At 28.4% G+C, this 115,343-nt stretch carries 115 protein-coding genes, 1 pseudogene and 3 riboswitches (2 of these 119 cut by a window edge); of the genes and pseudogenes, 100 read left to right on the top strand and 16 right to left on the bottom strand.

The features are described 5' to 3' along the window. The 10 genes from secD to aspS all read left to right on the top strand — a co-directional run. Nucleotides 1-600 carry the 3' portion of a protein translocase subunit SecD gene (secD, locus tag JOC62_RS06435; RefSeq protein ID WP_204594395.1) on the top strand. It extends 651 nt beyond the left edge of the window, so only the last 600 of its 1,251 coding nucleotides appear in the window; its start codon lies off the left edge, out of view; it ends in the stop codon at nucleotides 598-600. Nucleotides 601-604: 4 nt separating this feature from the next. After that, a complete protein-coding gene (secF, locus tag JOC62_RS06430) occupies nucleotides 605-1,474 on the top strand; it encodes a protein translocase subunit SecF (protein ID WP_204594394.1) in 870 nt (289 codons plus the stop codon). Nucleotides 1,475-1,617: 143 nt separating this feature from the next. Next, nucleotides 1,618-2,475 (top strand): DHH family phosphoesterase, encoded by an 858-nt coding sequence (locus JOC62_RS06425; protein WP_204594430.1) that lies wholly within the window; start codon nucleotides 1,618-1,620, stop codon nucleotides 2,473-2,475. Between the two features lie 45 nt (nucleotides 2,476-2,520). After that, nucleotides 2,521-3,039, top strand: a complete 519-nt coding sequence (locus tag JOC62_RS06420) for an adenine phosphoribosyltransferase (protein WP_204594393.1) — start codon at nucleotides 2,521-2,523, stop codon at nucleotides 3,037-3,039. A gap of 117 nt (nucleotides 3,040-3,156) precedes the next feature. Continuing rightward, nucleotides 3,157-5,343, top strand: a complete 2,187-nt coding sequence (locus JOC62_RS06415) for a RelA/SpoT family protein (RefSeq protein ID WP_204594392.1) — start codon at nucleotides 3,157-3,159, stop codon at nucleotides 5,341-5,343. 17 nt (nucleotides 5,344-5,360) lie between these two features. Beyond that, nucleotides 5,361-5,810 carry a D-aminoacyl-tRNA deacylase gene (dtd, locus tag JOC62_RS06410; RefSeq protein WP_204594391.1) on the top strand — a complete coding sequence of 150 codons (450 nt, stop codon included), beginning with the start codon at nucleotides 5,361-5,363 and terminating at the stop codon, nucleotides 5,808-5,810. Between the two features lie 18 nt (nucleotides 5,811-5,828). After that, nucleotides 5,829-6,428: an MBL fold metallo-hydrolase gene (locus tag JOC62_RS06405; RefSeq protein WP_204594390.1), complete on the top strand. Its 600-nt coding sequence runs from the start codon at nucleotides 5,829-5,831 to the stop codon at nucleotides 6,426-6,428. A 9-nt stretch (nucleotides 6,429-6,437) separates the two neighbouring features. Continuing rightward, nucleotides 6,438-7,865: a coproporphyrinogen III oxidase gene (locus JOC62_RS06400; RefSeq protein ID WP_204594389.1), complete on the top strand. Its 1,428-nt coding sequence runs from the start codon at nucleotides 6,438-6,440 to the stop codon at nucleotides 7,863-7,865. A gap of 11 nt (nucleotides 7,866-7,876) precedes the next feature. Further along, complete coding sequence (gene hisS, locus JOC62_RS06395; protein WP_204594388.1) at nucleotides 7,877-9,127, top strand: histidine--tRNA ligase; 1,251 nt, start codon at nucleotides 7,877-7,879, stop codon at nucleotides 9,125-9,127. A gap of 61 nt (nucleotides 9,128-9,188) precedes the next feature. Next, nucleotides 9,189-10,982, top strand: coding sequence for an aspartate--tRNA ligase (gene aspS, locus JOC62_RS06390; RefSeq protein ID WP_204594387.1), 1,794 nt, complete (start codon nucleotides 9,189-9,191; stop codon nucleotides 10,980-10,982). Between the two features lie 44 nt (nucleotides 10,983-11,026). Here aspS and JOC62_RS06385 read toward each other — a convergent pair whose 3' ends face one another. Continuing rightward, complete coding sequence (locus JOC62_RS06385; protein WP_204594386.1) at nucleotides 11,027-11,407, bottom strand: hypothetical protein; 381 nt, start codon at nucleotides 11,405-11,407, stop codon at nucleotides 11,027-11,029. Between the two features lie 140 nt (nucleotides 11,408-11,547). Here JOC62_RS06385 and JOC62_RS06380 point away from each other — a divergent pair, with 140 nt between their 5' ends. The 13 genes from JOC62_RS06380 to JOC62_RS06320 all read left to right on the top strand — a co-directional run bounded on the left by JOC62_RS06380 (nucleotide 11,548) and on the right by JOC62_RS06320 (nucleotide 25,391). Continuing rightward, on the top strand, nucleotides 11,548-12,132 hold the full coding sequence (locus JOC62_RS06380) for a hypothetical protein (RefSeq protein WP_204594385.1): 585 nt from the start codon (nucleotides 11,548-11,550) through the stop codon (nucleotides 12,130-12,132). A 128-nt stretch (nucleotides 12,133-12,260) separates the two neighbouring features. After that, complete coding sequence (locus JOC62_RS06375; RefSeq protein ID WP_204594384.1) at nucleotides 12,261-12,929, top strand: PHP domain-containing protein; 669 nt, start codon at nucleotides 12,261-12,263, stop codon at nucleotides 12,927-12,929. A 40-nt stretch (nucleotides 12,930-12,969) separates the two neighbouring features. Then, nucleotides 12,970-13,755 carry a dimethylarginine dimethylaminohydrolase family protein gene (locus JOC62_RS06370; RefSeq protein ID WP_204594383.1) on the top strand — a complete coding sequence of 262 codons (786 nt, stop codon included), beginning with the start codon at nucleotides 12,970-12,972 and terminating at the stop codon, nucleotides 13,753-13,755. Between the two features lie 155 nt (nucleotides 13,756-13,910). Next, the gene (locus tag JOC62_RS06365) at nucleotides 13,911-15,665 is read left to right on the top strand and encodes a C40 family peptidase (RefSeq protein ID WP_204594382.1); all 1,755 of its coding nucleotides are present in this window, start codon (nucleotides 13,911-13,913) and stop codon (nucleotides 15,663-15,665) included. 137 nt (nucleotides 15,666-15,802) lie between these two features. After that, on the top strand, nucleotides 15,803-17,101 hold the full coding sequence (locus JOC62_RS06360; protein WP_204594381.1) for a homoserine dehydrogenase: 1,299 nt from the start codon (nucleotides 15,803-15,805) through the stop codon (nucleotides 17,099-17,101). 231 nt (nucleotides 17,102-17,332) lie between these two features. Beyond that, the gene (locus tag JOC62_RS06355; protein ID WP_204594429.1) at nucleotides 17,333-18,994 is read left to right on the top strand and encodes a cell shape-determining protein; all 1,662 of its coding nucleotides are present in this window, start codon (nucleotides 17,333-17,335) and stop codon (nucleotides 18,992-18,994) included. Between the two features lie 167 nt (nucleotides 18,995-19,161). After that, nucleotides 19,162-19,533: a GntR family transcriptional regulator gene (locus JOC62_RS06350; protein ID WP_204594380.1), complete on the top strand. Its 372-nt coding sequence runs from the start codon at nucleotides 19,162-19,164 to the stop codon at nucleotides 19,531-19,533. 24 nt (nucleotides 19,534-19,557) lie between these two features. Continuing rightward, nucleotides 19,558-20,430, top strand: coding sequence for an ABC transporter ATP-binding protein (locus tag JOC62_RS06345; RefSeq protein ID WP_204594379.1), 873 nt, complete (start codon nucleotides 19,558-19,560; stop codon nucleotides 20,428-20,430). A gap of 2 nt (nucleotides 20,431-20,432) precedes the next feature. After that, a complete protein-coding gene (locus tag JOC62_RS06340) occupies nucleotides 20,433-21,071 on the top strand; it encodes an ABC-2 transporter permease (RefSeq protein WP_204594378.1) in 639 nt (212 codons plus the stop codon). Between the two features lie 120 nt (nucleotides 21,072-21,191). Beyond that, nucleotides 21,192-21,725, top strand: a complete 534-nt coding sequence (locus JOC62_RS06335) for a hypothetical protein (protein WP_204594377.1) — start codon at nucleotides 21,192-21,194, stop codon at nucleotides 21,723-21,725. A gap of 205 nt (nucleotides 21,726-21,930) precedes the next feature. Further along, nucleotides 21,931-22,683, top strand: coding sequence for a MurR/RpiR family transcriptional regulator (locus JOC62_RS06330; protein ID WP_204594376.1), 753 nt, complete (start codon nucleotides 21,931-21,933; stop codon nucleotides 22,681-22,683). A gap of 2 nt (nucleotides 22,684-22,685) precedes the next feature. Continuing rightward, the gene (locus JOC62_RS06325) at nucleotides 22,686-23,855 is read left to right on the top strand and encodes a MalY/PatB family protein (RefSeq protein WP_204594375.1); all 1,170 of its coding nucleotides are present in this window, start codon (nucleotides 22,686-22,688) and stop codon (nucleotides 23,853-23,855) included. Between the two features lie 225 nt (nucleotides 23,856-24,080). Further along, on the top strand, nucleotides 24,081-25,391 hold the full coding sequence (locus JOC62_RS06320; protein ID WP_204594374.1) for a PTS sugar transporter subunit IIC: 1,311 nt from the start codon (nucleotides 24,081-24,083) through the stop codon (nucleotides 25,389-25,391). Between the two features lie 132 nt (nucleotides 25,392-25,523). Here JOC62_RS06320 and JOC62_RS06315 read toward each other — a convergent pair whose 3' ends face one another. Then, a complete protein-coding gene (locus JOC62_RS06315; RefSeq protein ID WP_204594373.1) occupies nucleotides 25,524-26,201 on the bottom strand; it encodes an HAD family hydrolase in 678 nt (225 codons plus the stop codon). A gap of 123 nt (nucleotides 26,202-26,324) precedes the next feature. Between JOC62_RS06315 and JOC62_RS06310 the strand changes: the two genes are divergently transcribed. Further along, on the top strand, nucleotides 26,325-27,134 hold the full coding sequence (locus JOC62_RS06310) for an alpha/beta fold hydrolase (RefSeq protein ID WP_204594372.1): 810 nt from the start codon (nucleotides 26,325-26,327) through the stop codon (nucleotides 27,132-27,134). A gap of 50 nt (nucleotides 27,135-27,184) precedes the next feature. On the opposite strand, the gene JOC62_RS06305 is transcribed toward JOC62_RS06310, so the two are convergent. Next, a complete protein-coding gene (locus JOC62_RS06305; RefSeq protein ID WP_204594371.1) occupies nucleotides 27,185-27,517 on the bottom strand; it encodes a winged helix-turn-helix transcriptional regulator in 333 nt (110 codons plus the stop codon). 271 nt (nucleotides 27,518-27,788) lie between these two features. On the opposite strand from JOC62_RS06305, the gene JOC62_RS06300 reads away from it, so the two are divergent. Beyond that, a complete protein-coding gene (locus JOC62_RS06300; protein WP_204594370.1) occupies nucleotides 27,789-28,394 on the top strand; it encodes an FMN-dependent NADH-azoreductase in 606 nt (201 codons plus the stop codon). A gap of 90 nt (nucleotides 28,395-28,484) precedes the next feature. Here JOC62_RS06300 and gltS (JOC62_RS06295) read toward each other — a convergent pair whose 3' ends face one another. The 3 genes from gltS (JOC62_RS06295) to JOC62_RS06285 form a co-directional block, all read right to left on the bottom strand. Then, a complete protein-coding gene (gene gltS / locus JOC62_RS06295; protein ID WP_204594369.1) occupies nucleotides 28,485-29,681 on the bottom strand; it encodes a sodium/glutamate symporter in 1,197 nt (398 codons plus the stop codon). A 282-nt stretch (nucleotides 29,682-29,963) separates the two neighbouring features. Beyond that, entirely contained in the window at nucleotides 29,964-31,160 is a 1,197-nt protein-coding gene (gene gltS / locus JOC62_RS06290; protein WP_204594368.1) for a sodium/glutamate symporter, read from the bottom strand. A gap of 411 nt (nucleotides 31,161-31,571) precedes the next feature. Next, on the bottom strand, nucleotides 31,572-33,128 hold the full coding sequence (locus JOC62_RS06285) for an ABC-F family ATP-binding cassette domain-containing protein (protein ID WP_204594367.1): 1,557 nt from the start codon (nucleotides 33,126-33,128) through the stop codon (nucleotides 31,572-31,574). Between the two features lie 163 nt (nucleotides 33,129-33,291). Here JOC62_RS06285 and JOC62_RS06280 point away from each other — a divergent pair, with 163 nt between their 5' ends. The 15 genes and pseudogenes from JOC62_RS06280 to JOC62_RS06210 all read left to right on the top strand — a co-directional run bounded on the left by JOC62_RS06280 (nucleotide 33,292) and on the right by JOC62_RS06210 (nucleotide 47,953). After that, nucleotides 33,292-33,591, top strand: a complete 300-nt coding sequence (locus JOC62_RS06280; RefSeq protein WP_243425026.1) for a metal-sensitive transcriptional regulator — start codon at nucleotides 33,292-33,294, stop codon at nucleotides 33,589-33,591. Nucleotides 33,592-33,625: 34 nt separating this feature from the next. Further along, nucleotides 33,626-34,603, top strand: a complete 978-nt coding sequence (locus JOC62_RS06275) for a calcium/sodium antiporter (protein ID WP_204594427.1) — start codon at nucleotides 33,626-33,628, stop codon at nucleotides 34,601-34,603. A 262-nt stretch (nucleotides 34,604-34,865) separates the two neighbouring features. Beyond that, on the top strand, nucleotides 34,866-36,260 hold the full coding sequence (gene amrA, locus JOC62_RS06270) for an AmmeMemoRadiSam system protein A (RefSeq protein WP_204594366.1): 1,395 nt from the start codon (nucleotides 34,866-34,868) through the stop codon (nucleotides 36,258-36,260). Between the two features lie 4 nt (nucleotides 36,261-36,264). Then, a complete protein-coding gene (locus tag JOC62_RS06265; RefSeq protein WP_204594365.1) occupies nucleotides 36,265-37,161 on the top strand; it encodes a radical SAM protein in 897 nt (298 codons plus the stop codon). A gap of 589 nt (nucleotides 37,162-37,750) precedes the next feature. After that, nucleotides 37,751-38,989, top strand: coding sequence for an arginine deiminase (arcA, locus tag JOC62_RS06260; protein WP_204594426.1), 1,239 nt, complete (start codon nucleotides 37,751-37,753; stop codon nucleotides 38,987-38,989). Between the two features lie 113 nt (nucleotides 38,990-39,102). Next, entirely contained in the window at nucleotides 39,103-40,098 is a 996-nt protein-coding gene (argF, locus tag JOC62_RS06255) for an ornithine carbamoyltransferase (RefSeq protein ID WP_204594364.1), read from the top strand. Nucleotides 40,099-40,175: 77 nt separating this feature from the next. Next, nucleotides 40,176-41,618 carry an arginine-ornithine antiporter gene (gene arcD, locus JOC62_RS06250; protein WP_204594363.1) on the top strand — a complete coding sequence of 481 codons (1,443 nt, stop codon included), beginning with the start codon at nucleotides 40,176-40,178 and terminating at the stop codon, nucleotides 41,616-41,618. A gap of 154 nt (nucleotides 41,619-41,772) precedes the next feature. Beyond that, a complete protein-coding gene (gene arcC / locus JOC62_RS06245; protein ID WP_204594362.1) occupies nucleotides 41,773-42,717 on the top strand; it encodes a carbamate kinase in 945 nt (314 codons plus the stop codon). Between the two features lie 96 nt (nucleotides 42,718-42,813). After that, complete coding sequence (locus tag JOC62_RS06240) at nucleotides 42,814-43,269, top strand: arginine repressor (protein ID WP_204594361.1); 456 nt, start codon at nucleotides 42,814-42,816, stop codon at nucleotides 43,267-43,269. A 294-nt stretch (nucleotides 43,270-43,563) separates the two neighbouring features. Then, nucleotides 43,564-43,749: pseudogene (locus JOC62_RS06235) on the top strand (ribose-5-phosphate isomerase A); the annotation flags it as partial. A 17-nt stretch (nucleotides 43,750-43,766) separates the two neighbouring features. After that, nucleotides 43,767-44,735, top strand: coding sequence for a Gfo/Idh/MocA family protein (locus JOC62_RS06230; RefSeq protein ID WP_204594360.1), 969 nt, complete (start codon nucleotides 43,767-43,769; stop codon nucleotides 44,733-44,735). Nucleotides 44,736-44,780: 45 nt separating this feature from the next. Beyond that, complete coding sequence (locus tag JOC62_RS06225; protein ID WP_204594359.1) at nucleotides 44,781-45,632, top strand: MurR/RpiR family transcriptional regulator; 852 nt, start codon at nucleotides 44,781-44,783, stop codon at nucleotides 45,630-45,632. Between the two features lie 83 nt (nucleotides 45,633-45,715). Further along, nucleotides 45,716-46,186, top strand: a complete 471-nt coding sequence (locus tag JOC62_RS06220; RefSeq protein WP_204594358.1) for a GNAT family N-acetyltransferase — start codon at nucleotides 45,716-45,718, stop codon at nucleotides 46,184-46,186. Nucleotides 46,187-46,262: 76 nt separating this feature from the next. Beyond that, nucleotides 46,263-47,162, top strand: coding sequence for a hypothetical protein (locus JOC62_RS06215; protein ID WP_204594357.1), 900 nt, complete (start codon nucleotides 46,263-46,265; stop codon nucleotides 47,160-47,162). A gap of 71 nt (nucleotides 47,163-47,233) precedes the next feature. Further along, nucleotides 47,234-47,953 (top strand): peptidylprolyl isomerase, encoded by a 720-nt coding sequence (locus tag JOC62_RS06210; RefSeq protein ID WP_423882972.1) that lies wholly within the window; start codon nucleotides 47,234-47,236, stop codon nucleotides 47,951-47,953. Between the two features lie 105 nt (nucleotides 47,954-48,058). Here the strand turns inward: JOC62_RS06210 and JOC62_RS06205 are convergent, their stop codons facing one another. Beyond that, nucleotides 48,059-48,586, bottom strand: coding sequence for a hypothetical protein (locus JOC62_RS06205; protein ID WP_204594356.1), 528 nt, complete (start codon nucleotides 48,584-48,586; stop codon nucleotides 48,059-48,061). A gap of 336 nt (nucleotides 48,587-48,922) precedes the next feature. Between JOC62_RS06205 and JOC62_RS06200 the strand changes: the two genes are divergently transcribed. The 3 genes from JOC62_RS06200 (at nucleotide 48,923) to JOC62_RS06190 (ending at nucleotide 51,153) form a co-directional block, all read left to right on the top strand. After that, nucleotides 48,923-49,309, top strand: coding sequence for a hypothetical protein (locus JOC62_RS06200; protein WP_204594355.1), 387 nt, complete (start codon nucleotides 48,923-48,925; stop codon nucleotides 49,307-49,309). Between the two features lie 167 nt (nucleotides 49,310-49,476). Then, nucleotides 49,477-50,307 carry a Cof-type HAD-IIB family hydrolase gene (locus JOC62_RS06195; RefSeq protein WP_204594354.1) on the top strand — a complete coding sequence of 277 codons (831 nt, stop codon included), beginning with the start codon at nucleotides 49,477-49,479 and terminating at the stop codon, nucleotides 50,305-50,307. A gap of 234 nt (nucleotides 50,308-50,541) precedes the next feature. Then, the gene (locus JOC62_RS06190) at nucleotides 50,542-51,153 is read left to right on the top strand and encodes a manganese efflux pump MntP (RefSeq protein ID WP_204594353.1); all 612 of its coding nucleotides are present in this window, start codon (nucleotides 50,542-50,544) and stop codon (nucleotides 51,151-51,153) included. 115 nt (nucleotides 51,154-51,268) lie between these two features. Here the strand turns inward: JOC62_RS06190 and JOC62_RS06185 are convergent, their stop codons facing one another. After that, nucleotides 51,269-51,682 carry an EamA family transporter gene (locus JOC62_RS06185; protein WP_204594352.1) on the bottom strand — a complete coding sequence of 138 codons (414 nt, stop codon included), beginning with the start codon at nucleotides 51,680-51,682 and terminating at the stop codon, nucleotides 51,269-51,271. A 182-nt stretch (nucleotides 51,683-51,864) separates the two neighbouring features. Here JOC62_RS06185 and gloA point away from each other — a divergent pair, with 182 nt between their 5' ends. From gloA to JOC62_RS06165, 4 genes are all read left to right on the top strand, one after another. Beyond that, a complete protein-coding gene (gene gloA / locus JOC62_RS06180) occupies nucleotides 51,865-52,248 on the top strand; it encodes a lactoylglutathione lyase (RefSeq protein ID WP_204594351.1) in 384 nt (127 codons plus the stop codon). A 172-nt stretch (nucleotides 52,249-52,420) separates the two neighbouring features. Next, entirely contained in the window at nucleotides 52,421-53,626 is a 1,206-nt protein-coding gene (locus tag JOC62_RS06175) for a BaiN/RdsA family NAD(P)/FAD-dependent oxidoreductase (RefSeq protein ID WP_204594350.1), read from the top strand. Nucleotides 53,627-53,653: 27 nt separating this feature from the next. Next, nucleotides 53,654-54,334 (top strand): 23S rRNA pseudouridine(2604) synthase RluF, encoded by a 681-nt coding sequence (locus tag JOC62_RS06170; RefSeq protein WP_204594349.1) that lies wholly within the window; start codon nucleotides 53,654-53,656, stop codon nucleotides 54,332-54,334. 24 nt (nucleotides 54,335-54,358) lie between these two features. After that, nucleotides 54,359-55,297: a TRM11 family SAM-dependent methyltransferase gene (locus JOC62_RS06165; protein WP_204594348.1), complete on the top strand. Its 939-nt coding sequence runs from the start codon at nucleotides 54,359-54,361 to the stop codon at nucleotides 55,295-55,297. A 54-nt stretch (nucleotides 55,298-55,351) separates the two neighbouring features. On the opposite strand, the gene JOC62_RS06160 is transcribed toward JOC62_RS06165, so the two are convergent. After that, complete coding sequence (locus JOC62_RS06160) at nucleotides 55,352-55,936, bottom strand: restriction endonuclease (protein WP_204594347.1); 585 nt, start codon at nucleotides 55,934-55,936, stop codon at nucleotides 55,352-55,354. 170 nt (nucleotides 55,937-56,106) lie between these two features. On the opposite strand from JOC62_RS06160, the gene JOC62_RS06155 reads away from it, so the two are divergent. The 22 genes from JOC62_RS06155 to JOC62_RS06050 all read left to right on the top strand — a co-directional run bounded on the left by JOC62_RS06155 (nucleotide 56,107) and on the right by JOC62_RS06050 (nucleotide 76,924). Then, the gene (locus tag JOC62_RS06155; protein ID WP_204594346.1) at nucleotides 56,107-56,286 is read left to right on the top strand and encodes a hypothetical protein; all 180 of its coding nucleotides are present in this window, start codon (nucleotides 56,107-56,109) and stop codon (nucleotides 56,284-56,286) included. A 109-nt stretch (nucleotides 56,287-56,395) separates the two neighbouring features. Further along, nucleotides 56,396-56,833: an N-acetyltransferase gene (locus tag JOC62_RS06150; RefSeq protein WP_341534797.1), complete on the top strand. Its 438-nt coding sequence runs from the start codon at nucleotides 56,396-56,398 to the stop codon at nucleotides 56,831-56,833. 290 nt (nucleotides 56,834-57,123) lie between these two features. After that, nucleotides 57,124-58,563, top strand: coding sequence for a tyrosine-tyramine antiporter (tyrP, locus tag JOC62_RS06145; RefSeq protein WP_204594345.1), 1,440 nt, complete (start codon nucleotides 57,124-57,126; stop codon nucleotides 58,561-58,563). After that, nucleotides 58,547-60,445: a tyrosine decarboxylase gene (gene tdc / locus JOC62_RS06140; RefSeq protein ID WP_204594344.1), complete on the top strand. Its 1,899-nt coding sequence runs from the start codon at nucleotides 58,547-58,549 to the stop codon at nucleotides 60,443-60,445. The genes tyrP and tdc overlap by 17 nt, the downstream gene beginning before the upstream one ends. A gap of 153 nt (nucleotides 60,446-60,598) precedes the next feature. After that, the gene (locus JOC62_RS06135) at nucleotides 60,599-61,177 is read left to right on the top strand and encodes a TetR/AcrR family transcriptional regulator (RefSeq protein WP_204594343.1); all 579 of its coding nucleotides are present in this window, start codon (nucleotides 60,599-60,601) and stop codon (nucleotides 61,175-61,177) included. A 126-nt stretch (nucleotides 61,178-61,303) separates the two neighbouring features. Continuing rightward, nucleotides 61,304-62,062 (top strand): MFS transporter, encoded by a 759-nt coding sequence (locus tag JOC62_RS06130; RefSeq protein ID WP_204594342.1) that lies wholly within the window; start codon nucleotides 61,304-61,306, stop codon nucleotides 62,060-62,062. Next, nucleotides 62,050-62,739, top strand: coding sequence for an MFS transporter (locus JOC62_RS06125; protein ID WP_204594341.1), 690 nt, complete (start codon nucleotides 62,050-62,052; stop codon nucleotides 62,737-62,739). Before JOC62_RS06130 ends, JOC62_RS06125 begins: the two co-directional genes overlap by 13 nt. A 63-nt stretch (nucleotides 62,740-62,802) precedes the next feature. Next, nucleotides 62,803-62,987, top strand: a riboswitch (cobalamin riboswitch). A 156-nt stretch (nucleotides 62,988-63,143) separates the two neighbouring features. Continuing rightward, nucleotides 63,144-63,977: a sirohydrochlorin cobaltochelatase gene (locus JOC62_RS06120; RefSeq protein WP_204594340.1), complete on the top strand. Its 834-nt coding sequence runs from the start codon at nucleotides 63,144-63,146 to the stop codon at nucleotides 63,975-63,977. 26 nt (nucleotides 63,978-64,003) lie between these two features. Next, a complete protein-coding gene (locus JOC62_RS06115) occupies nucleotides 64,004-65,308 on the top strand; it encodes a cobyrinic acid a,c-diamide synthase CobB (RefSeq protein WP_204594339.1) in 1,305 nt (434 codons plus the stop codon). Nucleotides 65,309-65,366: 58 nt separating this feature from the next. Continuing rightward, on the top strand, nucleotides 65,367-65,990 hold the full coding sequence (locus JOC62_RS06110) for a precorrin-8X methylmutase (RefSeq protein WP_204594338.1): 624 nt from the start codon (nucleotides 65,367-65,369) through the stop codon (nucleotides 65,988-65,990). A 9-nt stretch (nucleotides 65,991-65,999) separates the two neighbouring features. Further along, nucleotides 66,000-67,091, top strand: coding sequence for a cobalt-precorrin-5B (C(1))-methyltransferase CbiD (gene cbiD / locus JOC62_RS06105; protein ID WP_204594337.1), 1,092 nt, complete (start codon nucleotides 66,000-66,002; stop codon nucleotides 67,089-67,091). Beyond that, on the top strand, nucleotides 67,092-67,694 hold the full coding sequence (gene cbiE, locus JOC62_RS06100) for a precorrin-6y C5,15-methyltransferase (decarboxylating) subunit CbiE (RefSeq protein ID WP_204594336.1): 603 nt from the start codon (nucleotides 67,092-67,094) through the stop codon (nucleotides 67,692-67,694). 17 nt (nucleotides 67,695-67,711) lie between these two features. After that, nucleotides 67,712-68,296: a precorrin-6Y C5,15-methyltransferase (decarboxylating) subunit CbiT gene (gene cbiT / locus JOC62_RS06095; RefSeq protein WP_204594335.1), complete on the top strand. Its 585-nt coding sequence runs from the start codon at nucleotides 67,712-67,714 to the stop codon at nucleotides 68,294-68,296. Then, on the top strand, nucleotides 68,289-68,951 hold the full coding sequence (locus JOC62_RS06090) for a cobalt-factor II C(20)-methyltransferase (protein ID WP_204594334.1): 663 nt from the start codon (nucleotides 68,289-68,291) through the stop codon (nucleotides 68,949-68,951). The genes cbiT and JOC62_RS06090 overlap by 8 nt, the downstream gene beginning before the upstream one ends. 15 nt (nucleotides 68,952-68,966) lie before the next feature. Further along, nucleotides 68,967-69,713 (top strand): precorrin-4 C(11)-methyltransferase, encoded by a 747-nt coding sequence (cobM, locus tag JOC62_RS06085; protein ID WP_204594333.1) that lies wholly within the window; start codon nucleotides 68,967-68,969, stop codon nucleotides 69,711-69,713. Nucleotides 69,714-69,716: 3 nt separating this feature from the next. Beyond that, entirely contained in the window at nucleotides 69,717-70,691 is a 975-nt protein-coding gene (gene cbiG / locus JOC62_RS06080) for a cobalt-precorrin 5A hydrolase (RefSeq protein ID WP_204594332.1), read from the top strand. Nucleotides 70,692-70,705: 14 nt separating this feature from the next. Continuing rightward, nucleotides 70,706-71,431 carry a precorrin-3B C(17)-methyltransferase gene (gene cobJ, locus JOC62_RS06075; RefSeq protein WP_204594331.1) on the top strand — a complete coding sequence of 242 codons (726 nt, stop codon included), beginning with the start codon at nucleotides 70,706-70,708 and terminating at the stop codon, nucleotides 71,429-71,431. Beyond that, nucleotides 71,432-72,199, top strand: coding sequence for a cobalt-precorrin-6A reductase (locus tag JOC62_RS06070; protein ID WP_204594330.1), 768 nt, complete (start codon nucleotides 71,432-71,434; stop codon nucleotides 72,197-72,199). A 28-nt stretch (nucleotides 72,200-72,227) separates the two neighbouring features. Beyond that, nucleotides 72,228-73,172, top strand: coding sequence for an adenosylcobinamide-phosphate synthase CbiB (gene cbiB / locus JOC62_RS06065; protein WP_204594329.1), 945 nt, complete (start codon nucleotides 72,228-72,230; stop codon nucleotides 73,170-73,172). Next, nucleotides 73,172-74,254, top strand: coding sequence for a threonine-phosphate decarboxylase CobD (cobD, locus tag JOC62_RS06060; protein ID WP_204594328.1), 1,083 nt, complete (start codon nucleotides 73,172-73,174; stop codon nucleotides 74,252-74,254). Before cbiB ends, cobD begins: the two co-directional genes overlap by 1 nt. Continuing rightward, the gene (locus tag JOC62_RS06055; RefSeq protein ID WP_204594327.1) at nucleotides 74,241-75,389 is read left to right on the top strand and encodes a hypothetical protein; all 1,149 of its coding nucleotides are present in this window, start codon (nucleotides 74,241-74,243) and stop codon (nucleotides 75,387-75,389) included. Before cobD ends, JOC62_RS06055 begins: the two co-directional genes overlap by 14 nt. 32 nt (nucleotides 75,390-75,421) lie before the next feature. Then, entirely contained in the window at nucleotides 75,422-76,924 is a 1,503-nt protein-coding gene (locus JOC62_RS06050; RefSeq protein ID WP_204594326.1) for a cobyric acid synthase, read from the top strand. Nucleotides 76,925-76,960: 36 nt separating this feature from the next. Here the strand turns inward: JOC62_RS06050 and JOC62_RS06045 are convergent, their stop codons facing one another. Further along, nucleotides 76,961-77,875: a patatin-like phospholipase family protein gene (locus JOC62_RS06045; protein ID WP_204594325.1), complete on the bottom strand. Its 915-nt coding sequence runs from the start codon at nucleotides 77,873-77,875 to the stop codon at nucleotides 76,961-76,963. Nucleotides 77,876-78,028: 153 nt separating this feature from the next. Between JOC62_RS06045 and JOC62_RS06040 the strand changes: the two genes are divergently transcribed. From JOC62_RS06040 to JOC62_RS05995, 10 genes are all read left to right on the top strand, one after another. Then, a complete protein-coding gene (locus JOC62_RS06040; protein WP_204594324.1) occupies nucleotides 78,029-78,448 on the top strand; it encodes a hypothetical protein in 420 nt (139 codons plus the stop codon). A 193-nt stretch (nucleotides 78,449-78,641) separates the two neighbouring features. Next, on the top strand, nucleotides 78,642-79,571 hold the full coding sequence (gene rbsK, locus JOC62_RS06035; RefSeq protein ID WP_204594323.1) for a ribokinase: 930 nt from the start codon (nucleotides 78,642-78,644) through the stop codon (nucleotides 79,569-79,571). 5 nt (nucleotides 79,572-79,576) lie between these two features. Continuing rightward, nucleotides 79,577-79,972: a D-ribose pyranase gene (rbsD, locus tag JOC62_RS06030; RefSeq protein ID WP_204594322.1), complete on the top strand. Its 396-nt coding sequence runs from the start codon at nucleotides 79,577-79,579 to the stop codon at nucleotides 79,970-79,972. 15 nt (nucleotides 79,973-79,987) lie between these two features. Beyond that, the gene (locus JOC62_RS06025; RefSeq protein ID WP_204594321.1) at nucleotides 79,988-81,490 is read left to right on the top strand and encodes a sugar ABC transporter ATP-binding protein; all 1,503 of its coding nucleotides are present in this window, start codon (nucleotides 79,988-79,990) and stop codon (nucleotides 81,488-81,490) included. A 42-nt stretch (nucleotides 81,491-81,532) separates the two neighbouring features. After that, entirely contained in the window at nucleotides 81,533-82,468 is a 936-nt protein-coding gene (locus JOC62_RS06020; protein WP_204594320.1) for an ABC transporter permease, read from the top strand. Nucleotides 82,469-82,489: 21 nt separating this feature from the next. After that, entirely contained in the window at nucleotides 82,490-83,395 is a 906-nt protein-coding gene (gene rbsB / locus JOC62_RS06015; RefSeq protein ID WP_204594319.1) for a ribose ABC transporter substrate-binding protein RbsB, read from the top strand. Nucleotides 83,396-83,513: 118 nt separating this feature from the next. Beyond that, the gene (locus tag JOC62_RS06010) at nucleotides 83,514-84,515 is read left to right on the top strand and encodes a LacI family DNA-binding transcriptional regulator (RefSeq protein ID WP_204594318.1); all 1,002 of its coding nucleotides are present in this window, start codon (nucleotides 83,514-83,516) and stop codon (nucleotides 84,513-84,515) included. A gap of 360 nt (nucleotides 84,516-84,875) precedes the next feature. After that, nucleotides 84,876-87,800, top strand: a complete 2,925-nt coding sequence (locus JOC62_RS06005; RefSeq protein ID WP_204594317.1) for a polysaccharide lyase family 8 super-sandwich domain-containing protein — start codon at nucleotides 84,876-84,878, stop codon at nucleotides 87,798-87,800. Between the two features lie 239 nt (nucleotides 87,801-88,039). Continuing rightward, nucleotides 88,040-88,270: a TIGR04540 family protein gene (locus JOC62_RS06000; protein WP_204594316.1), complete on the top strand. Its 231-nt coding sequence runs from the start codon at nucleotides 88,040-88,042 to the stop codon at nucleotides 88,268-88,270. Between the two features lie 214 nt (nucleotides 88,271-88,484). After that, entirely contained in the window at nucleotides 88,485-88,919 is a 435-nt protein-coding gene (locus tag JOC62_RS05995) for a hypothetical protein (RefSeq protein WP_204594315.1), read from the top strand. 131 nt (nucleotides 88,920-89,050) lie between these two features. Here the strand turns inward: JOC62_RS05995 and JOC62_RS05990 are convergent, their stop codons facing one another. Beyond that, nucleotides 89,051-89,545 (bottom strand): CarD family transcriptional regulator, encoded by a 495-nt coding sequence (locus JOC62_RS05990; protein ID WP_204594314.1) that lies wholly within the window; start codon nucleotides 89,543-89,545, stop codon nucleotides 89,051-89,053. Nucleotides 89,546-89,816: 271 nt separating this feature from the next. Here JOC62_RS05990 and JOC62_RS05985 point away from each other — a divergent pair, with 271 nt between their 5' ends. Then, nucleotides 89,817-90,161 (top strand): hypothetical protein, encoded by a 345-nt coding sequence (locus JOC62_RS05985; RefSeq protein ID WP_204594313.1) that lies wholly within the window; start codon nucleotides 89,817-89,819, stop codon nucleotides 90,159-90,161. Between the two features lie 139 nt (nucleotides 90,162-90,300). After that, the gene (locus tag JOC62_RS05980) at nucleotides 90,301-90,447 is read left to right on the top strand and encodes a hypothetical protein (RefSeq protein WP_204594312.1); all 147 of its coding nucleotides are present in this window, start codon (nucleotides 90,301-90,303) and stop codon (nucleotides 90,445-90,447) included. Between the two features lie 54 nt (nucleotides 90,448-90,501). Here JOC62_RS05980 and JOC62_RS05975 read toward each other — a convergent pair whose 3' ends face one another. The 3 genes from JOC62_RS05975 to JOC62_RS05965 all read right to left on the bottom strand — a co-directional run bounded on the left by JOC62_RS05975 (nucleotide 90,502) and on the right by JOC62_RS05965 (nucleotide 93,438). Next, nucleotides 90,502-91,611, bottom strand: coding sequence for a DEAD/DEAH box helicase (locus JOC62_RS05975; protein ID WP_204594311.1), 1,110 nt, complete (start codon nucleotides 91,609-91,611; stop codon nucleotides 90,502-90,504). A gap of 329 nt (nucleotides 91,612-91,940) precedes the next feature. Next, on the bottom strand, nucleotides 91,941-92,129 hold the full coding sequence (locus JOC62_RS05970; RefSeq protein WP_204594310.1) for a hypothetical protein: 189 nt from the start codon (nucleotides 92,127-92,129) through the stop codon (nucleotides 91,941-91,943). 13 nt (nucleotides 92,130-92,142) lie between these two features. After that, nucleotides 92,143-93,438 (bottom strand): acetyl-CoA hydrolase/transferase family protein, encoded by a 1,296-nt coding sequence (locus JOC62_RS05965; protein ID WP_204594309.1) that lies wholly within the window; start codon nucleotides 93,436-93,438, stop codon nucleotides 92,143-92,145. A gap of 454 nt (nucleotides 93,439-93,892) precedes the next feature. Next, nucleotides 93,893-93,994: riboswitch (purine riboswitch) on the top strand. A gap of 118 nt (nucleotides 93,995-94,112) precedes the next feature. Here JOC62_RS05965 and JOC62_RS05960 point away from each other — a divergent pair. The 13 genes from JOC62_RS05960 (at nucleotide 94,113) to JOC62_RS05900 (ending at nucleotide 106,313) form a co-directional block, all read left to right on the top strand. Beyond that, on the top strand, nucleotides 94,113-95,498 hold the full coding sequence (locus tag JOC62_RS05960; RefSeq protein WP_207758153.1) for a uracil-xanthine permease family protein: 1,386 nt from the start codon (nucleotides 94,113-94,115) through the stop codon (nucleotides 95,496-95,498). A 273-nt stretch (nucleotides 95,499-95,771) separates the two neighbouring features. Further along, nucleotides 95,772-96,602: a 5-dehydro-4-deoxy-D-glucuronate isomerase gene (gene kduI, locus JOC62_RS05955; RefSeq protein WP_204594308.1), complete on the top strand. Its 831-nt coding sequence runs from the start codon at nucleotides 95,772-95,774 to the stop codon at nucleotides 96,600-96,602. Nucleotides 96,603-96,623: 21 nt separating this feature from the next. Next, entirely contained in the window at nucleotides 96,624-97,814 is a 1,191-nt protein-coding gene (locus JOC62_RS05950) for a glycoside hydrolase family 88 protein (protein ID WP_204594307.1), read from the top strand. A 16-nt stretch (nucleotides 97,815-97,830) separates the two neighbouring features. Beyond that, complete coding sequence (locus JOC62_RS05945) at nucleotides 97,831-98,325, top strand: PTS sugar transporter subunit IIB (protein ID WP_204594306.1); 495 nt, start codon at nucleotides 97,831-97,833, stop codon at nucleotides 98,323-98,325. Nucleotides 98,326-98,396: 71 nt separating this feature from the next. Continuing rightward, nucleotides 98,397-99,194 (top strand): PTS mannose/fructose/sorbose/N-acetylgalactosamine transporter subunit IIC, encoded by a 798-nt coding sequence (locus tag JOC62_RS05940; RefSeq protein ID WP_204594305.1) that lies wholly within the window; start codon nucleotides 98,397-98,399, stop codon nucleotides 99,192-99,194. Continuing rightward, nucleotides 99,184-99,996: a PTS system mannose/fructose/sorbose family transporter subunit IID gene (locus JOC62_RS05935; RefSeq protein ID WP_204594304.1), complete on the top strand. Its 813-nt coding sequence runs from the start codon at nucleotides 99,184-99,186 to the stop codon at nucleotides 99,994-99,996. Before JOC62_RS05940 ends, JOC62_RS05935 begins: the two co-directional genes overlap by 11 nt. 24 nt (nucleotides 99,997-100,020) lie before the next feature. After that, entirely contained in the window at nucleotides 100,021-100,431 is a 411-nt protein-coding gene (locus JOC62_RS05930; RefSeq protein WP_204594303.1) for a PTS sugar transporter subunit IIA, read from the top strand. Nucleotides 100,432-100,437: 6 nt separating this feature from the next. Continuing rightward, nucleotides 100,438-100,716: a preprotein translocase subunit YajC gene (gene yajC / locus JOC62_RS05925; protein ID WP_204594302.1), complete on the top strand. Its 279-nt coding sequence runs from the start codon at nucleotides 100,438-100,440 to the stop codon at nucleotides 100,714-100,716. Between the two features lie 13 nt (nucleotides 100,717-100,729). Next, complete coding sequence (gene kduD / locus JOC62_RS05920; RefSeq protein ID WP_204594301.1) at nucleotides 100,730-101,509, top strand: 2-dehydro-3-deoxy-D-gluconate 5-dehydrogenase KduD; 780 nt, start codon at nucleotides 100,730-100,732, stop codon at nucleotides 101,507-101,509. A gap of 1 nt (nucleotide 101,510) precedes the next feature. Beyond that, the gene (locus JOC62_RS05915) at nucleotides 101,511-102,143 is read left to right on the top strand and encodes a bifunctional 2-keto-4-hydroxyglutarate aldolase/2-keto-3-deoxy-6-phosphogluconate aldolase (RefSeq protein ID WP_204594300.1); all 633 of its coding nucleotides are present in this window, start codon (nucleotides 101,511-101,513) and stop codon (nucleotides 102,141-102,143) included. Between the two features lie 13 nt (nucleotides 102,144-102,156). Next, nucleotides 102,157-103,176, top strand: coding sequence for a sugar kinase (locus JOC62_RS05910; RefSeq protein ID WP_204594299.1), 1,020 nt, complete (start codon nucleotides 102,157-102,159; stop codon nucleotides 103,174-103,176). An 88-nt stretch (nucleotides 103,177-103,264) separates the two neighbouring features. After that, on the top strand, nucleotides 103,265-105,268 hold the full coding sequence (locus tag JOC62_RS05905; RefSeq protein WP_204594298.1) for a heparinase II/III family protein: 2,004 nt from the start codon (nucleotides 103,265-103,267) through the stop codon (nucleotides 105,266-105,268). Between the two features lie 40 nt (nucleotides 105,269-105,308). Continuing rightward, the gene (locus tag JOC62_RS05900) at nucleotides 105,309-106,313 is read left to right on the top strand and encodes a LacI family DNA-binding transcriptional regulator (protein WP_204594297.1); all 1,005 of its coding nucleotides are present in this window, start codon (nucleotides 105,309-105,311) and stop codon (nucleotides 106,311-106,313) included. A gap of 27 nt (nucleotides 106,314-106,340) precedes the next feature. Here JOC62_RS05900 and JOC62_RS05895 read toward each other — a convergent pair whose 3' ends face one another. Further along, complete coding sequence (locus JOC62_RS05895; protein ID WP_204594296.1) at nucleotides 106,341-106,781, bottom strand: helix-turn-helix domain-containing protein; 441 nt, start codon at nucleotides 106,779-106,781, stop codon at nucleotides 106,341-106,343. A gap of 99 nt (nucleotides 106,782-106,880) precedes the next feature. Between JOC62_RS05895 and JOC62_RS05890 the strand changes: the two genes are divergently transcribed. The 3 genes from JOC62_RS05890 (at nucleotide 106,881) to JOC62_RS05880 (ending at nucleotide 109,240) form a co-directional block, all read left to right on the top strand. Next, on the top strand, nucleotides 106,881-108,167 hold the full coding sequence (locus JOC62_RS05890) for a serine/threonine-protein kinase (protein WP_204594295.1): 1,287 nt from the start codon (nucleotides 106,881-106,883) through the stop codon (nucleotides 108,165-108,167). Nucleotides 108,168-108,278: 111 nt separating this feature from the next. Then, on the top strand, nucleotides 108,279-108,632 hold the full coding sequence (locus JOC62_RS05885) for a hypothetical protein (RefSeq protein ID WP_204594294.1): 354 nt from the start codon (nucleotides 108,279-108,281) through the stop codon (nucleotides 108,630-108,632). A 125-nt stretch (nucleotides 108,633-108,757) separates the two neighbouring features. Next, nucleotides 108,758-109,240, top strand: a complete 483-nt coding sequence (locus JOC62_RS05880; RefSeq protein ID WP_204594293.1) for a flavodoxin family protein — start codon at nucleotides 108,758-108,760, stop codon at nucleotides 109,238-109,240. 53 nt (nucleotides 109,241-109,293) lie between these two features. On the opposite strand, the gene JOC62_RS05875 is transcribed toward JOC62_RS05880, so the two are convergent. Further along, nucleotides 109,294-111,123: an APC family permease gene (locus tag JOC62_RS05875; RefSeq protein ID WP_204594292.1), complete on the bottom strand. Its 1,830-nt coding sequence runs from the start codon at nucleotides 111,121-111,123 to the stop codon at nucleotides 109,294-109,296. A gap of 408 nt (nucleotides 111,124-111,531) precedes the next feature. After that, nucleotides 111,532-111,704: riboswitch (Lysine riboswitch) on the top strand. Between the two features lie 80 nt (nucleotides 111,705-111,784). Between JOC62_RS05875 and JOC62_RS05870 the strand changes: the two genes are divergently transcribed. The 3 genes from JOC62_RS05870 to JOC62_RS05860 form a co-directional block, all read left to right on the top strand. Beyond that, entirely contained in the window at nucleotides 111,785-113,110 is a 1,326-nt protein-coding gene (locus JOC62_RS05870) for an APC family permease (protein WP_204594291.1), read from the top strand. A 349-nt stretch (nucleotides 113,111-113,459) separates the two neighbouring features. Beyond that, nucleotides 113,460-114,998: an AbgT family transporter gene (locus JOC62_RS05865; RefSeq protein WP_204594290.1), complete on the top strand. Its 1,539-nt coding sequence runs from the start codon at nucleotides 113,460-113,462 to the stop codon at nucleotides 114,996-114,998. Nucleotides 114,999-115,175: 177 nt separating this feature from the next. Continuing rightward, nucleotides 115,176-115,343, top strand: the start of a protein-coding gene (locus JOC62_RS05860; protein WP_204594289.1) for a glycosyltransferase family 2 protein. It continues 858 nt past the right edge of the window; only the first 168 of its 1,026 coding nucleotides appear in the window; the start codon lies at nucleotides 115,176-115,178; the stop codon falls past the right edge of the window.

Genomic DNA, 115,343 nt, shown 5'->3' with positions numbered 1-115,343 from the left:
ATAAATTCAGGAGCACTTCCAGTTTCAATAAAAGCTCTTTCACAACAAACGGTAGGAGCACAGCTTGGAGCATCAGCATTACCAAATGCTATGAAAGCTGGTGTTATTGGTATATGCTTAATATTTGTATTTATGATTCTTTATTACAGAGTGCCAGGAGTTATTGCAAGTATAGCTTTAACATTATATACAACATTAGTACTTTTAGTATTTGTTGAAGTAGGTGTAACACTTACATTGCCAGGTATAGCAGGTTTATTACTTACTATAGGTATGGCAGTTGATGCAAATGTACTTATATTTGAGAGAGTTAGAGAAGAACTTAGGAATGGAGTTTCAGTAAAATCCGCTGTAAAAAGAGGATTTGATAATGCGCTTTCATCAATAGTTGATTCAAATGTAACAACAATGATTGCAGCACTAGTATTATACTTTTTCGGTTCAGGCTCAGTTAAAGGGTTTGCAATAACATTAATGATAGGTATAGTTGTAAGTTTATTTACTGCACTAATAGTTACTAAATTCTTAATGAATCAAGCTTTAAATGCTGGATTATTAAGTAAGCCATCTCGTTTTAGAGTGAAAGTGAAAAGGGGGTAAAGCTATGCTAAAGATAATTGAACATGCAAAGATATGGATTGCTTTATCACTTGCTGTTATAGTAATTGGATTAGGGTTTATGTTTACAAGAGGTCTTAATTTTGGAATAGACTTTAAAGGTGGTACTCAAGTAGTATTTAACTTTGGTAAAGAATTTGATAAAGCATCAGCAGATAATATTGTTAAAAAATATTCACCAGAGGCTGTAACTAATACTGTAAATAGTACAGAGTATGAAATTAAAGCTCCAGACTTAAGCAGTCAAAAGGTTAATGAAATATATGATCAATTCAAAAAAGATTTTAAAATAGGTGATAAGGCTTTAGTTTCACAAAATGAAATTGGAGCATCAATAGGAAAAGAATTAACACAAAAAGCATTTATAGCATTAGCTATAGCTTTCGTGTGTATGCTTATTTATATAGCAATAAGATTTGAAATAAAATTTGGTATAGCAGCGCTAATTGCTCTATTCCATGATATATTAATTACATTAAGTGTATATGCGATATTTAATATCACAGTTAACTCACCATTTATAGCAGCGATACTTACTATTGTAGGTTACTCAATAAATGATACTATAGTAATTTTTGATAGAATAAGAGAAAATTCTAAGTTTATGAGAAGAACTTCTCCAACAGAAATTGCAGATAAGAGTTTAACACAAACTATGTCAAGATCAATTAATACTACACTTACTACATTGATCACAATAATAGCAGTTAATATTTTTGTTCCTACAGTTAGGGAGTTTTCATTCCCTCTTATAATTGGTATAGCTACAGGAGCTTACTCATCAATATTTATAGCATCACCAATGTGGGTTTGGTTACAAAAAAAAGGAACAAAAAAGAAGGTAGTAGAAGCATAATTTATTGATTACGACAGCAAAATATAAACCTTCAAAACTAAGTTTTGAGGGTTTTTTATTTTTTTTTCATAAATATTTGTCAAATGACCTGTTTTAAATTATAATATTATTGTTTTCTAATTTTATGGAGGAGATAGTAAGTGATGCGTAAGTTTTGGGAGAGCATATATTGTCCTAATTACATAAGAGGATATAACCCCTTTATTTTAAAAGACATGAACAAGTCTATAGAGCGTCTTGTTACTGCTATTAATAATAGGGAAAAAATCATTATATATGGAACAAACACTGTTGATGGTATTTGTGCAATTGCTTCCTTAAGCTTAGTGCTAAGATACTTAAATGCAGATGTAGAGTATTTAATACACGACGGAGGGGAAGAATGTAAAGAGGTAGGCTCTTTTGATATAAAGACTAAAGTTGATTTTCTAGGGGGAGAATTGCTTATTACTTTAGGGGTGGATTTAGTTTCACAGATTGAAGTGGAATTATGTGAAAGCCTTGGGATAGACCTAATTGTTCTTGAAAATAAAAAAACAGAAGAAAAGAGAGATTACATTTACATAAATCCTAGACAAAAGTCATGCCAATATAGGTACAAGACGTTATCTATAAGTGCGTTGAGTTTTAAGCTAATGCAAGCAATAGCTATTTATTACAATATGAAGAGTATTAATAAATACTTGGATCTAATTTTAATTGGTACGAAATGGGCAGGTTCTTCAGCAAGAGGGGAAAACGCTGTTTTCTTAAAAGAAGGTAAGAAGTTTTTAGATAACACGAATAATATTGGATTAAGAGCAATAATTAATTTTAATAATATAGAAGAACTTGATGATGAGAATATAGAGAAAATGATAAATTTAATTACGCCAACTACAAGTGCAGTTGGTATGATTAATAATGCTAGAATCGTTTTAGAATTACTTACAACAAATGATGAGGATAGAGCGGAGCAGATAGCGAAATATTTATACAATACGAGAATACGCCAAATATAAAATTTAATTTTCAGGTGAAATTCTTAAAATATTGGAGGAATTAGTATGAATTTAAAAGACAAAATAAGAGTAATTGACAACTTTCCAAAAGAAGGAATAAGCTTTAAAGACATCACTACATTAATAGGTGATGGAGAAGGGTTAAGAGCATCTGTTGATGCAATAGTTGAACATTTAAAGGACAAGAATATTGATGTAGTAGTAGGACCAGAGGCTAGAGGATTCATATTTGGAGTTCCTGTTGCTTATGCTTTAGGAGTAGGATTTATACCAGTTAGAAAGCCTGGAAAATTACCAGGGGAAACTCTTTCAATAGCCTATGATTTAGAATATGGTACAGATAATTTAGAGTTACACAAAGGTGCAATTAAAAAAGGACAAAGAGTAGCAATTGTTGATGATTTATTAGCTACAGGTGGAACTATTGAAGCAGTTGCAAAACTTGTAGAACTTGCAGGTGGTGAAGTTGCATCATTGGATTTTGTCATTGAACTTACTGAATTAAATGGTATAGATAAGCTTAAAGGTTATGATGTAATGTCATTAACAAAGTACGATGTCTAAAATTATTGAAAATGATTTGATAATATTATATAATAATAGATAATGGCTGGTTAGAAAACCAGCCTTTGATTTTAAGTAATTATAGTTTTTTAGACTATTTTAAGGAGAGTAATCCTAATGATAGAAAATTTGGTTAAAGTTATAAATGAAAATTGTAACAATGTTGATATCGAAACAATAAAAAAAGCATATAATTTAGCAAAAGAGGCTCATAAAAGTCAAAGCAGAGAATCTGGAGAACCTTACATAATACATCCAATAGATGTAGCTTGTATTTTGGCTGAACTAGGGATGGATACAAGTACAATTGCTGCAGGCCTTTTACATGATGTAATTGAAGATACAGATTACACCTATGAGGATATGGCTAAGGAATTTAATGAAGAGATTGCAAATTTAGTTGAGGGTGTTACAAAACTTGGTAAAATCAAATATAAGACTAAAGAAGAGCAACAAGCTGATAATGTAAGGAAAATGCTCCTTGCAATGGCTAAGGATATAAGAGTAATAATTATAAAATTAGCAGATAGACTTCATAATATGAGAACCTTAAAGTTTATGAAAAAAGAGAAGCAAAAACAAAAGGCAAAGGAAACCTTAGACATTTATGCTCCACTTGCACATAGACTGGGGATGTCTAAAATTAAATGGGAATTAGAGGATTTAAGCTTTAGATATCTACATGAAGAGGAATATTATGATTTAGTTCATAAAATCGCTGAGAAGAGAATTGAGAGGGAAGAATATATAGATTCCGTTATAAAAGATTTACATGAAAAGCTTGAAGATTCAGGAATTGATGCAGATATAGAGGGAAGACCAAAACATTTTTATAGTATTTATAGAAAGATGGTTAATAAGCATAAAAGTATTGAGCAGATATTTGATTTAACAGCAATAAGGATTTTAGTTGATTCTGTTAAGGATTGCTATGGAGTATTAGGCATTGTTCATACTATATATAAGCCTATTCCAGGAAGATTTAAAGATTATATAGCGATGCCTAAACCTAATATGTATCAATCTCTTCATACAACTGTAATTGGGCCACAAGGAAAAACCTTTGAAATTCAAATAAGAACTTTTGAGATGCATAAAACAGCAGAGTATGGTATAGCTGCTCACTGGAAGTACAAAGAAGGTAGTAGTGATGAAGAGAAAGGTATGGACTTTGAAACAAAGCTTGCATGGCTTAGAGATATTTTAGAATGGCAAAAGGAAACTTCAGATGCAGAAGAGTTTATGGAAGGATTCAAAATAGATTTATTCTCAGATGAAGTATTCGTATTCACTCCAAAAGGAGTTGTAATAAACCTTGCCAGTGGATCAACACCAATAGATTTTGCTTATAGAATACATACGGATATAGGAAATAGATGTGTCGGAGCTAAAGTTAATGGAAAAATAGTTCCTTTAGATTATAAGCTTAAAACTGGAGAAATAGTAGAGATAATAACCTCAAAAACTGCTAAAGGTCCTAAGATGGATTGGCTTAATATTGCAAAGAGTAATCAAGCTAAAAGTAAAATAAGGCAGTGGTTTAAGAGAGTTAAAAAGGAAGAAAATATCGAAAAAGGTAAGGAACTTTTAGAAAAAGAGCTAAAAAAACAATGTGTAAATTATCATGATATCGCAAAGGGTGATGTATATGATAGAATGATGAAAAGATATAACATTCATCAAATGGATGATCTTTATTCAAGTATAGGTGTTGGAATGATAACTGCATCTACATTTGTTTCAAGACTTAAAGAAGATAATATAGATGAAAAAGATAAATATTCTAAAGAAGCTGTAGAAAAAAATATTGAAGAACAAATACAAAAGAGTGAAAGAAAACAAGAAAAAGAGAAAAGCTATGGAATAGCAATAAAGGGTCTTAATAATATTATGGTAAGATTCGCAAAATGTTGTAACCCGGTTCCTGGAGATGATGTTTTAGGATATATCACAAAGGGAAGGGGTGTATCAATCCATAGAAAAGACTGTAACAATCTAAAAACTTTAATAGAGACTGAACCAGAAAAGATAGTTGAAGCAAGTTTTGGAAGAGCAGAAGGATCTGGTTATGTTGCTGAAATACAAATAAAGACAGAAGATAGAATGGGGATTTTATCTGAAATAATGGTTGTTATTAGTGAAAAGGGATTACCACTTAATTCATTAAATGCTAATTCAGCAAAAGGAAATATAGCTATTATAAATATAAAGGTTAAAATAAACTCAGTTGAACAATTAAAAGAATTTATGAAAGCTATAAGAAAGATTAAAGGGGTAATAGACGTATACAGAATGAATAATTAAAAAAGGATGTGTTCGTTTTGAGAGCAGTAGTACAGAGAGTTTCTTCATCAAGAGTAAGAGTAGATGGAGAAGTAGTAGGAGAAATTAATTTAGGGGTAAATGTTCTAGTTGGCATTTCAAAAGAGGACTCTGTAGAAGATTTAAAATACATAAAGGATAAGATAATAAATCTTAGAATTTTTGAAGATGAAAATGATAAGATGAATCATTCTTTATTAGATGTAAAAGGTGATATATTAGCTATCTCACAATTTACTCTTTATGGTGATTGTAGAAAAGGTAGAAGACCTAATTTTATGAATGCCAAAGGTGGAGAAGAAGCTAAAATATTATATGATAAATTTATAGAGATGTTAAAAGAAACAGGTTTAAAAGTAGAAACAGGAGAATTTGGAGCTCATATGCAAGTTGATATTCAAAATGATGGACCAGTTACTATTCTACTAGATAGTTTCAAACAATTTTAATCTTAAGGAGATGCTTTTATGATAATAAAAACAATACCAGCAGGAATATATGATGCAAACTGCTATATAGTAATTGATAATGATACAAGAGAAGCTGGGATCATTGATCCAGGTGGAGATGAAATAAAACTTGAAGAAATAATAAAAAGTTTAGATATAAAACCTAAATTTATTTTATTAACTCATGCGCATGTTGATCATGTTGGAGCTGTTGAATATTTAAGTAAATTATTAAATATTCCATTCTACATGCATGAATCAGAAGTAAAGTATATAGAAAATGATAATTATGTCTTTGGAAACATAAGAAAAGCTGATGGTTATTTAGATGAAAATACAGAATTATATCTTGGAAATCACAGGATTAATGTTATCCATACACCAGGACATACAGAAGGTGGAGTTTGTTTCCTAATTGATAAAGATTTATTCTCAGGTGATACATTATTCCAAGGTGCAATAGGAAGAACAGACTTTTCAGGAGGAGACTTTGGAAAGATAATAAGTAGTATAAAGACTAAGTTATTACCTTTAGGTGATGATATCACTGTATACCCAGGTCATGGACCAAAGTCATCAATTGGATTTGAAAAGAGAAATAATCCATTTTTAACTTAAGGAGAAATTATGATAATTAATATAGGATTAAATGATTTAAAATACAGATATGATGTCTATCAAATGTTTAATATATATTTTCCTCTAGATGAATTAAAGTTTCCAGAAGCGGGAGACTTTGATTATATAGTAAATATAGAAAGTGATGAAATTATCTTTAAAAATTCAACCTTAGAGATAAAGGAGACAGTTGGAGATAATATAAAGGATTCTATTAAGAAGGCTATATTTAAAGGGCTTAAAGAAATAACTAATGATGTTTATCCTTGGGGAACTTTAGTAGGAATAAGACCCTCTAAGATTGCTTTAAAACTTCTTAATGAGGGAAAGAGCGAAGAGGAAATAATAAAATATTTCTATGATAAGCATATGGCAAGTGAAGAGAAAGCAAAACTTTGTATTGATGTTGCAAAGCTTGAAGAGAAGTTTGTAAAAACAAACAATGAAAAGATTGCTATTTATATAGGTATGGCTTTTTGCCCAACAAGATGCCTATATTGTTCTTTTGCATCTAATCCTATAGGAGGAAATAAGAAGCTAGTAGCTCCTTATTTAAATGCACTTTCTCATGAAATAGAGAAAATCAAAGAATATGTAGATAAAAAGGACTTAGAGATAGAAACAGTATATTTTGGAGGTGGTACTCCAACTGCTGTATCAAATGAAGAGTTTGAAGATATGATGAAGAAGGTTTATAATTCTTTTGTAAGAGATAGAGAAATTTTAGAATTTACAGTTGAATGTGGAAGACCTGATTCAATTACTAGAGAAAAACTTGAAACGATGAAAAAGTATAAAGTTTCAAGAATAAGTATAAATCCTCAGACTATGAATGATGAAACTTTAAAATTAATTGGAAGAAATCATAGTGTAGAAGATGTCAAAGAAAAATTCAATATGGCAAGAGAACTTGGATTTAATGATATAAATATGGATATGATAATAGGACTTCCAGGAGAAGGGCTTGAAGAAGCTTATAATACTGTAAGAGAAATAAAAAAACTTAAGCCTGATAGTTTAACTGTTCATGGACTTTCATTAAAGAGAGGCTCAAGACTTTATGAGAACTTTATACTTAAAAAAGGTCTTGGAATTAAAGATCAAGAAGAAATAGCTAAAATGTATGATGAAAGTAAAAAACTTTCTAAGGACTTAGGCCTTAAAGCATACTATATGTATAGACAAAAAAACATGGTTGGAAATATGGAGAACCTAGGATATGCAAAGGAAGGAAAAGAGTGTATTTATAATATGCAGATGATAGAAGATACTCAAACTATAATTGCACTTGGCGCTGATGCAGTATCCAAGGTAGTTTTCTTAGATGAGAACAGAATAGAAAGATTCCCAAATGTTAAAGATGTTAGAGAATATGTAAATAGAATAGATGAAATGATAAAAGGTAAGATAAAATTACTAGATACATTATATAAATAGGAGGGAATTAAATGGAAATACAGGCACCTAAGGGTACTAAGGATATGTTACCAAGTGATGCTTATAAATGGCATTATGTTGAAAATATATTTAGAGAAATATCAAAGAATTTTGGAATAAGAGAAATAAGAACTCCAATTTTTGAACATACAGAATTATTTTTAAGAGGCGTTGGAGAAACAACAGATATAGTTCAAAAAGAAATGTATACTTTTGAAGATAAAGGATCAAGAAGTATAACTTTAAAACCAGAAGGAACTGCACCAGCAGTTAGAGCTTTTATTGAAAATAGATTATTTAATGAGGCACAACCAACTAAGTTATTCTATATAACTCCATGCTTTAGATATGAAAAAGCTCAAAAGGGAAGATATAGACAGTTCCATCAATTTGGAATTGAGATGTTTGGTACTGAAAAGCCTTCAATGGATGCTGAAGTTATGGCATTAGCTATGACAGTATTAAATAAAATAGGACTTAAGGGATTAAGTCTTAATATAAACAATTTAGGATGTCCAAATTGTAGACCTAAATATAATGAGGCATTAAAGAAATTCTTAGAAGATAATTATGACAATTTATGTCCTACTTGTAAGACTAGATTTGAAAAAAATCCAATGAGAATATTAGATTGTAAAGAACATAGTTGCAAAGAAATAACTAAGAATGCTCCAATAATATTAGATTATATCTGTGAAGAGTGTAGTGATCACTTTACAAAGGTTAAGGAGTACTTAGATATTTTAGGAATAGAATATAATATTGATCCAGGTATAGTTAGAGGACTTGATTATTATACTAAGACAATATTTGAAATATTAAATTCTGACTTCACAGTATGTGGAGGAGGAAGATATGATAGACTAATTGAAGAAATAGGTGGACCAGAGACACCAGCAGTTGGTTTTGGTATGGGAATAGAAAGACTTATAATGGCCATCGAAAAAGAAGGAATAGAAATTCCGAAAGATCCAGTTGTTGAACTTTATTTAGCATCAAGGGGAGAAGAAGGAGCTAAAGAAGCATTTAAGTTAGCTCATGCTTTAAGAAATATTGGTGTAAGTTCAGAAATAAATCATGCAGGAAGAAGCTTCAAAGCAGAAATGAAATATGCTAACAAAATAGGAGCAAAGTTTAGTGTTGTTTTAGGTGATGACGAGTTACAAAGCAAAATAGCAAGATTTAAGAGAATGGAAGATGGAGAGCAGTTCGAATTAAACTTAAATGACTTAGAAAAAATAAAAGAAGTTATTAAAGCCTAATTTAGTACAAAAGCTTAAAAATGTGAAAAAATATATTAAAATAGATATGGAGGAATCACATATGGCAGAAGCGCTTAGCGGTTTAAAAAGAACAATGATGTGTGGTGAACCTAGAGAAGAACATGTAGGTAATAAAATTACTTTAATGGGATGGGTTCAAAGAAATAGAAAGCTTGGGGGATTACAGTTTATTGATTTAAGAGATAGAACTGGAATAATGCAAGTTGTATTCGGAGACGATGTAAAAGAAGAAGTATTTGAAAAGGCAAAGGGAGTTAGACCAGAATACTGTATCGCAGTAACTGGTGAAATAGTATTAAGAGAAGCTCCAAATAAAGAGCTAGCAACTGGCCTTGTAGAATTAAAGTGTGAGGATATAAAAATTCTTTCAGAATCAGAAACTCCTCCAATATATATTAAAGAAGACTTAGATGCGGCTGAAAGCATAAGATTAAAATATAGATATTTAGATCTTAGAAGACCAGATATGCAAAAAATCTTTATGATAAGAAATAGAGCTTCAAAGGCAGTTAGAGACTATTTAGATAATAATGGGTTCTTAGAAGTTGAGACACCAATACTTACTAAGAGTACTCCAGAAGGTGCAAGAGATTACTTAGTTCCTTCAAGAAATTATCCAGGAATGTTTTATGCACTTCCTCAATCACCACAAATATTCAAGCAATTATTAATGGTATCTGGATTTGATAAATACTATCAAATAACTAAATGTTTCAGAGATGAAGATTTAAGAGCAAACAGACAACCAGAATTTACTCAAGTAGATTTAGAAATGAGCTTTGTTGATCAAGAAGATATAATAGAATTAAATGAAGGATTAATTGCTCATGTATTTAAGGAAGTATTAGGACATGAAGTGTCACTTCCAATTAAAAGAATGACATTTAAAGAAGCTATGGAAAGCTATGGTTCAGATAAACCTGATTTAAGATTTGGAATGAAGATTCATGATCTTTCTGAAGCAGTAAATAATGTAGAATTTAAAGTATTCTCAGATGCCCTTTCAAATGGTGGATCAGTAAGATCACTTTGCGTTGAAGGCGGAGCAACAATGGGAAGAAAAGATATCGATAGACTTGGAGAATTTGTTAAGACATATAAAGCTAAAGGTCTTGCATGGATTAAAGTTAAAGAAGATGGAATACAATCTCCAATAGCTAAATTCTTAGATGAAGAGCAAATGGCTAAGCTTTTAGAAGCTGCTGATGCGAAAACTGGAGATTTAGTTTTAATAGTTGCTGATAAAAATTCAGTAGTTTTCCAAAGCTTGGGTGCATTAAGATTAGAGCTTGCTAAAAAGCTGGATTTAATTAAAGATAAAAATGAATTTAACTTTACTTGGATTACAGAATTCCCATTATTTGAGTACAGTGAAGAAGAAGGTAGATATACTGCATGTCACCATCCATTTACAGCACCAATGGAAGAAGATTTAGAATTCTTAGAAACAGATCCAGGAAAGGTTAGATCAATAGCATATGACCTTGTATTAAATGGAGAAGAACTTGGTGGTGGATCAATTAGAATACATGACACTAAGCTTCAAGAAAGAATGTTTAAAGCATTAGGATTTACTATGGAAGAGGCATGGAATAGATTTGGATTCTTACTAGAAGCATTTAAATTTGGACCACCACCACATGGCGGATTAGCATTTGGTTTAGATAGAATGATAATGTTCTTAGCAGGAACTGAAAACATAAAAGATGTTATAGCATTCCCAAAAAATCAAAATGCATATTGCTATTTAAGTGAAGCTCCAAATATAGCTGATGAAAAGCAGCTTGAAGAGCTTGGAATTGCAATAAAATTAAAAGAAGAAAACGAAGAATAATAAAAAAAGACACCAAAATTTTGGTGTCTTTTCTATTAGATTTTTCAAATAATACTTATGACTATCAGTATTATTCCACTTAGCATTATCTCAAGACTATGAAACCTAACATCTATTAATGTTGTCCTTAAAGCATTATTTGCTCTATCTAAGGATTCTTTTTCATGATGAGTTATTTCTAAATTAGCTTGTGATACATACTGTGAATTACTTTGTCCTAGGGTATTAATACCATTTCCTATATGAGCTCCTCCATATAATGAAAAGCCACCAATTATGGATGTGATTAATCCAAGAATAAGGAAGATGTCAGCATATAAGAAACCTGTAATAATTTCAATAAAAAAGGCTATAAAAAGTAGTAGTAAAAGATAGAGAAGTAGGCATTTTCCTCTTTGTAGGATTTCATATTTTTTTATATTCATATATAGCCTCCTAAATACTATTCTTAATATGATTATATTCAAATAAAATATAAATTAACCATTTTTATATAATATTTTGAATAAATTTTTATTATTTGAGGAAAGATATTTTTTGAATAAATAACAAAGGAGGATATTATATGAAAAAACAATTTAAAAGAACAATACTTATAGCTATTTTTTTCCTTGGGCTATTTGGGGTATCAGCTTCAGCTAATCCATTAAAGGATCCATTATTAATGGGGGAGATTAAAAAAGTTGAAAAATGTAATGATTCAGGTAATATTAGAGTAATTGTAGATGGATATATGAAAGGGTGCGAAACTTATAAAGGTCAAGTTCTTATAATAATTGATAAAAATACTAAGATACACGAAGGCTGTAAAAAAGAGTGTAAAGAAGAAATTAAATGTGAAGTTGGAGATTATGTTTCAGTAGTTTTAGATAAGAAGATTACTAAATCTATTCCTCCACAAGCATATGCAAAGAGAGTTCAAATTACTAAAAAGAAAAGTAAGTCAGAAAAACAAACTAGTGTTTTATATGATTCTTCTCGTATAGATGAAGAAAAAAATGAATTTGATAAAGAAGATAAAGAAATAAAGGATAAAGAAACATTTAAAGAAGATGATAAAAATAAAGAATTAAAAAATAATAAAGAAATTGAAAAAGATACTTTTGAAGAAGATGAAATCAAAAAAGACAAAATTGAAAGTAAAGAATAATAATTATGTAAATGTTATAGAGGAGAAATATTTAAATTTCTCCTTTATAATATTTGTCGAATATGTACGAATTTATGGATTTATGAATAGTATGTATAAGAAAGCAATAAAAAGTAGGTCATTAAATAATGAGAGGGGATTTTCATATACATTCTAAAAGTTCTGATGGAGAACTTTCACCAAGAGAAATTGTAATACTAGCAAAAGGGGTAGGGCTAGATGCTATTGCTATTGCAGACCATAATACAGTAGATGGTGTAGAGGAAGCAGTTAAAGAAGGGAAAAAAAGAAAAATAAAAATTATTCCAGCATTAGAACTTTCAACTAGATATAGAGGCGAAAGAGTGCATGTTTTGGGATACTTTAACTATAAAGTATATAAAAATAAAAAATTTATTAAGGGACTACAACTTATTAGAGAAGGAAAAATAAAAGAATTTAGAAAAGAATATTTAAAAGATGATAGAGAAGAGAAACATAGAAAAAAATTAGCTGTAGAAGAGGGAATAGCTTTTTTAAAAAAATTTAAAGCAAAAGTTATTTTAGCTCATCCGGTTACTGTAAGAAGAGATTTACTACACGAAGTATTAAAATATGATTTTGATGGAATAGAGGCAATACATTCAAAAAATACTAAAAGTGATACAGAATATTTTATAAATATAGCGAAAGAAAGAGGGTATATTTATACAGCTGGGTCAGATTTTCATAGAATGTTTGATAGTAAAAATAAATATAGCATGCTAGGTTTTATTTATTTAGACTTAAAGGATATTGACAAATTATTTAGTTTTTGAAAAAATGAATTATAAAATAATCACGAAAGAGGAATAAAATATGAGCGAAATAAAATACATTTTAATGAGATATCCGAGCTTTATAGAAATTACTAATAACAATAATAAGCATAAAGGCACTTTTTGTAAAGAGAAAGCACTTAATAACTACAATAATTTGCTAAATATATTATCAGAAGAGGGTATAAAATATTATTTTTTAAATACTGAAAATAGCAATAGTGAAGTGTTTACTAGAGATATTGGATTTGCTTTAGGAAATATTATGTTTATTAGTAATATGAGAAGTGCAGGTAGAAAAAAAGAAACTGAAAAACTTATAGAATTTGTAAGAAAAAATAAGATAGAACATTATATTTTTGAAAATAATATAGAAGGTGGAGATGTGGTAGTTGGACATTCAACTATATTTGTTGGAATAAGTCAAAGAACAACTGAAGCTGGAATAGAAGAACTTAGACAATATATAGAAGAAAAAGGGTTAAAATACAAGGTAGTTCCAATAAAATTTGATTCAGAAAATAAATTGCATTTAGATTGTGTATTTAATATATTGGATAAAAAATCAGCAATAATAAGTGAATACGTTTATGATATTGATAAGATTGAAAATGAAATAAAAAATTTGTATTACATTTCTAATGAAAGTGCAGACAATCTTGGTACTAATGTACTACCTATTGGCAAAAAGAAGATAATATGTAGCGATACTGAAGCAACTAGGGTGCTAAAAAAAGCTGGATATAAAGTATTTTATTGTGAATACGATGAAATAGTGAAGGCTGGAGGAAGTATTGGGTGTAGTACGCTACCGCTTACATTATAAATTTAATAAAATATAAAAAATATTAATTAATATTCATAAAATAACATATAATGTTTAATATTAACAGAAGGAACAAAAAAATCTTTAATTATCTATTAAAATGAGGTAAAATGTAGAAGTAGAGTGTTATAATTTGGATATATGGGAGTGATATAATGGATAAGAAGAAGATTATGGCATTAATGCTGGCTACGTCTGCGGGTACTGGAGCAGTACTAATGCATGATACAGTCACAGCTCATGCAGATGAATATAAATCAACAAGTACGGGACAGGTAATAAATGTAACAAGTAGCCTTAGAGTAAGAGCAAGTGCAAATACTAGTTCAGAAGTTCTAGGTTATTTACGTAATGGAGAAAAAGTAAATATAATTGGGAAATCAGGATCATGGTACAAAATTGATTTCAGAGGAAATACAGGATATGTATATGGTGATTATATAAAGACAGGCTCAGGGAGTTCGGATTCAGGAAGTGTTTCTTCAGGCAAAGGAAAAGTTATTAATGTAACAAGTAGTCTAAGAATAAGAAGTGGAGCTTCAACTAGCCATTCAGTGATAGGATATTTATATGAAGGGAATACATTTGATATTATTGGAAAATCAGGTGGATGGTATAAAATAAATTCAAATGGGCGTATAGGATATATATCAGGAGAGTATGTCCAAGTAATTGGAGAAAGTAATAATAATAATAGTAATGGTGGAAATACAGATAATTCATTAGGTGGTAAAGTTGGACAAGTTACTAATGTAACAAGCAGCTTAAGAATAAGAAGTGGAGCTTCAACTAGTCATTCAGTAGTTGGCTATCTTTCAAATGGAGATAAGTTTGATATCCTTGGAAGAACAGGTGACTGGTTTAAAATAAAAGCCAAAGGTAATAATGGTTATGTTCATAAGGACTATGTAAAAATAGTAGGTCAGGGAGATGACAACAACAATAATAATAGTAGTAGTGGTAGCAACTCAGAAAGTGCTTCAGGAAAAGGAAAAGTTATTAATGTAACTTCAAATTTAAGAATAAGAAATGCACCAAATACAAGTAGTTCAGTTGTAGGGTATCTATTAGAAGGAGATACTTTCGATATTCTTGGAAAGTCAGGTAGTTTCTATAAGATAAGACATGATGGAACTACTGGATATGTCCATCAAGATTATGTACAAGTAGGTGGAGAAGGAAACAATAATGGCGGAAGCAGCAACAGCGGTGGAAGTAGCAGTGGCAGTGAGTCACTTAGTGAGTATGGTAAGGTTGTTAATGTTTCAACTAGTCTAAGGCTTAGAAAATCACCAAATACAAGTAGCTCAGTTGTTGGATATTTATTTCCAGGTGAAACTTTTAAAATTACTGCAAGAGAAGGTAATTGGTATAAGGTAAATGCAAATGGTAAAGTTGGGTATGCAAGCTCAGATTATATAAAGATAATAGATAAAGATGAAGCTTCTACACCATCATCAGCATCATTTGATAGAGTTTATAGCATATTAAAACAGCAGCTTGGCTCACCATATATTTGGGGAGGTAAAGGAGAACTTATAACTAATGATAGTTTAAGAATGTTTAAAAATATGTATCCAAATGAGGCAGCACAAGGGAAATATAATATACCATCAAAATATATAAATAATGGATATAGAGCATTTGATTGCTCAGGATTATTGTATTGGGGCTTTAAACAAGTTGGAATAAGCATAGGTGGTTCAACATATGATCAGATAAACGCAGGAAGAGAAGTATCAGTAAGTGATGCAAGACCAGGAGATTTATTATTTTATGGAAGTCTTCAACACGTTGGGATGTATATAGGAAATGGACAATGGATAGAAGCACCTAAATCACATGATTATGTAAAGATAGCTAATGTGCCTTGGAGTAAAATCGGCAGAGTTAGAAGAGTTTTAAATTAATATAAATAAAGAGTCTTAGTTAGTTAACTAAGGCTTTTTTTATTTGGAATAAAAATATATCATGGAAAAATATGGATATTAGTTATATAATAAATTTATATCATAATTGGGGTACTTTAAAATGAGGGGGTCTATATATGAAAAAAATTAATATTGCTTTGCTTGGACTTGGGAATGTTGGTCGAGGTGTTTGGACTATATTAAAGTCAAATCGAGAAGAAGTTATGAAACGTTCAGGGTATGAGGTAAATGTATCAAAGATACTTGTAAGGGATATAGGGAAAGAAAGAGGAATAAATGTACCTAAGGAATTACTTACAACAGATTTTAATGATATATTAAAGGATGATTCTATAAAAATAATTGTAGAAGTTATGGGTGGAATGGAACCTGCTAGAGAATATATGATTAAATGCATGGAGAAAAGAAAGCATATAGTAACAGCTAATAAAATGCTTCTTGCAACAGAAGGTGATGAGCTTTTTAAAAAAGCTGATGATATGGGGCTTATGTTCCAATATGAAGCAAGCGTAGCTGGTGGAATCCCTATTATACAAGGAATAAATGAGAGTCTAACTGCAAATAAGGTAGAGGAGATGTATGGAATAATAAATGGAACAACAAATTATATACTAACAAAAATGGAGCTAGAAGGTCTTACTTTTGAGGAAGCATTAAAAGGAGCGCAAGATATGGGATATGCAGAAGTAGATCCTACATCAGATATTGAAGGTTATGATGCACAGTATAAACTAGCTATATTATCTTCATTAGCATTTGGTACAAAAGTTGATGTGAATAGTGTTTATAGAGAAGGGATAACAAGCGTTAAATCAATAGACATAAAGTATGCAAAAGAATTTGGTAAAGTTATAAAGCTATTAGCAATAGTTAAAGATAGAAATGGTAAGGTTGAGATGAGAGTACATCCAACAATGATTCCTAAAAATCATCCTTTAGCAAATGTATATGATTCTTTTAATTCTATATTAATTAAAGGAAATGCAGTAGGAGATTTAATGTTTTATGGAAGAGGTGCAGGAGAATTACCAACAGGAAGTGCTGTAGTTAGTGATATGATAACAATACTTAAAAATGATGTTAATTCTGAAAATTATAATCATGTAGTTAAAAATAATTTGTGGGATAAGAAATTTAGAGATATTAGAGGTGTTGAGAGTAAGTATTATATAAGAATTAGAGTACTTGATATGCCAGGAGTACTTGGAGAAGTGACCTCAATTTTTGGAGAGTACGATATAAGTTTAGGAGCTGTTATTCAAAAGATATCAAAAAAGAGTGAAAAAGAGGTTGATTTAGTCCTTGTAACACATACATGTAGAGAAGCACAAATAATAAATACAATAGATGATATATATGAACTTAAAAGTGTTAAAAAGATAAAAAGTATAATGAGAATAGAAGATTTTGAATAATTTAGAAGCTATCACTATATTGGTGATAGCTTTTATGTATTTGTTATTTGAATATAGTATAAAAAAAATATGAATAAATTTTTATACTATATAGTATTTATTATTACATTATGATATAATACAAACAATATAACGAAAAGGAGAATTTAGATTATGAATAATAGGGGAGATTTTTCTGATATTTTTGACATGATATCGAAATTTAAAAGGTCAAAAGACAATGTAACTAATATGGCAAAAGGCAAAAAAGCAAGTTTTAAAGGATATCTAAAATGGCTTGTTATATCATACTTAGTAATGGCAATAATATTATTTTTACAAAGTAGATTAATTTTAGATTTATCTATTAGCTTCTTAGCATTAATTATTCCATTTATAATAAGTAGTATTGCTTATGGTATAACACACTTTAGTAAAAAATATATTATAGCTGGAGGAACGGGTATATTTATTTATGTAGCTCTTATGATAGTATTTAGTCCTCTAGTTAATTATAAAGCTCACAGAGATTTGATTGGGGAAGTTGATGGAGTTGAATTTTCAAGTCAAATACAACATATTGATTTAAAACAATTACCAACAATAGATAAAGAACTTGCTAGTAAATTAGCTGACAAAAAACTTGGGGAAATACCAAGCCTTGGTAGTCAGGTGTATATAGGAGATTTAACACTTCAAAGTGTAAATGGAGAACTTTATTATGTAGCGCCACTAGAGCATTCATCACTTATAAAGTGGATAACTAATTATGAAGGAACGCCAGGATATGTAAAGGTAAGTGCTACAAATCAAAATGATGTTGAACTTGTAACTGAAGTAGGTGGAAAACCGCTTAAAATAAAGTATTTAGAATCTTCATATCTTTTAACAGATTTAGATAGGGCAGCCTTTTTAAGAGATATGAAGGCAGCACATACAGATTATACCTTCGAACTAGATGATGAAGGAAATCCATATTGGGTTATTACAAGATACGATACGGGTGTTGGAATTACTGAAGCTAAAGCTACAGGTGCATTAATTATTGATTCACAAACTGGGGAAGCAGAAGTATATGATATTGAAAATATGCCAAAATGGGTTGATAGAATACAGCCTGATTCATTTATCAAAGGATATATAGATAAATGGGGTAAGCTTGTTCATGGAGTATTTAACTTTAGTGATAAGGACAAGCTTGTATCTACAGAGGGAATGAATTTAATATATAATAATGATGAATGTTATTACTACACTGGTATAACTTCAGTTGGAAATGATCAAGGTTTAGTTGGATTTACTTTAACTAATACAAGAACAGGAAAGACAACAATGTATAAAACAGCAGGTGCAACAGAAACAGCAGCCATGAAGTCTGCTGAAGGTAAGGTACAACAATACAAATATACAGCAACATTCCCATATTTAATTAATATTCAAAATGAACCAACATACTTTATGACATTAAAAGATGCAAATGGACTAGTTAAAAATTATGCCATGGTTAATGTTAAAAATTATAATACTGTAGCAGTTGGAGATTCACTTCAATCAACTTTAAATAAATATTTAGAGGTATTAACTAACACTAATATTTCATTAGAAGGAAGTAATAACGCTAAGTCAGTTGAAGGTGAAATAGAGAGAATAGGATTAGTTATAAAAGAGGGATCAAGTATATATGATGTAAAGCTTAAAGGCTCAGATAATATATATTCAGTATCAACAGAAACAGCAAGAGAAGTTGCTTTAAGTAAGGTTGGAGATAAAGTTAAGATTGATTATATGAATGTTGGAGATAGTAGATATATAATAGTTAACTCTTTTTCAAATGTTAATACAGAAGTAAAAGATAAAGATAAAGGTAAAAAATATAATACTGAAGCTGAGAAGCAAGCAGAAGTTAAAGAGTAATTTTAAATTAGGATCGTATAAGCATGCGTTAAGTGTTTATACGATCTTTTTTTTGCTAAAAAATTTAAAATATATTGACATTTATTTTAAAAAGAGTATATACTGTATATATAACATATACACAGTATATAAACAGTATGTACTGTTTATTAGAAAGAGGTGAGAGTTTGAATATCATTATTTCAAATACTTCAGGAGTACCAATATATGAACAGATTGCAAAAGAGATAAAAAATGAGATAGTATCTGGAAATATTAAAGAAAATTCACCACTGCCATCAATAAGAAGTCTAGCATCTGAACTTAGAGTTAGTGTGATAACCACTAAGAGAGCTTATGAGGAGCTTGAAAAGGATGGATATGTATACACACTTCCAGGGAAAGGATCTTATGTTGCAGAACAAAATAAAGAACTTTTAAGAGAAGAAAAATTAAGAGAGATTGAAGAAAAACTTATAGAGGCGATAGATATTTCAAATAGTATTGGATTAGATTTTGATGAATTAGTCTATATACTTAAAACTTTAAAAGAAGTTTAAATTAAATAAAAAGGAGAGAGTTTAATGAGTAATTATATTAATGCATTAGAAGTTAAGGATATAAGCAAAGAATATAGAGGGTTTTCTTTGAAAAATGTAAGCTTTTCTATTCCAAAAGGATTTATAATGGGGCTTGTAGGTCCAAACGGAGCAGGAAAAACAACAATAATAAAATCAATAATGAATTTAGTAAATTTAAAAAGTGGATATATAAAAGTATTCGATAAAAATTTAAAAGAATATGAGGTAAGCATAAAAGATAGAATAGGTTTTGTTTATGATGATTGTTGTACATTTGAAGATTTCTCCATAGATGAAAATAAGAAAATCATAGCACCATTTTATTCAAAGTGGAGTGAAGAAAAATTTAAATTTTATATAGATAAGTTTAATTTAAATATTAAGAAGAAAGTAAAAGAGCTATCAAAAGGACAAAAGATGAGATTTTCATTGGCAATTGCTCTTTCACATGGTGCAGAGCTATTGATATTAGATGAGCCTACATCGGGATTAGATCCTGTTTTTAGAAGTGAATTATTAGATCTTTTATTTGATTTAATAAGTGAAGAAGAACTATCAATTCTTTATTCAACTCATATAACAACAGATTTAGAAAAACTTGCAGATTATATAACCTTTATAAATAACGGTAGAATAGAATTTTCAAAAGAAAAAGATATGCTCTTAGAAGAATATGTAGTAGTTAAAGGTCCTATTGATGTGCTTGATAGTGAAATGAAAAAAGATTTAGTTGGTGTAAGAAAATCAAGGTATAATTTTGAGGCTTTAAGTAATAAACGAGATAAACTTAAGAATGAGTATGGAGATAAGCTTATTTTTGAAAGAGCAAGTTTAGATGATATAGTTATTTATTATTCAAAAAAGAGAGGGGAATAGCTATGGGAAATTTACTTAAAATAGAATTTTTTATTCAGAAAAAGTTTGCTAAATCATTTATAATAGCATTAATATTTATGTCAGCAATTTTTATAGTGAATGGAGGATCAGAAAGTATATATATTATGGGATCATTTATGATATTTTATTTAATAGTAAGTACTATTGAATTGTCAAAAAGAAATAAATTTCAAATATATTTAAGTTCTTTACCAATAAAGAAAAGTACGTATATATTATCAAAATATATAAGTGCTTTAATTTATATTACTTTTATTAATATATTAACTTATATAATGTATAGGTTAATAAGTATTATTATTCCTCCTAGTATGGAAGTGAATACTGCAGTTATAATTCTTGCTATTTTTATTGAATTACTTTATATATCAATACTTGAGCCTATATTTATAACTATTAATTATAAATACTATAAGATAGCTAATATTATTGCTGTAGTAAGTTTTTTTATAATATCTAATATATTAATAGATGGATATTTAAATGGAGATTTTGCAGATGTTATATCAGATAATATTTTATTAAATCCTAACCCTATACTCTTATTAATAGGAGCAATAGTATATATAATATCATTTATAATTAGCAATATAATTTATAATAGAATGGATGTGAAATAATAGGTTCAAAGATTAATTTTCTTTATCTATTGTCCATGGGTAATTGTAACGAGTATTATTTCATTATTTGAATATAAAGTTGAAGGACAAAGTATAGAAAGTTTTACAGGAAACTTAATTATGTTTTTTGTAATTGGGATACTGATTTTTCCCATAGCTAGTATAAATTATATAATTGCAAAGAATAGTTCTAAAAGTGGAAGTATAAATATGCTATTAAGATCACTTCCTATAAGATTAAAGGATATTGTAATAAGTAAGGCAGTAACCCCTATAGTTATTTTTATCATATATTTAACTCCAAATATAATTATACAGGCTTTAATTTCATATTATTTTGGTATAAGTAATGTAGTTAATTGGGGAGTTATAGGTATAATCTTTATAATATTTTATACATTATCTGTATTAAACTTTTATATAGAATTATTATATCCAAAGAGTACTATGCTATCTTATACTAGAACTGTGCCTATATTTATAATTGCCCTTGGTATTAACGTATTTAAGAAATTTTTTGTATCTAAAGAAGAATTAACATTTATTTCAGAGAATTTAAATGTTGTTTTAATATTATCAAGTCTAATTTTAATAGTAGCGGCTATGTTATCATCGAGAATTATATTAAAGAAATTTAAGAGTATAGAATTATAGGGATTTTATGGTTTTTAGTAGGTTATTTTGCAGATTGTGAAATAACCTTATTTTTATTTATGAACTAGTAATGAAAAATTTGTCCTGAATTGATAAAAAAGTTGATAAAATTATCTGTATAATAAAGGGCATATAGTGATAAAATTACCATTTTATGATAAAGTTAAGTTGATTTATTTACTTAATTATGGAAGAGGTGGAATTTTTGAATTTACATAGAAGAATATCAACTTATACTAAGAACCTAACTAGACTTGAGAAGGAACTACTACATGAACTTCTGGAAAATAAAGAGAGGTTCACTTACAAAACCTTCACAATAGAAAATATAGCAGAAATATTCACTACAAGTACAAGTACTGTACATAGACTTTCTAAAAAGTTAGAGTATAAAAGCTTTGTACAATTTAAGGACGACTACTTTGAAAAAAATAAGCTTATAGAGGACAATAAAGAGTTCTCTGATAACTCCTATATAAATTCTATAATGGAAACCTATAAGCTTGTGACAGAGAGTCCACAGGATGAAATTGTAGATAAGATGGTGAAATGCAAAAAAATCACTATATATGGTATGGGAATGAGTAATTATTTAGGTAAGATATTTCAAATTAAATTACAACTTCTAGGAATACCAGTAGAGCAACACGATGATTCAAGATTTATGAGATTATCTAGTAAGATATTAAAAAGAAATGAGGATCTTGTATTTATGCTATCAAGAAGTGGAGAAACTCCGGAACTTTTAGAAGTACTTGTTGAAACAAATCTAAAAGGAGTTGATGTTGTACTTATAACAGAGTCAAGAGGATCAACTTTTGAGAGACTTTGTAGATACGTTGTTTATACAGGACATTCTCATGATTCAGATGAAAATGTTGATACTAGATTAAATGTGCATATAGCTATGGATCTCATAATAAAAAGATTTATAGAAAAGTATAAAATGAAAGGGTAAGTATGTACAATTTTGATGAAATTTTAGATAGAAAAGAAAATAATACAAAGAAATGGAATAGAGAATATATACAAAAAAGATTTAAAGATGCAAAGGAGCCGTATTATCCATTATTTATTGCAGATATGGATTATAGACTTCCAGAGGAAATAAGTAAAGGTTTTATTGATATTGTTTCAAGAGGAGATTTTGGATATTTTGATATAAAGGATGAATTTAAAAGTGATATAAAACATTGGTATAAAGTAAAACAAGGTTTAGATGTTAATTTAGATGATATAGTTCCTATAGTAGGAGCACTTACGACTATGAATGTAGTATTAGGTGAAGTTTTAAATTACAATGATAAAGTATTAGTTTTTACTCCAGTTTATGGACCTTTTAAAGACATAACTTTAAATAATAATTTAGAATTAATTAGAGAGCCTTTAGAAATTAAAGAAGATAGATATTTTATTAATTTTAAAAGGTTAAACAAGAAGATTAATGATGAAAATATAAAATGTATATTACTCTGTAATCCTCATAATCCGTCAGGTCGGATTTGGAACACAGAAGAATTAAAAAGGATTTTAGAGATTGCAAAGAAAAATAATGTTTTAGTTATTTCCGATGAAGTACATGGAGACTTAGCTCTTTATAATAATAGTTTTTCTTCGATCTATAAATTAAAAGAAAAATTTGATAATTATATAGTTATAGGATCCCCAAATAAAACATTCAATATTGCATCATTAAACGTAGGATATGCTTTGATTTCAAATGTTAATTTAAAAGATAAAGTATGTGAAGGAATGATGAAGCATAAGATACACTTAAATATATTAGGAGCAGAGTTTTCAAGTGTTTGCTATAAAAATGGATATCTATGGGTAAAAGAATTAATTGAAAAAATAGAAAGAAATATTGATTTAGTAAATAAATACTTAAGGCATATTGACTGTAGTATTATGATTCCAGATGCCGGATATTTAATATGGGTTAAGTTTAATAAGATAGATGATAGTCTTAAATTTTCGATAGATCTTGCTAAAAAGACAGGGGTTCTTCTGGAATGTGGGAATAGGTTTATTGATGATTATAAAGGTTTTTTGAGAATAAATGTAGCAACAAATAGTAGTATATTAGAAGAGGCAATGAAAAAGATTTTAGAGTTTTATAATGAAATATAAAATTAAGAGGTTTATCTAGTTTTTAGATAAACCTCTTTTAAATTTAATAATAATTTAAAGAAGTATGTGAAATTTATCAAAAAATATTAAATAAATAAAGTTAAAAAGATAAAATAATTAATTGAAATAGAATAGATGGAGAAATTTCTCTAATAAAGGGATATATTGTTAAAATATAAATTGATATAATTAAATCGTACATAGTAGATGAGAGGAGAGAGGGGTATGGAGAAATTTACGAATTTAATTGAGGAAAAAATGGTACCTGCGGTATCAAAAGTTACAAGTATGAGGTATTTTAGTGCATTACGATCAGGGTTTTTAGCTGTAATGCCACTTACAATTATCGCATCAATATTTTTACTTATAACTAGCTTCCCAGTGGAGGGGTATCCAGAATTTATGGCAAGTATTTTTGGTGAAGACTGGGTTTCATATATATCACCAGCTTACAAGGCTACTTTTGATATGATGGGATTTATGCTTTGTGGTACTTTAGCTTACAAATTATCAGAGGATTATGAACTTGATAAATTATCAGTTATGATACTTGCACTAGTTTCATATATAATAATAACTCCTAAAATAGCCATAGCACCAGAATCAAGGGAAATAGTTTTAGGAGTACTTCCAATGGCGTGGCTTGGATCTAAGGGGATATTAGCTGCAATTTTTATGGGAATAACTTCAACAGAGATATTTAGATTTGTAGTTAGAAAGAAAATGGTTATAAAATTACCTGATAGTGTACCTCCTATGGTATCAAGATCATTTAGTGCACTTATACCAGGAGTATTAATTATAGCTTTTAGTCTTTTAGTAAATGGACTAGCTTTAGCAGCAGAAACATCACTTCACGAATGGATATATGAAATGCTTCAAGTTCCACTTCAAGGATTAACTGCATCTATTGGAGCTATAACTATAGTTGGGTTACTTAATGGATTATTGTGGTGGTTTGGTATCCACCCAGGGGTTGTTAATTCAGTAGTAAATCCAATGATTACAGCAAATACATTAGAAAATCAGAAATTATTTGAAGCTGGCAACTTAACTCTTCAAAATGGTCATATTGGTACAATTCAAATGATTGATCAATTTGCAACTATTGGAGGAGCAGGTATGACAATCGGATTAATAATATCAGTATTGCTTGTTGCTAGATCACAAAGACTAAAGATGCTTGGAAAGCTTAGTGCTGTGCCTGCATTATTCAATATAAATGAACCATTAGTATTTGGTCTTCCTATAATATTTAATCCATTAATGTTAATACCAGTAGCATTAGCACCTACAGTTTCTATACTTATTGCATATTTTGCTCAGAAGATAGGATTTATGCCATTATTTAATGGAATACAAGCTCCGTGGCCAACACCAGGAATATTTAGTGGATTCTTAGTAGCAGGATGGCAAGGGGCAGCAGTACAAATTGTATGTATATTAGTATCAACTATGATATACTATCCATTTGTTAAAGCTTTAGATAATCAATATAGAAAAGAAGAGTTAGTAGAAGAACAAAATAATTTATAAAGAAATTAAGAATTTATATTATATTTTAACTCATGCATTTAATAACTTAACAATAAAATCATAAAAGTCTACTTAATAATTATTAAGTAGGCTTTTATAAATGTAGTTTATTATATATAATCTAAAATTTAATTAGTCTAATTCCAAAAACTCTTTATTAAAATTAAAATCTACAATAGTACCACTAACAGAAGATAGATTTTTAAATAAATATTCTTTTTCTGTAGGAGCAATTACTATTATTTTACCTATATTAGCTCTCCTTGCAGCTTCAACACCAGATATAGCATCTTCAAAAACAATACAATCTTTAGGATATAAATTAAGTGCTTTAGAAGCTTTTATATACATATCAGGTTCAGGCTTACCAAGGATTGTCCCGTCATCAAAGATTATCTTATCGGTATCAAACCATTTATCTAGATTAAATTTTTCTATAAAGAATAATACATTTTCTTTACCAGATGCTGTAGCTATAGTAAAAGGAATATGTTTTTCCTTCAAGTAATCAAATAATTTTGTAGCACCAGGTGCTAGTTTAAATGAAGCTATATCATCTAAGCACATATCTCTATAAACTTTTTCTTTCTCTTTAGATAAGGTTTCAAAGCTATTATCAGTAAAAGTTTTTTCGAGAATATACTCTAAAATCACTTTGTTTGTTCTACCATGGACATTAAGTCTAATTTCTTCATCACTTAATTCATGTCCCCTAAGATCCTTTGAGAATCTCTTCCATGCAAGTTCATGCTTTTCTGAATCCCAAAAAAGAGTTCCATTAAAATCAAATATTATCCCTTTGTATCCCATAAAATACTCCCCTCATAATTAAATTGGCAATTATATTATATCAAAACATTTATAATACTAACAGATGGTCTAATATCTTTAAAAAATACATATTATCTAATATTAATAAATAGAGGTGTTAGAATGTATTATCAAAAAATTAGTAAAGATGTAAAAATAGCGGTTAATGATATAAATCCAAGTGGAAATCCTACTGTGTTATTTATTCATGGTTGGCCCTTAACTAGTGAGGTATTTGAGTATCAATATAACATATTACCTAAATATAATATACGTTGTATATCAATAGATATTAGAGGATTTGGAAAATCAGATAAGCCTTTTGAAGGATATTCTTATGATGATTTAGCTGATGATTTATATAAAATAATAAAAAATATAGATGTTAAATCTCTAATTCTTGCTGGGTTTTCAATGGGAGGAGCAATAGCTATTAGATATATGGCAAGACATAAAGGATATAAAGTATCGAAACTTGCACTCTTAGGAGCAGCAGCACCATCTTTTACAAAATACCCTGGATATCCATATGGAACTTCAAAAGAAGATGTTGATGCTATTATTAAAGCAATATATAAGGATAGACCAAAAGCTATAAGTGATTTTGGAAAAAATTTTTTTGCAAGCAATATAAGTGAAGAATTTAGAAATTGGTTTTCATTAATATCACTTAAATCTACAGGATATGCGACAATAAAGACAGCTATATCTCTTAGAGATGAGAATATGTTTGATGATTTAAAGTGTATAAAGGTACCAACTGGGATATTTCATGGAATGCTAGACGAGATATGTCCTTTTGAGTTCGCTTTAGAATTAAATAAAAATATATATGGGTCTACACTATATGCTTTTGAAGAGAGTGGTCATGGGCTATTCTATGATCAGCTAGATGAATTTAATAAAAGGCTTATTAAATTTATATGTAAATAAAACTAAAAGGGCTAGAAATATAGCTCTTTTAGTTTATAAATAATAATATATTAATCTAAAGATGAATTAATATATTCCATTCCATAATTATGCATATTTTCAAGTATAGGTATTATTTTATTACCTATATCAGTTAATCCATATTCAACTTTAGGAGGAACTACTGGATAAACTTTTCTGTATATTAAATTATCCTGTTCTAAACTTCTAAGCTGGTTAGTTAGCATTTTTTGTGTAACATCAGGCAGCTTTCTTTTTAATTCACTGAATCTTAAAGAACCATTAGTTAAATACCATAAAATAAGGATTTTCCATTTTCCTGAAACCAATTTATGTACTAAAATCATGGGACATGATTCAGGCTTTTCACAAATCTCATTCATGTGACACTTGTCATGAATGCTTAAGTCTTTAGTCATTATATAAGCACCTCATATTTTATATTTATTATATTATATCATAAATTAATAAATAATATTTTCAAGTATATATGGAAAATTATTAAAGTTAAATTAATTAAGGTATCTTTTTGTATACTATATATAAAAAAAGTGCCTACTTGTTAAAAAGGTATATAAAGAATATACTTTTCTCATGGAAAGAGAATAGTAAAATATATTTACAAGAAAAAGTACACATTAAGGAGAGAGTAAAATGAGTAAAGTATTATATATAAAAGCAAATATAAAACCAGAAGGAAAATCAAGAACTTACAGTATATCAGATGAGTTTATTAATGAGTATAAAAAGAATAATCCAAATGATGAAGTTATAACCTTGGATTTATATAAAGAAGGTATAGATTTCCTAAGAGGAGAAGATTTAAGAGCAGTATTTGGACCTAAAAATGAAGAGAGCAGAAATCACAAGGTACTAAAATATGCATATCAATTTAAAGAAGCAGATAAATATGTTATAGCAGCGCCAATGTGGAATTTAAGTATTCCAGCAATATTAAAAGCTTATATAGATTATGTAAGTGTATCAGGAATAACATTTAAATATACTGCAGAAGGCCCAGTTGGATTATGTGAAGGTAAAAAGGCTCTATTTGTATCATCTAGAGGCGGAGATTATTCAAATGCTGTTACTTCAAATTTTGAAATGGGAGAGAGATATTTAAGAACTATTTTTGCTTTCTTTGGAATAAAAGATTTCCAAACTATCGTAGCGGAAAATGTAGATGTTCAAGGAATAGATGTAGATAGAATTTTAAAGGATGCTAAAGATAAAGCTGATAAATTAGTAAAAGAGTTTTAATATAAAGAGAAAGAGGATTTATATCTTTAATGATTTTTAATATCATAGAGATATAAATCCTCTCTTATTATGTAAATATTAAATATAACTCTAATGGAGTATATTTATAAATAACGTTATAATGGTTGAATTTACGAAGTCTATAAATAAGCATCCTACAATTGGTACTGTAAAATAAGCATTTGGTGCAAATCCAAATTTGCTTGTTAATGCATCCATGTTTGCAATAGCATTAGGCGTTGCACCCATACCAAATCCACAAATTCCAGATGCAAATACAGCAGCTTCATAATCTTTCCCCATAACTTTAAAGGTTATATAGTAAGCAAATAAAGCCATAAGGAGAGTTTGTCCAATTAACATTATAATCATAGGGATTGCTAAATCGAAAAGTTCCCATAGCTTTAATCCCATTAAAGCCATAGATAAGAAAAATGATAGACTAATTCCACCTATAGTTTCAATTTCTTTTTCAACAAGAGTAATATTTCTCATATCACATATATTTCTAATAATAGCAGCAGCTAGCATAGCACCTATATATGATGGGAAAGTAAGTCCTAAGGCTTGAATAAGTCCGGAGATTATTGAACCAAGTCCCATGGCAATAAAAATTAAGGAAATACCTTTCATAAGCCTGTTATTACAAAGAATTGCTTTATTATCTTCATGAAAATCACTTACTGGAATAGATTTATCGTGAGATTCCTTTGGCGTTTTTAAATTTTTACGCTCTATCAGATTTTTAGCAATAATACCACCAATTAAACTTCCCATAACTAGTCCAAAAGTCGCAGAAGCAAAAGATACTGTAGTTGCACCAGAAATACCCATAGACTCTAATAGTGGTCCAAAGGAACCAGCAGTTCCATGACCGCCTATCATTGGAATGGAAGCTGTAGCAAGTCCAAGCAATGGATCTAAATTAAATAAAGATGCTAAAGATACACCTAAAATATCTTGAGATAGTACAAGTAGTGTTGATAAAAATAAGAATATTGCTACACTAATACCACCTTTTTTTAATATCTTAATGCTAGCTGTAAATCCTATACTAGTAAAGAATGCAGTCATAAAAATATTTTGTAGTGTGGTATCTAAAGTTATAGTTGCAATATTAGTAATTTTTAAAATAAGAACCACTATTGCAAAGATAATACCACCTATAACAGGTGATGGAATACAATACTTAGATAATACTGATACTTTATTTTTAAAATATTGCCCCATATAAAATACCAGTGTAACTAAGGCCATTGTTTGAAAAATATCAAATTTTAATTCCATATGTTTTGCCCCCTTTTTAGAAAATATTTAATAATAATTCAAAATAAAATGAATATTAATAAAAAATTTTATATATATGAAATCTTTTAATGATAATTTTACAATATTTTTAATCAGATTAAAAGTTTTTTAACAAAGATTAAACATAAGGGAAAATATTACAATAAAAAATAATATTAATAAGTAAGGTATAAAGTATAATAAAAAAAGATCTACCTAATTGATATAAAAACAATTAGATAGATTTAAATATTATAATATAAATTAACTCTATAGAGAAATTTAATGTAATATATTTATAAATAGTGTAATTACAGCTGAATTTACAAAATCTATAAATAAACATCCTACAATTGGAACTGTAAGATACGGAGTTGGTGCAAAGCCAAACTTACTTGTTAATGCATCCATATTTGCTACAGCATTAGGAGTAGCGCCCATACCAAATCCACAATTTGCAGATGCAAATACAGCAGCTTCATAATCTTTTCCCATAACTTTAAATGTAATAAAGTAAGCAAATAATCCCATAAGAAGCATTTGCCCAACTAGCATTACAACCATAGGGCCTGCTAAGTCAAATAGTTCCCATAATTTTAGTCCCATTAAAGCCATAGATAAGAAGAATGAAAGGCTTATTCCACCGATAACTTCTATTTCTTTTTCTTCAAGTTTTACATTTTTAATATCACATAGATTTCTAATAATAGCAGCAGCTATCATAGCACCTATATATGATGGAAAAGTAAGTCCTAAGTTTTGAATAAATCCTGAAATTACTGAGCCAATTCCCATTGCAATAAATATCCAAGAAACACCTTTCATAAGTCTTTTATTACAAAGAAGTGCTTTGTTATCTTCATGGAAGTCGCTTACTGGTATAAATTTATCGTGAGATTCCTTTGGGGTTTTAAGTTTATTGCGTTCAATTAAATTTTTAGCAACAAAACCACCTATTAGGCTACCCATAACTAGTCCAAAAGTTGCAGAAGCAAATGATACAGTAGTTGCTCCAGCAACGCCCATTTCCTCTAAAAGAGGTCCAAATGAACCAGCAGTTCCATGACCTCCAATCATAGGAATAGAGCCTGTACAAAGTCCAAGTAAAGGATCTAAATTAAATAATTTTGCAAGTGATGCACCTAATGCATTTTGAGATATTACTAATAATATAGAAAGGAACAAAAATATTATTACGTTAAGTCCTCCCTTTTTTAGTATCTTAATGCTTGCAGTAAACCCAACACTAGTAAAGAATGCAGTCATAAATAAATTTTGAAGAGTAGTATCTAAAGTTATTGTTGCAATATTAGTTATTCTTAAAACAAGAACTAACACTGCAAATAGAAGCCCACCAATTACTGGTGCAGGTATACAATATTTTGATAAAAACTTTATTTTACTTTTTAAAAAATTTCCTAAATAAAAAACAACAGTAGCTAATGCCATTGTTTGAAATATATCAAATTTTAATTCCAATTATATTCCTCCTTTGTGATTAGAAATTAAATGTAAATTTTGAACTAACTATTAATAATTTTACTATATTTTTAATAATAATTAAAGTATTTATGAAAAAATGAGAAATTTACCGTTTTATATAATAGAAAATATTTAATAATAATTAAGGTTGGGAAAAAATAACAGAATATTAAATAAAGAAAAGATCAACAAAATGTTGATCTTTAAGTATATACTATATTAATAGTTATAAATTATATTATTTTAAAAGTCAAATTATCCTAAGAAGTTTTATAAATAAAATTAGTATAGCAATCAATATATAAATAAAAATAAAACTTATATTTACATTACAATTCTACCTATTAATTATAAATAATTTAAGAAAAAGAGCTAGCTTTTACGCTAACTCTTTAAATTCTAGAATTATTATATGATTTTTAATGTCCAATCTTCACAGTTCCAAACTTCTGTAACTATATCTTTATAGAATTCTGGTTCGTGTGATACTAGAAGTATTGATCCTTTATATTCTTTTAAAGCTCTCTTAAGTTCATCTTTAGCATCTACATCTAAGTGGTTAGTAGGCTCATCGAAGATAAGAATATTAGTTGCAGTATTAAGTATTTTACAAAGTCTAACTTTTGCAGCCTCTCCTCCAGATAAAACTCTTATCTTAGATTCAAGTTGTTTAGTTGTAAGTCCACATTTAGCAAGGGCAGCTCTTATTTCATATTGAGTTTTGCTTGGGAACTCATTCCAAACTTCTTCTATACAAGTATTATTATTTTCTTCTCTATCTTCTTGTTCAAAATATCCTATATTTTGATAATCTCCAAGCATAACTTCACCAGATAGTGGCTTAACTTTTCCAAGTAAACTCTTAAGTAGAGTAGACTTACCAAGACCATTAGCACCAACTAAAGCTATCTTTTGACCTCTTTCCATATAAAGATTAAGAGGTTTTGTAAGAGGTTCACTATATCCAATTACTAAATCTTTAGTTTCAAAGATAGTTTTTACTGATGTTCTTGAATATTTAAAATCAAATTCAGGTTTTGGTTTTTCTTTTGAAAGCTCTATTCTATCCATTTTATCTAATTTCTTTTGTCTTGACTTTGCCATACCAGTTGTTGCAACATTTGCCTTATTTCTAGCAACGAAATCTTCAAGTCTTGCTATTTCTTTTTGTTGCTTTTCATAAGCTATTTCAAGTCTTTTCTTGTTTTCTTCATGTTTTCTTTTAAATTCATAATAGTCACCAACATATCTTGTAAGTTTTCTTTCTTCAACATGATATATTAAGTTAATAACATCATTTAAAAATGGTATATCGTGAGATATAAGTATAAATGCATTTTCATAACTTTGTAGATATCTCTTAAGCCATTCTATATGTTCTTCATCTAGATAGTTAGTAGGTTCATCTAGAAGTAATATGTCAGGATTCTCTAAAAGAAGTTTTCCAAGTAGTATTTTAGTTCTTTGACCTCCTGATAAATCATCTACATCTTTTTCAAGTCCTAAATCTAAAAGACCAAGACCTTTTGCGACTTCATCAATTTTTGCATCTATCATATAAAAACCATTATTATCAAGCATATCTTGAATAACAGCAGTTCTTTCAAGCATTTTGTTTAGTTCATCTTCTGAAACCTCACCCATTTTTTCATAAAGTGAATTCATTTCAGCTTCTAAGTCAAATAAATATCTAAAAGCTTCTCTTAAGGCATCTCTGATAGAAGTACCTTTATTTAAAACAGCATGCTGGTCCATATATCCAACACGTACATTGTTTGACCAAATAACTTTTCCTTCATCAGGCATAAGTTTACCTGTGATTATATTCATAAAGGTAGACTTACCTTCACCATTTGCACCAATAAGCCCAACGTGTTCTCCTTTTAAAAGTCTAAAAGAAACATCTTCAAAAATAGCTCTATCACCAAATCCATGGTTCATCTCTTTAACAGTAACTATACTCATTTTATCCTCCTAAAAATATATTGCTAAGAATAAGTTTAATAGTACTATTATATTTTGTAAAGAAAAAGTGTACAATATTAATGGCTTTTAAAATTAAAAAAAATAATGTAGAATATAAGAATGAAGAAAATACCACCTAGAGGTATAAGGAGGATGTTCTAAAATGGAAAATGATAAAGATATGTTAATTTTTGATGAGCATAATGAAAAGCTCAGAAAAGATATAATGAATAGACTAAGAAGGATCGAGGGGCAAGTTAAAGGAATACAAGGAATGATGGAAAAGAATGCTTGTTGCGGTGATGTTCTTGTTCAAGTTGCAGCAATAAGATCTGCCATAAACAATGTTGGTGGATTAATTATAGAAAACTATGCTATAAATTGTTTAGGATTTGAAGAAGGGTCAGAGGAGCAAAAGAAGGTTCAAGTACTGGTTAAAAAGATAAATAACTTTGTAAAGTAAGGTATATAAGGGAGTAATAGTGATGAATAATATCATTAATATAGTTATTTTAATTATAGGGTTTATTCTTTTAATAAAAGGAGCAGATATTTTTGTTGATGGATCATCAAGTATAGCAAAAAAGATAGGGATACCATCAGTTATAGTTGGACTTACTATTGTTTCACTTGGAACAAGCGCACCAGAACTTGCAGTAAGTTCAATATCAGCTCTTCAAGGAAATAATGGAATTGCAATAGGTAATGTTTTAGGTTCTAACATATTTAATACATTAGTTGTTCTTGGAGGTACAGCTATTGCAATGCCACTTATAATTAGAAAGAGAATTGTAAAGAGAGATTTTTTTGTTAATATATTAGTTGCAATAATACTTTATATAATTGCCTTTGGAATTAGTTTTAATGGAAAAGATGGACTAATATCAAGAATAGACGGATTAATATTACTATTATTATGTATAATTTACACTATAGTGTTAATAAGGAGTGCTATTAAAGATAAGGGTTCTAGGGACACAGATATGGAGTCAAAAGCAGCTATTACCAATATAAGGATAGGACCAAATATTATAAAGATTATAGTTGGAATAATTGGAATTGTACTTGGTGGAAAGTTTGTAGTTGATTCAGCTACAAATATAGCCTATTCCATAGGAATGAGTGAAAAACTAGTTGGACTTACAATTGTAGCAGTTGGAACTTCTCTTCCAGAACTTGTGACATCTATAGTTGCAGCTCTTAAAGGGGAAAATGAAATTGCAATAGGAAATGTACTCGGATCTAATATATTTAATATATTACTTATACTAGGATTATCATCAACTATTAACCCAATAGTTGTAACAGGAAACCTCTATATGGACTTGTTATTCCTAATAATAGTAACTATAATTATAGGAATCATAATATTCTTTAATAAAGATAAAGAGATAAAGAAGCTAAACAGACTAGAAGGAACAGTTTTAATACTTGTATATGTTGTTTATCTTTCATATATTATAATGAGAAATTAACAAAAAGAGCTTATATTAATATAGGCTCTTTTTATTTATAAAAATATAGCTTATATAAGATTAAGCAATTTAGATAAATAATAAAAGAATCAATAAACTTATCATACTTAGAGAAAAACAAAGTAATAAGATACATTATTATAATAAAGGAAAAAAAGTATTTTTTATTAATAGTTAAGAAGAACAATGATAATAATACTTATAAGAAAAATAATAAATATAGTATAAATTACTAGTTATTCTAGGAAAGAAGGAGTATAGAATGAAAGGATATTATTTAATGCCCCACCCACCAATTATGATACCAGAAGTAGGCAATGGGAAAGAAGAAGAGATAAGGAAAACTATTAAGTCTTGTGAATTTATAGGGAAAGAGATAAAACATAATAATGTTGAAACAATAATTATAATAACACCACATGGGAATGTATTTAGAGATGGAGTATGTATAATAGATGATTATAATATAGAGGGTGATTTAAGTAGGTTTGGAGCAAGTAATGTATATTATGATTTAAAGATAGATAGAGATATTACTAAAAAAATTTTAGAATACTGCATGGAAGAAGAAATTCCAGTAGTTAATTTAAATAAAGATAAAGCTAAATTATATAATGTAAGAGTAGAACTTGATCATGGAGCACTAGTTCCACTTTATAATATCCTAAGAAATAAGCAGTATAAAATAGTTCATATAACATATGGACTTCTATCACCTATTGAATTGTATAAATTTGGAATGCAAATAAAAAAGGCGGCAGAAGAAATGGGTGAGAAGACTGCATTTATATCATCAGGAGATTTATCACATAGACTAAGTGAAGACGGTCCATATGATTATAGCCCTTATGGCAAAAAATTTGATAGAGAGCTAATAGGTATATTGGAGCGTGGGAATATAGAAGGATTATTTAAGATAGATGCAAAGTTGATTTTAGAAGCAGGGGAATGTGGATTAAGATCTCTTTATGTATTAGCAGGTGTATTAGATGGAGTGAAAGTTAAAGGAAACTTATTAAGCTATGAAGCACCTTTTGGTGTAGGGTATGCTGTTATGAAGTTTGATGTTGAAAATGGAAAGTCATTATATAATAATTTAATCTTTGAGAAGGAAGAACGACACAGACGAAGAAAAAGAGAAGGTAATCCTTATACAAGACTTGCTAGATTAAATATAGAAAATTTCTTTAATACGAGAGCCTCTGTAAGATATAAAGATATAAAAGATGAAGAGTTGTTAGGAAGTAGGAGAGGTGTATTTGTATCTTTAAAGATAAGAGGAGATCTAAGAGGCTGTGTAGGAACTATAAAGCCTACAACAGAATGTATAGGTAATGAAATTATAAAAAATTCATTAAGTGCTGCATTTAATGATCCAAGGTTTTCAGAGCTAAGAAAAGATGAATTGTTAGAATGTGATATATCAGTAGATATATTGCATGAAAGTGAAATTTGTAAAAAGGAAGATTTAGATCCTAAGATATATGGTGTTATAGTTCAAAATGAGGAGAATATGGGATTGCTATTACCTAATTTAGAAGGTATAGAAGATGCAGATACACAAGTTTCCATAGCTCTTCAAAAAGGAAATATATCTCCTTTCGAAAACTATATATTAAAAAGATTTAAGGTAGACAGATTTGAGGAGGTAGATTAAAGCAGTGAAAGAAGCTCGATTCTATAATATAGAAGACGGAAAGATAAGGTGTAATTTATGCCCTCATAGGTGCTTAATTAAAGATGGTTATCTTGGAATATGTGGAGTAAGGAAAAGTAGTTCAGTATGCGGAGAACTTAAGTTATACACAATAAATTATGGTGAAATAACTAGTATTTCTATGGATAGAATAGAAAAGAAGCCATTATATGAATTTTATAAGGGAAGTAAAATATTATCTATAGGATCATTTGGATGCAATTTTAAATGTTCATTTTGCCAAAACTATTCTATTTCTCAGTATATGCCTAAATCAAAGAAAATGACAGTTGAAGAGGTTTCAGAACTTGTATGTTCAACTTTTGATAATCTAGGAGTAGCATTTACATACAATGAACCTAGCATTTTTTATGAATTTGTATATGATGTTTCAAAAAGAATAAAGGAATTGAATAAAGATAAAAAAATAGTTTTAGTAACTAATGGATATATAAACAAAGAGCCTTTTAAAAAATTAGCACCATTTATTGATGCAATGAATATTGATTTAAAAGGAGATAATGATTATTACAATAAATTATGCAAAGGCCGTATAGAACCTGTCAAAGATATTATAAGGGTAGCTAGTAAAAGTGGAATACATGTTGAAATTACTACACTTCTAGTTACAGGAGAAAATACAAATAATAGCTTTATAGAAGAGTTAGGAAACTTTATAGAAAGTATAGATGTGAATATACCTATTCATTTATCAAGGTATTTTCCAAATTATAAAATGACAAAAGAAATGACATCATTAGAAGAAATGAAAGATGCATATAGGCTACTTAGAGGTAAAGTAAAGAATATATACTTAGGTAATATTACTGAAGAAGAAGAGAAATATATAAAGAGAATATAGATATATAATAAAAAAATGGCATATATTTGTTACAGCAAAATTAAATAAAAGGGTATTTTTACTTGGTGGAAGTTATGGTTGGATTTATCAAGGAATAAAAAATGGAGTAAGTATAAAAAGTTTATGGAATAAGCCACATATAAAATAAGAAATAAATAGGAGGATAATATATTATTCTCCTATTTATTTGCATTTATTTGATAATGGATATCAAATATGTATGAAAATGTATGAGAATATATTGGAATTACTGAAAAAATAGAGAAGGTTATATAATAAAATAGAAAAAATAGAAAAAATATAAATAAATTTATTCCAAGTTTATGCATAAATTATTCATTTTGGATAGTTAATATTTTAACGTGATAAAGCAATGAATAGAGAGAATTTTACATTATTATATTATTTAATAATGCAAGTTTTAATTCATAGAATGAATAAAATTGAAAAATGCTATGCATTTTATTCCATAAAATGGTTTGTAAGCGTTATAACAGGTATATATAATAAAAACTGTAAACAGTGTTAATCAATTGTGATTGACCCCGCAGAATTGTTTGCAAATTACAAAAGAAAAAGGAGCGATAATATTATGGGAGAAAGAGCTTTAAATGTTACCTCAGAAATTGGAAGATTAAAAACTGTACTATTACACAGACCTGGAGAAGAGGTTGAAAATTTAACACCAGATTTGTTAGACAGATTACTTTTTGATGATATTCCATATTTAAAAATTGCAAGAGAAGAACATGATGCATTTGCACAAACTCTAAGAGATGCAGGAGTTGAAGTTCTTTATTTAGAAGTACTTGCTGCAGAAGCAATAGCTACTGATGAAAAAGTAAAAATGAAATTTATAAGTCAATTTATAGATGAAGCAGGAGTTGAAAGTGAGTCTTTAAAAGATGCTTTAACTAGATATTTCTTAAGTTTTGAAAATAAAGCTATGGTTGATAAGATGATGGCAGGTGTTAGAAAAGAAGAACTTAAAGAATATAATAGAGATTCATTATATGACTTAGTAAATAACACTTATCCATTTGTTTGTGATCCAATGCCAAATCTTTATTTTACAAGAGATCCATTTGCAACAATTGGACATGGTATTACATTAAATCACATGAGAACAGAAACTAGAAATAGAGAAACAATATTTGCGAAATACATATTCGAAAATCACCCAAGATTTAAAGGTAAAGAAGTTCCTTTCTGGTTTAACAGAGATGAAAATACTTCAATTGAAGGTGGAGACGAATTAATATTATCAAAAGATACTTTAGCAGTTGGTATTTCACAAAGAACTGATTCAGCTTCAGTTGAAAAACTAGCTAAAAGACTATTATTCAATAATGATTCAACATTTAAAACTGTACTAGCTTTCCAAATACCAGTAAGTAGAGCATTCATGCATTTAGATACAGTATTTACTCAAGTTGATTATGATAAATTTACAGTTCATCCAGGAATTGTAGGACCTTTAAATGTTTATGCAATAACTAAGGATCCAGAACATGAAGGAGCACTTAAAACTGTAAAAGAAGTAGATACTTTAGAAAATATATTAAGCAAATATTTAGATAGAAAAGTTACATTAATTAAATGTGGTGGTGGTGATGAAATCATCGCAGCTAGAGAACAATGGAATGATGGTTCAAATACTCTTGCAATAGCACCAGGTGAAGTTGTAGTTTATTCAAGAAACTATGTAACAAACGGAATATTAGAAGAGTATGGAATAAAATTACATGTAATTCCATCATCAGAACTTTCAAGAGGAAGAGGTGGCCCAAGATGTATGTCAATGCCACTAATAAGAGAAGATTTATAAAAATAGCTTATTAAAAAATTAAATATAAAAAATACATGTAGTGTTTACTCTCTTTGATTCAATTAGAGTATGGAGAGTAAACACTTAGGTTTAAAACTAAGGAGGAAATTAAAATGGCAGTTAATTTAAAAGGAAGAAGTTTTTTAACATTAAAGGATTTTACACCAGCAGAAATTAGATATCTTTTAGACTTATCACATGATTTAAAAGCTAAAAAGAGAGCAGGAATCTTAGGAGACAGCTTAAAAGGTAAAAATGTAGTATTATTATTTGAAAAAACATCAACTAGAACTAGATGTGCTTTTGAATGTGGAGCAGCAGAAGAAGGAGCACATGTAACTTTCTTAACAAATTCACAAATGGGTAAAAAAGAATCAATAGAAGATACTGCAAAAGTACTTGGAAGAATGTACGATGGTATTGAGTTTAGAGGATTCAGCCAAGCAACTGTTGAATCTTTAGCAAAACATGCAGGAGTTCCTGTTTGGAATGGATTAACTGACGTAGACCACCCAACTCAAATATTAGCTGACCTTCTTACAATAGAAGAACATGCACATAAACCACTTAGTGAAATAAAGTTAGTATTTACAGGGGATATAAGAAATAATATGAGCTATGCTTTAATGTATGGTGCAGCTAAAATGGGAATGCACTTTGTAGCATTAGGACCAAAGAGCTTAGATCCAGATCAAGAAATAGTAAAAGAAATGCAAGAATACTCAAAACAAACAGGAGCTATAATTGAAGTAACTGATAATGTTGATGAAGCAGTTAAAGGTGCTGATGTTATATATACTGATATTTGGGTATCAATGGGAGAAGATGAAAACTTATATCCAGAAAGAGTTAAATTACTTTCACCATATAAAGTTACAAGAGAAATGATGAATAAAACTGGTAACAAGAATACATTATTCATGCATTGCTTACCATCATTCCATGACTTAGATACTGAAGTTGCAGTAGATATACAAAAGAGATTAGGATGCGACATTAGAGAAGTTGAGGATGAAGTATTCAGAAGTAAAAATTCAGTAGTATTTGATGAAGCTGAAAATAGAATGCATACTATAAAAGCCGTAATGGTAGCTACAGCAGGAAAATAATCAAAGCACTAGTCGGCTATTAATTAATAGTCGACTAAAATTTTCCCTAAAATCAAACTGAATAAGGAGTGATAGTAATGTCAGAAGAAAAATCAACTGGTGAACAAAGGAATCTTGGATTTGCATCTCTAGCGGCATTAATTGTTGGATCTATGATAGGTGGTGGAGCATTTAATTTACCATCTGATATGGCAAGAGGAGCAGGTACAGGCGCAATTATTTTAGGTTGGATTATAACTGGTATTGGTATGATAGCACTTGCTTTTGTTTACCAAACATTAGCAAATAGAAAGCCAGAGCTAAGTGGTGGTGTATATAGTTATGCAAAAGCTGGTTTTGGTGAGTACATAGGATTCAACTCTGCATGGGGATATTGGTTAAGTGCATGGATTGGTAATGTATCTTACTCAGTATTACTATTTGGAGCAATTGGATATTTTGCACCAGTATTTGGAGAAGGTAATAACTTACCATCAATTATTGGAGCTTCAATATTAGTTTGGGCATTTACTGCATTAATACTTAAAGGTGTAAGTGGAGCAGCCCTTGTAAACTTAATTACTACTATAGCAAAATTAGTGCCTATTTGTGTATTTATAGTTGCTGCAATATTTGCATTTAATTTACATAACTTCACATTTGAATTCTGGGGTACTACAGATATAGGGAGTGTACTAGATCAAGCAAAGAATACTATGTTAGTAACATTATGGTGTTTTATAGGTATTGAAGGTGCAGTAGTTGTATCTGGTAGAGCTAAAAAACAAAGTGATGTTGGTAAAGCAACTGTAATAGGACTTATAGGAACTTTATGTATATACCTTTTAATTTCATTAATGTCTTTAGGTGTTATGAATAGAGTTGACCTTTCAGGACTTAACAATCCATCAATGGCATATGTTTTAGAGTTTGCTGTTGGTAAATGGGGAGCAGTTCTTATAAATATAGGTTTAATAATTTCATTATTTGGATCATTACTTGGATGGTCATTATTATGTGCTGAAATTCCATTTGTAGCTGCAAAAGATGGTGTTTTACCTAAGATATTTGCAAAAACAAATAAAAATGGAGCACCAGCAGCTTCATTAATAATTACAAATATTTTAGTTGAAGTATTTTTAGTATTAACATTAGTAGCTAGTAGTACTTATCAAGCATTATATTCAGTAGCAAGTACAGCGATACTTGTACCATATCTTTTAAGTGCCATGTATGGACTTAAGCTTACAATAACTGGAGAAACTTATGATGTTAATCCAGTAGGAAGAACAAGAGATAAAATTTGTGCAACGATTGCTACTGTATATGCTATATGGTTATGTTATGCAGCCGGGTTAAAATACTTATTGCTATGCTTTATCCTTTATGCAATTGGTATTATATTCTACTATATTGCAAAGAAACAAAATGATAAAGATGGAAAAGTATTTAAAGGAACAGAATTTGGAATTGCAATAGGAGTAATTGTAATTGCTATAATAGCGGTAGTTTTACTAGTAAATGGAACTATAAGTATATAAAACTTACTAAACAAAAGATAAGAGCTATATAAATATAAAGCTATATAAACAAAAGATAAGTAGATTAAAAGCAAACAAAAGATAAAGATAAAAAATACTAAATACTAAACAAAAGATAAAAGTATAATTTGGAAATTGTAAGGAGGAACAAAAGATGAAAATAGTTTTAGCGTTAGGTGGAAATGCATTACAATCAGATCCAAAGGATAAAAGTGCAGAAAGTCAATTAAAGACTTGTAAGGAAACTGCAAAATCAGTAGTTAAATTAATAGAAGCTGGACATCAAGTTTCAATAGTACATGGAAATGGTCCACAAGTAGGACAAATACTTGCAAGTATAGAAGCAGCATATCAAGCTGATCATAATAATACACTATTCCCATTTGATGTTGTAGGTGCATTCTCACAAGGTTATATTGGATATCATTTGCAAAATGCAATTTTAGAAGAATTAAATAAAAAGAATATAAAAAAATCAGTTGAGACTGTTGTAACTCAAGTAGTTGTAGATAAAAATGATAAAGGATTCCAAAATCCAACAAAACCAATAGGATCTTTCTATACTAAAGAAGAAGCTGAAAAGCTAGAAAAAGATAAAGGATATGTAATGAAAGAGGATGCTGGAAGAGGCTATAGAAGAGTTGTTGCTTCACCAAAACCTATTGATATTGTTGAAAAAGAAGCTATAAAGACAATGGTTAACGATGGATTCGTAGTTATTGCTTGTGGCGGTGGTGGAATACCAGTAATTAGAGAAGGCGATGAGCTTGTTGGGGTCCCAGCAGTTATAGATAAAGATTTTGCAGCAGAGAAATTAGCAGAAATACTAGATGCTGATATATTATTAATACTTACAGCAGTAGATAGAGTTTGTGTAAATTACAATAAACCTAATCAAAAAGAGTTAGTAGAAATTAATCTTGAAGAAGTAGACAAGTATATTGAAGAAGGTCAATTTGCTCCAGGTAGTATGTTACCTAAAGTTGAAGCTTGTAAGAAGTTTACAGAATCAGGAGAAAACAAAACAGCTATTATTGCATCACTTAAGAGAGCTAATGATGCCTTAGTTGGAGAATCAGGAACTAAAATAGTAAGATAGTATTAATTTAAACTTAAATTTAATGATGCTAAACTAAAATTGCTATGTTTAGTTTAGCATCAAGAAATAGTATTTTACGAAGAGGAGTAGAGTATTATGGAAAATGAACTAAAGAAAAGAAGACGCGAAGAGATACTAGATATAATAGAAAATGAAGAGATTGGTAAACAAGATGAATTAGTTATGAAACTAAAGCGCCGTGGAATTAATGTTACTCAAGCTACCTTATCAAGAGACTTAAGAGAGATGCATATAATTAGAAAGCCAGCAGGTAATAAGGAATATAAATACATAATAGTTACACAAGAAGATGTCGGAAAGAGATGTCAAAGTGTATTTAAGGATGCAGTATTGAGTATCTTTATACAAGAATATTTTATATCAGTAAAAACAATGAATGGTATGGCTGCAGCTGTAGGAGAATTAATTGATAGATTAGATGATAAAAAAATAGCTGGAACAGTTGCAAGCAATAATAATGTACTGGTTTTATGCCGAAGTCATGAATACGCGAAACATGTATATAAAGAGTTAAATGATTTAAGACTTTAAGTATTTTTGTATATTCTTACTATAAATATAAGAATATTTATAAATAAGCATAATAAAATAACAATCCTAATTATAAGGAATATTTTAGGCAAGTGAGCTTAATATATTCCTTATTTTTATTTTTAGAAAATGAACTATAATATCAAATAAAATCTAGAGTTAGAAGTATAATTAAATATCAGTATTAGCGAAATTTTATTTTGTGTATAAAGCAATTGACGAAATATTATTATTATAATATTATAGTTTTAAAGGATAGAAAATATGTGAGGATGGGAACTAAAAGATAGATATACAATAACTGAAGGGGGAAATCTGTTAATAGATGTAACCTTTGAATACATTCAAGATGTATATGAATTAGAGAAAAGCTTGAAAAATATTTGTGGAGTTATAGATACTTCATTATTTATAAATAAAGTTACAAGGGTATTAGTTACCGGGGAAGAGGGAACTAGAATAATTTCTAAAAATAAATAATTTATGAGGTGAAGGATATGAATAATATAAAATGGGGAATATTAGGACCAGGAACTATAGCAGCAGATTTTGCAGGTGCAATAAATGAAGTGAATGGAAGTGTTTATGCAGTAGGTTCAAGAAGGTTTGAAAAAGCAGAAGAATTTGCAAAAAAACATAATGTGGAGAAGGCTTATGGAAATTATGAAGAAATGCTAAAGGATGAGAAAATAGATGTAGTATATATATCAACTCCACATAGCAATCATTACGAATATATAATTGAAAGCCTTAAAAATAATAAGCATGTTTTCTGTGAAAAGGCAATAACAGTTAATGGAGATCAATTAAAAGAGATAGTAGAACTTGCAGAATATAAAAATTTAATTGTAGCAGAAGCAATGACTATATATCATATGCCATTATATAAAAAGCTTAATGATATGATAAGAGATGGAGATCTTGGAAAACTTAAAATGATTCAAGTATCTTTTGGAAGTTGTAAGGAAAATGATCCAACTAATAGATTCTTTAATAAAGATTTAGCGGGAGGAGCTCTTTTAGATATTGGTACTTATGCATTATCATTCACTAGATACTTCCTTTCAAGTAATCCAGAAGAAGTTTTAACAACAGTTAAAAAGTTTGAGACAGGTGTAGATGAACAATCAGGAATAATACTTAAGAATGTAGAAGATGAAATGGCTGTAATAACTCTTACAATGAGAGCTAAGATGCCAAAAAGAGGTATTATAGCTTGTGAGAATGGATTTATAACTGTTGATGATTTTCCAAGAGCAAATAAAGCCACAATAACTTATCTTGATGGAAGAATTGAAAATGTAGAAGCTGGGGATGGTATGAAGGCTTTGATTTATGAAGTAGAGGAAATGAATAATTGTATTAAAAATAAAAAGAAGGCAAAGGCATTAAAGTTATCCATTGATGTAATGGATATAATGGATGAAGTTAGAAAGCAATGGGGAATCAAATATCCTTTTGAATAAAATTATTTAATTAACTTCATATAATTAAAAAGGAGCAATGATAAATTGAAAAATAAAGAAAGAAGCGTATTAGATAAAATCTTTGCAGTTTATGATAATTTATATGAAGCAGAAAAGAAAATTGCAGATTATGTTATAAACAATCAAGAAAAAGTAGTTGATATGACCGTTTCAGAATTAGCATCTAAAAGTAATGTTAGTGAAGCTACTATAATAAGATTTTGCAAAAAGTGCAATTTTAAGGGGTTTCATCATCTTAAAATAAGCCTTGCAAAAGAAATGGTTACATCAGAAGAAAGTAAAATATCAAATACTTTAGATATAAATAATATAACGGGATCTATTCAAAATATATTAGCTAATAAAATTGAAGAATTAAAACAAACTGTATCTATGATGGATGAAAAGGAAGTTAAAGCTATTTTAGAGACCATTAAGAAAGCAAGAATTGTTCAATTTGCAGCAGTTGGAAATACAATACCTATAATTCTAGATGGTGCATATAAATTAAATCAAATAGGAATAAGAGCTGTGGCAAATTCAATATGGGAAAATCAACTTGCTTTTTCCTATAGTTTAACTGAAGAAGATGTATTAATAGCTGTATCAAGTACAGGATCTTCTAAGAGACTTCTAACTATAGTAGATGTTGCAAATGAAAAGGGTGCAACTACAATTTGTATAACAAATCATGAAAGTTCTCCTTTAGCTAGTAAATGCAAATATAGAATAAATACATCTACAAGAGAGAGACTGTTTTTAGATGAATTTGCATTTTCAAAGTTATCTACTATGGCTGTTATAGAGATATTATTTTTATTATTAGCAGTAGATAAAAGAGATGGATATACTTGTATAAGTAGTCATGAGCAGTCTATGGTAGATGATAAATTTTAATATGTAGGCATTGAATGAAAATTCAATGCCTTTTTATCATAGATATAAGTAAGGAATAGAGAAAATTTATGGAGGATGATTAAATGGTTAGTTTTAGTTATATCACAAAAGATGATATAGATAATGTAATTAAAATTTATAATTCAAATACTAAATTTTTAAAAGAACACTTAGATAAAGAAGATGTAGGTAAAGAGTTTATTATAAAGGAACTTAAAGAAATGAAAAAAATGAATTTTGATAGCTTTAAGATTCTATATAATAATATTATTATTGGAGTATGTGATGTGAAATTTGATAATGAGACTTATTTATCTCTTTTGATGATAGATAATAAATTTAAAAATAGCGGATTTGGAAGTAAGGCATTTTATGAAATAGAGAAAATGGCTAAAGAATTTAATAGTAAATCGATAAGAATTGATGTAGTTTATGGATATGATAATAGTGTTACTGCGTTTTGGTTAGATAAAGGGTTTGTAATAAAAGAAAAAGTAAAGTTTAATTGGGATAAAAAAAGTTTAGATGCTTATATAATGATGAAATATATATGATTAAAAATTATACATATCAATAGTATTATTATATAATTATTATAAATTAGAGTATTAAAGGAAAAGAGGATAACTAATGAATAGATTAAAAGATATGTATGAATCATATATAGATGAATTAGATAGAGAAGGTGTTGTAGAAGAGGCTGTAGATTATGAAGACTATGCTTACATGTATTCACTTCATTTAAAAAGATATGGATTTAATACAAATAGTGAAGAAGAGATAAATGAAGCATTAGATGAGAATTATAGATTATTACATTTAGATTTTGAAGATATAAGAGAAAGTGGAATTTATGTAGCACCAATGACATCAGAAATGCCTTTATTTAATATTAAGGAAGCTATTAATGAAAGTAATTGTGATTTAGAGTGTTTTAATGTAACATCTATGGAAAATACTAAAGAATATATAGAAACTTATTCTGGAATTATAGATATTGATCTAAATAAGATAATAAGTGAGAAAAGTTCTCTAAGGATAAAGGATGGATATAGATTAATCCTTTATAGAATTAAAAATAACTTTGAAGATAAATATAGGTTGCATGCATTTAAGGGATATGGAATGATACCTATGCCATCTGAAGATAATTTAATTGATACATACTTTGAGGGCATAGACTTAGAGGTAAATCAAATGGAAGATTCATTTATGAATGCAATAAAGGGAGATAAAACACCAAATAGTTATATGGAAGCTATATTATTATTTAATGAAATTATGGAATTAGAGACAGGTAATCTAAGTGATATTCTTCTTTATGGAGAAAATAGATATATCAACAATAGATTTATTCCGAAAGAGCCTATGCTTTATGAAGTTAATGATCAAAAGATTATAGAATATTATGGATATGTACAAGATGAGAATAGAGAATTAGATACATTTTCTAAAAATATAGTATTATTTGAAGAGGGAGATTATAGCTTGAAAATGGCTAAAATTATAGAAGGTAGTGTCAGGAATTAAATATTTTAAATTATAATATTTCCCCTATTTTTTATGATTATATTAATATGTAAAGTATAGCATGGTATAATATGTATATATACAAAGAAAGGGGAGATATATTAGTGAAAAAAGGGAAGTTTAAATTATTAGTATTACTAACTTTAATGATATCTGGGTTTATGTTAGTTGGATGTGGAAGTAACAAGCAAGGTGAAAACAAAGCTCAAGGTAATAATGTAGAAGATAGTAATGATAAATCAACGGAAAATAAAGATGATGTTAATAAAAAAGATTTACCTACAGTTACTATTGAAGTTAAAGGATTTGGAACAATGAAAGGAGAATTATATCCAGATAAGGCTCCTAATACAGTTAATAATTTTATAGCATTAGCTAATAGTGGTTTCTATAATGGTTTAACATTTCATAGAATAATTCCTGATTTTATGATACAAGGTGGAGATCCAGATGGTGTTGGTACTGGAGGACCTGGCTATAGTATTAAAGGAGAATTTTCTTCAAATGGTTTTGATAATGATATAAAGCATACAGAAGGAATACTTTCTATGGCAAGGTCTAGAGAAAAAGATTCAGCTGGAAGTCAGTTCTTTATTATGACAAAAGCAGCATCACACTTAGATGGAGAATATGCCGCTTTTGGGAAGATTACAGAAGGGCTTGATGTTCTTCATAAGATTGAAAGTGTTAAAACAGGAGCTAATGATAAACCAGAAGAGCCTGTAGTTATTGAATCAATTAAAGTTGATACTAAAGGCATAAACTATAAGGAACCTGAAAAAATGAAATAAATATAAAAAGAAGCTTCTTAATTTATAGAAGTTTCTTTTTAATTTATTATAAAATAAAAGACTATGAATATTTAAATCCTTATAAATTAATATTAATATAAAAATTTATATTAAAATATACAATATAATTATGCTAACTAATAACAATACAGCAACTATAGAATATGAAAATAATAAATTATCAGTATTAATTAATTTAGGCTTTTGATTTTCATAAATATTAACTTTATTTATATTTTTCAGCACATCTAAATATTTAGTTGATAAAGGAGTATATTGTATTTTTGATTGTCCTTTAATTTTCAATTCTATTATTGGATTTTCATTGTATTTAAATACATTTATAGAAGCTATACTTTCTATAGGTATCTTATTTAAAGAAACTTTTTCAAAGTTTTCTTTTGTATTAATTAAATATAAATTTTTATTAGTTAATACAAATAGGGTATTCCATATCCATTCATCAGAAAATAGATATCCAAAAAGTCCTCCACCTGAGATTGGACTTTTTCTTTCTTTTTCAGCACTACAATTTGTTGTTTCAAAATATCCCTTAATCAATTCACTGTCATCTAAAGAATTTTCAAGTTCAAATAAGTTTTTTTCAAGATTAATATCTATTAAGCTATTCATAGTTATACCCTCCTTATGTTATTACAAAAACTATGTAATTATAGTGCTATTATTTTATTATATGAAATATAAACCTAATACTTGACTAATCTAAGGTATTAGCTTATTAATGATTGATGATTAATTCATAATATAAATATAAATAAGTAAAATCTATAAGTGAATGTATGTTTAGGATCAAGCATTTAAAGATTATAATGACATGTAGATTATAGAAGAAAAAATATTATTTTAAATTTTAAATATCACAAAATATACATAGAATATTTTTATTTAAATCTTAATTATGAGATACAATGAATTTATAAATAAATTCACATTAATGGAGGTTTTAATATGAGAGATGGAGTAGTAATTTTATTTCCAGAAGGAGAAGTAAAGCAGGTAGATAGTATTAGAGAAGCAATTGGTATGTCTGAAGAATTTAATAAATATAGCATTGAAGAATACTGCAATCAATATGATTTAGAATATGATGATTTGGCAAAAGGCGAAGCAAATTTTGCATCAGGATATGAAAACGGGATTATTAAAATGTTTAATACTAATGATGTTATTAAAGAAATAAAAGATTCAGATATATTAAAGTGTGAAAAGAATATTCTTTTAAATAAATTAGAACATAGCAACAAATCACTTAAATTAGAAGATTATGAAGGGTTAGATACCATATTAGAAACATGTGAAGAAATTGAACTTGATGATCACTATGATGATATTTAAGAATATATGATGAAAATAAAGAGAAGCAATCTAAGAAATTTATTATTGAATTGCTTCTCTTTGTTTGTGATATAATTAAGATGTATGAAAAGTGTATTTCACAGGGATATTATGACAAAATAGATATAAATTTATATCTAAGGTTTGAAAGGTGGATTTATAACAGTATGTATAAGTTAGTATGTATAGATATGGATGGAACGTTATTAAATAAATATCATGAGGTAAGTGAGGAAAATAAAAAAGCCCTTAAAGAAGCAACAGATTTAGGAGTTAATATTGCAATATCAACAGGAAGAATATTTGCATCAGCAAGAATATATGCAAAGATTACTGGAATAAAGGCACCTTTAATATGTTCAAATGGAGCTTATATAAGGGGAAAAGATACGGATGAAGTTATATTTAAATCTGTATTAAATAGAGAAGCCTTAGATAAAATATATGAGGTAATAAAAAAACATAAATTTTTAGCTTATTTTGATACACCTTATGGAATAATAAGTGATACTAAAATTCCAGAAGATGATAGCCATAGAGTAATGAATGAGTGGGTAGATATAGATGAACAAATTAAGTTTTATGAAGTAGATGATTTTAGAGATGCATTTAAAGAATATGAATCTGATATATTAAAGCTTATAATAATAGAAGATGAAGATAGCAGCACCATTAAAGATGCTAAAGAAGATATAGATAAATTAAGTGATTATGTAGATATAGCTTATTCATGGGGAGGGTGTGCAGAACTTACGGCAAAAGGTACGTCAAAAGGGAGTGCAGTTAAAATATTAGCAAAAAAACTTGGAATAAAAAAAGAAGAGATAATGTGTATCGGGGATAGTGGAAATGATTTATCAATGCTTAAAGAAGCAGGATTTTCTGTTGTCATGGATAATGCATCGGAAGAAATTAAGAAATATGCTGATTACATAACAGGTACTAATGAGAATAGTGGAGTGGCTAAAGCAATAGATAAGTTTATTTTAAAAATTTAATTGATTTCATGAAAGAATTTTGATAATATAATATGGTAAAATTAATATATACTCATTTGTATAAGGGAGTAGTTAGCTCTATAATAAATTGTGAAGAGTTATTAAGTCAACATATTGAACGGGAAAGGTTCTGGCTTAATATTAAATAGCGAGACTTATGCGTAGTTTTTTTGCTACGCATAAGTCTTATTTTTTTGTGATAAATGAGTAGAATAAATTAAGAGGAGAAATTATATGAGTTTTTTATCAATTTTTATGACGGCAATAGGTTTATCTATGGATGCATTTGCTGTGGCACTTGCAAAGGGAATGAGCCTTAAGAAAAATTTACTTAAAAATGCTTTAAAGATAGCAGTATTTTTTGGTGGATTTCAAGCTATAATGCCATTTATAGGATGGTTTGCTGGAAGGTATTTTAGAGATTATATTGAATCTTTTGATCATTGGATCGCATTTATTCTTCTTGGAGCTATTGGTGGAAAGATGATTTATGAATCATTTAAAGGAGAAAAAGAAAATTGTAGCCTAGATGAAGATGACATAGCTAATGAAGTTTCAGTTGAAGAAGAATTAATAGAAGAAAAAGGATTAAGTAATAAAAATTTAACACTACTTGCAATAGCCACAAGTATTGATGCATTAGCCGTAGGGGTAAGTTTTGCATTTTTAAATGTTAGTATATTACCTGCAATCTCCATAATAGGAATAACAACTTTTGTATTGTGTATGATAGCTGTTTTAATTGGAAGAAAGTTAGGCTGTATTCTCCAAAAGTATGCAGAAGTTGCTGGAGGAATAATTTTAATACTTATGGGATTAAAGATACTTATTGAACATATAGGTTAATATTATAAAGACTTAGAGAGAATTTAATATTTATATATCTAAGTCTTTATTTTATGAATTATATATTTATTAACTTGTATAAAAACAAACTACAATCTTAGATTAAGTAAATAAATTATAAGACCATAATAAGCGTTCCCGCAGCTATTAAAATACCTCCAAAAATTGATTTAACTGTTATTTGCTCATTTAGTATAAAGAATGCTAAAACAATTGTTATTATAATGCTTAATTTATCTATAGCAACAACACTTGTTACTTGCCCCATTTGTATAGCTTTATAATAAAATAACCATGATAAGCCTGTTGCTAGACCTGATAATATTAAAAAAAGCATACTTTTATTTGATATGTTTTTAATATCTTTATGAGTTCCAGTAGTAAATACAATTCCCCAAGCTAAGATTAGGACAACAATTGTACGAATAGCAGTTGCTAAATTTGAATTAATTCCATTAATACCAATCTTAGCAAAAATTGAAGTTATTGCAGCAAATACAGCAGACATAATAGCATATACAATCCACATGAAAGACTCCCCCTTCCCAATATATTAAGAATGCTTATATTATAGCATAAATATTAAAATATGCGAAAATGAAAATCATTATCCTTTAACAAAGCAATATATTAAATTAATATATTACTAAATTTTATATTAATTTATATGATAAAATATAATTATTATAATTATGAAAAGGAGTTGTAAATATGTCAGTGAAAATGTTACACACATGTATAAGAGTTATGGATTTAGAAAAATCTTTAAAGTTTTATAAGGAAGGTTTAGGACTTATAGAGACAAGAAGAAAGGATTTCCCAGAGCATAAATTTACTCTTGTTTATTTATCAAATGAAGTTGGCGGATATGAAATAGAACTTACTTATAACTATAATCCTGAAAAGCCTTATGAAATAGGAAATGGATTTAGTCATACGGCTATTGGAGTTAAAGATTTAGAAGGAATGAGAGAAAAACATATTTCACTTGGATATAAAGTTACAGATTTAAAAGGATTACCAGGTGAGAAGCCTAAATATTACTTTGTAACTGATCCAGATGGATATATGGTAGAAGTTATAAGAGAACAATAAAGTCTAAAAGTGTAGTATATATACTACACTTTTTTAATTTTTATTATTAAAAGTAAAATTATATATACTTGTTCAAATTTTATATATAGTATAATATAGGGATTATATTATATATGAAAATGAATTAAATAATTTATTTAGATAAATTTACTTAAGATAGGAGTAAGATTTTATGGCAAAGGTTATAGTCGTTGGAGGAGGACCTGCTGGTATTATGGCAGCTATCACTTCTTCAAAAAATAATGAAGTAATATTAGTTGAAAAAAATAATGAAATTGGTAAGAAACTTAGACTTACTGGTGGTGGAAGATGCAATATAACAAATAATAGAGATATTGAAGAATTTTTTGATAAGGTAGTAAGTAATAAAAAGTTCTTATATAGCGCATTTTATGATTTTTCTAACTTAGATATTTTAAACTATTTTAGTGAAAATAATTTAAAGTATAAGGTTGAATATGATCAAAAGGTATATACAGAAAGTGATAAAGCAGAAGAGGTAATTGAAATATTTAAAAAAGATCTTGCAAAAAATAATGTTAATGTAATGTATAATACAGAAGTTCTAGATTTAATAGTAGAAAATGAAGATATTAAAGGTGTTATAGTTAATGAAGGAAAAGAGATATATGCAGATAAAGTTATAGTAACAACTGGTGGAAAGAGCCATCCTCAAACAGGTTCAGATGGAAGTATGTTTGAAATTTTAGAAAAACATGGGCATACAATAAAACCTTTATATGCAGCACTTATTCCATTAGTTACAAAAGAAGGATTTGTAAAAAATCTTCAAGGTGTTTCAATGAAAGAAGTTATATTTACTACTAAAATAAAAAAGAGAAAAATTGAAACTAGTGGAGATATGATCTTTACTCATTTTGGTATATCAGGTCCAGGAGTATTAAAATTATCTTCCTATATTAATAAAGAGCTAGAAGAGGGTGAAATGGAAATAAGTTTAGATTTCCTATCAGATAAATCTAAAGAGGATATATCTAAGATAATTAGAAGTAATCCTAATAAAAGTATACTAAATAATTTAAAAGGTTCACTTCCACAAAACTTTATAAAAGAAATTTTAGAAATTCTAAATTTAACTGAAGTTAAGCCTAGTGACCTTAAAAAAGAAGATGAACTAAAGCTTATTAATTGTATAAAAGAAATGAAACTTACAGTAAAAGAAACACTAACTATAAAGGCAGCTATGGTTACAAGTGGAGGTGTTAATGTTAAAGAAATAAATGCTTCAACTATGGAGTCTAAGGTAATAAAAGGATTATTCTTTGCAGGAGAAGTTATGGATGTTGATGCTGAAACAGGAGGATATAATCTTCAAATAGCATATTCAACAGGACATTTAGCTGGAAGTGATTATTAAATTTAATTAAAAGGACAGGATTTTTAGATGAGAATAAATAAACTACTTAGTAATTATGGAGTTTGTTCAAGGAAAGAAACTAATAGACTTATTGAAGAGAACAGAATAATAGTTAATGGAAAGCTATGTATTAAAGGGCAATGGGTAGAAGAAACTGATGAAATACTTTTAGATAATAAGATTTTAAAACCTATGGAAAAGGTATATATAGCACTAAATAAGCCAGAAGGTATTACTTGCACTGCCGCAGAAGATGTAGACAATAATATAATTAAGTTCATGAATTATAAGAATTATATATTTCCTGTAGGAAGGCTTGATAAGGAATCTGAAGGCTTGATAATAATGACTAATGATGGAGATCTCGCAAATAAGATATTAGAGTCTGAGAATAATCATGAAAAAGAATATATAGTTAGAGTAGATAAGCCTTTTGATGATGATTTTATAAATGGAATGTCAAAGGGAGTAGAGATATTAAAAGTCAAGACAAGACCCTGCAAAGTTAGTAGAATAAATGATGATACTTTTAGAATAATATTAACTCAAGGTCTTAACAAGCAAATAAGAAGAATGAGTAGAGCTTTTGGATATACAGTTATAAGTCTTAAACGTATAAGAATAATGAATATAAATATAACTGGTATAGAAAAGGGGAACTGGCGTAATCTTACAGAAAAAGAAGTAGAAGAATTAAAAAATTACTAAACTAAGTATTAGGAGTATATTTTAATGAATAATATAGAATTTAAAAAGTATTTTTATGTTATAAATTATCCAGAGTATGAAGAAGGTTTATGCCGTATGGAGATGAAATATTTATTTGGAAAAGAGGATGATAGTAAAGAATTTTTTTCAAAAGTTTATATTAGTCCATCTAGAAGTCCATTTATAAAACACTGTATAAAGATTATATATGTAGAAGATACGCTTGAAGATGTAGTTAAAAAAATTAAAGAAGATAACATGTCCTTTGAAGGTTTTAAAGTGAACTTTATAAGACTTGATAAAAATGAAGCTAATTACAAAGAAAGATTAGAATCTATGAGAAAAATAGGTATGGCTATAGATGGTATACCCAATATTCATAATCCTAAAATTATATTAGGATTAATAAAGATTTATGGGAAATGGATATTTGGTATATATGAAAAGGATGATTGCAAGTGGCATGATCATGATAAAAAGCCATTTTCATATTCTAATGCATTAAGTACAAGAGTGGCGAGAGCAATTGTTAATATAGCAGTTGGTCAAGATATGAATAAAAAGATAATAGATCCTTGCTGTGGTGTTGGAACTGTAGTAATTGAAGGAAAGTCTATGGGATTAGATATAATAGGATATGAGATTAACCCTCAAATAGCATGTAATGCTAAGGAAAATATGAAGGCATTAGGATATGATATAGCTATTATTAAAGGTAACATGCATGATATAAAAGATCATTTTGATATTGCTATTGTAGATATGCCTTATGGGCTATTTACTAAAACTACAGTTACTCAGCAACAGGAAATAATAGATACAACACGAAGAATATCAAATAAAGCAATAATAATAACCTTTGAAAATATGGATAAAATGATAAATGAATCGGGATTTGAAATTATAGATAAAGGTGTTATTCTAAAAAATAATTTTAAAAGATATATAAATATATGTAAGTAAAAAGTGTAGGAAAATTCCTACACTTTTAAAATTTGAAAGCTTAATTATAAAAAACTAAACTTCAATATTTATATAATAATTTTCTGATTCTGAATATGCATCAAGAATTTTAACTATTTCATGTAAAGTTATAAATTTAATATCTAAATCACTATTTTTATTAAGATCAGATATGTATTTATCAGCATTAGGATGTATTTCACCGGTAGTTACAATGATTCCTTTTTTTATTCCATTAGACATCATTGCACCAACTAATTTCTGGCATATTTCTCTACCTATCATAAAGTCATAATTTTTTATTTTTTTATCATCTTTATAATCATATGTAGTTGTATATCTTTTACATTCTACGTAAGTTTTTTCAAATTTTTCATCTGTTAGAATTAAATCTACTCCACCATCATTCTCAGAAGGTGTTACAATTACATCTCTATAATGATAAATATCATCAAAAAGCCATCTACAAAAATATTCAAACTCTATTCCTGTTAAATTAGTTATACTTTCTTTTTTCATTTTAACTTTAAACTTAATTTTTTCATCATTGAAAGTAGTTGCCTTATTAATTAATGGAGTAATAATTTTTAAGATAGTTATAATAAGAATCAATATTATAACTATTTCTAATGTATTCATAAAATCACCTCTAATAGTATTATTAACTAATATAATGATTTATAATCTTCAATTATATTAGAAATATTATAGGAAATAATAAAAAATAAACATATATTAAATAATAAGTATAGGAGCAAGTATAAACTAGTGAATCTTTTTAATATATATCAAGTAAGGAGGTTTTATATATGAATAATTCTAATAATAACCTAAAAAACAAACGAGACAGAAGTAATGCAGTAGAAGCTGCAAGGACAGCTATAATAATGGGAATGGATAATAAAGCTATTAGTAAAATAACTATATTAACAGAAGATGAGATTCAATTAATTAGAGAAACTTTAGATAAAACAAGTAGAATATTTTAAATTAAGTATAATGTAATTTAACTCCCCTTTTACTTGTATATAAATATAGTTGATGATAAAATGACTTAATTATAGGGTATATAACATTTAAATAAAGGGGAGTTTGAGCGTGGAAAATAACATTTTTTTGTTTAATAAAAAAGATATAGATGAAATTATGAAAATTTGGGTTGAAAGTACAATAAAATCTCATGATTTTATTGATGAAAATTATTGGATAGAATCACAAGATATAGTTAGAAATAAATATATACCTATATCAAAAACTTATATTTACAAAGAAGATAATATTATAAAAGGATTTATTAGTATACTAAATAATAATTTTATAGGGGGATTATTTGTAGCTAATGATAGTCAAGGACAAGGCATAGGTAGGAAACTTATTGATACAGTTAAGAATGAATTAAATAGTTTAACATTAAATGTTTTCAAGGAAAATGTAAGAGCCTTAAAGTTTTATGAAAGAGAAGGATTTGAAATAGTTAGTGAATCAATAGACTCAGCAACATTAAAAGAAGAAATACTTATGAAGTGGAAAAGATAAGTTTTTATCATTTGGAAATAAATCTTAAATAAAAAATATTAGTTTATAAAAGTAAGGAAGAAAGTAGAAAAATAAATTTATTTTTCTACTTTCTTTTTTTGACAAAATTTCTATATGGTTTTATAGGAAATTATTAGTTGTATTAAAGTAAAAAATGTAACACATAATAAATTTAGTTAAAGAAAGACTATAATATAAGTTTTCATAAAGGATGGTGATTGATAATTCTAAAAATATATTTATTTAAGTAATAAAAGTATAAAGCAAAAGAAGAGGATGTGAATAAGAGTATGGGAGACTTAGAAAATAGAAATAAAAAGCTTACTCTATTTCAATTAGTAGGTATAAGTATAGCTTTTTATGGAAGTGTTAGAAGCGTACCAACATTAGCAATTGTTGGTTGGCAACAGATATTCTTTATGATAGGTGCAGCAGTACTTTTTGCAATACCTATTTCACTTATTGCAGCTGAACTAGCAACTGGATGGCCAGAGGAAGGTGGATCTCAAGTTTGGGTTAAAGAGGCATTAGGAGAAAGATGGGGATTTGTAACTGCATGGCTTTTATGGGTTCAATTATTCTTTGGTATGGTTATGGTAAGTTCTACTGTTGGTGTAATGCTTGCTTATGCAATAGGAAGAACTGAACTTGCACAAAATAATATGTTTATATTCATTATAATAGTAATTTCTTACTGGACTGTAACTCTACTAAACTTTAAATTTGATATGGGTAAAGTAGTAGGAAGTATAGGTGCAGTAGTTGGTATATATATACCTTTTGTTGCATTAGTTGTTTTAGGCTTATGGTGGACATTTAAACATGGAAATGTTTATTTAGGACCATTTAACGTTCAAACAGCAATACCAAGTTTAGCATCTTTAGACAAATTATCATTTTTTTCAGGAATAATATTTATATTTTCAGGTCTTGAAATTGCATCAGTTCATGCAAATAATATAGAGAATCCAAAAAGAAATTATCCAATATCAGTATTTCTATCAATGGGATTACTTATAATATTTAACCTTATTGCAGGGCTTACAGAGGCAAATACAATACCTTCAGATAAGATAGAGTTATCAAATATAACTCAACCATTCCAAATTTATTTTAATGAACTTGGAATGCCATGGCTTACAAATATTATTGCAGGAATGATAGCTATTGGTGTTCTTGCACAATTAAGTGCATGGGTACTTGGACCTTCAAAAGCTATGATAAAGGTTGCAGAAGAAGGGAATTTACCACCTATATTTCAAAAGAGAACAAGACGTGATGTTCCTATAACATTTGTACTTATTCAAGCAATTGTTGTGTCATTAGTAGCAATTGTATATGTTGTAGTACCAGATGTTAATAATAGTTTCTTTATGGTACTTATATTGACAACTATTCTTTATAGTATAGTTTATATATTTATAATACTTGCTGAAATAATTCTAAAATATAAAAAGCCAGATGTACATAGAGCATTTACTATCCCAGGTGGGAAAGCTGGTATGTGGATTACATGTATATTAGCTATGATTGGTGTAATCATAACCATAGTAGTTAGCCTTATACCTCCAAGTTCTATACCACCAGAGGGTGATACTATGTATATTGCATTCCAAGTAATTGGAACTATAATATGTTTTATTTCACCATTAATTATATACGCATTTAAGAAAGACTCATGGAAGAAACCAAAAGAAAAGGAGATTAGATATAATGGAAAAGGACGTTAAAAAAGGTACTGATATTTTAGAAAATAATGAGGATATTAATTTAAAAGCTATGTTCTTAGGGCCTAAATCAGAAAATGAAGATTTTTTTGAAGAAAGTCTTTTAAGATTATTTAATGACCATGCTGAGTGGAGAAAGAATTTTCATCCAGAAGATGATACTATAATTAAAGTTTCTGATGAACGCAAAGAAAGCTTTGTAGTAAGTAAAGATAGACTTAAAGAGGTATTGATTGAATTATCATCAAAATTGAGAGCTGGTTCTGTTCCATGGCATTCACCAAGATTTTTAGGACATATGAATTCAGAAACATTAATGCCAGCATTATTAGGTTATTTTGCTGCTATGTTATATAACGGTAATAATGTTGCCTATGAATCTTCACCTGCTACATCTCAAATGGAAGAAGATGTTGGAGAAGATTTCTGTAAATTAGTAAGTTATAATGATGATGGATGGGGGCATATTTGTGCAGATGGATCCATAGCAAATTATGAGGGCTTATGGTATGCAAGAAATATAAAATCTATTCCGCTTGCAGTAAAAGAGGTTATGCCAGAGCTTGTAGATGGTAAATCAGAATGGGAACTTTTAAATATGAGTGTTTCTGAAATACTTGATCTTATGGATAACGCAGGAGAGAAGTTAGACCAAATAAAAGAACATTCTGCAAGAGGGATGGGAGATAAGATAGGTAAGCTTGGAAAATGGCTAATACCTCAAACAAAACATTATTCATGGCTTAAAGCTGGCGATATTCTTGGTCTTGGAGTAGAAGCAGTTGTTCCAGTAAAAGTTGATCATCATTACAGAATGGATATGAATGAACTTAGAAAGACAATTGAAGAATATACAAGTAAACAAATTCCTATACTTGGAGTTGTTGGAGTTGTTGGATCTACAGAAGAAGGCGCAATAGACCATATTGATAAGATTATAGAAATAAGAGATGAATTCTCAAAGAAGGGAATTAATTTCTATGTACATGTAGATGCAGCCTATGGTGGATATGCGAGATCTATATTCTTAGATGATGATTATTCATTTATTAAAGAGGATAAATTAAAAGAAAAAATGCTAGAGCATGGAGCTATATTAGATGAAAGCACACCATGGCCATCAAATGATGTATACAATGCATTTAAATCTATGGAGAAGGCAGATACAATTACAATTGACCCACATAAGATGGGATATATACCATATTCAGCAGGAGGTATAATTGTAAGAGATAAGAGAATGAGAGATTCAATTTCTTACTTTGCAACATACGTATTTGAAAAGGGAGCTGATATACCATCACTTCTTGGTGCATTTATGCTTGAAGGATCAAAAGCAGGTGCTACAGCAGCTTCAGTTTGGACCGCTCACAAAGTATTACCTCTTAATATAACAGGCTATGGTAAACTTATAGGCGCAGGCAATGAAGGGGCTTACAAGCTTTATCATAAATTAGAAATGCAAAAGTCATATAAAGTTGGAGATAAGATAGTAGATGTTTATCCTTTAGTTGAACCAGATTTTAATATGGTTGACTTTGTATTTAATCTAAGAGGAAATAAAGATTTAAAAGTAATGAATGATTTAAATCATGACTTTTATGAAGAAGCTTCATATGTAAAGGAAGCCTTATATGTAAATGACTTTTTAACTTCACATACTGACTTTACAGTAGAAGATTACGGTGATTCACCACTTAAATTTGTTAATAATTGTGGAATTTCAACAGAAGAATGGAAGAGGGTTAAGAAGGTAACAATCTTAAGAGCATGTGTATTATCACCATTCTTAAATTGCGAAAAAGTATTTAATGAATATATGAAGAAGATGGATGACGCAATAGTAGAAAAGTTAGAAAAAATATTAGGTGAACAAAAGCAATAGAGTAAAATATTTTAGGAGTAGAACTTTATAACTATTTAGAGTTCTACTCCTAATTTTTTAATATATTCTAAAAATTATATTTGACAATTTAAATCTCAGAATGTATTTTATATATAGACCAATCGGTATAATAAAACTAATGAGGTATTTAAATTGCATAAAAAGATAGATACAAGAAGTAAAATATTAAATTCAGCATCAAAATTATTTTTCTCTAATGGATATCATGCTACTGGATTAAATTCGATATTAAAGGTAAGTAAAGCACCAAAAGGATCACTTTATTATTATTTTCCAAAGGGTAAGGAAGAGTTAGCATTGGAAGCTATAAAAGTAGTTAAAAACAATATAAAAGAAGAGATTAAAGAAAATCTTTATTTAAGTAATAACCCTATTGAAGGCATACAAAAAGTTATCTTAAATGTAGCTGATATAGTAGATAGAGAAGAAGTAGTCAAAGGAGTAACAGTTAGTCTTTTGGCATTAGAAGCTTCACAGACCAATGAAATTCTTAGAGAAGCTTGTATGGATACATTTTTAGAATGGGAATCTTTATATTATAAAAGATTATTAGAACTTGGAATATCAGAAAATGATTCAAAAGAAATAAGTAGAATAATACAGATAATGATAGAAGGGGCAATAGTAATGTCTCTTACTAAAAAAGATAATAGTTCACTTTTACTTGTTGCTGATAAAATAAAGATGATTATAAATAGCTATATAAAATAAAATTCTATTAGAATAAAGATTATTATAAAACTTTTTAAGATTATAATAATCTTTATATATTTTATTTAATAATATTTTTTGGAAAAATTATATAGACTGGTCTAATTAAAGAAAGAGGTTTAGAAAATGCAATCAAAAGAAAAAATATTTAAGGTTATGGCAGTATTACTATTTGGAGGGTTCATGGCCTTGTTAAATGAGACAATAACAAATGTAGCACTTCCAAAACTTATGGAAGAGTTTAATATAAGTGCACAAACTGTTCAATGGTTAAGTACAGGGTATCTTTTAGTTATAGGGATATTAGTTCCAGTTACTGCTTTTTTAATTCAAAGATTTACTTTAAAGCAACTGTATATAGTAGCAATGTCATTGTTTCTATTAGGAACTATAATAGCGGCTACAGCACCAAACTTTACAATATTACTTTTAGGTAGATTAATACAAGCATCTGGAACAGGAATGTTTGTGCCAATAATGATGAATACAATAGTTGTTATAAATCCACCAGAAAAACGTGGCGCAGCTGTTGGACTTGGACTTTTTGTAATATTATTTGCACCGTCAATAGCGCCTACTTTATCAGGTATGATAATTCAAAAATTATCATGGAGATATTTATTTATCATGGAAATTCCATTAGCAATATTAGCAATTATACTTGGATATAGATATTTAGAAAAAGTTACAGAAATAACAAAACCTAAAATAGATGTAATATCAATAATTTTATCAACATTAGGCTTTGGAGGAATTATAGTAGGCTTTAGTACTTTAGGAAATAATAATTTTAGTAAGACATTAGTATTTTTCTTAATAGGAATTCTATCATTAATCTTATTCTCATTAAGACAGTTTAGATTAAAAGAGCCATGCTTGATTTAAGAGTATTTAAATCTTCAACATATGGGCTTGGTGTAATATTTGTTATGGTATCTATGATGACTCTATTTGAAACATTAGTTGTTATGCCGATGTATTTAGAAGGATTATATCATATGTCACCATTCCAAGTTGGATTAGCTATATTACCAGCTGGCTTAATAAACGCTTTTGCATCTATAATAACAGGACATTTATATGATAAATTTGGTGCAAAAAAATTAGTTCCTTTTGGATTTATGATTTTAACAATATCATTCTATTTATTATCAAGAGTTAATATTAATACAAGTTATATAGAAGTAATAATACTACTTTGTATACTTAATATTGGCATGCCACTTGTTATGACTTCATCACAAACAAATAGTTTAAATCAACTAAAGCCAATACAGTATCCTCATGGAACTGCTGTTATAAATACACTTCAACAAATAGCTGCTGCTATGGGATCATCTTTATTTGTTAGCTTGATGACAACAAAGAAAAATAATTATTTAGACGGAATACAGGGAGTAACAAATTTAAATGATAATGCTATGGCGTTAGTTCATGGATTTAATTATGCTTTCTTTATAGCCGCAGTACTTCTTCTAATAGTTTTTTTTGCTTCATTTTTATTAAAAGATAAAAATGAGAAGGATAAAGGAGAAAGTTTAGAACTTTTAGCTAAGAATTAGAAAATATATTTATTGAATAAAAAACAGATATAATATATAATTAAAAAATAAGAAATAGTAAAATTAAATAATTTAGTTTTAGGTGAATAATTTTTTAAAATTATTAAAAGGGAAAATGGTGAAATTCCATTACAGCCCCCGCTACTGTAAAAGGAGACGAGCTTAAAAGAAACCACTAATATGTATTGGGAAGGATTAAGCAAGGATGACCCTTAAGTCAGGAAACCTGCCTAAAATTTGTTAGCTATTCTTCGGAGGGAAGTACAATAGATAAAATTTTGATGGATTTTTTAAATCCTATCTTGTTTTTTGTGTATATAAAGCACTTTTATCCTTAGGGATAGAAGTGCTTTTTCAATTATTCCCATTATTTAGATAAAACAAGAAATTTTTAGAGGTGAATTATGAAAAAGGCAATATTAGTAGTTAGTTTTGGAACGAGTTATTTAGATGCATTAGAAAATTCAATTGAAAAGATCGAAACAGAAATAAAAGATAAATTTAAAGGATATGATATATTTAGATGTTTTACATCTCATATGATAATAAATAAGTTAAAAAGAGTCCATAACATAGAAGTTGACACACCAGAGATAGTTTTAGAGAAATTAAAAGATTTAGGATACAATGAAGTTTTAGTTCAACCTATTCACATGATACCTGGAGAGGAATATGATTATGTAAAGGGAAATGTAGTTAGATTTGAAAAGCATTTCGATACTATGAAATTTGGAAGACCAATATTTTTCTATCAAGGAGAAGAAGAACTTCCAAATGATTATACAATATTCATAGAAAGCATAAAAGAATTATTAGAATGTGAAGAAGAAGAAGCTGTAGTTTTATTTGGACATGGTAGTGCCCATTATTCTAATGCTGTTTATGGCGCTCTTCAAACAATGCTATATGATGAAGGACATGAAAGAGCATTTGTTGGAACTGTAGAAGGCTACCCAACTTTAGATAGCGTATTAAAGAGAATTGAAAGAAATAATATAAAAAAGGTGAAATTAGTACCGCTAATGGTTGTTGCAGGGGATCATGTTAAGAATGATATGGCATCAGATGAAGAGGATTCATGGAAAACAATATTAGAAAGTAAAGGACTTGAAGTAGAAGCACATGTACACGGTCTTGGAGAAGTAGAAGCTTTTAGAAAAATATATCTAGATCATATAGATGACATGAAAAATGATACATATTTAGGTTGTGGTGAAACTAAGAAATTAAGAAAGTAAGCAAGAGATAAATAGGAGGAAGGTATATGAAATCTTTAATTATTGCCTCTAATAGAAGTGGCGGTGGTAAAACTACCTTTACTTTAGCTTTAATGAATTCTTTAATGAGAAAAGGGTTTGAGGTACAAGGATTTAAAGTTGGGCCTGATTATATAGATAGCGCCTTTCATAAATTTATAACTAAGAAACCTTCAAGAAACTTAGATATATTTCTAATGGGTAAAGATGGCATGAAGGATACTTATTCAAGAGGAAATGGAGATTTAGGAGTAATTGAAGGGGTCATGGGCCTTTATGATGGTAAGGGAATAGATACTTTTGGATCGACATATCATGTTTCAAAAGAACTTAATGACATGCCAATTTTACTTGTAATTACTCCAGGAGCTCAAAGTGTTACTTTATGTGCCGAAATAAATGGATTAAAAGATTTTAAGAAAGCAAATATTATTGGGGTAGTTTTAAATTCTATAAGTACTAGCTATTACACTATGCTAAAAGCTGCTATAGAAAAAAACTGTGATGTAAAGGTATTTGGATATATACCAAAGGATGAAAATTTAAATTTAAAAAGTAGGCATCTTGGATTAGTTCAAAGTGTTGAAGTATCAAACCTTAAAGAAAAAATAGATTATGCAAGTTCGTTATTAGAGAATTATGTAGACCTTGAAGGTCTCATAGATGAATTTAAAGAATATAAAGCAAAAAGTATAGAATACAACTTAAAAAATAAAAATATAAAAATAGGTATTGCGTTAGATAAGGCATTTAATTTTTATTATGAAGAGAATATAGAGTTATTAAAAAGTATTGGAGATGTTGTATACTTTAGTCCATTAAATGATAAAGAGCTTCCTAAAGGTCTAGATTTTCTATACTTAGGGGGTGGATATCCAGAAATTTTTAAAGAAGAACTTTCAAAAAATAAGTCTATGAGAAAAAGTATAAAAGATGCACTTGATAATGGACTTAGATGTTTTGCTGAATGTGGAGGGCTTATGTATCTTACTGAAAGCATAGATGGGACTGAGATGGTAGGATTCTTTAAAGGGAATACTGAGATGACAAAGAGACTTCAAAGATTTGGATACTCCACGCTAACTCTACATAACAATGGAAATTTATACACAATTAATTGTCATGAATTTCATAAATCAAAAGTTAATTTAGAAGAAGAGACAGTATATAATATAAGCAAAGAGAATTATTTAGGAAATAAAAGTGAATGGGTATGTGGGTATAAGAAAAATAATACTATAGCTGGGTATCCTCATATTAATTTTTTAGGAAATATTAATTTCTTAAAAGAAATAATTAATTATGAAAAATAAAATTTATTTTAGAAAGTAGGTGAATGTTAGAGGATACATAGATTCTCTAACAGGAATTATGAACTATATAAAAGATCCAATGGGAATAGAAAGAAAAAGTTTTGAAATTATAGGTAGTGAACTTGGAGAACATAACTTCACTGATGAAGAGTTACTTGTAGTAAAAAGAGTTATACATACAACCGCTGATTTTGAGTATAAAAACTTATTAGAAATAAGTGAAGGTGCAATAGATGCAGCTAAAGAAATATTTAAAAATGGAGCTAAATTATATACTGATACTAATATGATTTTATCAGGAATAAATAAGAGAGCTTTAAATGCACTAAATTCAAAAGGAATATGCTATGTTAATTTAGATGAAGTACATAAATTATCAAAAGAAAGAGGAATAACGCGTTCAATGGCTGGAGTGGAATTAGCTTCTAGTGAAGGTGTTGATATATTTGTATTTGGTAATGCACCGACAGCACTTTTTAAATTAAGAGAGCTTATAGAGAGTGGAAATGCAAAACCAAAGCTTATAATTGCAGTTCCAGTAGGATTTGTTGGAGCAGCTGAAAGTAAAGAAGGGCTAGAAACTTTAGGTATACCTTATATAAGAGTTAAAGGAAGAAAAGGTGGAAGTACTGTTGCAACTGCAATTATTAATGCTCTTATGTACATGCTTTATGAAAGGTAAGATATAAAAATGCTTGATTTGTATGTTGAAAGCGACGGAAAGAAGTTAAGGTGTGGTTATACAACAGGTTCTTGTGCATCAGCTGCTGCAAAAGCTGCAACTTACATGTTATTTAATAATGAAGAAATTAAATCTATAAAAATTGATACTCCAAAAGGTATAGTACTTGATTTAGAGATAAATGAAATAAAAAGAGGAAAAGATTTTGTAGCATGTTCAATTATAAAAGATGGTGGAGATGATATCGACGCAACTCATGGGATAGATATTTGGGCAGAAGCAAAAGTTATTGATAAGGGATATGTACTAAAGGGTGGAACCGGTGTAGGAACTATTACGAAAGATGGACTTTTTATACCAAAAGGAGAGCCGGCAATAAATAAAGTTCCAAGAGAATGTATAGAAAGAGAAGTTCTTAGTGTAAAGCCAGAAGATAAAGGTGTACAAATAACTATATTCGTACCAAAGGGAGAAGAAGTTGCAAAGAAAACTTTTAATCCGAGGCTCGGTATAGTAGGTGGAATATCTATACTTGGAACTACAGGAATAGTTTATCCAATGTCAGAAGATGCACTTAAAGCATCAGTTAAGCTAGAGATAAATCAAAAAGCTATAAATAACGAAACTTTAGTATTAACCTTTGGAAATATGGGTGAAAGACTATGCAAACAACTTGGATATAAAGAAAGTGAAACTGTTATAATTTCAAATTATGTTGGATATGCATTAGAATGTTGTGCTATCTTAAAGATTAAAAATATAGTTTTAGTAGGACATATAGGAAAAGTTAGCAAAGTGGCTTATGGATGTTTTAATACTCATAGTAGAGTAAGTGATGTAAGACTTGAGGTTATAGCATTAGAGTTAGCACTTTTAGGTTATGATATAGATTTTGTAAAAGAAGTTTTAGAGCAAAAAACTTCAGAGGGAGCGGTAAAGTTATTAGGTAATGGCTTCGATGATTTATATAAAAATATAGGTGAAAAGATTAAAGCAAGGTTGGAGTTATATACTTACAATGAAATAAATTGTGATGTAGTTATGTATTATGATCCATGTAATCCTAAAGTTTTATGGAATTCATTAGAGGGAGCGAATTAGATGATCTATATAGTGGGACTTGGCCCTGGAAAGAGAGAATATATACTTCCAAAGGCTTTAGAAACCTTAAAAAATAGTGATAAAATAATTGGATTCGAAAGAGCCATGCAATCTATAGATTTCTTAAATAAGGAATCTATAATTGTAAAATCATTAAAAGAATTATTAGAGGCCGTAGAGCAAAATAAAAATTTAAGTTTATCAATAATAGCTTCAGGAGATCCAACTTTTTATGGAATAACAAATTATTTAAAGAAAAAGTTAGATGATGATATAGAGATTATACCCGGTATAAGTTCATTTCAGTATCTAACTAGTAAAGTAGGAGTAATGTGGAGTACAGCTTATTTAGGAAGTTTACATGGAAGAGAAGAAGAATTTTTAATTAAAGTTAAAGAAAATGATTGCTCAATATGGCTTACTGATAGAATCAACAATCCAAGTAAACTTTGTGAGATATTATATGAAAATAATATAGTATCAAAAGTTATTATAGGTGAAAATTTATCCTATGATGATGAAAAAATAAGTATAGGTATTCCTGAGAAGTTAAAAGATGAAAAGTATGAACTTTTATCAGTAGTTATAATTGAAAAAGTATAATGGAATGAGGAAAAGAGATGAAATTTATAAAGGATGAAGAGTTTATAAGAGGAAATTGTCCCATGACTAAAGAGGATATAAGAGTAAGCTCAGTCTGTAAATTAGAATTAGAAGAAGATTCAAAAGTTTTAGATATAGGTAGTGGTACAGGATCAATTACAATACAATGTTCTAAGATCGCAAATAATGGAACTGTATATTCAATAGAAAAAGATGAAGATGCAATAGAAGTTACAAGGAAGAATATAGATAAATTTAATTGTAAAAATATAAATCTTTATACAGGAGAAGCTACTGAATATTTAAAACAATTTGTAGAAGAAAAAAAGATCTTTGATTCTATATTTGTTGGAGGTAGTGGTGGAGGATTAGAAGAAATTCTAATTTATTCTGATAAGTTACTTAAAAATTCAGGTAAGCTTGTTATGAATTTTATAACTTTAAAGAATGTTTATGAAGCTATTGCCATAGTAGAAAAGATTGGTTACAAAGTCAATGTAACAATGCTTCAAGTAAGCAAAACAAGGGGAAAGAGCTTAATGCTTATAGCAAATAATCCAATATTTATAGTAGAGTGCAGAAAGGAAGAAATAGATGGCTAAATTATATGGAATAGGTGTAGGACCTGGAGATGCGGAACTTTTAACTATTAAAGCTGTTAGAGCTATTGAAGAATGTGATATTATTGTAGCACCAGTTGCAGTAGAAGGATCAGAAAGCGTAGCCTATGAAGCTGCAAAGGATTATATAAAAGATAATACAGAGGTTGTACTTAAACATTTCCCAATGGGAAAAAAAGATAGAGTAGAAAAAGCAAAAGAAGCTTATGAATATATAAAAAGTGAAATAGAAAAGGGTAAGACAGTAGGATTTTTAACTATTGGAGATCCTTATGTTTATAGTACATACATTCATATGCTAAAGCATATGAAAGAGAATGGAATAGAGGTTTTAACAATACCAGGAATAACTTCTTTTTGTGCAGCAGCTAGTTTAGTAAATAGAACTCTTGTTATAGGAAATGAACCTCTTTTAGTTCTTCCAGCAGCTAGAGTTTCTGATATTAAAGATGAAAAGTACGTTGTAATTATGAAAGTTTATAAGAGAGAAGAAGAAGTTGTAAAGTGTCTTGAAGAAAAAGGCTTTGATTATGTTTGTGTACAAAAAGTAGGAAGAGACGGAGAAAAAATACTAGAAAATAGAGAAGATATAATAAATTCAAGAGAATATATGTCTTTAATTATAGCAAGTAGATAATAGGAGGAAAAAGTAATGGTTTATTTTATAGGAGCAGGTCCAGGAGATGTTGATTTAATTACAGTTAAGGGAAGAGAAACTCTAAAAAAGGCTGATATAGTTATATATGCAGGCTCACTAGTTTCAAGTGAACATATGACATTTTGCAAAGAAGGAGCAGAAATATATAATTCAGCAAAGATGACTTTAGATGAAGTTATAAAAGTTATGGCTGATAATAAGGATAAGATTATTGTAAGATTACATACAGGTGATCCAGCTATATATGGCGCAATTAAAGAGCAAATGGATGAGCTTGATAAATATGATATACAATATGAAGTAATTCCAGGAGTAAGTTCATTTACAGCTGCAGCTTCAGCTATAAAGAAAGAATTTACTCTTCCAAGCATAACTCAAACAGTAATTTTAACTAGAGTGGAAGGTAGAACTAAGGTTCCTGAAACTGAAGACTTAGAAAAACTTGCTGGAATTGGAGCATCAATGGCAATATTCTTATCAATATCAATGATTGATAAGGTTGTAGAGAAACTTAGACGTGGATATGGAAGAAACGTTAATATAGCAGTAGTTGAAAGAGCAACATGGCAAGATCAAAGAGTACTTCTTGGTACATTAGATGACATAAGTGAAAAAGTTAAAGAAGCTGGAATTACAAAATGTGCTCAAATTTTAGTTGGGGACTTTATAGATTGCGAATATGAAAAGAGCAAACTTTATGATAAGTCATTTGCTCACATGTTTAGAGATTCACAGGTTTAAAATATGATAGGGGTAATAAGCGTTACAGAGAAGGGTAATATAATTGCAGAAAAAATAAAAGAAAATATTGATTGTAGAATCTTTCTCAAATCTAGAGAAAATTTAGATTTAAAAAATGTAACAAAAGAGTTTATGGAAGGATTAGATGGAGTTGTATTTATAAGCTCTACTGGGATAGCTGTAAGATTCATAGCTCCATATCTTAAAAGTAAAACAAAAGATCCAGCTATAGTTGTTGTTGATGTAAATAATAACTTTACAATAAGTCTTGTAAGTGGACATTTAGGTGGTGCTAATGAATTAACTCTTAAAATATCTAATATATTAAATAATACTCCAGTTATAACAACAGCAACAGATGGAATGAATATAGAAGCTCCAGATATGATCGCAAAGAAAAATAATTTAATTATAGATGATTTGAAAGTATGCAAGGAAGTTGCATCACTTATTGTAAATAATAAAGAGGTATATTTTAAAGATGAAAAAGATATAATATACGCACCAAAAGGATATATAAAAACAGAAGAAATACAAGACGATATGATTTTGGTTACAAATAAATTAGATATTCCTAAGAAAGATAAATTATTAAAGCTTATCAGAAAAGATATAGTATTAGGAATAGGTTGTAGAAAAGATACAGATGAAAAAAAACTTAGAAAATTTGTACTTAAGACATTAAAAGAAAATAATTATGATGAAAGATCAGTAATTAAGATTGGATCAATAGATATAAAAAAGAAGGAAAAAGCCATAATATCCTTAGCTAATTATTTAGGATGTGAATTTGTAACTTTTAATAAAGATGAAATAAACAGCATAGAAGCAGATTATGAAGGCAGTGATTTTGTATTTAAAACTGTTGGAGTAAGATGCGTATGTGAACCTGTAATTCATTTAATGGATGGAGAAGTAAGGGTTAAGAAGATTAAATATGAAGGAATGACTCTTTCAATAGGAGAAAAATACATTTAAAGGAGATTAAATTAATGGGAAAATTATATGTAGTAGGAATTGGTCCAGGCGGGCTAGATCATATGACAATGAAAGCAAGAGATACAATATTAAATTGTGATATAGTTGTTGGATATACAAAATATATAGAAATGGTACGTGACTTAATAGGTGATAAGGAAGTATATCAAACTGGTATGAGAGGCGAAGTTGAAAGATGTAAAAGAGCATTAGAACTTTCAAAAGAAAAAGATGTTTGTTTAATAAGTACTGGAGATGCCGGAATATATGGTATGGCAGGTCTTATATTAGAGCTTAAAAATGATGAAGAAGTAGTTATAGTTCCAGGACTTACTGCATCAAGCGCAGCAGGTTCAGTAGTTGGTGCGCCACTTATGCATGATAATTGTAATATAAGTTTAAGTGATTTAATGACTCCTTATGAAGCTATAAAGAAGAGAGTTAAGCTTGCAGCAGAAGGAGATTTTATAATATCTTTATATAATCCTAAAAGTAAAGGTAGACCTGAGTATTTAAGAGAATGTTTAGATATAATTGCATCTTATAGAAATGGAAATACTCCAATTGCTGTTGTAAAAAATGCTCTTAGAGATGGTATGGAATATACTATAACAACTCTTGAAAAGTTTGATACTGAAATTGTGGACATGATGAGTATAGTTATAGTTGGTAATTCACAAAGTTATATTAAAGATGATACATTTATAACACCTAGAGGTTATAAAATAGAGGACAAATAAATGATAGGTTTTATATTAGGTACTTCTGAAGGTAAGAAAATTTTAAAAATGATGAATAGACATACTGATAAAATAGTTGTGTCTACAGCCACAGAATATGGTGGTGAGTTACTTAAAGAATATAAAGTAGCACATTTAAATACAAAACCATTAGATAAAGATGGATTAATAGATTTAATAAAAAACTTTAATATAACGGTTTTAGTAGATGCATCACATCCATATGCAACAGAAGTAAGTAAAAATGCAATGCAAAGCGCAAAAGATTCAAAAATTGCTTATATTCGTTATGAAAGAGAAGGAGTATTAAGTAGTTCAGATTATAAAAATATAATAAAAATTCAAGGATATAATGAGTTAAAAGAAGTTTTAGAAGAAATTGATGGAAATATATTAAATACTACGGGAAGTAGAAATATCGGAAATATACTTAAACTTAACTGTAGAAATAGAATTATACATAGAATTCTGCCATCATCTAAGATACTTCAAGAAGTGTTAGATTTAGGAGTTGACGTTCAAGACGTTATAGCTATTAAAGGCCCTGTAGGTTATGAACTAAATAAAGGATTTATAGACCAATATAATGCGAAGGCGATAATAACTAAAGATAGTGGAACAGTTGGTGGAACACTTGAAAAATTACAATCTGCTATAGATAGAGATATAAAGCTCATTGTTATAGATAAACCTAAAATGAATTATGGAGATACTTTTTATAATGAAACTGAATTAGTGGAGCATTTAATAAAAAAATATAATTTTTAAGATTATATAATAAATTAGGAGCTTTAACATGATTGAAATAATAATAGGATATATATTAGATTTAATAATAGGAGATCCTCAAAATCCATATCATCCAATTAGGGGAGTTGGAAAGGTAGCTAAATTTAGTGAAAATGTATTTAGAAAGTTATTTAAAAAGCATCTAAAGCTTGCAGGAGCAATAACTTGGATTACAGTTGTATTAATAATATTTTTCATTAATTTTATAATTATAAAATTATTAGGGAGAATAAGTCCATATGTAGCTATTGCATATGAAGCTATAGCAATATACTTTTGCTTATCAACAAAGGCTTTAAAGGTTGAGGGGCTGAAGGTAATAAGATATTTAAAAGAAGATAATATAGATAAAGCTAGACAACAGTTATCATATATAGTTGGAAGAGATACTGATAAATTAGATGAAGAGGGAATAACTAGAGCGGTCATAGAAACAGTTGCTGAAAACATGTCTGATGGAATAATAGCACCATTATTCTTTGCAGGTATTGGTGGTGCGCCACTTATATTTGCATATAAAGCAGTAAATACTATGGATTCTATGTTTGGTTATAAAAATGATAAATATATGGACTTTGGTTATTTTCCTGCTAAATTAGATGATGTATTTAATTATATACCTGCAAGGCTTTCTGCATATATAATAATAATATCAGCATTTTTACTAAGATTAGATTATAAAAATGCCTTTAAGGTTTATAATAGGGATAAAAGTAATCATACAAGCCCAAATAGTGCCCATCCAGAATCAGCAGTAGCTGGTGCTTTAGATATAAGGCTTGGAGGTGCAAATTACTACTTTGGAAAGTTAGTAAAAAAGCCTGAAATAGGAGATGGAATAAAGAAGATAACCATAGATAGTGTTGATATGGTAAATAAAATTCTATACTTAAGTTCATTTTTAGGTGTTATACTAGCTTGTAGTATAAGTATAATTATTGAGGTGATTTAATGATAAAGTCTGTTCATGGTGGAAACATTGATGAAATATGTAGAGTTTATAATATAGACAGAGAAAGTATTACTGATTTTTCAGCTAATATAAATCCATTAGGACTTAATTTAAACATAAAAAATTCTATAATAGATAATTTAAGTGATGTAGTAAATTATCCAGATATAACTTATTATGAATTAAAAGAAGAAATAAGTAAATTTGAAGAAATAAAAAAAGAAAATATATTTTTAGGTAATGGGGCGGCAGAGTGCATATTTAATTTAGCACGTGCCCTAAATCCTAAAAAGACATTATTGTTAGCCCCAAGCTTTTCAGAATATGAAGAAGGGGTTAAAAGTGTTTATGGAGATATAGAATATTTTCTTTTAAAAGAAGAGGATGATTTTAAACTAACAGACGAGCTTATAGAAAAATTAGATGAAAGCATAGATCTTTTATTTATATGCAACCCTAATAATCCTACTGGTGTTATAACTGATGGAATTTATTTAGAAAAACTTATAAAAAGAGCAGAGAAGTTAAATATTTTTGTTGCAGTTGATGAATCATTTTTAGATTTTGTTGATAATAAAGACAAGTATTCTGTTATGAAATTAATATATAAATATTCAAATTTAATAATTGTAAAATCTTTAACTAAATTTTATGCGATTCCAGGTCTTAGGATAGGGTTTGGAGTTACAAATAATGAAGATTTACTTAGAAAAATAGATAGAGTAACTATGTCTTGGAATGTTAATACATTAGCATCTATTGCAGCAGTATGTGGACTTAAGGAGATTACATATAACAAAGAAAGTATTGATTATGTAAATACTGAAAGAGAATATTTATATAATAAATTAAAAGATATGAAGAGCTTAAAAGTATTTTCACCATCAGTTAACTTTATATTTTTTAAGATAGAAGAAGATATGGATTTAAAAATGGAATTATTAAAGTACGGAATATTAATAAGAAGTTGTAATAATTACATAGGTTTAGATGATAAATTCTATAGGATAGCTGTTAGAACAAGAGAAGAGAATAATAAAATTATTAATACTTTAAATAAGGTTTTTAATGATGAGAGATAAAAAGATATTAGTAATTTTAGATGGGTATTTTGAAAATACAAAAAAGATAAAAGAAGTTATAGATTCTAAATTTAAGAGTTTAGAATCTATAACTAAATTTTTCTATAGAGGTATGATAGATAGCTCAATTAAAGGATATGATGTAGATAGTTTAAATTGTATTTTTAATATTTTGGGGTACTCTCCTAAAGAGAATAAGATATATGAAAGAGCTTATTTTGAAGCATTGTCCAAAGGCTATAAACTTAAAATGGATGAATCAGTGTTAAGATGTAATCTAGTCAAGATTGAGGATGATAGATTAAAAGATTTTACTAGTGGTTTATCAAAAGAGGAATCTAGAGCTATTACACATAAGTTTATAGAAAATCTTGAGAAGAATAAAAGTCTAAGCAAAGATTTTAAAATGATTCATTGTGATGCATATAGGAATTTACTTTTTATAAATAAAAATTATGATAGTTTAAAAGATATTATGTTTTCAAAGCCCCATGATAATACTGGTAAAATGATAGGTGAAATAATGCCAAAAAGCAATATCAAGGAAGATAATGATGGGTTATTAAGTATACTAGAATTTATGAGGTATTCCTATAATTATTTTAAGAATATAGGATATGAAGGTATAATGTTATATCCTTGGGGATTATCAAAGAAAACCTCTTTAACTTCAATGAAAGAAAAATTTGAATTAGATGGAGCTGTTATTGCTGGAATTGATCTATTAAAAGGAATGGGTCTATCTATAGGATTAAAAGAGATTAACTTAAGTAATGCTACTGGGGACTATGATACCTCATTAATAGAAAAGAGAAATAAAGGGAAAGAAGCTATAGATAAGTTTGATTTTTTATTAATACATATAAATGGATGCGATGAATTATCTCACAGGAAAGACACAGAAGGAAAAGCAATATTTATTGAAAAGATATTTACTGAGATGATTAATCCATTGTTAAAACATATAGAAGATAATTATAGTAAATATTCTATGCTTATAACGGGAGATCATATAACTAATTCAATGAATGGTATGCATGAGAGAGGAGAAGGTGAATATATTCTTTTAAGTTCTGATTATAGGAATATAAAGTTAAAAGAAACAATGCAATTAATAGAATTACTTCTTTTATAAGAAAATAAAACTGTTTAAAAGGGATGGATAGGATGGAATCTAAAGGAATAATGTTGCTTGGTACAGCATCATCAGTTGGTAAAAGTACGTTGGCTACAGCTATTTGTAGATATTTTACAAATAAAAATTTAAAAGTTGCACCATTTAAAGCTATGAATATATCATTAAACTCTTTTGTTACAAAAGATGGACTTGAAATGGGAAGGGCGCAAGTTGTTCAGGCAGAGGCCTGCAACATAGAACCAGAAGCTTTTATGAATCCTCTTTTATTAAAACCAAACGGAGGAAAAACTCAAGTTATAGTTAATGGAAAAGTGAAATTTACAATGGATGCATACAAGTATAAAGAAATAAACAATGAACTAAAAAAAGAGGTTTCTAATACATATAATTCTATAAAAGATAATTATGATTTATTAGTACTTGAAGGTTCAGGAAGTTGTGCTGAAATTAATTTAAAAGATACTGACATAGCTAATATGGCTATGGCTAAAATGGCAGATGTACCTGCTATATTAGTTGCAGATATAGACAGAGGTGGAGTATTTGCATCAGTTGTTGGAACACTTATGCTTCTTGAAGAAGAAGATAGAAAAAGAGTTAAGGGTGTAATAATAAATAAATTTAGAGGCAGAGTAGATTTATTTAAAGATGCTATGAAACAGTTAGAGGATATAATAGACGTTCCTGTACTTGGAGTTATGCCTCATTGCACTTTAGATATTGAAGATGAGGATGGAGTAAGCGATAAAATATTAAATAAGAGTAATAAAAAAGGTAAAATAGATATTGCTGTAATAAAGCTTCCTCATATGTCAAACTTCACTGATTTTAATAACTTAGAAAGAATGAATGATTTAAGTGTAAGGTATGCTAAAAGTGTAGATGAACTAAATGATCCTCATATGATAATAATACCAGGAAGTAAGAATACAATAGATGACTTGAAAATCATAAAAAATATAGGCTTATACGATAGAATTAAAGATCTTCATGCTAAAGGAACTTTGATTTTTGGAGTTTGTGGTGGTTATCAAATGCTTGGAGAAAAGATAATAGATGATCATAAAATTGAAGGGGATACTTTAGAAGAAATAGGCCTTAATTTATTAGATTTTAAAACTAAGTTTAACAAAGAGAAAACAACAATTCAAACTAAAGCATTTATTAACGATAAAAATCCTCTAAATGAATATATTTCAAATATAACATTAGAAGGTTATGAAATTCATAATGGAGTAAATGAATATAATGAAGATGTAGTACCATTTATTTGTGATAAAGATAGTAGAATAATTGGATCTATAAATAAAGAAGGTACGGTTATAGGAACATATCTTCATGGAATATTTGATTCAGATGAGTTTAATTTAAGACTTATAGAGTATATAGCTAAAAGAAATAATATATCAATAGAAGGTATTGAAAAGAATTCATCTTACAGGGAACATAAATTGAAAGAATATGATAAATTAGCAGACTTGCTTAAAGAGAATATAGATATAAAAAAATTAGAAGAGATTATAGGAATATAAATATAAGGACATCCTAAATTAGGATGTCCTTATATTTCACTTTAAGAAGTAATTTTCAATATATTTATAGGCTTCTGTTAAATCAAGACGACTAGCTAACTTTTTTAGTTCATTTACTTTCTTATAATCATCCATTTCAATTTCATTATCTAAAATTGGATTTATTCTAAAAAAATTATTTTTAAGAAGTTCAGTGCAATACATATCCTCCAAAGGAATAGTGTCATTAAGTAAAATTGATACCAAAGGCTTTTTTGCTTTTAAAAATGGATTATAAGCCCACTGTGCAATTCCCCATTTTGAAGTATTTCTTTTTATACTACAGGGAGTTATTCCTGTACCTATAGATAGAATTCTAAAATCAGAAAAATCTAATTTAGACTTATATAATTTTAAAATTTGTATTAAAGCAGTTGCAGTTGGCATATTAGTGACAACAGCACCATCTATAAAACCATTATGAGATGGAAAATATGTTGGAGCAGCAGAACTAGATAAAGCTACATCTATAACAGAATAGTTTGATAGGCTACTATCTTTTGATATATTATTAAAAAATACAGGTTCCCAGCCTTTAGAATCTAGGCCAAGTAAATTAAAAGATGGAATAAAGACGTACTTATTTAAATCTTTTAATTTATAATTTTCATCAAAGACTGAATTTATTGTATTTTTTAATCTTTTATTACTGTATTTTGGTCTAAAGATATTTAGATGATTTGGAGTAAATATGTTTTTTATATTATCATAACTATATAGATTATCAACATCATCGCCATCTTTACCTGAAGCTAATAATAAAGCTATTAAGGATCCTGTAGAAACACCAGCATAAAGGTCAGCTTTATTTAATATCGCTGGATATTTATCACAAAGTCTTTTAAAGATTCTAGCTGATAATGCTCCACGAATGCCACCACCATCAAATGAAACAATTCTAAATGCGCACATAAAATTCTCCTAAATTAAATTATATAGATAAGATATTTAATAAGAATTAATTATGTGATTATTTGAGAAAATAAGAATTAATGATATAATAAAATAATTGTTATAAGAAAAATATAACTAAATAAAATAAAAGAAGAAAAGTGAGAATATTACATGGAAAATTTTCAATTAGAAAGAAAAATTAAAAAGCTTGATAAAGAGATAGAAGCACTTAAAGTGGCTTTAAAATACTTATCAAATGAAGATGAAATTAAAGAAGTTAGAGAAGAGTTAAATAGAGAGAGACAATTTATGGCAGATATGCTTTATGCAAATGATGCAAAAGCCTTTGATAAGTGCCGTAATATAATATTAGAAGAAATTAATAAAGAAATTAAAGAAGAAGGACAAAAGAAACTTCTTGAAGATATTAAAGAAGTTTATGGAAGACAATATCCAAATGCATCCAAAGAAAGCAATGGATTAAATGCCTGGCTTAAAAAGCTTCTTGTAGATTTTGAATGGAAAGAAAATACTGAAGATGATTGGGCTATATTAGTAATAAAAAGATTATTACCAGTAAATAGAAAATAAGATTTAAAGAAATGAGTCGTATACTTATGTATACGGCATTTTTTATATATAAAAATAAAAAATAATTATGATTAGTAAAGTCTTATAAAAATAATTAAAAAAATTTTTAAAAAATATGTTGAAAAACGTTTACAAATGTATTATTATATAGTTAATCGATTTAGTGAAACGATTTAGTAGGAAGGTGAGTTAAATGAATAAAGTTTGCGTACTTGGAAGTATAAATATGGATTTAGTTATAAAAGTTAATGAGATGCCAAAGGAAGGTGAGACAATCCTTTCAAAATCTTTCGAAAAGATTGCAGGTGGAAAAGGCGCTAACCAAGCAGTTGCAGCAAAAAGATGTGGAAATATAGTTTCTATGATTGGAAAGATTGGTAGAGATGATAATGGACAAATCTTAAAGACTTTATTAGATGAAGAAGGAATAGATACAAGTTTAGTATTTGAGGATAAGAATGAGCCAACAGGAATGGCTATGATAACGGTAAACAATAGAGGCAATAATTCAATAACTGTTATATCAGGATCAAATATGACTTTAAATAAAAGTGAAATAGATAAATCAAAGGAAGTAATAAAAAATAGTGATATTTTGATATCTCAATTTGAAACACCAGAAGAAATTACATTAGAAGCATTTAAAATAGCAAAAGAAAATAATAAAATAACTATTTTAAATCCAGCACCAGCTAAAAAGATAGATGATGAATTATTAAAATATACAGATATAATAATTCCAAATGAAACAGAAGCTGAACTTTTAACAGGAGTAGAGGTAAATGATTTAGAAACTGCAAAAATAGCATCAAAGGAACTATTAGATAAGGGTGTAAAGTTTGTAATTATAACTTTAGGATCAAAGGGAGCTGCTGTTATAAACAAAGAAAATGGACAAGTAGTACCAGCATTTAAAGTTAATGCAGTAGATACTACAGCAGCAGGAGATAGTTTTATTGGTGGATTAAGTTCAAAGCTTAATATAGAAAATTTGAATTTTGAGAATTTATTAAAAGCAGTTAAGTTTGGAAATAAAGTTTCTTCAATAACAGTACAAAGAGAAGGTGCACAACCTTCAATAGCAAGACTTGTAGAAGTTATTGAGATTTATGGAGAGGAGTAAAACTTATGAGAAAGACAAAATTATTAAATAGTGAGATAGGAACAGTTATATCACAAATGGGACATACTGATTCATTAGCAATAGGAGATTGTGGATTGCCTATACCTATGAATGTAAAAAGAATAGATTTAGCATTAATTAAGAACCTACCAACATTTATGGATACATTAAAATCAGTTCTTCTAGAATTGCAAATAGAAGAAGTAATCATAGCAACGGAAACTGAAGAAGTAAGTCCAGAGCTTTTCTTAGAAATAAAGAAGGAAATTGGAGATGTTAAAATAACATTTATAAGCCATGAAGGTTTAAAAGAAGAACTTAAAAATTGTAGAGCAGTTATAAGAACAGGAGAACAAACACCTTATGCAAATATAATTTTAAAGTCAGGAGTTGTCTTTTAATAAGGAGGAATTTATATGGATTCAAAAAAACCAATGCTAAGGATGGAGGGAGTGAGTAAATCATTCCCTGGAGTTAAAGCATTAGACAATGTAGATATAACAGCATATGGAGGAGAAGTTACTGCACTAATGGGAGAAAATGGTGCAGGGAAATCAACTCTTATGAAAATATTAAGTGGTGTATATCAAAAGGATGAAGGTAAGATATTTATCCAAGGAGAAGAAGTAAATATTAAAGGAATAAAGGCAGCGGAAGAACTTGGAGTTACAATAATACACCAAGAGCTTAGTGTAATTAATAATTTAACTGTTTGCGAAAATATATTTTTAGGTAATGAAAAAGTTAATAAGGGAACTAGAAAAATAAATAAAAAACTTCTTGCAGAGAGAAGCAAAATGTTCTTAGAACAAATTGGTTGTAATGTAGATCCAAATGAGCTTGCATCTAATTTAAATGTAGGAGAAAAGCAAATGATTGAAATTGCAAAGGCTCTTACAAAAAATGCAGCAGTTATAATAATGGATGAACCAACAACAGCACTTACTGATGTTGAAACAAAGCAATTATTTAAAGTAATAGATAGCTTAAAGAAAAAAGGTATAGCTATCATATATATATCACACAGAATGGAAGAGATTTTTGCAATATGTGATAGAGTGGAAGTTTTAAGAGATGGAAAGTATGCAGGAAATGCATTAGTTAAAGATATTGATAATGATAAGCTTATAACTATGATGGTTGGAAGAAAGATAGAAGATCAATTTCCATACAGAGAAACTAAAAAGGGAAAAGCCATATTAGAAGTTAAAAATTTATGTTCTAAAGCTGGAGTAAATAATGCAAACTTTGAAGTTAAAGAAGGAGAAATTCTAGGAATTGCAGGACTTATGGGATCTGGAAGAACTGAGCTTGCAAAAACTATATTTGGAGCTTATAAGAAGACTTCTGGAACAGTTAAGATAAATGGCACAGAACTATCAGGCGGAAGTGTACAAGAAGCTATTAAAAATGGTATATGTTATCTTTCAGAAGATAGAAAAAAAGAAGGTTGTGTACTTAGCTTATCTGTTGCTGATAATATGACAATTTCAAATCTTACAAGTTATGAGAATAAATTTGGTGCATTAAATAAAAAAAGTGAGATGTCTGATGTAAATGAATACATAAAGAAAATAAGAATAAAGACACCAAATCCACAGCAACTTATGAAAAATTTAAGTGGAGGTAATCAACAAAAAGTTATTTTAGCAAAATGGCTTATGTTACATCCAGAAGTTTTAATAATAGATGAACCAACTAAAGGTATTGATGTTGGTGCAAAAAAAGAAATATATGAATTATTAAATGAACTTAAAGAAAGTGGAAAAGCCATAATTATAATTTCTTCTGATATGCCAGAAGTACTTGGAATAAGTGATAGAATAATGGTTATGAGTGAAGGAAAGATAACTGGTGAAGTTTCAAGAGAAGAAGCTACACAAGAAAAAATAATGAAATTAGCGGTTGGAATAAATTAATTATTAAATATTAATTTTTACAAATGAGAGGAGTTTTAAACTATGAAAGAAAACTACAAAGAATACTTAGATAAATATAAATCCTTAATTGGACTAGTACTATTATGTATAATAATAACTTTTGTAACTCCAAGCTTTTTAACTGTAGCAAATATAACTAATGTATTTACACAAGTTTCAGTTAATGCAATTATAGCAGTAGGTATGACTTTTGTTATCTTAACAGGTGGAATTGATTTATCAGTTGGATCAACTCTTGCAATTAGTGGAGCACTTGGAGCTTCAATTATTAAATCAACAAATAATATATTCTTAGCAATAATAGTTGCAGCTGTTGTAGGTATCGCTATAGGTCTTGTAAACGGTATACTAATAGCTAAAGGTAAATTACAAGCATTCATAGTAACACTTGCAACTATGACAATATTTAGAGGTGCAACTTTAGTATTTACAAATGGTACTCCAATATCTAAATTACCTGAAAGTTTCTTAAAGATAGGTAATGCGAAGCTTGGTTTCATACCAGTTCCAGTAATTATAACTATAGTAATAGCAGCAATTTCAATTTATATATTATCACAAACTAGATTCGGAAGATATTTATACGCTTTAGGTGGCAATGAGGAATCAGCTAAATTATCAGGAATAAACACAGATAAAATAAAGGTATTAACTTATGTAGTATCAGGTTTTGTATCAGCAATAGCTGGTGTAATTATAACTAGTAGAATAGGATCAGCTTCACCTAATGCAGGGGTAGGTTTTGAGCTAGATGCAATAGCAGCAGTAGTAATTGGAGGAACTTCATTAGCAGGTGGAGAAGGTAAAATATCAGGAACTATAATAGGTGCTTTAATAATTGGAGTTTTAAATAATGGATTAAACTTAATGAATGTATCACCTTTCTATCAATCAATAGTAAAAGGTTTAGTTATATTAATAGCAGTCCTATTAGATAAAAAGAGCAGAAAGAAATAGGATATTACGGAGGGAAAGAATATGAGAATAAAAAAGAGAGTAATTGCTCTTGCTTTAATTGGAGTATTAGCTCTAGGCTCATTAACTGGATGTATGAAAAAAGATAATCCTAAAAAAATTGGAATGGTTCTTTCAACTTTAAATAATCCATTTTTCGTTTCAATGAAAGAAGGAGCAGAAGCTGAGGCTAAAAAATTAGGTTTTGAATTAATTGTACTTGACTCAACAAATGATCCTGCAAAAGAGAGAGCAAATGTAGAGGATTTAATACAACTTGGAGTGACAGCATTACTTATAAATCCAACAGATAGTGATGCAGTAGTTAAAACTATAGAGGTAGCAAATAAAGCTAATGTTCCAGTAATAACATTAGATAGACAAGCGAATGGAGGAGTTGTTACAAGTCATATAGCATCAGATAATATTGCTGGTGGAGAGATGGCAGCTAAGTTTGTATTAGACCAATTTAAGGATAAAGATAATATAAATATAGTAGAAATTCAAGGAATACCAGGAGCATCAGCTACAAGAGATAGAGGACAAGGATTCCATAATATATTAGATAAAGAAAGCAAAGCTAAATTTATATCAATTCAAGCGGCAGATTTTGATAGACAAAAGGGACTTCAAGTTATGGAAAACATCATACAAAGAGATCCAAATATTCAAGTAGTATTTGCACATAATGATGAAATGGCTCTTGGAGCTGCAAAGGCAATAAAGGCAGCAGGACTTAACACTATAGTAATCGGATTCGATGGAAATGAAGATGCTAAAGAGGCTATAGAAAAGGGAGAAATGAAAGCAACTATAGCACAGCAACCAGATGAAATTGGTAAATTAGGAGTAGAGCTTGCAGCTAAGATCTATAATGGTGAAAAGGTAGACAATAATATTGCAGCAGATTTAAAGATTTATTCAAATTAAAGAAAATAAAGAGCCTAAAAATTAATAGAGTTTTAGGCTCTTTTAATTTACTCAATGTACAAATTTAAAGGAAAGAAATATGGTATAATTTTAAATAATAAATTTATGGGGGAAAAAGATGAGAAAAACGACTTTATTAGACATAGCAAAAGCTGTTAATGTTTCTAAGACTACAGTATCAATGGTACTTAATAATAAAGAGAACAATATATCAAAAGAGACAAAAGAAAAAATATTTAAGGCTGCAAAAGAGTTAAATTATGTACCAAATTATTTAGCTAAGAGTTTAATAACTAAAAGATCCTATAGTATTGGTGTTATAGTACCAGATATACAAAATCCCTTCTTCAGTGAAATGGCTAAAGGCATTGAAAAAATAGCAGAAGAGAATGGATATAGCATAATATTATGTAATACACTAAATAGTAAGAGGAGAGAAAATGAACATATTAAGCTACTTATGAGTAAAGCTATAGATGGACTTATAATAGCTCCAAGTGATGATAAGAGTGAATCATTTGATATATTAGAAAATCAAGGTATACCCTTTGTAATAGTGGATAGAGTTGTAGAAGATTTTGAAAAATTTAATGGAGTTTTTTGTAATAATGAAAAAGGTATAAGACTGGGATTAGATTATCTACATAATAAAGGGAAAAGAAATATAGCTTTTATTGGAGGTAATAAAGAATATAGTACTGCTAATATTAGATTAAAGACCTATATAGAAAAAGTTATTGAACTTGGTATATATAACAAAGATTTTAATATAGAGGATGATTTTTCATTAGAAGGTGGATTTAAGGCAACAAAGCGTCTTATAGAAAAAGATCTGGAGATAGATGCAATATTCTACAGTAGTGATGTAATGGCTATTGGAGGTATAAAATACTTACTTAGAAACGGATATAAAATACCAGAAGATATAAGTATATTAGGATTTGATAATATTGATATCTGTAATTTTATTGAGCCAGAGCTTACAACAGTAGCACAGCCTATATATAATATGGGAGAGGAAGGGATAAAACTTCTTCTTAGACTTATAGATAAAAAGGATATTGAGGAAAAGATAATAGAATTAGATCCTTACCTAATAGAAAGAGGTACAGTAAAATAAAAAACAGGTATATATTATAATACCTGTTTTTTATTTTACGTATTTATTGTTATATAGTTTCTTATGATCTTTATTATCAATTATGGCACTAACAATTTTAATTGTATTTTTCATAATAATCACCTCAATTATTATTTTATACCAATGAAATATTTATATAAATTAACACAAGGTAAATATATGTTAATTATATATTCAAAAATAAATTATAGTAAAAAATTAATATAATTTAAAAAAACAATTAAATATATATTAAAAAATTAAAAAATATATATTGCAAATCGGTTTACTGTATATTATATTTACAATAGAGGCTGGATAGCTTTGGTAGATTATAAAATAAAGGGGAGATTATTTTTTATGAGAAAAAGTAAAGAAAGTATAAAGATTTTAATACTTACAGCTTTAATTTCTACTATCTCTGTAACAAGTTTAATTAGTAATACTGTAAATGCAGCTACTTTAAATCCTAAAAAAGCAGAATTAACGGCAGGTAAAGTTAATGATGAGGAACAGGTTATTGAGAAGATACGACTTATGTGGAAAGATGATTTAACTGGAGGTAAAGATATTGATTTAGATAATCCAGTTATATCTAAAAAGATAACCGGATATGTAAATCAAACAAAAAAATTTCTACAAACTATGAATGAAGACAAGTTAAAAGACTGGTTATGGGAAGAGTATAAAGATTATAAGGAGAATCCAGCAAGAATAACATCCATGTTTAATAACGTAGTATCTATGGCTAAGGCTTATAGCTTACCAAATGATACTTACTATCAAAATGAAGAACTTAGAGGTAAAATAATATATGCCTTAGAGTGGATTAATGAAAACGCATACAACGACAAGATAGAAGAATATGGAAATTGGTGGGACTGGATGATTGGTATACCTGCTAGACTAAATGATGTAGTTGTATTAATGTATGATGATTTATCAAAAGAACAAGTTGATAAATATATGAGTGCAATACAAAAGTTCTTACCAAGTATAGAACCAGGGAGTAAGCATCATACAGGAGCAAATTTAGCAGATGTATGTCTAAATAAATTATTACAAGGAGTTAATCAAAAGGATTCAAGTAAAATAAAAGAGGCATCAGAGGATATAGTAAGTGTATTTAATTATGTAACTAGTGATGATGGATTTTATCCAGATGGTTCCTATGTGCAGCATGGCATAGTGGCTTATACTGGCTCTTATGGTAACGTTTTAATAAATAAAGTATCAAATTTAATGTTCTTATTGGAAAATACACCATGGAGTATTAAATCTGATAACAAAAATAACATATATAAATGGATATTTGAAAGTTTTGATCCAATTATCTATAAAGGATATGTTATGGATATGGTAAGAGGAAGATCCATATCAAGACCTAAAGATAACGGATATATTCAAGCAGCAGGAATTATGGAGGGAATGCTTAAACTTTCAATGATTTCAGATAAAGAAACATCACAAAGAATCCAGAGTTTAGTGAAAGAATGGGCACAAGAGTCTTCTAGTGTAATAGACCCTGGAAGTAGATTCAAATCTATAAATGCTATAAATACATTTTATAAGATTATGAAAGATGATAATATTGTAGCATCAAAACAAGGTGAAAATCATTATGCATTAAATATGATGGACAAGACTGTTCATGAGAGAAGTGATTATTCTTTAGCAATTTCAAGAAGTTCAAATAGAATTAGTAAATATGAATTTATGAATAAAGAAAATTTAAGACCTTGGTTCCAAGGAGATGGAATGACATATCTTTATAATAATGATTTAACACAATTTTCAGAGGATTTTTGGCCAACTGTTGATCTATATAGAATGCCTGGAACCACAGTTGATAGTAAAAAGAGAGCAGATAAAGAAATAATTCCAGGGGTTGACCCAGGTGCAACAGAGCAAGATAAGGTATATTATGAACTTACTAATGAAAGCTGGTCAGGTGGAAGTAAGTTAGGTAAGTATGGAGTAGCAGGTATGAAAATAAGCAATAAAAATGATTCATTAACTGCAAATAAAGCTTGGTTTATGTTTGATAATGAGATAGTTTGCTTAGGATCTGGAATAACAAATCCAGATGAATTTGATACAGAGACAATAATAGAGAATAGAAAGATTAAAAAAGACGGAACAAATAAATTTATAGTGGATGGACAAGAGAAAGTATCTAATCTAGGTGATAAGGGAGAGATAAAAAATGCAAAGTGGGCATACCTTCAAGGAAATGCTGAAGGGTCAGATATAGGATATTATTTCCCAGATGGTGAAGATATAAATATTTTAAGAGATAGAAGAGAAGGAAATTGGCTAGATATAAATTCAGGAACATCATCCTTAGATAAAGGGGTAACAAATAATTATCTAACTATGTATATAGATCATGGTAAAAATATTAAAGATGAAGAATATAGTTATGTGCTGCTTCCAAACAAGTCAAAAGATGAAATAGAAAAGTATTCAAAAGATTCTAAGATTAAAATACTTAGAAATGATGAAAAAGCAAGTGGAGTTAAGCATACTGGACTAAATATTGAAGGTGCAAACTTCTGGGTAGATGGAAAAAATACCTCTGGAGATATAACATCAAATAAGAAAGCTTCAGTAATAATGAAGGAAGATGATAATAAAAACCTAACAATTTCTGTGTCAGATCCAACCTTTGAAGGTAATAAGATATCAATAGAAATAAATAAAAGTGGAGGAAATATAGTTTCTAAAGATGATAGAATATCAAATGTTAAATTTAAAGATGGAAAGGTTACATTTGATGTAGATGTTAAAGATTCTAAAGGAACTACATCAGAACTTGTAGTTAAACTTAAAGATGGAAATAACAAACCTGATATAGAAAGCCTAAATGAAATACCAGAGATATATGGACAAGATATAAAATTAAATCAAGGCGATAAGTGGGATAAAGCTCTTCATAAATTAAGTGCAAAAGATAAAGAAGATGGTGATATAACTGATAAAATATTAATAGAGAAAAATAATCTACCCCTTGATAAGAATTCAGTGGTAGATAAGCCTGGAAAGTATAATGTAGTATTCTCTGTTACTGATAGTAAAGGTGGAAAAAAAGAGAAAACTCTAGGGGTAGAAGTATTAGAAAAAGAAATCAAACCACAAAATGATGAGAAGGATAAAAATAATACATCAGAAAATAAACTTCCAAGTACTGGTCTTACGGCAGAAGCATTAGGATTAGTATTAACTGGTGGAGGGTTATTTGGAAGTGGATTATATTTTTTAAAGAAGAGAAAGAATAAACTTTAATATTTAATAAATAAGAATGTGTAGGTAAAATCCTACACATTTTCTCTATAATATTTTTACAGGTTAAATAGTTTATTCATTTAATAAATATAAGAAAATGTGGTAGTATTTATATAGAGATATTAATAAAAAATATGAATATCTTTGCAGATTTTATAGCAATTTAAATAATAATATAAAATAATAATATAATATGTTATTATATAGATGATAAAATAATTAATACAAAGGAGTACATTATGAGAGCAGTTTACAAAAATCCAAAAGAATTAGCAACATGTTTAAAGGACTTAATAGATCAACATTTAGATGATCTTATCACTTATGAAAAACTAGAAGAAAAAATAGTTAGAATTGTTAAGGCTAATGGAAATAGTGTATATAAGGATGGACATATGCCTGTAAAGTTATCTAATATATTAGGTGAAGAAAGAAAAGATATAATAGATAAGATAATGGCAAATAATTAGTTTAAAGAAATAGCTTTAAAGATTAATACATATTGAAGATGATTTAATAAAAGCATAAGTTTTGAAAAGTATTTTTAAAATCTTCTTTTTTAATGTATAATAAACAAGCAGGAAAAAATTAAGTGAGTAGAGCTAACTTCTTTTAAAGTTAGAGAGATTTATTTTAAATCCACTTAAGATAGAGATATATATTTGAAAGAAGGTAGAATTAGGTATGGCAACTATAAAGATATTTAATAAAAAAATTCAATGGGATGGTTTAAATTTAACTTGTGTCATGGAAAGATATTTAGACACTAACAATATTGCGTTAGAAGTTTATGATGAATATGGCGAGTTTTATGAAGGCATTACATTAGATTATAAAGAAACATTACCAAAATCAAATAATGCTATTATAAATAATAGAAATGAATGTGAAGGAATATTAAGCGTTTTAACAGGAGCTAATATTGCTAAAGTTGTTGGTAAGATAGATGTTAATCTTTTAATGAGAGATTTAGTTGTTGTTAATAGTAGAGAATTTAAAGAAATTGATGAAGATTTATTTTTAGACTTTGCAAAAAGTTCATTTATGGATTTAAATTCATTTATAGCAGATATGAGTAAAGCTGAAGAAGAGGTTGCAGTAGATGAAACTGCTGAATAATATCATAAAATAAAAGATGTATTGGATTTTTCCATACATCTTTTATTTTATGAAAAAAGAGATATAAATTTAAATAAAGTTCTATTATACCTCTCTTTGCTTTAAAATATATTCAATTATATGTACTTAACTTATATTAAAGAAAGTGAATTATCTAATAGGGTAGTAGCTTCAGTATTAGATATTTCTTTACTTAAACATATTTCATTAATTAAAAATTTTTTTGTGTTAGTTAACATTTGTTTTTCACTTGTATTTAAATTATGATCTTTACTAACTTGAGTAAGATTAGATATTATTTCAATATAATCCTTTAAAGTACCTAATTTAAATTTTATAGTATTATCATGTAACCTTGCCTTACAATTGCTGCTATTTAATTCTTCTAATTCAGTAGAAAATTTATTAATATTATTAAGAGCCTTATCTAAGACATTAGATTCGCTTATTAATCTTAAATTACAAACTTCTGAACGATTAGCAGGTAGCATAAGTTTTAAGTTGTTATTAACTAAATGAATTCTATAATATTTCTGCATCTTACCTAAGAATTCCTTCTCTTCAACAACATCAATAACACCAACACCTTGGCTAGGATAAACAATTTTATCTCCTACATTAAACAAACAGAGCACCTCCAAAAATAGTTATAATAATATTATAACACACTTGTTGTATTTTGACGAAACAAATATTTTATCATATTAGAATATGCATGTCAATTATTTTATGTAGTTCCTAAATTTAGCTTAGAATTAATTTATATTTATAAATTAATGGTTGATATTAGTTAGCTTAATAATAGATTTTATGTGAAAAATAATAAGGGAGGACATTAGATAAAATATATATGGTATAGTTAAATATGTAAGTAATTTTAGAAAAGAGGTACATAAGATGAATGAAAATTATATTAATGTATTAGAAGCAGCAAAAGAGCTAGGATTAAAAGCCAAAGTAGTTACTTCAGTAAAATCCTTTGACAATTATAATAGTTTTTTTAATATATATGCAGATAGTGAAGAACCTTGTAGACGTATTGTTATTTTAACAGAAGACGAATATGTAGAAGAGGTGTATGATGAGGATCCAAGTAGAGCAGTAAATCTTATGGAAAAGATAGATGGTAACATATGGATTGAGGAGTTTCCTTTAACTACTAATCCCAATAGCATAATATTAGAAAATATAGCTGTACCAAAGGAAATTGTTGAAAAATTTAAGTGTGATAAAAATATATAAAGATATGTCGTAAGTAAATAGCGTTACATTATTATTTACATTACAAATATGTAATGTTATTGAAAGGTTATAAAATATGTAAAATAACATTGAAAATATATAATAAGTGTATAATAAAATAACAGAGAGAGGATAAAAGATGCTAAAAATACGGAATTTAATTATATTAGGAATTATAGTAATAAGTATAGGATTAATGTTATTGGAGCATGTAAATGATACTAGAAAAAAAGAAATAGATGAGCAAAAACAATATATAAAAGCAACATATAAAGAGATAAAATGAAAATAAGCAAATAAAGAGATAATATATATTTAAATATATATTATCTCTTTTAATTTAAATATCTAAAATTCTCCTTGGAATTTTAAATTCTATAGTTTCTTCTATTTCCTCTAACATTCTACTATCCTTTGGATCTACAAAAAGACAAGTATAACCACATTCACCAGCTCTACCAGTTCTACCTATACGGTGTATATAACTTTCAACATTTTCTGGTATATCATAATTATAAATGTTATCAACACCACTTATATCAAGTCCGCGAGCAGCTACATCTGTTGCAATTAAATATTGTATATCAGCATTTCTAAAAGATTTCATTATTCTTTCACGCTTAGGTTGAGGAATGTCACTATGAATCTTCTTACAGTTATAGCCTCGTTTATGAAGGTCCATTTCTAAATTATCAACTCTTCTTTTGGTTCTACAAAAGATTATTGCCATAAATGGATTATCTTTATCTAATACTGTACATAAAGCATCTTGTTTTCTTCTATCTGTTGTTTCAACTACCTCTTGCTTTATATTTTTTAATGTAATTTCTTCTTTTTTTACTGAAACAACAACTGGATCAATCATATATCTATAAGATAACTTTTTAACTTTTGAATCCATTGTTGCTGAGAAACATAAAGTTTGACGTTTTTTTGGAGTCTCTTTCATTATGGCTTCAACTTCATTTTTAAACCCCATAAACAACATTTGATCAGCTTCATCGAGGACTAATGTTTTTAAGTTTTTAAGATCAATAGTACCTCTTTTTAGGTGATCTAGAAGTCTTCCTGGAGTTGCAATTACTAATTGTATATTTCCTTTTAATTTTTTTAATTGAGATCCAATATCCTTTCCGCCATATGCAGATAGTATATTAATATCTTTTCCTTCTTTAAGCTTTATAGCCTCTTCTGTTATTTGTATTGCAAGTTCTCTTGTAGGAGATACTATGAGCGCTTGAATACCCTTAGAATCTAGAGAAATATTTTCAAATATAGGAAGTAAGAAAGCTAAAGTTTTTCCAGTACCTGTTTGTGCTTCAGCTATAACATCTCTACCTTCTTTTATAAAAGGAATAGCCTCCCTTTGTATATCTGTTGGAGTGTGTATTCCATATTTTTCTAATACATTAAGTATATCTGATTTTATTCCTAAGTTTTTAAAATTCATAAATCTTACCTTTCGTTTAAAAATTTATTTTAATAAGTTCATTTAATGATATCATAATGAATAGATTAATTCTAATATATTTATTTTTAACTTATTTATAATCAATATTATAGGTAAATTATATAATATTTAACAAAATGTGAATAGGGGATTGTATATGGTGAATAGAAAATTGATTAAAATAGTTATGGAGACAAGAAAAGTATTTAGTATATTTTTATTTATCATTTTCTATCAATTCTTAAGGGACAATTATATGAAAAAGAGAATAGAATAAAAGACATGTAATAAATATACATGTCTTTTTTATTTTAGCTTTAACTTATAAATTACTCACCTAAAACTTGAGATGCATTTGTTATAATACTATCTAAATAATCGGAAGACCCCTCTCCAAAATAGCGAAGTATTTCATCGCAAGAAGAAGAGTTCTTTATAATCATTTCAAGTATTTTAACTTCATTAGTTAGGGTATCTATCTTATTGTTTAGACTTTTATTTGATTCTTTTGAATTCATAATAACACATCCTTTAACAAAGTTTATTTTTTTTAGCAAGTTCCATAAGATCTTCTCTAAATTTTGGGTGAGCTATATTTATTAAGCTATAAGCTCTTTCTTTAATACTTTTTCCGCATAGATTTGCAATACCATATTCTGTAACAATATAATCAGCATCATTTCTAGAATAAGAAATTGCAGAACCTAGATAATGATTTATAGTAATAGTTGAGATAGTGTCATTTTTTGCAGTTGAATGAAGGGCTATTATTGATTTACCATCACTACAAATGCAAGCACCAACTCCAGTATCTGTTTGTCCACCAGTTCCACTATATTGAGTAAAGCCTAGACTTTCTGACGAACATTGCCCAGTTAAATCTACTGAAAGGGCAGTATTTATTGAAATCATTTTATTATTTTTTGAAATTACATATGGATCATTAGTATATGAACACCTTTTCAGCTCAACACAAGGATTATCATCTAGGAAATCATAAAGTTTTTGACTTCCTAAGGCAAATGAACCTATTATTTTATGAGGATGAAGTGTTTTGTATTTATTTGTTACTACTCCTGCATTAAATAAATCTACTATACCTTCTGTTATCATTTCGGTATGTACTCCAAGATCCTTTTTATTAAGTAGGGATTTTGCAACTGCATTAGGAATATTACCGATTCCAAGTTGAATTGTTGATCCATCTTCAACCAAAGAAGATATATATTCGCCTATTTTATAATCTTTATCTGATGGTTCTGTAGAAATTAATTCATTCACTTTACAAGTATTTTCTATAATATAATCAACTTCACTTATATGAACACAAGTATCACCATGTACTTTTGGAAGATTTTCATTTACTTCTAATATAACTATATCTGCTTTATCAATATTCTCTCTCTCGTAAACTAAAGAAAGTGATAAAGAAAAGAATCCATGTTTATCCATTGGTGTTACTGCACCTACAAATATATTAGGCTTTCTATATTTAAGTCTTCTTGTAGCTGAATATCTTAAATGAGTTGGTATATATGAGCAAAGGTCATTTTTGTTAGAATTTCTTGCGGGTGCACCCATAAAAAGAGATTCATTAAAAAAATGACCTTTCATTTCTTCTAATGTGTTGTATTTATATTCATTTAAACTTAACATAGTTACAACAGTAACATTCTCAACCGTATCTTTTATTGTGTGCAATTTTCCTAAAAATCCTTTTGGCTCACAAGGACCTAATGAGCAAACTATTTCATCATTTGATTTTACTAAGTTAAGAGCATCCTCTGTTGAAATTAATTTTTCTTTATAAATATTTAAATAATTCATATAATTGCCTCCTTGTAATAAAAAAATAAGTTAAAATTTTAACAAAGATTTGTAAAAAAAGAGTTATAACTAAATTGCTAAAAGAAATTACATGCAACATATAATCTATTTTAAAAATTTCGTGTATAACTCTAAATCTCTCTAAACACTTTATTTATTAACTTACTTATATAATATAACGAATATTCAGAAAAATCTACACAAAATGTAAAAGTTTACTGTTTGTTAAAAAATAAACTAAATACTATATAATAATATATAATTTATCTAGTAATAATGTGATTATAATAATGAGGTTTATAAATAAATCATAAAAAATTTAAAGAATGAAATTAAGATGTAATTCTATAATTAGAAAAAATATACGATTATACTAAAGGTAAATGTTTAACTTTGAAATTTTAATAATTTTAAAGTTAATGAATTTTAAATTTAAATTTTATGATATAATATGAAACATATCATAGAAACTGCTCGTATATCATCGGAAATAGGGTCCGAAAGTTTCTACCTGCTAGCCGTAAATTAGCAGACTACGAGGTAAATATAAATTTAGTATATAGGATAACACTATTGTTAAATTTATTCACCTCAAATTATATTTGAGGTGTTTTTTTATCCCTAAAAATTAAATAGAGCAGATGATAAATATATCAAAAGGGGAAGAAAATAGGATGGAGAAAATTAAAGAAAGTAGCAATGAGTATAAGCTGATATATGGGATTAATGATAAACCAAAATTAGCAGCACAAGTACTATTAGGATTTCAAAATATTTTTGCGGCTTTTGGAGGAATTATAGCAGTACCGCTTGTAATATCAAGCGCATTAGGTTTAGATGGAGCAACATCAACTGCACTGTTAAGTGCTTCAATTTTAGCATCAGGAGTTGCAACTGTTATACAATCTAAGGGAATTGGACCTTTTGGAGCAAAAGTACCTTGTGTCATGGGAACAGACTTTACTTTTGTTGCCCCATCAATTGCAGTAGGTTCAATTGCAGGGCTTCCAGGAATTATTGGAGCTACAATTTTAGGATCAATACTAGAATTTATATTAAGTTTTTTTATAAGACCGTTAATGAAGTTATTTCCTCCGATTGTAACAGGAACAGTTGTATGTTTAATTGGATTAACATTAGTACCAGTATCTATTGATTGGGCGGCTGGTGGAGTAGGAAATGCTGATTATGGAAGTATGAGGAACATAAGTATAGCAATGATTGTATTAGTTATAACATTACTTTTAAATAGATATGGTAAGGGTATGATAAGTAGTGCAGCAATTCTTATAGGAATGACAATAGGGTACATATTGTGTATTCCACTAGGAATGGTAGATTTTACTTTGGTTAAGGAATCAAGTTGGTTTGCAATGCCTAATATATTTAAGTATGGAGTAGATTTTGATATAAAGTATGTATTAACTTTTATACCAGCATATTTCGTTACCGTTATAGAAACTGTGGGATGTTTAGCTTCTATTTGTGAAGTAACAGATATTAAGGCTGATGATAAAATAATCGGTAGAGGTGTATTAGCTGACGGTGTGGGAAGCTTATTTGCAGGAATAGTAGGCTCTTTCCCAAATACAACTTTTAGTCAAAATGTTGGTTTAATACCATTAACTAAGAATGGTAGCCGTTTTGTGGCTATGACGGCAGGAATACTTTTAATATTACTTGGATTTTTCCCGAAATTTGCAGCGCTTATAAATATAATGCCAGCACCAGTTCTTGGAGGAGTCGGTATAGTAATGTTTGGTACTATAGCGGCAGCTGGAATAAAAACTTTAAGCGGTATAAAGATAAATAATAGAAATTTATTAATTATAGCAACTTCAATAGGATTAGGACTTGGAGTTACCTTTAGACCTGAATTTATAGCAGAGCTTCCTCAAGGAATAAAGATGATATTTTCATCAGGAATATCAACAGGAACAATTGTTGCGCTTATTTTAAATAAGATCCTAAAGGAAGAGAAAATAGAAGAATCCAAAAAAGAAGAAGTGTTAGATGATATAGAAAGTAACATAAAAACTGACGTTACAAATATGGCATAGAATTAAATGAATTTATCTAATAAAAAACTAAGACTAAGTTCTTGGTTTTTTTATTTTTATACAATTTATGTAATAAATTGTATAAAAATGTATTGGAAATAATGTATATTATGAAAACCTTTCATAATATAAAGAAGTAAATTAAAGATTTATAAAAAAATATATTAAAATTCTATTGACAACCTTTTCAAAAGAAAATATAATAAACTCATAAGCTGAGTAAAGCGGTTTAAGAAAAACGGTTTACTAAGTTGGAGCTTTAAGGAGGATATTATGAATTATAGATATGCGAATCATCCAGAGGATTCAAAAAAATATACTACAGAGGATCTTAGAAGACATTATTTAGTTGAAGAAATATTTGTTGATGACAATATTGAATTAACTTATAGCCATGTTGATAGAATAATATTTGGAGGTATTAAACCGGTTTATAAAGAATTAGTTCTTGAAGCAGGAAAAGAAATGGGAGTTGATTATTTCTTAGAAAGAAGAGAGCTTGGATTAATCAATATAGGTGGAGCAGCAATAGTCACTATAGATGGTGTTGAATATAACTTAAATAAAAGAGATGGATTATATGTAGGAAAAGGAAATAAAGAAGTAAAGTTTAAATCAGTAAATCCAGAAGAGCCTGCAAAACTTTATGTAAATTCAGTACCAGCTCATAAAGAGTATAAAACTGTTAAGATTGAAATAGAAAAAGCGAATCCAGTTAAGCTTGGAGATGCTAAGAGTCTTAATAAGAGAACAATATATCAATATGTACATCCAAATGTATGTGAAAGTTGCCAATTGTTAATGGGAATGACAGTTTTAGAAGAGGGTAGTGCTTGGAATACAATGCCATGCCATACTCACGAAAGAAGAATGGAAGTTTACTTCTACTTTGATATGGAAGAAAACACAAGAGTATTCCACTTCATGGGTGAACCGGATGAGACAAGACACTTAGTTGTAAAAAGTGAACAAGCTATCATATCTCCAAGTTGGTCAATACACTCAGGTGTAGGAACAAGTGATTATACATTTATATGGGGAATGTGTGGAGAAAACCAAACATTTGATGATATGGATGCAATAAGAATGGATGAATTAAGATAATATAGCATTTAGGAGATAATTATGATTAAGGATATAAATATTGAAGAAATAAAAAAAAGAGATGAATTTTTAAGTAGTAATTTATTAACTAAATCAGAAGTAAAGCAAGCTATAGAAAATGTTATTAAGCAGATAGATGCAAATATGGAATATTTCAAAGAAAAGTTTCCATATTCAGCAACTAAGAATAGTAAGTATGAAATCATAGAAAATATAGAATGGACAGATGGTTTCTGGACAGGCTTATTATGGCTGGCATACGAATATACTGGAGATAACAAATATAGAGAACTTGCAGAAAAGAATGTTTTATCATTTAAAAATAGAGTAGATAAAGACATTGAAATAGATCATCATGATTTAGGGTTCCTTTATTCGCTATCTTGTGTTAGTGCATATAAATTAACAGGGTCAGAGATTGCAAAAGAGGCTTCAATAAAGGCTGCCGATAAATTAATTTCAAGATATCAAGAAAAAGGTGGATTTATTCAAGCTTGGGGAGAACTAGGACATAAAGATCATTATAGATTTATAATAGATTGCTTATTAAATATTCCTTTACTATACTGGGCAAGTGATGAAACAAGAAATGATAAATATAGAAAAATTGCAGAAAAACATTTCGAAACATCATGCAATTATGTTATTAGAGATGATGCATCAGCATTCCATACATTCTATATGAATCCAGAAGATGGAGCTCCAGTTAAAGGGGTAACTAGACAAGGATATAATGATGAATCAGCTTGGGCTAGAGGACAAGCATGGGGTATATATGGAATTCCTCTAAATTATAGAAGTACAAAAAATACTCATGCATTTAATCTGTATAAAGGAATGACAAACTATTTCTTAAATAGATTACCTAAAGATAATGTATGTTATTGGGATTTAATATTTAATGATGGAGATGATCAATCAAGAGATTCATCAGCTGCTGCAATTGCAGTATGTGGAATGCATGAAATGAATAAATATCTTCCAGAAGTTGATGAAAATAAGGAAGTATATAAGTATGCAATGCATACAATTCTTAGAGAATTAATTGAGAATTATACAAATCCTAATATTGCAGAAGGTGAACCGGTTTTATTACATGGAGTTTACTCATGGCATTCAGGAAAAGGAGTAGATGAAGGTAATATATGGGGAGATTATTACTACTTAGAAGCATTAATTAGGTTCTATAAAGATTGGGAATTATATTGGTAAAAGAGGAGAGGTAATTATGAATACGCCAAATATTGAAATGATGAGAGTGGATCAAAGATTAATACATGGACAAGGACAAATGTGGTTAAATGCATTAGGCGTTAATACTGTAATAGTTGCGGATGATGAGGCAAGTGAAGATAAAATTCAACAAACTTTAATGAAAACGGTTGTTCCAAAGTCTGTTGCAATGAGATTTTTCTCAATTCAGCATACATGTGATGTAATATTTAAAGCATCACCTAAACAAAAAATATTTATAGTATGCAAAACTCCAGAGGATGCATTAAAACTAATTAGAGGTGGAGTTCCAGTTAAAGAAATAAATTTAGGTAACATACACAACTGCGAAGGTAAAGAACAAGTAACTCGTTCTATTTACTTAGGCAAAGAAGATAAGGCTGCTATTAAAGAAATGTCAGAAAAATACGGAATAAAATTTAATACAAAGACTACACCATCAGGAAATGATGGAGCAGTTCAAGTAGATATAACAAAATACTTAGATTAAATTGCTTTATAAAAAATCCTCCTAGGTAAACTCTAGGAGGTAGAATATAATTTATTTATGGAGGTATAATAATGGAAATATCATTAATTCAATGTGTACTGATAGGTCTATGGACAGCATTCTGTCTAGCAGGTATGCTATTAGGTATTTATACAAATCGTTGTATTATTTTATCATTCGGTGTAGGTATTATACTAGGTGATATACCAACTGGTCTTGCAATGGGGGCTGTTGGAGAACTTGCATTCATGGGATTCGGTGTAGGAGCAGGTGGAACAGTTCCTCCAAATCCAATGGGCCCTGGAATTGTTGGAACAATTATGGCAATAACTATGAAGGGAACTGGGATGGATACAGCAACAGCACTTGCATTATCATTCCCATTTGCAGTAGCGTTCCAATTCTTAATAACAGCAACTTATACTTTTGCAACAGGATTAACTTCTTATGCTAAAAAAGGTCTTGAAAAGAAACATTTTAAGCAATTTAGAATAGCAGCTAATGCAACAATATTTGTATTTATTATAGTAGGTTTCTTAATAGGATTTGCAGGAGCTTATAGTGCAGAAGGATTACAAAAGGTTATAGAACTTATACCAGCATGGCTTATTAATGGATTATCAGTAGCAGGTAAGATGTTACCAGCTGTAGGATTTGCAATGATTTTAACAGTTATGGCAAAGACAGAATTAATACCATTTGTATTACTTGGTTATATAGCGGTAGCTTATTTAAATTTACCTGTAATGGGAGTAGCATTTGTTGGAACAATGTTTGCTTTAATGGAGTACTTCAGAATAAAGCATAATGGTAAATCAAATGGAGGAAATGAAGAAGACGAGGAGGTTGTATTTGAAGATGGCATCTAATAGAGTTTTAAAAAAGAGTGATTATGTAAAAGTATCATTAAGATCATATTTCTTGCAAAATGGATTTAACTATGGAAACTATCAAGGTCTTGGATATGCTAATGTAATGTATCCAGCGTTAAAAAAGATATATAAGAATAATGAGGACGGACTAAAGAATACACTAGATGATAATATTGAGTTTTTCAACTCAAACCCTCACTTCTTACCATTTATAACAAGTTTGCATTTAGTAATGCTTGAAGCAGATACACCAACTGATGAAATCAGAGGAATAAAAATGGCGCTTATGGGACCATTATCAGGTATTGGTGATTCATTATCACAATTCTGTTTAGCACCACTTTTCTCTACAATTGCAGCATCATTAGCTCAAGATGGATTAGTTGCAGGACCATTACTATTCTTCTTAGCAATGAATGGAATATTACTAACTATTAAGTTGTTAACCGGTTTATGGGGATACAAATTAGGTACAAGTGTTATTGAAACTTTAAGTGAGAAAATGGGAGAAGTTTCAAAGATCGCAAGCATGATTGGTGTAACAGTAATTTCAGGACTTGCAGTATCATTTGTTAAATTACAAATTCCAATAAAGTATACAGCAGCAATGCCAGATGGTAAGGAAAAGGTAGTTGCTATACAAGAGATGGTAGATAAAATAGCACCAGCATTATTACCAGCGTTATTTACAATACTAGTTTTCTACTTAATTAAGAAACGCAAATGGACAACTTATCATGTTGTTGCTTTAACAATAGTACTAGGAGTACTTGGATCAGTACTTGGAATATTAGGATAATAGGATTAGAGAGGAATAGATATAATGAAGATTTTAATTGTAGGACATGGAGAATATGCAGCTGGAATAAAATCAGCTATAAAGTTATTAACTGGAGTAGATGAAGGAATAGATGCTATAAACTTAAATGAAGAATTAACTCATGATAAGTTTACGGAGATGATTCATTCACATGTAAATGAAAATAAGGATTTAATAATTTTTGCTGATATAACTGGAGGAGCACCTTTCCAGATTACATCAAGGGAAGTACTTTTAAATGAAGAAAGTGATAACCAATATGTTATAGGTGGAGTATCAGTTGGATGTATACTTGATATAGTAATGAAAACTTTAGTTATTAGTACTGATGAAGACATAAGAGAAACAATTGAATCTTCATTAGAGGGACTTAAAGATATGAGCTCTATTATATGTAGAAAGGATTTAGCTTAATTTCTTATGGATAGATTGACTTTCATACTTATAATACTATTAGCGGCATATCCAGTAATAGTTCTTATGATAATGCCACTTTTAAATAAAAAGAAATTAGCAAAACAAGAAGAGGAGAGAGAGAAGATTCTCTCTTCTCTAAAAATTAATGATAAAGTAATTACTATATCAGGGATTTATGGGAAGATTAAAAAAATAGATAAGAATATAGTAAAACTTGAAATAGCCAAAGATGTAATAATAGAAATAGATAAAGCTAGTATTATAGGAGCTTTAAAAGAATAAGGAGATGTTTATTATGGATAATTTAAAAGAATTTTCACTAGATTTTTTCAATTTAAGAGGAAAAGTAGCTATAATTACTGGAGGAAATACAGGTCTTGGTATGGCTTATGCTGAAGCATTAGCAAAGGCTGGAGCAGATTTATTAGTAACTTCTTTTGATGATAATGTACAAGAAGTTAAAGAGCTTGTAGAAGGTGCTGGTAGAAAAATTGTTTTTGTAAAGGGAGATCTTACTAAAAAGGAAGTTAGAGAAACAGTTGTAGATACTTGTTTAAAAGAATATGGAAAAATTGATATTTTAGTAAATAATGCTGGAACAATAAGAAGAGCACCACTTCTTGAATACAAAGATGAAGATTTTGAAGCGGTTATGAACATAAACTTAAACGCTGTATATTATCTTTCAAGAAGAGTTGCTGAAGTAATGGTAGAACAGGGAAGCGGTAAGATAATAAATATAGCTTCAATGCTATCATTCCAAGGAGGAAAATTTGTACCACCTTATACAGCATCAAAACATGGAGTGGTTGGAATAACTCGTGCTTTTGCTAATGAATTAGCTATGCATAATATACAAATAAATGCTATAGCACCTGGATATATAAAGACTGCAAATACTGCACCAATTAGAGCAGATGAGAAGAGAAATGCTGAAATACTTGGAAGAATTCCAGCAGAAAGATGGGGAGAAGTTTCAGATCTTATGGGAACAGTAGTATTCTTATCAAGTAGAGCATCAGATTATATAAATGGCCATGTTATTGCAGTTGATGGCGGATGGCTTGTGAGATAATATGATTAATAAAATAAATAAATTAGTTACTATAGGTAAGGAAGCTTTTGTATTAGTATTAAGAACTGATACCACAGAAGAAGGTATTGAAATTGCAAAAGCTGCTATAGATGGAGGGTGTAAGGTAATTGAAGTTACTTTTACTATTCCAAATGCCGATGAAGTAATAAAGAATTTAGTTAATGATAAGAATGATGATGTTTTAATCGGTGCTGGAACTGTACTTGACCCGGAAACTGCTAGACTTGCAATTTTAAAAGGTGCAGAATTTATTGTAAGTCCATATTTTAATAAAGAAACATCAATAATATGCAATAGATATGGTGTACCATATATACCTGGATGTTTTACTACTAAAGAGATTGTTGAAGCTAGAGAATCAGGAGTAGATGTTATAAAGTTATTCCCAGGTTCAGCTTATAGTCCTTCAATTGTAAAAGATATTAAAGCTCCAATTAAAGATATTGGAGTTATGGTATCAGGTGGTGTATCTTACGATAATATTAGCGAATGGTTTAAATGTGGAGCTGAAGTTGTAAGTATTGGTAGTGCAATAACTAAACTTAAGGATCCAAATAAAGTTAAGAATGAGACTGAAAAATATATAAATTTAATTAAAGAGCTTAAGAAATAATGAGGTATATACAATGAGGAAGGTTTTAGTTTTAGGAGAATTATTGATGAGATTAACTCCTCCTAATAATTTAAGATTAGACCAAACAAGTACTCTTGAGATGTACTTTGGGGGTGCAGAGGCTAATGTAGCTGTTGGTCTTAAAAATTTAGGGGTAGAGACAAGCATAATATCAGCAGTACCCAATAATGCAATAGGAAATTCAGCAAAGGCCTTTCTTATGTCCTATGGGGTTAACTGTGATAATGTAGTTACAAAGGGAGATAGGCTTGGACTATATTATTATGAAGAAGGATATGGAGCACGAAGTGCGAATGTAATATATGATAGAAAGAATTCTTCAATAACAGAAATAGAAGAAGATGACTTAAATTTTGATAACATATTTAATGGAGTAGATTTACTGCATGTTTCAGGAATAACTTTTGGACTTGGAGAAAATGTTAGAAAAATTAGTACTAAAATTATAAATGAAGCTAAAAAAAGAGACATTAAAATTAGCGTAGATTTAAATTATAGAGCTAAATTATTTGAAAGCTATGAGGAATTTTTAGAAGTATTAAAGCCTATAGTTAAGGATAGTTATATATGTTTTGGATGGCTTACTAAAAATCCGAAAGAATTCAAATTTTTAGATCCATCTAAAGAGGAAGTAACTGATTTAGCTTTAAAAGAAAAATTTAAGTATATGACAGAAGAGCTTGGAGTTAAGTATGTAGCAACAACTTTAAGAAGAGCTAATGCATTAAACGTACATTCACTTACTGGGGTTCTTTATGCAGATGGAGAAATTTATAGATCATCTAAGTATGAATTCCATATGTTATCTAGGATTGGTGGAGGAGATGCATTTGCAACTGGAGTTCTTAAAAAGATACTAGATAATAGTGTAGAAGATAAAAGTGAAATTATTGAATTTGGAATAGCTACTGCTGTATTGAAACATGCTCAAAGAGGGGATATTAGTTTAGCAAGTAGTGATGAAATTTATAGTTTAATTAACAATAAAAGTTTAGGAAGTGTAAATAGATAAGTTCTAGTTAAGAGGCTACAGACAAAAACATTGTTTGTAGCCTCTTAAAGTATAATAACTATGATATGTAGTTTAATGGAGGGTTTATATGGAAAGCTATAATAAAAAAATAGATAATCTTAAAATTAAGGTTGGAAATTACTTTAACAAATATGATAAATACTTTGTTATTGATTATATAAAAAATAAAAATACTAAAGAATATAATAAAAAATTAATAGGAGCAAATCTTCTAATTAATAACTCTTTTATTTTTGATAATACTTGGGATATGGAGCAATGCAATATTCCATATAGAATAAATCCATTTAAGTGGAATTATACACCAAATGGAGATGAAGAATGGATCTTTATGTTGAATAGACATGAGTATTTAAATAAATTACTTATGGCTTATTATATTGAAAAAGATGATAGGTATATTGAAAAATTAAAATGGTTTATATTTAATTGGATAGATAATAATGAAATTAATATAAAAGGTGGAAATACTATAAGAACAATTGACACTGGCATTAGATGTCTTGCTTGGATTGAGGTGTTAATTCATTTAATAGATGAAAAAAAAGTAACGAATGAAGAGATTTTAAAGATAATATTTAGTATAAAAGATCAAATAGAATATTTAAAGAAAGCTTATATTGGTAAATATACATTAAGTAATTGGGGAGTACTTCAAACAACTTCAATATGCTCTATATATTTATGGCTTAATGAATTTCTAGAAGATGGAGAGTTAAGGAATTGGGCGGAGAAGGAATTGTATGAACAAATAGAGATGCAGGTCTTTGATGATGGATCACATTGGGAGCAATCTATTATGTATCATGTAGAAGTTTTAAATTGTTCAATGAAACTTATTAATTATGGTAAAAAGCTTGGCATGGAGATAGATAATAATTTCATAAATAAAATAGAGAGCATGGCTGAATATCTAATGTATTCAAAATCTCCTAAATCAACACAAGAAGCACAAGGGGATAGTGATATAACAGATGTTAGAGATGTGTTAGTTAAAGCTGCAGTTTTATTTAATAATGAGACTTTAAAATGGGCTTCTTTTGATGATATGGATTTAATGAGTATATGGTTACTTGGAAAAAATGGATATGATGAATTTAATAAATTAAATAAAAAAGAACCAATTGATAAGTGCAAGATTTTTAAAGATTCAGGAAATATTTATATAAGGGATACATTTGAATGTGATGGAAGTTATACTTATCTTCAAAATGGAACATTAGGTAGTGGACATGGGCATACAGATTTAGGACATATATCAATTTACTATAAAGGTAAGCCATACCTTATTGATTGTGGTAGGTATACATACGTAGAAGAAGATCCATTAAGGGAATATTTAAAGTCTTATAGGGCTCATAATGTATGTGTAATAGATAAAGAACCACATGGAATACCAAATAAATCATGGAGTTATTTTAGTTATGGAGATTGTCTTAAAAACTATTTTGAAAATAAAGATAATATAAGTTATGTGGAAATGCCATTTACAGGAGAGCTTAAAAGTGGAATTCCATATTTAATAAATAGAAAGGTGTTATATATAGATCCTGCAATATGGATAGTTGTTAATGATGTAAAATGTAGTGGGAATCATGAACTTGAATGTATATATAATCTAGATAATAATGTTGAGGTATCTTTAAATTATAATGGTGTAGATATAAAAAATGAAAATGATAATCTTAAAATTATAAGTGAAGAAAAATTAAGAATAACTAATGGACTTTTATCAAAATGTTACAATAAAGTTAATAATAATAAAAAGATTGTTAAATCATTAAAATTCAACAATAGAAGTGTAAATTATGATATTATTATAGATGGTAATATTGAAGTTAGAGAAGCTAATATAAAGCAATTCAATAGCCTAGATTATGTTGATAAAGAAGTAGCATTTTCTAAAGAATTCATAATATCTAAAAATGAGAGTTATATTGTTATAATATTTAATAAAGAAACATATAAAGGTGGAAAAATGTATTATTATAAAGATGTACCTTTTTACGGGAAAGTTATAGTTATTCATAAAAAAGGAGAAACTTATAATAAGATAAGATTAAAGGCATAATCAAATAATACAATGTAAACCGATTTAGAGGTGGAGTATAATGAAAAAAGTAACAATAAAAGATATAGCAGATATGGCAGGAACGTCGAAAACAACAGTATCTTTTTATTTAAATGGGAAATATGAAAAGATGTCAGCAGAGACAAAAATAAAAATAGAAGAGGTAATCAAAGAAACTAACTATAGTCCAAGTATTGTGGCAAGGAGTCTTACCTCTAAAAAGATGAATTTAATAGGAGTTGTAGTTGCGGACATATCAAATCCTTTTAGTAGTACAATAGTAAAAGGTATAGATAAAGTTGCTAGAAAAGAAGACTATCAAATAATAGTTGGAAGTAGCAGTTATGATTTTAATTATGAAGAGAAATATATAAATAGAATGTTAGATATGGGTGTTGATGGATTTATTGTTCAATCAACTGTGAAATTTACAAAACTTATAGATAAAATAAAAGAGCGTGGTAAAAAATTAGTACTACTAGATTCAGTAAATAAAGACTTTAGAGGCAAGTGGGTTAAAACAAACAATTATGATATAACTAAAGAAGCAATTACTAAGTTAGTAGAAAAAGGGTATAACAATTTTGTGCTTTTAACACAAGATCCAAATATGTTAATGGTTAGAGTGGAAAGAATGAACGGGTTTATAGATACACTAGAGGAACTAGGTGTAAGTTATAAAGTTCAAGTAATTGATGATAATATTACAAGGGAAGAGCTTAATGAAGTAATAAATACAAATATTGATTTAGATAGAAAAAATTTAATATTTGCTGTAAATGGAAAGGTACTTCAGAAATCTTATGATTATATAAAGACTCAAAATTTAAATATACCAAATAATGTTGGGCTTATAGGGTTTGATGATTGGGAGTGGACTAGGTACGCTACTCCAACAGTAACAACAATATCCCAGCCAACATATGAAGAAGGTAAGTGTGCAGCAAGAATTCTAATTGATTCTATTGAAGAAGAAAATTTAGAAAATAAAAATTTAATACTTAAATGTAGTATAAACTGGAATGAATCAACAGATTTAAAATAATAAAGAACGTGAATTATATCACGTTCTTTATTCATCTCTAAATGCAAAACTTTCATTAAGATTAAATAAGAATTCATTTGTATCCGCAACGGATAGACCTTTATTTATTGCGAATATTAATGCGCTATCTCTTGGATCTTTAGCATATAATTTTCCAACCTTTGCAATTGCAAGAGCTCTTTCAGTTTCATCTAAGTTAAGTTTAGCACTTATACAAAGTTTAATTATTTTATCACGACTAGGATTCTTATCTCCACTTAATATTTGGTATCCATAAGTTCTACTAATATCAGCTTTATTAATAAGCTCACTCTTTTTAATTCCTTTTTCTTCACATTTATTTAGTATATATTTTGCAAAATCTGTATAAGTATATTCATCTATAGAATCTATATAATTCTCTAATTCTTTAATATTTTTTGCGTTTTTAAGGCGATCTAGTAATTCAGTTGTATTTTTTTCATTCATTATTATATATTCACTCCTTAGGATTAAATTGTAAGGTGTACAAGTAATATGATATAATTCTTTAGGGGTAAAATCAATATTGTAAGGGGAAATAGAGTTATGGATAATCTTGTTTTAGAATACAAGCTTTCTTGTTATAAAGAACTAACTAAATTAAATGAGAACAATAAGAGTAAGATATATTTAGTTGAAAATACTAACGATAAAAAGATTTATATAAAAAAGATTTTAACTAATTATAATTTTAGAATATATGAAACTATAAAAGAAATGAATTTTAAAAATTTACCTAAAATATATGAAGTATTTAGAAATAATGAATCTCTAATAGTTATTGAAGAATATATTCATGGAGATACTTTAAAAGGAATAATAGAGGATAAGGGAATTATTAAAGAAGAAAAGGCTATAGATTATATAATATCTCTTTGTAGTGTATTAGAACAACTACATAATATGAATCCTCCAATTATACATAGAGATATAAAGCCATCAAATATAATTATAAGTAGTGATGATGTATTAAAATTAATAGATTTTGATGTATCTAGAGAATATAAAGAGGGCGTAAATGAAGATACTAAAATTCAAGGTACAGAAGAGTATGCACCTCCTGAACAATTTGGTTTTATACAAACTGATGGAAGAAGTGATATATATTCAGTTGGAATACTTATGAATGTGCTTACAACAGGAACTTATCCTAAAAATAAGCTTAATAATGGGTATCTACAGAACATAATAAAAAAGAGTATTGAATTTTCACCATCTGATAGATATCAAAATGTAAGTGAATTAAAAAGAGATTTGCTAATGCTTAAAGAAGAATTTTATAAATCAGTAGATAATATTGATGAGTCTATTGTGGATAAAAATAAAAAAGTGAATTTGTTAGATCTTAATAAAGAAATGAATTTACTAGATCTTAATAAAGGAGATGATGACTCTACTTTAAATGTAAAATTAGAAAATGTAGAAAGTAATTCTGAGGATATTAATAAAAACACATCAATTACTGATGACATTAAAGGTATAAATAAAAGCGGATATAAAGTTTCTATAAAAAACTTTTATAAAATAATTCCTGGCTTTAGGACAGGGGTATTATGGAAGAAAATATTAGCATGTTGTGGATATGGATTTTTAGTGATTGGACTATTTACTCCGACAGAAACTGAAGGCATTAAATCTGCATTTTTAGAAAACTTATACATGGTAGTATCTTTATTAGCACTTATATTTTTATATTCTAATTTTATTAATATTAAAGTTAAGTTACCATTATTAAAAAGTAATAATAAGTTTAAAGTGTTAGGTGGATATATTTTATATACAATAATTATATTCTTTATATTAGGATTAATATTGGAAACTAATAAAATTTAATTTGTATGCTGGTAGCAGACCATAAAATTAATAATGTAATTTATAATAATACCTGTAGCAAGAAGTAATAAGCTACAGGTATTATTTTTATTCATTAGGAGGTATTATAAAATGGAAAAGAGAAGTAAGGTATTAATTATATCAGCGGTACTTGGAGTATTATATTCCATATTTTTAGTAGTTAATTTTGGAGGGGCTATATCTGGAGCATCCTCAGATGCAGAAGCTTTAGGAGGTGCTATAGCAACAGCTTTAGTAACACCACATATGATCTGTATTATTCTAGCAACTATATTTAATGTAATAGGGGCAATTAAAAGTAAAGCAGGATTTGCATTAACTGGTGCTATTCTTTACTCTGTAGGAGGAGTATTATTCTTAATGTATATTCCTTTTGTAATACCTATGATAGTTTTAAGCTTTGTAGGATATGCAAAGGTTAAAAAAATAGTTAAATTATCATAAAGTTATATATGAAAAAGGTTAAAGGCTAAGCATTGTTAAATAAACAAGGCTTAGCCCTTTTTTTGATATATAATATGAATAGGTGTAATATAAAAAGAGAGATTAAGGATATTAAGGAGGAAAGTATGAAGGTTTCAATTTTATATGATTCTAAAAGTGGACATACTAGAGAAGTAGGGGAAATAATAAAGAAAGGCATTGAAAGAGTAGATGGAATAGAAATAAAATGTATGAATATTGAAGAAATTGATAAAGAATTTTTAGATGAGAGTAAAGGAGTAGTATTTGGAACACCAACATATCTTGCAAATACTACTGCAAATATGAAGAAATGGCTTGATGATTCTCATGACATAAATTTAGAAGGTAAATTAGCATCATTTTATGCAACAGCAGATTATATATGGGGTGGTGCAGACACTGCTATTTTAACTTTAATAAATCAGATAATAGTAAAGGGAATGCTTATTTATTCTGGTGGAGCAGCCCTTGGAAAGCCATTTATACATTTAGGATATATAAGTGTAAATGGGGTAAATGATAAAGATATAGATACACCTATGATATTTGGAGAAAGAATAGGTGAAAAAGTTAAGGAATTATTTTAAGTTTTTAAAATAAAAAATAGCCATAGAGATATAAATATCTTTATGGCTATTTTTTATTTAATTATATAAGGTATTGTTGCTAGTGCAACACTTTTTCTAGTTAATAAAGATGCTCTAAGTATTAGAGTAATTTGATTATGAAGGAAGTTATCATGAATTTTAGAAGAAACTAGTTGAGGTAATACAACTAAGACTTTCTCATCACTTGATAAGTCCTTGCGCATTTGATCTATATATTTAATAATTGGATTACGTATTTCTCTATAAGGTGATGATAATACTGTAATTTCATTTTTAAATCCAAATTTTTTAAAATCATCAATAAGCTTCTTCGTTTTATCTTCATTTGTAGATATATGAAGAATTGTTATATCTGAAGATATTGACTTCGCATAATTATAGCATTTAACAAAACTTTTATTTAAAGAATCAATAAGTAAAACAACCCTATAGTTTGTAATATCTGATTCATAGGTTTTAAGAGTTTCTCCTTCATGTATTTTAAGCTCAGAATAAGTTACATCATAGTATTTTTTTATTCTCCACATTATAAATACTATGATAGGAATTATTATACAAATAATCCAAGCACCTTCAAGGAATTTAGAAACTGTTATTATAATTAAAGTAATAGCACTTACAATAAGTCCTAGACCATTTACTAAAGCTTTATGTTTCCATCCTTTAGGTCTTCCTTTAAACCATTTGACTAACATACCACTTTGAGCAATTGTAAATGAAATAAATACTCCAATTGCATAAAGTGGAAGTAGTAAAGATAAATCTCCATTAAAAATAATTACTAACAATATTGAAACTATTGAAAGCAATATGATTCCATTTGAGTAACCAAGTCTTCTTCCGATTTTACTTAATTGTCTTGGAGCAAATCCATCCCTTGAAACTATTGATAATAATAATGGTAGTCCTGAAAAGGCAGTATTTGCAGCCATAAGTAATATTATTGCAGTTGTAAACTGTATTATATAGTAAAATATATTATGACCAAATATTTGAATAGCTATTTGTGATATCTGTGTTTGTTCAGGATTTGGTATAGCATAATATATTGTTGATAGGTAGGATAATCCACCTAAAATTAAAAATACTAAAAGCCCTAATAAATAAAGTACATGCTTTGCATGTTTTTGTGAAGGCGCTTTAAATGCTGGAACAGCATTACTTACAGCTTCAATACCAGTAAGGGCAGTGCATCCAGAAGCAAAAGCCTTTAAAAATATTAAAATTGTTAAATTCTTTGAAAAGCTTGGCAAGCTATATAGTGGTTTAGGAGTAAATCCTAAAACATGTACTTTATATATACCAACAACAATCATAAAAAGTATTGCTATCGCAAAAAGATATGTAGGTACACCAAAAAGCTTTGATGCTTCTCTTATCCCTCTTAAATTACCTATAGTTAAAAAAAGTATAAGTCCTATTGTTATTAACACTCTATAGTTATAAAGTGAGGGAAAAGCTGATGTTATGGCATCCGTACTTGCAGTACCACTAACGGCTACAGTTAAAATATAGTCGACTATTAATGCAGATGCTGCAAGTAAACTAGTCTTTGTACCAAAATTATCTTTGGCAACCATATAGGCACCGCCACCAGCAGGGTAGCAATCAATAACTTGCTTATATGAGCAAATTAAAAAGAACATTAATAGTATTATGGATATTGTAACAAATAACATATATTTAAAGGCTAATAAGCCTGTTACTGGCAATAATACTCCAAGTATTGCACCACCAGCATATGCTACAGATGATATTGCATCACTTGATAATATAGGCAGTCCCCATAATGTATTAAATGTCTGATTTTTTAAATCTTTTGTCATTAATGGTTTCCCAATTAAAATTTGTGAAATATTCATAATTACACCTCTAAAAAACAATTTGTTACGATTATAAGTGCTATTATTGAACTAGCTATTAACATTCGCTACCCCTACATTAAATAAGTGTGAAATTTTTTAAAACAAAATCCAGTTTAAAATAAATAGAATTATATATTCAATTTATAAAGTTAAAGAAAAAATCATAAGAGATAATTAATTTATTATATATTGAAATAAAATTATAGAATTGGAAAATAATAAAAATAAACAAAGTATCAAAGAAATGTAAGTTGAATTATGGAATATATTAATTTGATCATTAGGAATTTATAAATTAATGAAAACTTTTAGAATATGATAACTACAGGGATTTGATAGACTTAAAAATTATTTGACATTTTCTGAAATTTTGTCTAAAATTACAATGTCATAATATAATGAATCGGGTAAGATAGAGGTCGCAATAATAATAAGTAATATTAATGAGGAAAGCACTTTGAGTTAATATAAAAGGTATTGTTGCCGAAGTATATAATTAATGCTTTAAGATTATATACTGGGTTTACATAGAATATGTGTAAAACTGCCATAAGAAATTGTGGTGAGCTATCTTTGCGTTTGTAGTAGATATATACAAGCTCAAAGACAGTAGCTCTTTTGGGCTTATTTTTTTACTCTAAAATTGGGAGGGGACAAATTGGAAGAAAGAAACTTAAAAAAAGAGATTAGTCTATTTATGGCCACCATGCTTGTTTGTGGTAATATGATTGGATCTGGTGTATTTATGCTTCCTGCAACATTAGCACAACTTTCAGGACCACTTGCAACAATAATTGCTTGGATTATAACATCAGCTGGATCCATATTAATAGCAATATCTTTTGCAAATCTTGGATCAAAGTATCCAACGACAGGTGGAGCATATCAATATACAAAAATAGCATTTGGAGAATTTACAGGATTTTTAAGTGCATGGCTTTATTGGAATGGTTCATGGATTGGAAATGCAGCTATAATTGTAGCACTTTCAAGCTATAGTTCAGCAGTTATTCCAGCACTACGGGACCCATTTATTTCAATAATATATACAAGTGCTATTTTATGGTTTTTTACTATAATAAATATTATTGGGGTTAAAAAGGCTGGGAAACTTCAAACTATAGCAACTGTATTTAAAATTGCATTCTTTGCTATATTTATAATAGTAGCTTTCCTAAACTTTGATGTAGCAAATATTATGCCTTTAATTCCAGATGGGAAAGGATTTTCAACAATTTCACTTGCGGCAACATCAACACTTTGGGCTTTTGTAGGACTTGAAAGTGCAACTGTTACTGCTGGAGAAATAGAGAATCCAGAGCAAAATGTTAAGAAAAGTACAATTTATGGAATGATAATAGCAGCTGTAATTTATATGTTAATTAGTGTAGCGAGCATGGGTGCTATGCCAAACGGAGAACTTGCAAATAGCCAAGCGCCTCTTACTGATATATTAAGCAAGATTTTAGGTAGTTCAATTGGTAAACCAATTACAATTGCAGTAGTTATATGTATACTTGGAACAACTATAGGATGGCTTCTTTCAACTGCACGTGTTGCTTTTGCAGCTGGAGAAGATGGAGTATTCCCTAAATTTTTTGGAAAACTTCATCCTAAATATGGTACTCCTGCAAATGCTTTAATAGTGGGATCAATATTAGTAAATATATTATTAATTATGAATTTCCAAAAGAGTATGGTTTCAGCATTTACATTTATAACTATACTTGCAACACTTTCGTTTTTACCAATATACCTTTTAACATCAGCAGCAGAAATAATGTTAATGTTTAAAGGTGCAAAAGAATTTAACTTTAAGATTTTCATAACAAAAGCTATAGTTCCAATTTTAGCTTTCATATATTCAATATGGACAATATATGGATCAGGTGCAGAAACTGTAATGTGGGGCTTTATATTAATGCTTATAGGGGTTCCATTTTATATATATAATTATCATAAAAATAAAATTAATAACAATTAAGATATTATTATTAAGAAATTATAAATACCTTTTTATTCTAAAAAGAATAAAGAGGTATTTTTTTATGAAAAATATGTCCGCCATATAGATACAAAAAATAAAAAATGTGCGAAAAATAGATATGTAATAAAATAAGTCTGATAATGAATTAATAATAAAGTTGAAGTGATTTTAATAAAATGTTAATTAATCGAGGAAAAATATTGAATTTACGAAGAAAGTCATAAAGAAGAGGTAAAAAATACTTTAAATTTTAAATATAGAAATAAAGATGATATAATTAAAAAGAAATTATGAATAAATTAATAATAATATGTCTAAATAATAAACAAGGAAAAGGGGTTTAGAAATGAAAGAAGGGAAAAAACAAAAAGGGTCTTTTATTGAAAAGGTTGGGAAAAAGATACCAGATCCAGTAATAATATTCATGGTATTATATGCAATAGTAATTACTGCAACTATATTCATGGGTGGAATAAAATTTGAAACTTTAGGTGCAGATGGTGGAACAGTTGCTTATGAAATAAAAAATATGTTCCAAGCAGAAAATTTTAGATGGATATTTGATAATGCACTTTTAAATAACTGGCTTGCTTATGGTGGCGGAGTTTTAGGAACAATACTTATTGTAATGCTTGGAGTTGGACTTGCAGAAGAGTCAGGATTATTAACTACATTAATTAAGAAAATAGGACTTAAAGTATCAGATAAATTTTTACCTGTAGTTTTAGTTTTCTTAGGAATAATGAGTAGTATTGCAACAGATGCTGGATACATAATATTAATACCACTTGCTGGACTATTATATGTTGGATTAAAGAAAAATCCATTAATAGGTATGGCAGCTGCTTTTGCTGGGGTATCAGCTGGATTTAGTGCTAACTTAATACCGGGAACTCCAATTGATGTTATAGTTGGTAATAATGCTAAGATATTTGCAGAGGGACAAGGTGTTCCATTTTTATCACAAAGTGGACAAGCATTAAATCCTGCTACAATGCATTATATATTTATAGTAGCATCAACTGTTTTGTTATCAATGGTTGGATACTTTATTACTGCTAAATTTATAAAACCAAGATTAGAAAAGGAAACGTATGTTGTTCCAGAAGATATGGACTTATCAGATTTCTCAGTTAAGGTTGAAGAAAATAAAGGATTAAAATTTGCAGGATTTGGTTTTTTAATAGGATTAGTTTTAGTTGCAATTCTTTACTTTGGGCCATTAGCACCTTTTATAGGAGAAGATGGAGCAAAAGTTAATCCGTTTATGGATAATGTTATATTAATAATTACATTCTTATTCTTTATGCCAGGATTATTCTATGGTAGAAAGGTAGGTAAGTTTAATAATGCGATGGACATAGTAAGAGCTATGTCAAAACAAATGGGTGGAATGGGATATGTTTTAGTCTTAACATTCTTCTCATATAATTTCTTAGCATTGCTTAGTTACTCAAATATTGGAACTTATATAACATATTTAGGAGCATCATTCCTTCAAGGACTTGGTATAGATAAATATCCAATAGTTCTTTTAATAGGATTTATTATAATAACTTCAATAATAAATCTATTTGTTGGTGGACTAACATCAAAATGGATGTTACTTGGACCTATATTTATTCCAATGTTATATCAAGTTAACAATAACTTGACTCCAGAGTTTGTATCAGCTGCATATAGATTAGCAGATTCATCGACAAATGTTATTTCTCCACTTATGTCATATGCTGGAATAATACTTGTATTTATGAGAAAGTATAAGCCGGAATATACATTAGGAGATATGATCAGATTAATGTTCCCATATTCAGTTGGATTCTTAATATGTTGGACAATTCTATTAATTGGATTCTTTGCATTTGGAATTCCATTAGGATTTTAGTTATAAAAGACTTCAGTTTATTTAAACTGAAGTCTTTTTTACTGAATATTATTTTTTATAATCATAAAATAATTTAACATAAATTACCATGGTGATTAATATCTTTATAATATATGAGGAATATTACATAACTTTTTTAGATGTAATACAAAATTAAAGATTGAGAGGGGTTTTATTATGGAAAAGGCTTTAATTAGTCTTTGTATGATATGTAAAGATGAGGAAAAAACAATAGGAAATGCATTAGAAAGTGTTAAAGATATGGTTGATGAGATAATAGTTGTAGATACAGGATCTACTGATAGAAGTATGGATATTGTAAAATCATATGGAGGAAAAGTATAT

The sequence above is a fragment of the Clostridium sardiniense genome, assembly GCF_016907995.1.
GTDB classification, from domain to species: domain Bacteria; phylum Bacillota; class Clostridia; order Clostridiales; family Clostridiaceae; genus Clostridium; species Clostridium sardiniense.
Note: the sequence above shows the minus strand (reverse complement) of the source record. Positions and strands in the feature narration are given on the sequence as shown.

Coding starts and splice junctions, on each gene's coding strand:
- secF (WP_204594394.1), top strand. CDS start 605: ATGCTAAAGATAATTGAACATGCAAAGATATGGATTGCTTTATCACTT.
- JOC62_RS06425 (WP_204594430.1), top strand. CDS start 1,618: ATGCGTAAGTTTTGGGAGAGCATATATTGTCCTAATTACATAAGAGGA.
- JOC62_RS06420 (WP_204594393.1), top strand. CDS start 2,521: ATGAATTTAAAAGACAAAATAAGAGTAATTGACAACTTTCCAAAAGAA.
- JOC62_RS06415 (WP_204594392.1), top strand. CDS start 3,157: ATGATAGAAAATTTGGTTAAAGTTATAAATGAAAATTGTAACAATGTT.
- JOC62_RS06405 (WP_204594390.1), top strand. CDS start 5,829: ATGATAATAAAAACAATACCAGCAGGAATATATGATGCAAACTGCTAT.
- JOC62_RS06400 (WP_204594389.1), top strand. CDS start 6,438: ATGATAATTAATATAGGATTAAATGATTTAAAATACAGATATGATGTC.
- hisS (WP_204594388.1), top strand. CDS start 7,877: ATGGAAATACAGGCACCTAAGGGTACTAAGGATATGTTACCAAGTGAT.
- aspS (WP_204594387.1), top strand. CDS start 9,189: ATGGCAGAAGCGCTTAGCGGTTTAAAAAGAACAATGATGTGTGGTGAA.
- JOC62_RS06385 (WP_204594386.1), bottom strand. CDS start 11,407: ATGAATATAAAAAAATATGAAATCCTACAAAGAGGAAAATGCCTACTT.
- JOC62_RS06380 (WP_204594385.1), top strand. CDS start 11,548: ATGAAAAAACAATTTAAAAGAACAATACTTATAGCTATTTTTTTCCTT.
- JOC62_RS06375 (WP_204594384.1), top strand. CDS start 12,261: ATGAGAGGGGATTTTCATATACATTCTAAAAGTTCTGATGGAGAACTT.
- JOC62_RS06370 (WP_204594383.1), top strand. CDS start 12,970: ATGAGCGAAATAAAATACATTTTAATGAGATATCCGAGCTTTATAGAA.
- JOC62_RS06365 (WP_204594382.1), top strand. CDS start 13,911: ATGGATAAGAAGAAGATTATGGCATTAATGCTGGCTACGTCTGCGGGT.
- JOC62_RS06360 (WP_204594381.1), top strand. CDS start 15,803: ATGAAAAAAATTAATATTGCTTTGCTTGGACTTGGGAATGTTGGTCGA.
- JOC62_RS06355 (WP_204594429.1), top strand. CDS start 17,333: ATGGCAAAAGGCAAAAAAGCAAGTTTTAAAGGATATCTAAAATGGCTT.
- JOC62_RS06345 (WP_204594379.1), top strand. CDS start 19,558: ATGAGTAATTATATTAATGCATTAGAAGTTAAGGATATAAGCAAAGAA.
- JOC62_RS06340 (WP_204594378.1), top strand. CDS start 20,433: ATGGGAAATTTACTTAAAATAGAATTTTTTATTCAGAAAAAGTTTGCT.
- JOC62_RS06335 (WP_204594377.1), top strand. CDS start 21,192: ATGTTTTTTGTAATTGGGATACTGATTTTTCCCATAGCTAGTATAAAT.
- JOC62_RS06325 (WP_204594375.1), top strand. CDS start 22,686: ATGTACAATTTTGATGAAATTTTAGATAGAAAAGAAAATAATACAAAG.
- JOC62_RS06320 (WP_204594374.1), top strand. CDS start 24,081: ATGGAGAAATTTACGAATTTAATTGAGGAAAAAATGGTACCTGCGGTA.
- JOC62_RS06315 (WP_204594373.1), bottom strand. CDS start 26,201: ATGGGATACAAAGGGATAATATTTGATTTTAATGGAACTCTTTTTTGG.
- JOC62_RS06310 (WP_204594372.1), top strand. CDS start 26,325: ATGTATTATCAAAAAATTAGTAAAGATGTAAAAATAGCGGTTAATGAT.
- JOC62_RS06305 (WP_204594371.1), bottom strand. CDS start 27,517: ATGAATGAGATTTGTGAAAAGCCTGAATCATGTCCCATGATTTTAGTA.
- JOC62_RS06300 (WP_204594370.1), top strand. CDS start 27,789: ATGAGTAAAGTATTATATATAAAAGCAAATATAAAACCAGAAGGAAAA.
- gltS (WP_204594369.1), bottom strand. CDS start 29,681: ATGGAATTAAAATTTGATATTTTTCAAACAATGGCCTTAGTTACACTG.
- JOC62_RS06285 (WP_204594367.1), bottom strand. CDS start 33,128: ATGAGTATAGTTACTGTTAAAGAGATGAACCATGGATTTGGTGATAGA.
- JOC62_RS06280 (WP_243425026.1), top strand. CDS start 33,292: ATGGAAAATGATAAAGATATGTTAATTTTTGATGAGCATAATGAAAAG.
- amrA (WP_204594366.1), top strand. CDS start 34,866: ATGAAAGGATATTATTTAATGCCCCACCCACCAATTATGATACCAGAA.
- argF (WP_204594364.1), top strand. CDS start 39,103: ATGGCAGTTAATTTAAAAGGAAGAAGTTTTTTAACATTAAAGGATTTT.
- arcD (WP_204594363.1), top strand. CDS start 40,176: ATGTCAGAAGAAAAATCAACTGGTGAACAAAGGAATCTTGGATTTGCA.
- arcC (WP_204594362.1), top strand. CDS start 41,773: ATGAAAATAGTTTTAGCGTTAGGTGGAAATGCATTACAATCAGATCCA.
- JOC62_RS06240 (WP_204594361.1), top strand. CDS start 42,814: ATGGAAAATGAACTAAAGAAAAGAAGACGCGAAGAGATACTAGATATA.
- JOC62_RS06230 (WP_204594360.1), top strand. CDS start 43,767: ATGAATAATATAAAATGGGGAATATTAGGACCAGGAACTATAGCAGCA.
- JOC62_RS06220 (WP_204594358.1), top strand. CDS start 45,716: ATGGTTAGTTTTAGTTATATCACAAAAGATGATATAGATAATGTAATT.
- JOC62_RS06215 (WP_204594357.1), top strand. CDS start 46,263: ATGAATAGATTAAAAGATATGTATGAATCATATATAGATGAATTAGAT.
- JOC62_RS06210 (WP_423882972.1), top strand. CDS start 47,234: ATGTATATATACAAAGAAAGGGGAGATATATTAGTGAAAAAAGGGAAG.
- JOC62_RS06205 (WP_204594356.1), bottom strand. CDS start 48,586: ATGAATAGCTTAATAGATATTAATCTTGAAAAAAACTTATTTGAACTT.
- JOC62_RS06200 (WP_204594355.1), top strand. CDS start 48,923: ATGAGAGATGGAGTAGTAATTTTATTTCCAGAAGGAGAAGTAAAGCAG.
- JOC62_RS06195 (WP_204594354.1), top strand. CDS start 49,477: ATGTATAAGTTAGTATGTATAGATATGGATGGAACGTTATTAAATAAA.
- JOC62_RS06190 (WP_204594353.1), top strand. CDS start 50,542: ATGAGTTTTTTATCAATTTTTATGACGGCAATAGGTTTATCTATGGAT.
- JOC62_RS06185 (WP_204594352.1), bottom strand. CDS start 51,682: ATGTGGATTGTATATGCTATTATGTCTGCTGTATTTGCTGCAATAACT.
- gloA (WP_204594351.1), top strand. CDS start 51,865: ATGTCAGTGAAAATGTTACACACATGTATAAGAGTTATGGATTTAGAA.
- JOC62_RS06175 (WP_204594350.1), top strand. CDS start 52,421: ATGGCAAAGGTTATAGTCGTTGGAGGAGGACCTGCTGGTATTATGGCA.
- JOC62_RS06170 (WP_204594349.1), top strand. CDS start 53,654: ATGAGAATAAATAAACTACTTAGTAATTATGGAGTTTGTTCAAGGAAA.
- JOC62_RS06165 (WP_204594348.1), top strand. CDS start 54,359: ATGAATAATATAGAATTTAAAAAGTATTTTTATGTTATAAATTATCCA.
- JOC62_RS06160 (WP_204594347.1), bottom strand. CDS start 55,936: ATGAATACATTAGAAATAGTTATAATATTGATTCTTATTATAACTATC.
- JOC62_RS06155 (WP_204594346.1), top strand. CDS start 56,107: ATGAATAATTCTAATAATAACCTAAAAAACAAACGAGACAGAAGTAAT.
- tyrP (WP_204594345.1), top strand. CDS start 57,124: ATGGGAGACTTAGAAAATAGAAATAAAAAGCTTACTCTATTTCAATTA.
- tdc (WP_204594344.1), top strand. CDS start 58,547: ATGGAAAAGGACGTTAAAAAAGGTACTGATATTTTAGAAAATAATGAG.
- JOC62_RS06130 (WP_204594342.1), top strand. CDS start 61,304: ATGCAATCAAAAGAAAAAATATTTAAGGTTATGGCAGTATTACTATTT.
- JOC62_RS06125 (WP_204594341.1), top strand. CDS start 62,050: ATGCTTGATTTAAGAGTATTTAAATCTTCAACATATGGGCTTGGTGTA.
- JOC62_RS06120 (WP_204594340.1), top strand. CDS start 63,144: ATGAAAAAGGCAATATTAGTAGTTAGTTTTGGAACGAGTTATTTAGAT.
- JOC62_RS06115 (WP_204594339.1), top strand. CDS start 64,004: ATGAAATCTTTAATTATTGCCTCTAATAGAAGTGGCGGTGGTAAAACT.
- JOC62_RS06110 (WP_204594338.1), top strand. CDS start 65,367: ATGAACTATATAAAAGATCCAATGGGAATAGAAAGAAAAAGTTTTGAA.
- cbiD (WP_204594337.1), top strand. CDS start 66,000: ATGCTTGATTTGTATGTTGAAAGCGACGGAAAGAAGTTAAGGTGTGGT.
- cbiE (WP_204594336.1), top strand. CDS start 67,092: ATGATCTATATAGTGGGACTTGGCCCTGGAAAGAGAGAATATATACTT.
- cbiT (WP_204594335.1), top strand. CDS start 67,712: ATGAAATTTATAAAGGATGAAGAGTTTATAAGAGGAAATTGTCCCATG.
- JOC62_RS06090 (WP_204594334.1), top strand. CDS start 68,289: ATGGCTAAATTATATGGAATAGGTGTAGGACCTGGAGATGCGGAACTT.
- cobM (WP_204594333.1), top strand. CDS start 68,967: ATGGTTTATTTTATAGGAGCAGGTCCAGGAGATGTTGATTTAATTACA.
- cbiG (WP_204594332.1), top strand. CDS start 69,717: ATGATAGGGGTAATAAGCGTTACAGAGAAGGGTAATATAATTGCAGAA.
- cobJ (WP_204594331.1), top strand. CDS start 70,706: ATGGGAAAATTATATGTAGTAGGAATTGGTCCAGGCGGGCTAGATCAT.
- JOC62_RS06070 (WP_204594330.1), top strand. CDS start 71,432: ATGATAGGTTTTATATTAGGTACTTCTGAAGGTAAGAAAATTTTAAAA.
- cbiB (WP_204594329.1), top strand. CDS start 72,228: ATGATTGAAATAATAATAGGATATATATTAGATTTAATAATAGGAGAT.
- cobD (WP_204594328.1), top strand. CDS start 73,172: ATGATAAAGTCTGTTCATGGTGGAAACATTGATGAAATATGTAGAGTT.
- JOC62_RS06055 (WP_204594327.1), top strand. CDS start 74,241: ATGATGAGAGATAAAAAGATATTAGTAATTTTAGATGGGTATTTTGAA.
- JOC62_RS06050 (WP_204594326.1), top strand. CDS start 75,422: ATGGAATCTAAAGGAATAATGTTGCTTGGTACAGCATCATCAGTTGGT.
- JOC62_RS06045 (WP_204594325.1), bottom strand. CDS start 77,875: ATGTGCGCATTTAGAATTGTTTCATTTGATGGTGGTGGCATTCGTGGA.
- JOC62_RS06040 (WP_204594324.1), top strand. CDS start 78,029: ATGGAAAATTTTCAATTAGAAAGAAAAATTAAAAAGCTTGATAAAGAG.
- rbsK (WP_204594323.1), top strand. CDS start 78,642: ATGAATAAAGTTTGCGTACTTGGAAGTATAAATATGGATTTAGTTATA.
- rbsD (WP_204594322.1), top strand. CDS start 79,577: ATGAGAAAGACAAAATTATTAAATAGTGAGATAGGAACAGTTATATCA.
- JOC62_RS06025 (WP_204594321.1), top strand. CDS start 79,988: ATGGATTCAAAAAAACCAATGCTAAGGATGGAGGGAGTGAGTAAATCA.
- JOC62_RS06020 (WP_204594320.1), top strand. CDS start 81,533: ATGAAAGAAAACTACAAAGAATACTTAGATAAATATAAATCCTTAATT.
- rbsB (WP_204594319.1), top strand. CDS start 82,490: ATGAGAATAAAAAAGAGAGTAATTGCTCTTGCTTTAATTGGAGTATTA.
- JOC62_RS06010 (WP_204594318.1), top strand. CDS start 83,514: ATGAGAAAAACGACTTTATTAGACATAGCAAAAGCTGTTAATGTTTCT.
- JOC62_RS06005 (WP_204594317.1), top strand. CDS start 84,876: ATGAGAAAAAGTAAAGAAAGTATAAAGATTTTAATACTTACAGCTTTA.
- JOC62_RS06000 (WP_204594316.1), top strand. CDS start 88,040: ATGAGAGCAGTTTACAAAAATCCAAAAGAATTAGCAACATGTTTAAAG.
- JOC62_RS05995 (WP_204594315.1), top strand. CDS start 88,485: ATGGCAACTATAAAGATATTTAATAAAAAAATTCAATGGGATGGTTTA.
- JOC62_RS05985 (WP_204594313.1), top strand. CDS start 89,817: ATGAATGAAAATTATATTAATGTATTAGAAGCAGCAAAAGAGCTAGGA.
- JOC62_RS05980 (WP_204594312.1), top strand. CDS start 90,301: ATGCTAAAAATACGGAATTTAATTATATTAGGAATTATAGTAATAAGT.
- JOC62_RS05975 (WP_204594311.1), bottom strand. CDS start 91,611: ATGAATTTTAAAAACTTAGGAATAAAATCAGATATACTTAATGTATTA.
- JOC62_RS05970 (WP_204594310.1), bottom strand. CDS start 92,129: ATGAATTCAAAAGAATCAAATAAAAGTCTAAACAATAAGATAGATACC.
- JOC62_RS05965 (WP_204594309.1), bottom strand. CDS start 93,438: ATGAATTATTTAAATATTTATAAAGAAAAATTAATTTCAACAGAGGAT.
- JOC62_RS05960 (WP_207758153.1), top strand. CDS start 94,113: ATGGAGAAAATTAAAGAAAGTAGCAATGAGTATAAGCTGATATATGGG.
- kduI (WP_204594308.1), top strand. CDS start 95,772: ATGAATTATAGATATGCGAATCATCCAGAGGATTCAAAAAAATATACT.
- JOC62_RS05950 (WP_204594307.1), top strand. CDS start 96,624: ATGATTAAGGATATAAATATTGAAGAAATAAAAAAAAGAGATGAATTT.
- JOC62_RS05945 (WP_204594306.1), top strand. CDS start 97,831: ATGAATACGCCAAATATTGAAATGATGAGAGTGGATCAAAGATTAATA.
- JOC62_RS05940 (WP_204594305.1), top strand. CDS start 98,397: ATGGAAATATCATTAATTCAATGTGTACTGATAGGTCTATGGACAGCA.
- JOC62_RS05935 (WP_204594304.1), top strand. CDS start 99,184: ATGGCATCTAATAGAGTTTTAAAAAAGAGTGATTATGTAAAAGTATCA.
- JOC62_RS05930 (WP_204594303.1), top strand. CDS start 100,021: ATGAAGATTTTAATTGTAGGACATGGAGAATATGCAGCTGGAATAAAA.
- yajC (WP_204594302.1), top strand. CDS start 100,438: ATGGATAGATTGACTTTCATACTTATAATACTATTAGCGGCATATCCA.
- kduD (WP_204594301.1), top strand. CDS start 100,730: ATGGATAATTTAAAAGAATTTTCACTAGATTTTTTCAATTTAAGAGGA.
- JOC62_RS05915 (WP_204594300.1), top strand. CDS start 101,511: ATGATTAATAAAATAAATAAATTAGTTACTATAGGTAAGGAAGCTTTT.
- JOC62_RS05910 (WP_204594299.1), top strand. CDS start 102,157: ATGAGGAAGGTTTTAGTTTTAGGAGAATTATTGATGAGATTAACTCCT.
- JOC62_RS05905 (WP_204594298.1), top strand. CDS start 103,265: ATGGAAAGCTATAATAAAAAAATAGATAATCTTAAAATTAAGGTTGGA.
- JOC62_RS05900 (WP_204594297.1), top strand. CDS start 105,309: ATGAAAAAAGTAACAATAAAAGATATAGCAGATATGGCAGGAACGTCG.
- JOC62_RS05895 (WP_204594296.1), bottom strand. CDS start 106,781: ATGAATGAAAAAAATACAACTGAATTACTAGATCGCCTTAAAAACGCA.
- JOC62_RS05890 (WP_204594295.1), top strand. CDS start 106,881: ATGGATAATCTTGTTTTAGAATACAAGCTTTCTTGTTATAAAGAACTA.
- JOC62_RS05885 (WP_204594294.1), top strand. CDS start 108,279: ATGGAAAAGAGAAGTAAGGTATTAATTATATCAGCGGTACTTGGAGTA.
- JOC62_RS05880 (WP_204594293.1), top strand. CDS start 108,758: ATGAAGGTTTCAATTTTATATGATTCTAAAAGTGGACATACTAGAGAA.
- JOC62_RS05875 (WP_204594292.1), bottom strand. CDS start 111,123: ATGAATATTTCACAAATTTTAATTGGGAAACCATTAATGACAAAAGAT.
- JOC62_RS05865 (WP_204594290.1), top strand. CDS start 113,460: ATGAAAGAAGGGAAAAAACAAAAAGGGTCTTTTATTGAAAAGGTTGGG.